Below are 115,343 nucleotides of genomic sequence, written 5' to 3' on the forward strand. Positions count from 1 at the left end.
TCGCGTAGCGCCGTATCGAATCTGCTGCGATTGTTGAATCTCGCGACGCCCGTGCAGACGATGTTATTGGCGGGCGATCTCGACATGGGGCACGCGCGTGCGCTGTTATCAGTTGATGCCGGGACACAAGTTGCCCTGGCAAATCAAATTATCAATCGGCGATTGTCGGTTCGCGAAGCGGAAAAGCTGGTGACGCAGACTGCGCGCGACGATAAGGCGGCGCCAAAGGCGCAGAAGGTACGGAAGTCACGAGATTTGTCCCGACTCGAAGATGAACTGGCAGACATGCTTTCTGCATCGGTCGATATCAAAGTAGGGCGCAGCGGTAGAGGACAGTTGACGATCGGTTTCGGCAGCCTCGACGCGCTGGAAGGGATTATCGCCAGGCTGCGTCAACCTGCCCCGGAAGAAAATGCGTCGCCGCGCTAACGTCGTCTAGTTGTATGGTCAAGAAAACAGTGATGTGGTGATCTTATCTGTGCCGTGACCCTGCAGTCTGAACTTCTGTACAGGCTTGCGATTCACGCCTACAGCTGATTTGGTCCTTCCTGTATTGCCTCGACTATCTCTGTAAATATCCATCTGTCTGAAAGAACAGACATGTGGCAATACGCCGCAAGGGTTCACTTATCCAAACGTTTACGCTTGCCCCTCGCGAAATTCGTGTTCAACGCGATGGCGCGCTTTTACGGGACCTTTTGCATTGATGCGCGTTACATAGATCAATGTCTATGCCGATTTTGACGCGACACATCGGTATTGCTGCAGTACGGCAAAAATAACGCTTTTCGCCGGAATCGATGATGGATGCGTGATGGGCGATAATCGCTTGAATCGCTTGGGATAATCGCTTACAATCGCCCGGATTTATCTGTCAGTCAGGTCTAATTGTAAGCGTTCCGAAAGCTGCGGGAGTGTATGTGTATGGTTGGAACGGCGGACGACGCCGGCGCGCAAAAGGCGCGCGACGCGGGGAGCGCGCCTTCCGATCGCACTGAACGTGGCGTGCCGTTCGCGGCCGGGCACGACTCCTCGGGGCAAAGCGCCCATCGCAGCAATGCTTCCGTTTCCGACGCGTTCCACCGTGAAGACCAGGCGGTCGTCACGAACGACTGGGACGATTGGCAAGAGGTGCCACCACCGGTGGTACCGCTTACGCGGGGGCAGGCGCAACAGCTGTTTGGTCCGGATGTCGCGCGACCATCCCGGGTTACTCCGCTGCGGGTGGTGCTGGCACAGATCGTTTTGACGATCGTGGCGGCATGCGTTGCAGCGGTCCTGAGCGCGAATGCGCCAGCGGCGGCGTTTTCGGCGGCGATCGGAGGGATGATCTGCTGGATCCCGAGTGCTGCGTTTGCCGGCTACCTTAGCCGACGCGGGCGGGATTCGGTTGCGGTCTGGATGCTGGCTGAAGGCGTCAAGTTGGGACTGACGATCGCGATGTTTATCGCGGTGGCAGTGTTATTCCGGGAAGTGCGGTGGGTGCCGTTGCTCCTGACCTATGTGTTGGCGCTGAAGACTTATTGGCTCGCGCTGGCATGGCGGTAAGTGGAGGGCTGGTTGTGAGCCGACCTGCGTGATAGCGCGATGAGCGGCTCGCACGGAGGTAACGTGGCACTGTGTAACGCCGTATTCCACCACCCGACAGGCCCTGCCTGCCGGGTGGTTGTCCGAATTCTTAAAAATTGGTGCTTGAATCTATGGCTGCTGGATCCGAAACTGCGCTTACGCCTTCCGAGTACATTGCGCACCATCTGCAAAACTTTGCGACGGGCCATCAGACGAAGTTGATCGATTTTTCGATCATCAACCTCGACACGATGTTTTGGTCGATCGTCGCCGGCGTGATTACGCTGACCCTGCTGATCACGGCCGCTCGCCGCGCATCGCCGAACGTGCCGACGCGTTTCCAGTGCCTGATCGAAATGCTCGTCGAAATGGTCGAAGACCAATCGAAATCAATCGTGCATGGCGACCGTGCTTTCATTGCGCCGCTGGCCCTGATGGTCTTCGTCTGGGTAGCACTGATGAACTCATTCGACTTGATCCCGGTCGATCTGCCGGCCCATCTGATTCAATGGACCGGAATGAACAGCGTGATCAGCCATCATCGGATCGTGCCTACCGCCGATCTCAACGCGACGATGGGCATGTCTCTCGGTGTACTGGTTCTGATGCTGTACTACAGCGTCAAGATCAAGGGTGCCGCGGGCTGGGGCAAGGAATTGATCAGTGCCCCGTTCGGCAATCACTTCGTGCTGTGGATACCTAATCTGGCACTGAACATCATTGAATACGTTGCGCGGACCGTGTCTCTGGGTATGCGGTTGTTCGGCAATATGTATGCGGGCGAGCTGCTGTTCCTGCTGATCGCTTTGCTGGGCAGCATCTGGCATTTCGATGCACATGCCGGTGTGCTGGGCTTCGTCGGAAACGTGTTGGCCGGTAGTGTATGGGCGATCTTCCACATCCTGATCGTCTTGCTGCAAGCCTTCATTTTCATGATGTTGACGCTGGTGTATCTTGGCCAGGCTCACGATAAACATTGATCGAGCTCCTCGCGGAATCGATCGCGTTTTTCACCATTAGTCGTTATTTATCCCGTTTTTAAGACTTTTCCACAGGAGTAACCATGCAAGCTTTCATCGCCAACATCCAGGGTTTCACCGCAGTCGCCATCGGTATCATCATTGGCCTGGGTGCAATTGGCGCCTGTATCGGCATCGGCCTGATGGGCGGCAAGTACATTGAAGCCTGCGCACGCCAGCCGGAACTGATCAACCCGCTGCAAACGAAGATGTTCCTGTTGGCAGGTCTGATCGACGCGGCATTCCTGATCGGTGTGGGTATTGCGATGCTGTTCGCGTTCGCAAATCCGCTGCTGACGGCGCTGGGCGCGCCAGGCGCGTAATCGCGACGCCTTAACGTCCAGTGGAGGATGGTGCCGACGTGGGCGGCGGTGCCGGGATGCCGGTGCCGTTGTCGACTCCCAGGCGCTTCCGATCCTGCGCTGGCCGCCGGCTCTGTGCCCCGTCGATGACGATGCCGGGCCCTGTTATCGGAATATTGGTCCGCTGACGGAATGGGCTGCAGCAAGTGGTAAACCAGGTATCGGGCGCGGCGGCAGCGCGTTCTCCAGTCCGGTGCAGTACTCGTAAAGGAAACACAGTGAATCTCAACGCAACCCTGATTGCGCAGTTGATCGTGTTCCTGATCCTTGCGTGGTTCACGATGAAGTTCGTGTGGCCGCCGTTGATCAAGGCGCTCGACGAACGCGCGAGAAAGATCGCCGACGGCCTGGCCGCCGCCGAGAAGGGCAAGGCCGATCTGGCCGACGCGCAAAAGCGCATCGACAAGTCGTTGGCGGAAGCGCGCGACCAAGGTCAAAACCGTATTGCTGACGCGGAAAAGCGTGCGCAGCAGGTCGCCGAGGAAATCAAGGCGAACGCGCAAGCCGAGGCAAGCCGGATCATCGCGAGTGCAAAGGCCGAAGCCGAGCAGCAGGTGGTGCGTGCACGCGAAGCGCTGCGCGGTGAAGTCGTCGTCCTGGCAGTCAAGGGCGCCGAGCAGATCCTGCGCCGCGAAATCGACGCCAATGCCCATGCCGACCTGTTGAACCAACTGAAGGCCGAGCTCTGATCATGGCTGAACTCGCGACAATCGCCCGCCCCTACGCCGAAGCTGCTTTCGACGTCGCGCGCGCCCCGGTCAATGGCCAGGCCGCCGTGTCCACCGACGCATGGTTGACGCAATTGCAGGCGCTGGCGCAAGTGGCCAGTCATCCTGACGTCCGTACGCTGGCGAACGACCCGAAGATCAGCCGTGCGCAAATCTTCGAGCTGATCACCGGTGCATCCGGCGTGACGCTCGCGGCGCCGGTAAAGAACTTCGTGCAGATGCTGGTGGATAACCGGCGCATTGCGTTGCTGTCGGAGATTGCCGCGCAGTTCGAGGCGTTGAAGCACGCCAGCGAAGGCATTTCCGACGCCGTGATCACCAGTGCCTACCCCCTTGAAGGCAAGGCGCTGACGGAGTTGGTGGCGGCGCTGGAGAAGAAGTTCGGACGCAAGCTGCAAGCACAGGTCGTTGTCGACCCGGCGCTCATCGGTGGCGTCAGTGTGGCGGTCGGGGATGAAGTGCTCGATACGTCGGTGCGTGCGCGCCTGACGCGGATGCAGGCCTCGCTGGCCGCGTAATTCGCTGCGACGATCACTGACTGAGTTCGCGCTCCAGGGTTTCGCGGTATTGCGGCCTCGGGGCGCGAACGCGCTGATGCCGTCGGTGATATGACCGACATGAAGCCGAAAGCAGGCAATGGGTCTGCCGGCGGCAAAGAATTGACTATCAGGAGCAGCAAAATGCAACTCAACCCATCTGAGATCAGCGAGCTGATCAAGACCCGCATCCAGGGTCTGGAAGCGGGCGCGGATCTGCAAAATCAGGGCACCGTGATCTCGGTGAGCGACGGCATCGTGCGAATCCACGGTCTGTCGAACGTAACGCAAGGTGAAATGCTCGAGTTCCCGGGCAACATCTTTGGTCTGGCGTTGAACCTGGAACGCGACTCCGTTGGCGCGGTCATTCTGGGTGAATACGACAGCATCTCCGAAGGCGACACGGTGAAGTGCACGGGTCGTCAACTGGATGTGCCGGTGGGCCCCGAACTGCTGGGGCGCGTCGTCGACACGCTCGGCAACCCGATCGATGGAAAGGGTCCGGTCGTGACGCAAGCGCGTGACGCAATTGAAAAGATCGCGCCGGGCGTGATCTGGCGTCAGGGCGTGGACCAGCCGCTGGCAACGGGTATCAAGGCGATCGACGCCATGGTACCGGTTGGCCGTGGTCAGCGTGAGTTGATCATCGGTGACCGTCAGACCGGCAAGACCGCGGTGGCGATCGATGCGATCATCAACCAGAAAGGCAAGGGCGTGAAGTGCGTCTATGTCGCCATCGGTCAGAAGGCGTCGTCGATCACGAACATCGTGCGCAAGCTGGAAGAAAACGGCGCGTTGGAATACACGACCGTCGTTGCCGCCATGGCATCTGCGCCGGCCGCCATGCAATACCTGGCACCGTATGCCGGTTGCACGATGGGTGAATACTTCCGTGATCGCGGTGAAGATGCGCTGATCGTGTATGACGATCTGACCAAGCAAGCGTTCGCCTATCGCCAGATCTCGCTGTTGCTGCGTCGTCCGCCAGGCCGTGAAGCCTATCCCGGTGATGTGTTCTATCTGCACTCGCGTCTGTTGGAACGTGCTGCACGCGTGTCGGCTGACTACGTCGAGAAGTTCACGAACGGGGCCGTCAAGGGCAAGACCGGTTCGTTGACGGCATTGCCGATCATCGAAACGCAGGCGGGCGACGTGACCGCGTTCGTGCCGACCAACGTGATCTCGATCACCGACGGTCAGATATTCCTGGAAACGGACCTGTTCAATGCGGGCATCCGCCCCGCGATCAACGCCGGTATCTCGGTGTCGCGCGTGGGTGGTGCAGCCCAGACGAAGGTCATCAAGAAGCTGTCCGGTGGTATTCGTACCGACTTGGCCCAGTACCGCGAATTGGCGGCATTCGCTCAGTTCGCCTCTGATCTGGACGAAGTGACCCGTCGCCAGCTCGAGCGCGGCCGTCGCGTGACCGAACTGCTGAAGCAGCCGCAATATCAGCCTTTGCAGGTATGGGAAATGGCTGTTTCGCTGTTCGCGGCGAACAACGGTTACCTGGATGATCTGGACGTGGCGAAGGTGCTGCCGTTCGAAAAGGGTTTGCGCGAAAGCCTGAAGGCGAACAAGGCAGACCTGATCGGCCGCATCGAAGAGAAGAAGGAACTGACGAAGGACGACGAGCCGTTGCTGCATGCCGCGGTCAAGGACTTCAAGCAGTCCGGCGCTTACTGACACGTTGCGGGTTAAGCCGCCACGCAGTGCGGCATGCGTCTGCGGTGAACGACAGGCATGCAACGCGTCTGGGATTCGCTCGAAGCGTGATTGAAGCGAGTGATGATCCAGGCGTCCGGTTCCACCGAATGGCACGGCGATGACGGTACCGACAGGAGTTGAGCAATGGCTGGAATGAAGGAAATCCGCGGCAAGATCAAGAGCGTGCAAAACACGCGCAAGATCACCAAGGCGATGGAGATGGTGGCTGCGTCGAAGATGCGCAAGGCGCAGGAGCGCATGCGCGCATCGCGTCCGTACGCGGACCGCGTGCGTGACATTGTTGCGCACCTGACCGAAGCGAACCCGGAGTATCACCATCCGTTCATGTCGCGTCCGGCGAATGCCAAGCGCGCAGGTCTGATCTTGATCACGACGGATAAGGGCTTGTGCGGCAGCATGAACACGAACATCCTGCGTCTTGCGCTCGCGAAGTTCCGCGAGAACGAGGCAAGGGGTATCACGCTGGAAGCGACGGCAATCGGTGGCAAGGGCGCCGGTTTCCTGAATCGTCTGAAGGCGAAGATCGTGTCGCAGGTAACGCATCTGGGCGATACGCCGCATCTGGACAAGCTGATCGGCACGATCAAGGTTCAGATGGACGCGTACGCGGCCGGTGAGTTGGACGCGGTGTACCTCGGGTACACGCGGTTCATCAATGCGATGAAGCAGGAAGCGGTGCTGGAGCAGTTGTTGCCGTTGCCGGAAATCACCCGCAGCGCGGAACAGCGTGCAGACCACCCGTGGGACTACATCTACGAGCCGGACGCGCAGACGGTCATCGACGACCTGCTGACGCGATACGTCGAAGCATTGGTGTACCAAGGCGTGGCAGAAAACATGGCGTCCGAGCAGTCGGCGCGGATGGTCGCGATGAAGGCGGCTTCCGACAATGCGAAGACGGTGATCCGCGAAATGCAGTTGGTCTATAACAAGAGCCGGCAAGCAGCGATCACGAAGGAATTGTCGGAAATCGTCAGCGGCGCCGCGGCTGTCTGACCCACGCACGAATCAAAGCATCTAAAGGAAAATCGATGAGTACCGCGATTGAAAGTGGGACTGCCGCAGTCGGCAAAATCGTTCAGTGCATCGGCGCGGTCGTCGACGTGGAATTCCCGCGCGACCAGTTGCCGAGGATCTTCGACGCACTCGTGCTGGAAGGCAGCGAATTGACGTTGGAAGTGCAGCAACAGTTGGGCGACGGTGTGGTCCGCACGATCTGCCTGGGTTCGGCGGACGGCCTGCGCCGTGGCCTGGCGATCAAGAACACCGGCAAGCCGATCACGGTGCCGGTTGGCGCGGCAACGCTGGGTCGGATCATGGACGTGCTGGGCCGTCCGATCGATGAAGCGGGCCCGATCTCGCACGAATTTACCCGTGAGATCCACCAGTTGGCGCCTGCATTCGACGAGTTGGCCCCGTCGACCGAACTGCTGGAAACCGGCATCAAGGTGATTGACCTGATCTGCCCGTTCGTCAAGGGTGGTAAGGTCGGCCTGTTCGGTGGCGCCGGTGTTGGCAAGACCGTCAACATGATGGAATTGATCAACAACATCGCAAAGGCGCACGGCGGTTACTCCGTGTTCGCCGGCGTGGGCGAGCGTACCCGTGAGGGCAACGACTTCTATCACGAAATGAAGGACTCGAACGTCCTGGATAAGGTCGCGCTGGTGTATGGCCAGATGAACGAGCCGCCGGGCAACCGTCTGCGCGTCGCATTGACCGGTCTGACGATGGCCGAGCAGTTCCGTGACGAAGGCCGTGACGTGCTGTTCTTCGTCGACAACATCTACCGGTTCACATTGGCTGGCACCGAAGTGTCGGCGTTGCTGGGCCGCATGCCGTCGGCGGTGGGCTATCAGCCGACGCTGGCCGAAGAAATGGGTCGTCTGCAAGAGCGGATCACGTCCACGAAGAAGGGTTCGATCACGTCCGTGCAAGCGGTTTACGTGCCGGCCGATGACTTGACCGATCCGTCGCCGGCGACCACGTTCGGTCACTTGGACGCAACGGTCGTGCTGTCGCGTGATATCGCTTCTCTCGGTATCTATCCGGCCGTCGACCCGCTGGATTCGACGTCGCGTCAGATCGACCCGCTGGTCATTGGCGAAGAACACTACTCGATCACCCGTCGCGTGCAGCAAACGCTGCAACGCTACAAGGAATTGCGCGACATCATCGCGATTCTGGGGATGGACGAGTTGTCGCCTGAAGACAAGCAAGCGGTCGCGCGTGCCCGTAAGATTCAACGCTTCATGTCACAGCCGTTCCACGTGGCGGAAGTGTTCACGGGCGCACCGGGTAAGTTCGTCGCGATGAAGGAAACAATCCGCGGCTTCAAGATGATCGTCGACGGCGAGTGCGATCACCTGCCAGAGCAGGCGTTCTACATGGTCGGTACGATCGACGAAGCCTTCGAAAAGGCGTCGAAGATGTAATGCGGCGCGCATCGTCATGCTCGATCGCCGTTGTGCGATACGGGGTGGCGATGCAGGACGAAGGGTGGGCGGCGCGATGCGTCGTTCCAACCCGCATGGTCGCTTTGTATGGCATGCGACATCTATGCGGGTTGGCCAAGCGCGGAACAGGCGCCTGGCGCCGCTCACACGATCAGGAATCGATATGGCAACCATCAAAGTAGACGTCGTCAGCGTGGAAGGCGAGATTTTCTCGGGGCAGGCGAAGTTCGTCGCGCTGCCGGGCGAGTCGGGTGAGCTGGGTATCTTGCCGGGCCACACGCCGCTGATCACACGCATCCGTCCCGGTGCGGTACGCATCGAGGCCGAAAACGGCGAGGAAGAATTTGTTTTCGTGGTCGGGGGCATTCTCGACATCCAGCCGACAGGCGTGACGGTGTTGGCAGACACCGCCATCCGTGGCAAGGATCTGGATGAGGCGAAGGCAGAGGAAGCACGTCGTGCGGCGGAAGAAACGCTGGCAAATGGCGGGTCGGATCTGCAATACGCTGCTGCCCAGGCTGAACTGGCCGCCGCCGTCGCGCAATTGACGGCGATTCAGCAATTGCGTCAGCGTCGGCACTAACATTACGCGGCGCGAGCCGTTCGGATGTAGCCATGCGATTGGTGTTCACAAATCGTATGGTGAGATAAGACTGATCTTGCGTGGCGCAAGTTCAAAGTCGCGGAAAAGCCGCCTTCGGTATCGAAGGCGGCTTTTTTTGTTCCTTGGAGGACCTGCAACCCGCTTGATGTCGTTGACCCGTTTGTACACGGACCGCGACGCCCAGGGGAAATTGATCGCCGCCTATATTGCACTGGCGGAGCCAGAGAGAGAAAAAGCACGCAACGCGTAATACGACGTTCATCGATCGATTGCCGTCGACAAACCGTAGATAAAAAAAAGCGGGCATGGCGCCCGCTTAAAACCACACGCTACGGGGTTAGCGCGAGGAGACCACTTGGGACAAACACATTCGGGCGTCCAACGAATGCTGCCTGGACCACTCTTCGCACCAATCGATCAATCCCGACGCCGGCCAATCCCGGCGTGGCGCGCGGCACCCCAACCGCGATGCGCGCTATACTCGAATGAAGCAACCTGGCACTATCGCTGGAACAGCGAAGCATCACATTTCCCGATGATGCTTCCCACCGATGCCGCGTTAAACGTGAGGATCGGCCTGATTCACCCGATCGCAGCGTTTGCGGCATTCCCGCCCCGATGTGACGATATCAACGCTGCATACCTGAATTTGCGTCGTGACCTGCAGTACCGCATGCGTGAGAACCCGAGTAATTCCGCCTGCGAACTACGGCTATCACGACTCGCCAAGTAGGCTGCGTTGCGACCGTTGAAATCATTGTGGGCCATCGATTCTAATGTGGCCGTAACAAAGTGTATCTGGTTGTAACTAAACTCTTCTTAATAATCAGACACTTACGCGTAATTGCTCTGATTTCGACGGAAGCTGGGGAATATTGTTTCGGCAAGTACGTTGCGATTTCGCGCGCCAGCGAAGCGGTGTAATCGTTGTATACCGGCGACTTTCCGCAAGCGCGCCGGTCGTGCGTCGATGGCGGTTCGAGTGGCGAACGGTGGACAGCCTGTTGCCGGAATGAAGGTAACAGTCTGTCACTACATCGGGCCGCTTCCCCTGGCCTTGGAATGACGTCATTCGACAATCGGGTCGATATGTCGGTGTTCCCGTCCCCCGGGGTCCGGTAGAATGCCGCTTCATGTCGTGCCGGGGTCGCCTCGCGGGTTCCGCTCGTTCTTTTCCACCAATGCCGGGCCGAAGCGTCCCCGCGATCCGCAACCAGAAGCACAGATGCCGATGCAATCGTCCGATATGCCCAACGTCGCGCCGCTGGCCAACGACACTTTCCTGCGTGCGCTGCTGCGGGAACCTACCGACTACACGCCGATCTGGTTAATGCGTCAGGCCGGCCGCTATCTGCCCGAATACAATGCAACGCGGGCCCGTGCAGGCAGTTTCCTGGGACTGGCAAAGAATCCGGACTATGCCACCGAGGTTACGTTGCAGCCACTGGAGCGCTATCCGCTGGACGCAGCCATCTTGTTTTCGGACATTCTGACGATTCCGGATGCGATGGGGCTCGGCCTGGCGTTTACACAAGGCGAGGGGCCGCAGTTCGCCAGGCCTGTGCGCACGGAAGCGGATGTAGCGGCGCTATACGTGCCGGATATCGACGAGACGCTGGGGTACGTGACCGGTGCGGTGTCGAGCATCCGCAAGGCGTTGGTTGATGGTCAGGGGCGTCAACGCGTTCCGCTGATCGGATTTTCGGGAAGTCCGTGGACGCTTGCGTGCTATATGGTCGAGGGCCGAGGATCAACGGATTTCCGCAATGTGAAAACGATGCTCTATGCGCGTCCGGACCTGATGCACCAGATCTTGGCGGTCAATGCCGACGCGGTGATCGCCTATCTGAACGCACAGATTCTCGCGGGCGCCCAGGCCGCGATGATCTTTGACACATGGGGCGGTGCGCTTGCGGACGGCGCCTACCAAACGTTCTCGCTTGCCTACATCAAACGCATTGTTGCCGGCTTGATTCGAGAGCACGAAGGACGTCGCGTGCCGGTGATTGCTTTCACGAAAGGCGGCGGGCTGTGGCTGGAGGCGATGGCCGAGACCGGCGTGGACGCGTTGGGTCTCGATTGGACCGTCGACCCCCGGGCGGCGCGTCAGCGTGTGGGACAACGTGTCGCGTTACAAGGTAGTCTCGATCCGAACATTTTGTTTGCGCCGCCAGAGACCATTCGTGCCCAGGCGCGTGGATTGTTGGATGCCTATGGCAGCGCGCCGGGCCACGTTTTCAATCTCGGGCACGGCATCTCTCAATTCACGCCGCCGGATCACGTGATCGCGCTGGTGGACGAGGTGCATGCCTATAGCCGCAAACAGCGTGCGGCGTGATCATTTTTCGCCTGTCAAGCCTTGACTTATGCACAAAATCGCCCCTCTTCTAAGGGGGGCGGGGAATAAGGAAAACCCCGCATGTCATACCCGGCATTGGCGATAAAAAATGCGGTTTTTCATGAGGTTATAGGTGAAATCCGGATCAAATTTCTCAGGGCGAAGGATGCCGTAAACCCTGATCTTGGCATGACGGTCGCATGACAATGCGGGCTTTCTCCACAAAGTTATCCACAGCAGTGCGTAAGCCTGAAAAAAACTTTGTAAACCGAGATTTAGCGTTGAAATCGATGTTCCACTTTAACTCTGGCAATGCCTTGCAAAACACAGTGCGCGGCGCCGGATTGGGGACAACCCTTTCACCCGGCAATCAGATCGGTGAGGAACCCGATTTCACGCTTGTCTCGCACGACGTCCCGGACCGCGAGAAGACTGGAAAAAAGGGCGACGATGCCCGCGAGGACGATGTCCTGTACGTGCGGGTCGCGCTCGATCAGCCAATCCAGACCCTTTTTGACTATCGCTATCGATCCGGCCAATTCGCGGGCGTGCTTCCTGTTCCTGGAATGCTTGTGTGGGTACCGTTCGGTAAGCGCCGCGTCACAGCCGTCATCTGGGCCGTGGCTGAGCAGACCGACGTGCCGCCGAATCGATTAAAATCGATCGAGGCAATCTGTGATGACTGTCCGCCGCTGGATGCACGGTGGCGGGCGCTGATCGCTTTTGCGGCTGGGTATTACCAGCGTGGTATCGGCGAAGTGGCACTGCCCGCCTTGCCACAGGGGCTGCGGGATCCGTCCCGTTGGGGGCATCTCCTGCCGCGCCAGGCGGTCTATGCCCTGCGTGATGATGTCCCGGAGGCGCTGGCGCAACTGAATGCCAGGGTGCCAAGGCGCGCAGCGGCGCTTCGTCGTTTGGTCGACGGACTGGCGTCCGCCCCTTTGACGCTATCGGCGGCGCGTCGACTGCACCCCCGCGCCGCCGCGCAACTGGATGCCTGGTGCGCATCCGGAGAGGTGCGACGTTACGAGATCGAGGGGGATGATGCTGGCGAGCGCGCAACGCCCTTGGCGCACGCGACACCCGAGATCGTCCCGGCGCGGGTCTTGAGCGCCGAGCAGCAGGAAGCGGTCACCCGGATCGACGCTGCATCGAGAGCGGGCGGGTTTGCGCCGTTTCTACTCCATGGCGTCACCGGCAGCGGTAAGACCGAGGTGTATCTGCAGAGCCTGGCGCGGCTGCTGGCGCGGGATCCCCTGGCGCAGGCGCTGGTCCTGGTGCCCGAAATCAACTTGACGCCGCAATTCGATGCCTTGTTCAGGCGGCGCTTCGCATCTCTGGGCGACGGTGCGGTGGCAACGTTGCATAGCGGCCTCGCCGACGGCGAGCGGACCCGTCACTGGCTTGCAGCCCATCTCGGTCGCGCACGCATCGTCCTGGGGACGCGACTGGCGGTCATGGCGTCCTTTCCCCGGCTTGCGATGATCATCGTCGATGAAGAGCACGAAGCGGCCTACAAGCAGCAGGAAGGTCTGCGCTATTCGGCGCGGGACTTGGCCGTGTGGCGTGCCAAACAGCTGAATGTGCCGATCGTGCTCGGGTCCGCCACGCCTTCGCTCGAAAGCTGGTCACAGGCGGAGCAGGGGCGTTATCGCCGCCTGTCTATGACGACGCGGCCGGCGGTTGCTGCGATGGCTTCGCAGGCGTTGTCACCGGGACACGTTCTGCCGCGCATGACATTGATTGACATGGAGCTTGAGCGTCAACGAAGACGTGCGAGCATCGACGGTTTCAGCGTGCCCTTGGTGGCGGCCTTACGCAAGCGCCTGGAACAAGGCGAGCAGAGTCTTATTTTCCTGAATCGACGCGGCTATGCGCCGGTATTGTCGTGCGATGCCTGCGGCTGGGTCTGCGGTTGTCCGCGCTGCAGCGCTTACCTTGTTCTTCACAAATTGGATCGGGCGTTGCGTTGTCACCATTGCGGATGGCAGCAACGCATTCCGCCGGCCTGTCCTGAATGCGGTAACGTCGATATCGCGCCGATGGGGCGCGGCACGCAGCGCGCCGAGGAGACGCTTGCCGAACTTGTGCCGGGTGCGCGTGTCCTGCGCATTGATGCCGACAGCACGCGCAAGAAAGGCAGTGCTGCCGCGCTGTTTGCAAACGTTCACGCCGGTGATGTCGACATCCTGGTGGGCACGCATATGATCGCGAAGGGCCACGATTTCCAGCGAGTGAGTTTGGTGGGCGTGCTAAACGCCGACTCGGCTTTGTTTTCCCACGACTTCCGCGCGACGGAACGGCTGTTTGCGCAATTGATGCAGGTTGCAGGCCGTGCTGGGCGCGGTGGCCAGAGCGGCGATGTGTTGATTCAGACGCGCCATCCCACGCATCCCTTGTTTCAGGCACTCGCGCGGCACGACTATCCGGGTTTTGCCGAGGCGTCGTTAACGGAGCGTCGGCAGGCAGGATTGCCCCCGTTTATCCATCAGGCCTTGCTGCGTGCCGAGGCGAAGACGCTCGAGCAGGCAATGGCCTTTCTGCAGCGGGCGGCTGGGCATTTCGATGTGGTGAAGGCGTCAGTAGCGGCCGTGCCGGGCGACGGCAACGCGCCACGCGAGGATGTTCATCGCTTTGACCCCGTGCCGATGGCGTTGGTCAAGATCGCTAATACGTTTCGCGCGCAGTTACTGGTTGAGAGTGCCTCTCGTGCGGCGTTGCAACGATTCTTGCCCATTTGGCAGCAGGCATTGCGCGGCGATCAATCAGGAGTCGCGCGGTGGGCGGTGGAAGTGGATCCGCTGGATATTTGATTTGGCGCGCGCGTACGCGGATCAATTGCCTTTATAAATGCCGACCAGCCAGTCGCGTTTTGCTTGAATCGAAAAACTCGCCACCGCTGCCATCCCGTTTTGTCGAATTTGCCGACTCCGCGACGCCACCGTTTTCGCTGTAGGTGCAGAGCTCTTTGACGATATCTGCCATCTCTTTGATGAAGTCCTCCGATTCGAGGGCATCCTGGTAGCCGTTCGCCCTTGCTAGATCCAGGATGCGTATGGCGATCGGGGGAAATTTGTCGAGAGGGCCAGCATTAAAGCCGTCCCTTGCGCGCTTCAACATGATGTCCATCAGTGCTGTATTGGCAAGCGGCGGCGGAAATATCGGAGTGAATGCCTGGAGAAGGCGCCGTTCCCGCTCTCGAGCGGCAGGGCAGTGCGCATTAACTCTCCGCGATCGTGCCTCTTGCAGGCGCATCCTGGAGGCATTCATGCTGTTCAATTTGTGCGTGCGCAATAGTCGAATTTTATCTTCGCCTAGCTTGGCCAGGCGTTCCCCGTAACTCCGGATCAGATTATCGAGTGCGAGGTTGTTCGTGAATCTTCGCAAATCTGGTGAATCAAGTAATGCGCTGGGCATATAAAGTTGGACGTAAAGTCTGGCCAGATTGACTAACATTATTGGCGCTCCATAACGGTTCTACCTATGCGGCTATAAAGGATGCGGTATCGATTATGGGCAGCTCCCTCTTGCGATTAAATAAGACGGCGCTTTTTAAATAAGTAATTTCTTGGTCCGTATCGCATTTTCGGACTTCTCCCAAAATCGTGCGACATGAAGGCATCGCCGGGCCAGGGTGCAACCCGAAGCAGATGGGTTGCACCTTTATTTTATGTTTAGTACGATCGCAGTCAGTACGATGCTGGAAAAGGCAAGTCCGTTGGATTGCCATACGCTTTTTGCGCGCTGGCATCGCTCACCGATTCACTCCGGACTCACTACACATGGCCAGCACCACGCTCGGCGTGAAGGTTGACGAACCCTTGCGCGCGCGCCTTAAAGAGGCCGCTCAACGTATCGATCGAACGCCACATTGGTTGATCAAGCAGGCGATATTCGCGTATCTGGAACGGATCGAGGCCGGACAGATGCCACCCGAATTGAGCGCGATCCTGTCGTCCGGGGACAGCGCCGATCACGGCGGTACGGACCCGGCGGTCGAGGAGGCCGCGCACCACCCGTTCATGGACTTCGCACAAGGGGTGCAACCCCAGTCGGTGTTGCGGGCGGCAATCACGGCCGCCTATCGGCGCCCCGAGCCGGAGTGCGTGCCCTTTCTCATCGGTCATGCAAAGCTGCCGGACGCGCTGGCCGACCAGGTGCGGCAACTGGCGGCGCGTCTGGTCACGGCGCTGCGTGGCAAGCAATCGGGCGGCGGCGTGGAAGGGCTGATCCACGAGTTCTCCTTGTCGAGCCAGGAAGGCGTTGCGCTGATGTGCCTTGCCGAGGCACTGCTGCGTATTCCGGATCGCGCGACACGCGATGCCTTGATCCGCGACAAGATCAGCCATGGCGACTGGAAGTCCCATATGGGTAACGCCCCGTCGATGTTCGTCAATGCGGCAACATGGGGGCTGATGCTGACCGGCAAGCTGGTGGCCACGAATAGCGAAGCCGGTCTCTCCGCGGCATTGACGCGGTTGATCGGCAAGGGCGGCGAGCCGCTGATCCGCAAGGGTGTGGATATGGCGATGCGCCTGATGGGCGAGCAATTCGTCACCGGCGAGACGATCTCGGAAGCGTTGGCGAACAGCCGTAAATTCGAGGCGCGTGGCTTCCGCTATTCGTACGACATGCTCGGCGAGGCGGCCACCACCGAGGAAGACGCACGACATTACTTCGAATCGTATGAGCAAGCGATTCACGCGATCGGCAAGGCGTCGAACGGTCGCGGCATTTACGAAGGTCCCGGCATCTCGATCAAGCTCTCCGCACTGCATCCTCGCTATGCGCGTGCCCAATATGATCGGATGACGGCGGAACTGCTGCCGCGCGTGCGGGCGCTGGCGCTGCTCGCACGCCGCTACGATATCGGCTTGAATATCGATGCGGAGGAAGCGGATCGTCTCGAAATCTCGCTCGACCTGTTGGACGCGCTGTGCTTTGACGAGGCCTTGGCAGGCTGGAACGGCATTGGCTTTGTCGTGCAGGCCTACTCGAAACGCTGCCCGTATGTGCTCGACTACCTGATCGATCTCGCCCGCCGCAGTCGCCATCGTCTGATGGTGCGTCTGGTCAAGGGGGCGTATTGGGACAGCGAAATCAAACGCGCGCAGGTGGACGGGCTGGAGGGCTATCCGGTCTATACGCGCAAGGTCTACACCGACGTTTCCTACCTGGCATGCGCGAAGAAACTGCTCGGCGCGACCGATGCGATCTATCCGCAGTTCGCCACGCACAACGCGCATACGCTGTCGGCGATTTATCACCTCGCCGGTCAGAACTACTACAGCGGTCAATATGAATTCCAATGCCTGCACGGCATGGGCGAGCCGCTGTACGAAGAGGTCACGAGCCGTGACAAGCTGAACCGGCCATGCCGTGTCTATGCCCCGGTGGGGACGCATGAAACGCTGCTGGCGTACCTGGTGCGCCGTCTGCTCGAAAACGGCGCCAATACGTCATTCGTCAACCGAATCGCCGACAAGTCGCTCAGCGTGGAAGACCTGATCGCTGATCCGGTCGAGGAGGCGTTACGGATCGCGCCTCCGGGCGCACCCCATCCGAAAATCCCGCTGCCACGCCAATTGTATGGCGACGCGCGCGCCAACTCGATGGGGTTGGACTTGTCGAACGAGCATCGGCTCGCCTCGTTGTCGTCGGCGTTGCTGAGTGGCGTCGGCATGATCTGGCGTGCCGCGCCGATGCTCGATCGCACGGACGAACCCGACCTCGTCGACACCGTGCCGCGCGACGGTCAGACACTGCAGGCAGTGCGTAACCCGGCCGATCATCGTGACATCGTCGGTCAGGTGATCGAGGCGACCGCGCGCGATGTCGAGATCGCTTTGACACATTCGCTCGCCGCGGCGCCGATCTGGCAAGCCACGCCGCCGGCCGAGCGCGCCGATTGTCTGGCGCGCGCCGCCGACCTGCTCGAAGCGCAGATGCCGGTGCTCCTCGGCTTGATCGTTCGCGAAGCCGGCAAGTCCTTGTCGAATGCGGTGGCGGAAGTACGAGAGGCCGTGGATTTCCTGCGCTATTACGGCGTGCAGATCCGCAATGAGTTCTCGAACGACACGCATCGTCCGCTCGGCCCCGTCGTCTGTATCAGCCCATGGAATTTCCCGCTCGCGATCTTCATTGGCCAAGTGGCAGCGGCACTGGCCGCCGGCAATACCGTGTTGGCCAAACCGGCGGAACAGACGCCGTTGATCGCGGCGCAGGGCATTCGCATCTTGCGTGATGCGGGCGTACCGGCCGGCGCCGTGCAACTGCTGCCAGGCGATGGCGAGACCGTGGGGGCGCGCCTGGTCGCCGATGCGCGCGTGCGCGCGGTGATGTTCACCGGATCGACGGAGGTGGCGCGTTTGATCGCCCGTACGCTGTCCGAGCGCCTGGATGCGAACGGTCGTCCGATCCCGTTCATCGCCGAGACCGGCGGGCAGAACGCGATGATCGTCGACTCGTCGGCGCTGGCGGAGCAGGTCGTGGGCGACGTGCTGGCATCGTCGTTCGATTCGGCTGGACAACGTTGTTCGGCATTGCGCGTATTGTGCCTGCAGGAAGAGGCCGCCGATCGCGTGCTGACGATGTTGAAGGGCGCGATGCAGGAGTTGCGCGTCGGTAATCCGGATCGCTTGTCCACCGATGTCGGCCCGGTCATCGATGCGGCAGCCAAGCGCGGTATCGATTCCCATATTGACCAGATGCGCGCGAAAGGGTTCGCCGTCCATCAGGTACCACTGACGGAAGACGCGGCCAATGGCACCTTCGTGCCGCCGACGCTGATCGAGATAGACAATCTGGCCGCCTTGAAGCGCGAAGTCTTCGGCCCCGTGCTGCATGTGGTGCGTTATTCCCGTGGCGCGCTCGATGCGTTGATGGCGGGAATACGGGACACCGGTTATGGCCTGACACTCGGTATCCATACCCGGATCGACGAGACGATCAATCGTGTGATCGCGAACGCGCACGTGGGCAATATCTATGTGAACCGCAACGTGATCGGCGCGGTTGTCGGTGTGCAGCCGTTCGGGGGCGAAGGCCTGTCCGGGACCGGACCGAAGGCAGGTGGGCCTCTATATTTGTACCGCCTGCTGTCCACCCGTCCGAACCGGTTGCCGGCGTTGCTCGACGGTGCCTCGGCGTCGACGCGCTCTGTCGGTCAGGGCAATACGACAGGATCGACGAGTGCATCGTCCGCCGCCCAGACCACGTCGACATCTGAAAATCGCCGAGACGGTAGGACGGTGGCATTGACGCGGTATCGCGATTGGCTGCGTACCCAAGGCGATGCCGCTATCGCCGACCGTTGTGATGCCTATCTTGCGCGCGCCGTGGACGGACTCACGCAAACGTTGACGGGTCCGACCGGCGAGCGAAACACCTATGCGCTCGCCAGTCGCGGCACGGTACTATGCGTCCCGTCGACGGAGACGGGCGCGCGTGCGCAGCTCGCCGCGGCATTGGGTAGCGGTAATCGTGCGTTGTTCGACGGGCCGGCCGGTATCGCTTTTGCCGAGCGCCTGCGTGCCGACGCGGCACTGCAACCGTATCTACAGGTCGTGGATGGGAAGGGACTCGCTGGCGCGGCCTTTGATGCGGCGCTGTTTGAAGGCGATGGCGATGCCTTGCGTGCGTTGTCGCGTCAATTGGCGCGGCGCGACGGCCCGATCGTAACGCTTCAAGGCTTGAACGTCGGGGCGATCGAGCAAGGCGAGGATTATGTGCTGGAGCGCCTGCTGCTCGAACGGTCCGTCAGCGTCAATACCGCAGCGGCGGGCGGCAACGCGAACTTGATGACCATTGGGTGAAACATCGTTTCGGATGGCTGGCGTGTTGGCGTTAGGATGACCAGTCGCGGCAAGGGGTGCGGTTACGGAAGCGACGACACGCCGAGGGCAGGGCCGGGAAGCGGGCAGGAGACGACCGCTATTCCGTTGCGGTAAGCTTGCCGCGTTTGTCGAACAGGTCGGTTCGGCATGCGTGCAAGCAGGGAGAGACGGCGATGATGCGATTCGACGATGCGTGTCTCGCCGGCGTTCGTGAAGTGTGGCCGCCGGAAGAACCGGTAGCCCTCAAGGAGAGCAGGGATGCAAGGTATTAATAAGCATAATCGGCTGGGTGGTGCGACGTTCGCGGCGGTGGCGGTTGGTGCAACGCTGGCGTTGACCAACGTAGCGCATGCGGAAGACGTTCATATCGGCGCGGCAGGCCCATTGACCGGTCCGCAGGCGCATTACGGCGCCGACTTCACCAATGGCCTGACGCTGGCCGTCGAGGACTTCAATGCGACGAAGCCGGTGATTGGTGGCAAGCCGGTACGCATCGTGCTCGACGTGCAGGACGACCAGGCTGATCCGCGTACGGCAACGTCCGTGGCGCAGCGCCTGGTGGATGGCGGCATCAAGGGTATGCTGGGCCACTTCAACTCCGGCACGACGATTCCGGCATCCCGCATCTATGCTCAGGCCGGCATTCCTGAAATCGCGATGGCGACGGCACCGGAATACACGCAGCAGGGTTTCAAGACGACTTTCCGGATGATGACGTCGGACATCCAGCAAGGTGCGGTTGACGGTGAGTTTGCCGTGAAAACGTTGAAGTACAAGAAGATCGCGATCATCGACGACCGTACTGCCTATGGTCAGGGTCTGGCGGATCAGTTCGAGAAGGCCGCGAAGGCCGCCGGCGCCAGCATCGTCGATCGCGAATTCACGAATGACCGCGCCGTCGACTTCCGTTCGATCCTGACGAAGATCAAGGCAACGCGTCCGGACCTGATCTTCTACGGCGGCGCCGATGCGCAGGCCGCACCGATGGTCAAGCAAATGCACACGCTGGGGATCAAGTCGCCATTGATGAGCGGCGAGATGGTCAAGACGCCGACGTTCCTGAAAATCGGTGGTGATGCCGCGAATGGCACGATCGCCTCGCTCGCCGGCGTGCCGCTGGCCGATATGCCGGGCGGTGCGAAATTTACCGCCGACTACAAGAAGCGCTTTGGTTCGGACGTGCAAACGTACGCACCCTATGCCTACGATGGTGCGATGGCGATGTTCACCGCGATGAAGCAAGCCGATTCGACCGAGCCGAGCAAGTACCTGCCGGTTCTTGCAAAGATCAAGATGGCGGGCGTTACCACACCGGCGCTCGAGTATGACGCCAAGGGCGACCTGAAGAACGGCGGCATCACGATGTACAAGGTCGTCAACGGCGAATGGACGGTATTGCAGAGCGTTGGCGCAAAGTAAACCGTCAGTTGATCTTGCAGGGGACAATGGTCACCTCGTCGAGGTTCTGTCCCGCCCGCGTTTGTTGAAAGCGGGAAACTTATCCCCTGCTTGTTCACAGGCTATCCGCCACCTGCGCGCCCGGTTTTATACCGGGTCGTTCAATCGTGTGTTTTGTTGTTCGGGAGTTATCAACAAGGTTTGCACAAGCTATTCGGCTGCTTGTCCCCAATGTTATTCACAGGCCTTCTCCCGTTGTCGATGGTCCTCCTTGCTTACTAACAACCCGCATGCGTTTTCCTCGAATGCATTGACTGCTCCGTACGAATGCATGGCGAGCGTCTCAAGTGTCTGGGGTAATATCGGCGTATGCCCCATACGCTAGCCGCCCCTGTCGAAAGTGATCTGCTGATCAAGAAAAGCCGTTTCCTTGGCTGCGTCGAACCCATGGCTGATCGCGGGCAGGCGCAGGTGCGGGTGAGTGCATTACGCGCCGCGCATCCTGGCGCCGCGCACGTCTGCTGGGCACTACTGGCAGGTGGTCAGTCGGCGGCGGTGGACGACGGTGAGCCCAGTGGCACGGCCGGGCGGCCCATGCTCGATGTATTGCGGCATCAAGATCTTGAAGGTGTGCTTGCCACGGTCGTTCGCTACTTTGGCGGGGTGAAACTGGGCGCGGGCGGGCTCGTGCGCGCTTATACCGATGCCGTCGCGCAAGCGCTGCTCGCTGCCGACAAGGTGCCACTGCGGGCAATGCGCACGCTTTGCTGCACTGTGCCTTATGCGCAGGAAGGCTGGATGCGTCGACAGGTGGCTTTGGCCGATGCGGCACTCGAAGCGGTCACGCACGGGTCCGTGGTTGGCTTTACCGTCCGTTTGCCGGCCGACACGGCGGCGGCATTTATCGCAGCGGTGGACGAAGGTGGGCAAGGGCGGGTCGATTGGCTGCCGGTCCACGGCGACGACGGGGCGATGGCGCCGGCCAGGATGACCGGCATCGCGCGTTCGCATATCGTCGATATCGCCGCGGCCAATGCGCCTTCGCAGAAGGCCCGACGATGACACCCGCGACACCACGTCACCGCCGCGTGCGACAGGCCATGACATGGGTGCTGGCGGTGCTGCTGCCGGTGCTGGTCATCGCTGGTATTGCGATCGAGACCGGCACATTGGGTACGGAAGGCCTGGGTATCGCCGCGCATCCGTATCGTGGTCCGGTCACCGATCACTTCGATGGCTCGCGCTTTCACACGGTGCCGCCCACCCCACGCAATACGATGGGCGACCTGTTGCGCTGGCAGATGCACCGCACGCCCGACGGCTGGATTGATCAACCCGCGCTTGTCCCGGACGTGCCGCCTCGAGTCGACGGCAGTCGAATGGTGGTCACTTTCATCAATCATGCCAGCGTGCTGATCCAGCATCGCGGCTTGAATATCCTTGCCGATCCGATCTATAGCGAGCATGCCGGGCCTTTTGGCCTGTTTGGCCCGGAACGGCATACCCCGCCTGGTATTGCATTCGACAAACTGCCGCGCATCGACGTCATCGTGCTGTCCCACAATCACTACGACCATTTCGATATGCCGACGTTGAAGCGACTGGCGCGGCGCTGGCCCGATGCCATCGTCGTGTCCGGGTTGGGGAATGGTGCGCCATTGCGCGCGGTGGGCTTTCATGATGTCCATGAGGTCGACTGGTGGCAACAGGTGCCATTGCGCGATGATGTGGCCGTAACGGCGGTACCGATGCGGCATTGGACCGAGCGGATGCCATGGAACGTCAACGCGACGCTTTGGGAGGGATTCGTCTTCACCTCGCCGGACGGGCCGTTTTTGTTCGCCGGCGATACCGGTGCCGGCGGGCAATTCATGCAGATACGGCAGCGTTTCGGCCCGATGCGCTTCGCCGCTTTGCCGATTGGCGCCTATGCCCCGCGCTGGTTCATGAAACGTAGCCACATGTCGGCCGAGGAGGCCGTGGACGCGGCGCAGGCGCTTGATGCGCAGTCCGTTCTTGGCATTCACTTCGGCACGTTCCGGCTGACCGATGAGGGTCAGTTCGATCCGCCGCGCTTGTTCGAGCAGACAGTACGCCGACGTGGGTTGCCGTTGGCGTCGTTCCGTGCGTTGGCTCCCGGCGGGCAGTGGGACGTGCCGCTTCAAGCGTCCGGCATCGCCCGTACGGTGCATTGATGCCTTGTCGAACGGTATCGCCCGCGCGTCGAGCGTGCAGGCGTATGGCATTGTTGGCGGGCTGACGCCGCAGCGGGGCCAGACGCCAGACGCCAGATGCCGGATGCCGGATGCCGGATGCGGCCGTGACCCTGGCCGGTTGGCTGGCCATCGCTGGGTGGCGTCGGAGGGAAAGGCGTTCGGTGGTACCATGACCGCGCCTCTCGTTTGCAAAAAACAGCAGAATTTCACGCCATGACCGAGTCCATGAATCCCCTGAACGCCACGGCGGCCGCTTCCGGCTCCGCCGCGCCCGCTTCGCCCGCGGGCAAGCCTGTCATCCTGACCGGCGACCGTCCTACTGGTGCGCTGCACCTGGGCCACTTCGTCGGCAGCTTGCGTAGCCGCGTGGCGTTCCAGCACGACCACAAACAATTCATCATGCTGGCGGATTCGCAGGCGCTGACGGACAACATGGATGACACCAACAAGGTGCATCGGAACGTCATCGAAGTGGCGCTGGACTATCTAGCGGTCGGCATCGATCCATCGCTGACGACGATCTTTGTCCAGTCGCAGATTCCCGAGCTGGCGGAGTTGACGTTCTATTACTTGAACCTGGTTACCGTGGCACGCCTGGAGCGCAATCCAACGGTCAAACAGGAGATCATCCTGCGCGGCTTCGAGCGCGACATCCCCGCGGGCTTCCTGACCTATCCCGCCAGCCAGGCGGCGGACATCAGCGCGTTCAAGGCGAAGATCGTGCCGGTTGGAGAAGACCAGATCCCGATGATCGAGCAGACCAACGAGATCGTGCGGCGCCTGAACCGGATGGCCGGCCGTGACGTGCTGGTCGAATGCGAGGCACGCGTGCCTGATATTGGCCGTCTGCCTGGGGTAGATGGCAAGGCGAAGATGAGCAAGTCACTGGGCAACACGATCAATCTGGGCGATACGCCGGAGCAGATCAGCAAGCAGGTCAAGAACGTCTATACGGACCCGTTGCATCTGAAGGTATCGGACCCCGGCCATTTGGAAGGCAACGTCGCTTTTATCTATCTGGATGCGTTCGACACCGAGAAAGCGGCGCTGGAAGAAATGAAGGCGCATTACCAGCGCGGCGGCCTGGGCGACAGCGTGGTGAAGAAGCGTCTGGATACGGTGTTGCAGGAAATGCTGGCGCCCATTCGCGAGCGCCGTGAGCACTTCGCCAAGGATCGTGGCGAGGTCATGAACATGCTGAAGCGCGGCACCGCGCAGGCGCGTGAAGTAGCCGCTCAGACGATGGACGAAGTGAAAAGCGTGCTGGGCTTGAATTATTTCTGACGCATTGCCTGGCGGCATGCTGTCCGACGCGCTCAGCCGTCGCGCTGATGCCGCGTGCTCATCTCCTGCAGATCGAGGTCATGTTCCAGCGCGTGCATCAACTCGTCGTGGATACGTCCTTCGTCATGCAGTTTCAGAAGCGTCTGCCGTCCCGACGCGATAGCGGCCAGCACGATACCGTAATGCGCCTCCAGCGCTTCGCGCGGAAACGCCTCCTGGTCACTATGACGCTTGGCGAGGTTTGCACGATATTGATACTGCTCGTACAAGCGTGGATGAATCAACTGGCCATCCGCGTCATGGACGAGCGGCTCGATGGCGGCAAACTGCGCCTCATGAATATAGGCCCATGCCTGGGGTTCGCTCATATAGCGTGACTCGCGGGTGTGCGTCCGTGGTGGCAACAGCCACTGGATCAACACGCCAATCGTGACGCCCTGGACGATCACCGTGGCCAGAATAACGGCAAATGCGCAAACCAGGATCAGATCCCGTCCCGGCAGGTTTTCCGGCAAGGACAACGCGATAGCGATGGTCACCACGCCACGCATTCCCGCCCAGCTCATGACCGTGGCGGCGCGCCAATCCGGCGACGCGAACGAATGTTCCGATATGGGCGGACGACGCAATACGCGCATGCGAAGGAATTCGAGGATCACCTTCATCGCCTCCACACCGAAGATCCACGCGAATCGCGACACGATCACGACGATTACGATCCCTCCGGATGTCATCCCCAGCCGATACCACGCTTCGTGATCGGTCCCGTGCGCCACGCGCTGCATTACCCCATGCAGCGACAGCCCGATCAGGATGAAAACGAGCGCTTCGAAAATAAAGACCATCGATTGCCAGAACGATGTTGCCCGCAGGCGTGCGGCGGCGCTGAACACGCCATGTTGGTTGCGACCGATAACGAGGCCGCAGCACACCGCTGCGATGACACCCGAGACGCCTAGTTTTTCGCCGATGATATAGCTGCCCCACGACACCAGCAGGGACGTCACCATGACCAAATAATCGTCCTTGATATAGCGCCAGGCGCGCAGCAGCAGCCAGCCGCACAACAAGCCGATCAGCATGCCGCCAACGGCCAGTTCGCCGAATTTCATCGATGCCTCGCGCATGCTGAAGCTGCCAGTCAACGCCGCGGCCAAGGCGAATCGGAACAGTGTCAGCCCCGCCGCATCGTTCAGCAGGCTTTCGCCCTCCAGCAGCACCATCAGGCGTCGCGGTAACGTCAGTCGAGCCAGGATCGCCTTTGCCGCGACGGCATCCGGCGGAGACACGATTGCCCCCAGTGCGAAACATACGGCCCAAGGCAATCCGGGTACCAGCCAATGCGCCGCCCAGCCGACGGTCAACGTCGTAAATGTCACTGCTCCGACGGCAAGCATCATCACGCCGCCGAAATTGCGCTTGAGGTCATCCCATACCGTGAAATAGCCGCCGTACATCAGCAACGGCGGCAAGATCACGACCAGCACCAGGTCCGGGTCGAGGTTGATGGGCGGCAAGCCCGGCACGAAGGCCATGCCGATGCCACCGGCAAGCAGTGCCACGGCGGGCGGCAGATTGCATTGCCGGGCAAGCAGTTGCAGCGCGACCATTGCAACCAATGACAGCAGGACGATTTCAAAAGCGGAGACAGAGGACATTGGCGGTTCGCAGTGGCGCGGCGGAAGGTCGGCGTCGGATAGGTCGGCTGTGTCAGAGCAGGGCGACGATACACCGTATCCGGTCAGTGTACGTTGCCTTCCCGCGCAACGGACACAGGAACGTATCAAGTCGTTTGCGCACGCATGGCACCGGGATGGAACGCGCGCATTTGCTCGATCAGCAGACGCTGCAGGGCGACCGCCGCCAACGGCAGCTCCCTGCCGCGCCGGCTGATCACCCTGGCTTGCACATTGCGCATCAGCGGGTGGTCGATCTCCACGGCGACAAGCGTGCCGCGCTCGATATCGTCTCCCACCGCGAACGCCGGCAGCAACGTGACGCCCATGCCGGCACGGACGAAGCCGGCCAGTCCGATCAGATGGTCGGTTTCCAGTAGTACGTTAAACAGGCGTGACATCGGCGTCGATGCTGGAACTGGCGTAGGCGCAGAAGAAAATCGCGCGTCGGATCGAGGCGCGGGTGCCGTCTCGCGCAATGACATCGCGGCGGCGGACACGTCCGAGGCAAACGAAGGCGGCAACCCCGATGTGGCTTTCGATGCCGTCGTGGATGCTGATGCCGACGCGCCGGACGTACCGGACGTACCGGACGTACCGGACGTACCGGACGTACCGGACGTACCGGACGTACCGGACGTACCGGACGTACCGGACGTACCGGACGTACCGGACGCACCGGACGCACCGGACGCACCGGACGCACCGGACGCACCGGACGCCCCGGACGCCCCGGACACACCGGACACACCGGACACACCGGACACACCGGACACACCGGACACACCGGACACACCGGACACACCGAGATCGCCCGACAACTCTATCCGTTCCACGATATCGCGCGTGCCATAGCCACGACGCGCCAGTGCGAACGGGTAGTCAAGCAAGTCGCGGATGGTGACGCGTGACCTGAGTGCCAGCGGGTGATCACCACGGACGATCGCGCATACGGGCTGGTCGGCGGCGGTGATTTCCTTGAAACGCATCGCGTGGCTGTCGAATGGGGGGCCGTAGGTCAGGCCTAGATGGACGCGATCCTCTTCCAGCCATTGCTGGATATCACTGACCCCGCCCAGTTCCAGTGTGATCGACACCTTCGGATAGCGTTGATGGAACACCCGCAACGCGCGGCTCATCAGATCTTCGGTAAACCCCTGGATCGCGCCGATCGAAACGGTGCCGTATTCCAGTCCGTGAATGCCCTCCAGCTTCGACACCAGCACTTCCTCACGCGCAAGGTGCGCGCGGTAATGCTCTATCAACAATGCGCCGGCCTCGGTGGGTTTTGCGCCACGCCGATTTTTCTCCAGCAGCGGTGAGCGTACCGCGCGCTCGAGAATCGCCAACTGGCGACTGACAGCCGACGGCGCCACGTCCAGATGGTCCGCCGCCGCACGGATGCCGCCAAGGCGAACCGCCTCGAACAAGTAGCGCAACCGGGTGATGGTCAATCCTTCCATGGGCGCGTTGGGTTGAGTCGTGGATACGGATGTCGTTTTAAAAGGGTGTTGCCTTGAAGGCAACGATATTGTCGAAGCGCCGTCATTGTAGTCAAAAAATTGACTGTCCAAAATCAGCGAACGACTTATTGAAACGTATCCGACCGACAGCGACACCATGAATACACCCGACCGCATTGTTTTCCGCCGCGCCACGGTTTTCGACAGCCTCACGGGGGAATTGCGTCCTGACACGACGATCGTCGTTGAAAAAGGCGTTTTCACGCACGTTGGCGGCGCTGCTGAAACGTCGGACGACCGCACCCAGGTGCACGACCTCGATGGTCGCATCGTTCTACCGGGCTTGATCGATGCGCACGTTCATGTCACTGCGACGATTCCGGACTTCTTCAAGTTGTCGATGCTGCCGCAGTCGCTGATCACCGCGCAATCGAGCGACATTCTGAGAAGCATGCTCGATCGCGGCTACACATCGGTACGCGATGCGGGGGGCGCGGATTCCGGGCTTGCCCAGGCCGTGGCGCAAGGTATTTTTGCCGGTCCGCGAATGTTCATCGCCGGCCAGGCGCTGACGCAGACGGGGGGGCATGGGGACGCGCGGCCCGCTTATTTCAAGGGCATGAACTGCGCGTGCTGCGGCGCGGTTGGTCTGCTGGGATATATCGCCGATGGCGTGTCGGAAGTGCGGCGCGCGGTGCGCGAACAGATCCGCAATGGTGCGACGCAGATCAAGGTGATGGCGGGCGGCGGCATCTCGTCGCCGAACGATCCGTTGGAGGGCACGCAGTATTCGATCGAGGAATTGACGGCCATCGTCGAGGAGGCGCGCGCGGCGCGCACCTATGTGATGGCGCATGCCTATGCGCCGGAAGCGATCATCCGCGCGGTGCGATGCGGCGTGCGGTCGATCGAGCACGGCAATTTGCTCGACGAGGAAAGCGCGAAGGTCATGGCCGAACATGGCGCTTTCCTGGTGCCCACGCTCTCGACCTACGCCGCCATCGCGCGGCACGGCAAGGCACTGGGCTGGTCTGAATCGATGTTGGAGAAGACTGACCGGGTAAAGAGCCAGGGCATCGAGGCGGTCCGCATCGCGCATCGTGCCGGCGTGAAGATCGCATTGGGGTCTGATCTGCTCGGCGATATGCACAGTGCGCAATATGAGGAATTCACGTTGCGGCAGGAGGCAATGAAGCCGGCGGAAATCCTGATGAGCGCCACGTCGGTCAACGCGGAGTTGATGCATCAATCTGGCCGGCTTGGCGTGATCGCTCCTGGCGCGTTGGCGGACTTGCTGGTCGTCGACGGGGACCCGACAGCCGATCTGGCGTTGTTCCAGACGCCTGATGCACTGCGCGCGGTCATGAAGGATGGCCGCTTCCATGCAAATCGCCTGACTCGTTGACGCGGCGTTCTCTCGGGCATGTCTGCCCTGGTGGATGTCAGATCTTTTTAACTTTTCTTTTTGCGCGGAGCGCGTTCGATGTCGTCGATCTCGTCCAGAATCGAAAGCTGGCCCTTCAGCGGCTTTCATAAACGCCTATTGCTGATTGGTGGGTTGGGTTATACGTTCGACGCGATGGATGCGGCGGTCATGGCCTTCGTGTTGCCCGTGTTGCGCACGCAATGGCACCTGTCGAGTATCCAGACCGGCTATCTCGGGAGTTCGACGTACGTTGGCTACTTCTTCGGCGCGATGTGCGCTGGCATGCTGGGCGACCTGATCGGTCGCAAGCGCGTGATGATGTACGCGCTGTTGTTCTACTGCGTGGCATCGCTCGGCAGTGCAATGACGCACGACTGGCCGACATTCCTGGCCTCACGTATCTGCGCTGGTTTTGGCAGTGGTGCGGAAAGTGTGATCATTGCGCCATACTTGACCGAGTTTGTCGCCAAAAAGTATCGTGGCGCCTTTGTCGGATCACTTGCGGGGTTTTTCTCGTTCGGTTTCGTCGCCGCGGCGCTTCTCGGATATTTCATCGTGCCTGCCAGCGACGATGGCTGGCGGATCGTCATGGTGATCACGGCATTGCCTGTGGTGATGTTGCTGTGGTGGCGTCGGGCGTTGCCGGAGTCGCCGCGCTGGCTGGAAAGCCAGGGTCGACATCAGGCCGCACGTGACACCGTCGATCGCATCGAAAGTGAACTGCGCGCCGCCGGCGTGCGCATCGACGAGCAGACCGTGGCACAGGCGGAAGCGGCATTGGCCGCATCGAGTCCCGCTGTGCGTGGGTCCTTTGTCGCGAATTTCCGTTCGTTGTGGCAGGGCAAGCAGGCGCGCGTCACGGCGATGACCTGGGCGATGTGGTTGGCGATCACGTTCAGCTATTACTCTTTCTTCACCTGGATTCCGGGGCTGCTGATACAGCATGGAATGAGTATCACGAAAAGCTTTGCCTATTCGCTGGCGATGTATGTCGCGCAGATTCCCGGCTATTTCTCGGCGGCTTGGTGCAACGAGCGCTTTGGTCGACAAAAGACGATCGCAAGCTACATGGTGCTGGGCGGGGGCGCGGCGTTGTCCATGACGGTCTTGCATGGCAATACCGCGATCATGATGGCCGGTATCTGCCTGTCTTTCTTCATGAACGGCACGTACGCGGGTGTATATGCATATACGTCCGAAGTGTTCCCGACGGCGATCCGGACGACGGGTACCGGCGTGGCCTCGGCCGTGGGCCGCCTGGGCGCAATCGTGTCGCCGACGCTGGTGGGCTATATCTTCCCGGTGTTTGGTTTTGGTGGCGTATTCGGTGTGACGACGGTCGTGCTGGTCGCCGGGGCGGTGACGGTGTTGGTCATGGGCGTGAAGACAAAGGGCCTGTCCCTGGAAGCCATCGCCGTCAAGGAGCTGAAGGCATGACGGCGCGGCGGCAACTCTCGACGCACGTCCAGGCGACGGCGCCGTTGCTGCAGGCACTGGCCGCGGCGCATCGCGCGGTGGATCAAGACGCGGCGATCGAGGCGGTGTTCAAGGCCGTGGACGCGGCCTTGCTAGGCGCCATTGGTTATAAGCTTTTCACGATCCTGTTGTACGACGACGCGGTGACCGAGTCGATCCGGGTCTATTCGAACCGGGCAGGGGATTATCCGCTTGGGGGGCGCAAGAAGATCGTCTCGCGACGTTGGGCCGATCAAGTGGTGCGCGATGGCGTGCCGTTTATCGGAAATACGGCGGCGGATTTACGTGAAGTGTTTTCCGATCACGCATTGATCAGCTCGCTCGGATGCGAAAGTGTACTGAACATGCCGGTGCGCTGGGGAGGAAAGACGGTTGGGTCGCTTAACCTGTTGCATGATGCGTATTGGTATCAGGGCGTCGATCTTTCCGCGGTGGCGGTGTTTGCGCAATTGGTCGCTCCGGCGTTGATGACGGTGCCCGTGCCGAAAGATCCGGCGGGGTTGGACATTGGCGCGTAAGCCCGACGGCGCGGCGTCTGTACGGACATTACGGCCATTCGCCACGAGCACTGCGTTTTGGCCGTACGTGTTGCCATGCTGCACTCGCATCGAGATCGATAACCAGCCCTTTCGGGAAGAGCATCTCGTGCGGCGTCCTGGCCCAGCCATGGGTGGACCGCTTTACGTATTCGCGACACGATATAGCACGCGACACGGCAGACATCGCCGAACCGATGGGGTCTTCTAGATCGACGGCGGGAACATCCGCGCCATGCGCGGCATCCGAAAACCATCGCCAGGTATGCGGAAATTGATCGTGCGGTGATTCGCCCATGCCTTCCTCTACGTAGCGCTCCGGCCCGCTGATATGCAAGGTATCGAAAAGCCGTGACGACCAGGCGCCGACGCCAACGCGCGGCATGTGACGGACGACATCGCCGGACAGTGTCTCTGCCTCGATCTCGGGGTCCACGATATCGAGCTTGGTTTGATCGGGCCACATATCGAGATCCGAGCGCTTGACTCCCCAGGTTGTTAAATGACATTGATCCATACGCGTCGCGGCCGCGTGCACCGCCAATAGCAATGCCGCCACACGTGGCGAATGCGGTGCGGCGGCCAACACCCCGTTTGCCGTAAGGCGTGCCGGATCGCGCGTGCCTACGATGGTTTGCAGGATTCGCAACCCTCGCGGTGCGTCAATGTCACCGCCATTTGCTTCGACGACATCGACATCACGCCAGTGTCCGCCAAAAAGATAGAGTACGACAAGCCGGGTCAGGTCGCTGGCCGCGGCCATGTTGGCGTAAGGTCCGCTAATCTCGCGATGGAAGCGTGCCTTCAAATCCATTGCCACTGAGACAAAGTCTGTCGATATCGGGCGTTGCCGTTTTCCACGATTTCTTCCTGCCGTCGCGCGATGCGCCGTGTCGATAAGTGGTGGGGTGGTACGCCACAGTTCGCCTAGCCAATCAAATACGGCCTCTGCATCCCGTACGACGAGACGGTGCCCCTGGGTGCGTGCGAGATAACGATAAACGCTCTGCTTCTGAAAGGCCTGCAGCGCGGATTCTCCGATAGCCAATCGTCCGCCAGCGCATGATGATCGGCGATTATTTGCCGTTAGCGCTTTGTAGAGTCCATTGCCGGTGTCAGGCTCGCGCGGTTGCCAGTCGCTGTCGCCATCGGACATGGCATCCAATGTGTGCTGGATCAGCGCAGGGCGGGTTGTCCAGATGATGCGGTCCGCCGCAACGAGCGACGCGACATCCGCAGCGGTGCCGGGTATCGCGCTGACAAACCTCGAATCGTAGCCGCTCAAGATATTCGCGAGGAAGCGTGGCGGCATCGCACCGCCTTCCCAGGCGTAATGGAATAGGTAAGGCACGGCCCTGTTTTCCGACGCACGCGGTTTTTTCAATGCCGAAGTCGTCACGTCGGCGGTACTGTTTGCATGCATGGTGTCAAGGAGCGAGCGATTGCGTGAGCATTATCACGGGTTATCGGCGTTTTCATGCCGTACGAATAAAGTACCACTTCGCCGTGTCGCCGCCCATATGTCAAATGGACAGGATAACGTGACTGCATTACATGGTCGATCTGCGTTATTGGTTCTATTTAGGAATCCTCCTATATATTAATAGGAGATTTGCATCGATAATTACTTTTATAACGTCCACCACAAAGGTAAGCCATGCACTTTTTCCTGGATATCCTAGACGGGATGTGTCTTGGTGGCGCGAAAGTCTTGCTGGTGACGCATGCCGTCCCTGGCGTTACAGACTATGTTTTGGCGATGTCCCGTCGGGACAGAGTCATCGGCGTAATACCCAAACCTAATACGATCGACCCACAGACACTGCAGGCATTGTCCGAGATAACGCCGGTTTTCAACGTGCGCAGGGAAGACATCGATGCTCGCAACGACAGCTATTGCACCCTGCTCTCGCATCTGGAAGCAGCAGGAAAGTTCGTCATTATCGATATGGGCGGCTATTTTGCGGAAGCGGTTTCTGCTTTTCCGGACAGCATCAAGCGCAACTTGATCGGCATCGTCGAAGATACCGAGAACGGCCATCAGCGATATGAACGCGCCTTCGCCCGCCCGGGTGATGCCGACGAACGCGTTGCTAAGCCCGTTATATCCGTTGCGAGAAGTGCACTGAAAGACCCGGAAGATTTCCTTGTCGGGCAAGCCGTTGTCTTTTCAGCTGATGCGGCGCTGCGACAAGGCAATGTCATTCTTCCCTCGATGAAAACGGTTGTCTTTGGTTATGGGAAGGTAGGTTCCAGCATCGCGCAGTGTCTGAAAATGCGGGGCGCGATCGTCTCGATATGTGAAAGCGACCCGGCGCGCGAGGCGCTAGCGTTGGCGCATGGCTTTCAAGTCTTCGGGAAAGACGACGCATTGTCACACGCCGAACTCATCTTCTGCGCCACGGGCAATCATTGCATCGGAATGCAGGATTTCGGCCGAACCGACAGCAGGAAGTATGTGTTTTGTGCGACATCGGCCGATGACGAGCTGAAGGACTTCGAAGACATTCGCCGCATTATGGAGCCCTCTGGTATCTGGGGTGTCGCGCGCACCGGTAATCGCGGCATGATTTATTTTTGCAATCGTGGAAATTCGGTGAATTTCTTGCATAACGGAAGTGTCGGGCCATATGTCAAATTGGTGCAGGCGGAGTTGTTGGTTGCCGCATCGCGTATTGACCAGTTTGTTCCTGGTCGCATCTCGGAGCTGGATAGATCGAGTCGTACGTCGATATCAAAGGTCTGGTTGAAGCATCATGTGAGCACGCTGAACTGAACCGAGGGGAGGAGACAAGGATGAAAAAAACGTATCTCGACAAAGTTCGAGCGCAGGTCCTGGAAGATTTTGATAGTACTGTCGTCGCACATGACATGGCGCATCTCCTGCGGGTGGAGCACCATGCGCGTCGTATCGCCGAGAAAGAACCTGTCAATATCGAGGTGGTGCGCAGCGCCGCTTTGTTACACGACTACCATCGATTTCTCGAGATCAAAACCGGACAGCATGTGTCACCTTGCGTGGCGGAGCCGCTCGTGCGCACCGTATTGTCGAAGGCCGGTGCGCCGGACGAGGATGTCGAATTGATTTGTCGGTGTGTTGACTTTACGGAGCGCTTTACCTGCGCCGGTGATGAGATACGTGATGCCACGATCCCGAGAGAGGCCATGATCGTAAGGGATGCCGATATGCTGGATGCACTGGGTGCGGTCGGTATCGCGCGCGCAATGATGTTCGGCGCGAAACTGGGGCAACCGCTTAGCGCGGCCGATCCTGTTGCCGGACAGTTTCGTCATGGGAAAGCCAGTTCGGTCATTCACCATTTCCACGAGAAGCTTCTGCGATTGGAGCCCGAGTTCTTGACCGAGGTGGGCGCTGCGGAAGCGAAGCGCCGCACGCACTATATGCGTGAATATCTCAGCGTGCTTGAGAGTGAGTTAAGGTACGGGTCTACGGAAGCCGCATGAGCGTGATGCCAGATACGGAAAATGAATGAAAGACATTCAGCTAAAGGTGCAGGGGCGTTCTTATGCGTTCCCTGTCAAGGGTGCTTTGGAAGGGACGAACGATGCGTCGTCCCTTGCGCGGGCCGACGCACAAGACATAAAGGAAACGAGAGCCGCATCGGATGTGTCCGCGATGCCGTGGGAGCAAGGCCTGGCCTTGAGGTTGGGCGCCTATCTGCGAGCCTTTCCTGATGAAGAGGGGCGGCTCGAACGGCTGACGGATAGCATGGAGGCCACGCGCACGGTGCCGTCTTTGCCGCTTGGGTCGCGCAGGCTCTTTCCTGGTCATGTGACCGGTAGTGCGATCGTCGCCAAGGATGGACAGGCGTTATTGATTCGTCACCCGATTATCGGGCGGTGGCTGCAGCCTGGCGGTCATCTCGAGGGGAACGAGGCGCCGGAAGTGGCTGCGGCACGTGAAGCGGAAGAGGAGACGGGATGGCGCGTCGCGCCCGTGGTGGATGCATGCGGCCAACCGATACTGCTCGATATCGACATCCATGCGATACCGGAGAATCCCAAAAAGGGGGAACCCGCGCACTGGCACTACGACTTCCTGTACGTATTCGCGCCGGTCGAGCGCGTGACCACGCCGGAGTTGCCCGTCAAATGGATCAGCATCGAGGAGATCGACGAACCGAGGCTCGTCAAGGCCCTGTCCAAGGTGCCGATGCTCCACGCTGCACTAAGCGATGCATGAACGCAGGACGCTGCGTCGGCTTACGTCAGCACTCGATGATATTGACCGCCAGGCCACCGCGCGACGTTTCCTTGTACTTGGTTTTCATGTCGGCGCCGGTTTCACGCATGGTCTTGATGACCGAGTCCAGTGACACGTAATGGTCCCCGTCGCTTTGCAATGCCATGCGGGCTGCGTTCAATGCCTTGACCGCGCCCATCGCATTGCGCTCGATGCAGGGAATCTGGACACGCCCGCCCACCGGGTCACAGGTCAGCCCCAGATTGTGTTCCATGCCGATTTCAGCGGCGTTTTCGACCTGTCGCGGCGTGCCGCCGAGCACGGCCGCCAGGGCACCCGCCGCCATCGAGCAGGCGACACCCACCTCGCCTTGACAGCCCACTTCCGCGCCCGAGATGGAGGCATTCAATTTGTACAAGATACCGATTGCCGCGGCGGTCAGCAGAAACGTCTCCACGCCCGAGATATTCGCGCCATCGATGAAGCGCATGTAGTAATGCAGTACCGCCGGAACGATGCCCGCGGCGCCATTCGTCGGTGCCGTGACCACGCGGCCGCCCGCGGCGTTTTCCTCGTTGACGGCCATGGCGAACAGATTGAGCCAGTCGAGCTGCGCCAATGGATCGCCAGCGACACCGGCTTGCCGTGCCGCCTCGCGGCGCATCAGGCCGCGATAGAGTTCCGGTGCACGGCGCCGGACTTGAAGCGGCCCTGGCAACGTGAGAATGGGTGCGGGATCGGTGCTCGCGTCCGCGGTACCGCCACCGTTGCATCCCTGCCGGACGCAGTCCTGCATCGCATCCCAGATGCGGGCGAGACCCGCATGGATCTCAGCGTCGTCACGCCAGGTGCGTTCGTTTTCCCACATCAGCTCGGCGATCGACCGGCCCGAATCGGAGCACAGTTGCAATAACTCGGCACCTGAACGGAAAACATGTGGCAATTTCAGCGGAGCAGTCAACACCTGCGTATTCGCCGCTCCCTCCGTCACCACAAAACCGCCGCCGACCGACAGATAGGTTGTCTCGCGCAGCACGGTGCCCGTGGCATCGAATGCGCTGATGCGAAGTGCATTCGGATGCGCTGGAAGCGACTGCCGATAGAACGCGATGCGCTCGCGTGGGACAAAGGGAATGATATGGGTGCCGAGCAAGGCCAACTGCCGGTCGCGCTGCACCGCATCGAGCCGCGGCGCAATCGATGCGGCATCGACGGTATCCGGCGCGTCGCCCATCAACCCCAGCATCACGCCACGGTCGGTGCCGTGTCCTCGCCCGGTTGCTCCGAGCGATCCATAGAGGCCAACATCTAAGCGGGCGACGAGGGGTAGCAGGCCCTCATCGGCCAGGGCGGTCACGAACATCAGACCGGCTCGCATGGGCCCGACCGTGTGCGAGCTGGACGGCCCAATGCCGATCTTGAAAAGATCGAAAACGCTGACGGCCATGGTGATTACCCCTTGATCAAAGCAGCAAAGCCAGCCGCGGTCACGTTGAGCGGAACCGCGGCCATCACGTCGGACGTCATTGATACGACGTGATGTCGGGGCAGGAGCACACCAAATTGCGGTCGCCATACGCGTTGTCCGCACGGCCAACTGGCGACCAGTACTTCGTCGCGCGCAGCGATTTCACCGGATACGCCGCCTGCTCGCGTGAGTATGCATGGGTCCAGTTGTCGCTCGTCACCACGGGTGCTGTGTGCGGTGCGTGTTTCAGTGGGTTGTCTTCCCGGTCCAGCGCGCCACTTTCCACCGCGCTGATTTCCGCGCGGATGGCGATCATCGCATCGATAAAGCGGTCGAGTTCGTACTTGGATTCGGACTCGGTCGGCTCGATCATCAGCGTGCCCGGCACCGGGAAGCTCATCGTGGGTGCGTGGAAGCCGTAGTCGATCAAGCGCTTTGCCACGTCGTCCACGCTGATGCCGCTGCTGTCCTTGATCGGACGCAGATCAATGATGCATTCGTGTGCCACCAAGCCGCCCGGGCCGGCGTACAACACGGGGTAATGCGGCGACAGGCGCTTTGCAATGTAGTTTGCCGACAGGATCGCATTCTCGCTGGCCCGGCGCAGCCCGGCCGCGCCCATCATCGCGATATACATCCATGAGATCGGCAGAATGCTCGCCGAGCCGTACGGGGCAGCCGATACGGCGCTGATGCCGTCTTCGCCGCGCTGATAGCCGACCGATGTCGCGTTTGGCAGGAACTTCGCCAAATGCGCGCCCACGGCCACCGGTCCGACGCCTGGTCCGCCGCCGCCGTGCGGAATACAGAACGTCTTGTGCAGGTTCAAGTGCGATACGTCGCCGCCGAATGCGCCCGGTGCCGCCAAGCCGACCATGGCATTCATGTTCGCGCCATCGACATACACCTGGCCGCCATGCTCGTGTACCACGTCGCAGATTTCGCGGATCCGGGATTCGAACACGCCGTGCGTCGACGGATACGTGATCATGATTGCCGCAAGCTTGTCCGCATGCTGCGTTGCCTTTGCGCGCAGGTCATCCAGATCGACGTTGCCGTTGCTGTCGCATGCCACCACCACGACCTTCATGCCCACCATCTGCGCCGACGCCGGGTTGGTACCGTGCGCCGATGCCGGAATCAGGCAGACGTCGCGGTGCGCTTCGCCACGCGAGGCGTGATACGCCCGGATAATCAGCAGGCCCGCGTATTCTCCCTGGGAGCCGGCATTTGGTTGCAGCGACACGGCGGCATAGCCCGTGCATGCAACCAGCATGTCTTCCAACTGCGCGATCATCGTCTGATAGCCGACCGTTTGCGTAGGCGGCGCGAACGGATGAATGGAGCCGAACTCGGGCCAGGTAACCGGGAGCATTTCCGCTGTGGCGTTGAGTTTCATCGTGCACGAACCGAGCGGAATCATGGTGCGATCGAGCGCCAGATCCTTGTCGGCCAACTTGCGCAGGTAGCGCAGCATTTCGGTCTCGCTGTGATAGCGATTGAACGTCGGATGCGTCAGGAAGGCGGTGCGGCGCGTCAGTGCCGCGGGCCAGGTCAATGTGGCCGCCTTGGTGATCGTGCTGTCCAACGCTGAAATATCGACATTCGAGGTAGCCGACGTTCCGGCATTCGAGAACATCTGGAACAGCGTATCGAGGTCCGCGCGAGTGGTGGTCTCGTCGAACGACAGGCCCAGGTGCGCGTCGTCGATGCGACGGAAGTTGTAACCGGCACTGACCGCGGCGTCATGCAGTTGCGCCGTCGCGCCCGACGTGTGGATCGTCAACGTGTCGAAAAAAGTGTCGTTGATGACGGTCCATCCCAGGCCACGAAGTCCTTGCGCGGCGATCGCCGTGATCCGGTTCACCCGCGCGGCAATATTTTGCAGGCCTGCCGGGCCATGGTAGACGGCGTACATGCTGGCGATGATCGCCAGCAGTGCTTGCGCGGTACAGATGTTCGACGTCGCTTTTTCGCGGCGGATATGTTGTTCGCGGGTCTGCAGCGCGAGACGCAGCGCCGGTTGGCCTTGCGCATCGACGGTCACGCCGACGAGCCGTCCCGGCAATTGCCGCTTCAGCGCGTCGCGCACGGCCATGAATGCGGCGTGGGGACCACCAAAGCCCATCGGCACACCAAAGCGCTGACTGTTCCCAACGGCGACATCGGCACCCCATTCGCCAGGGGCGGCCAGCACCGTCAAGGCCAGCAGATCGGCGGCCACCACGACTTGCGCGCCGGCCTCGTGCAACGCTTCGGCTAGCGCGCGATAGTCGCGTACATCGCCATTGACGCCTGGGTATTGCAGCAGCACGCCGAACGGCGAGGCTTGCACGGCGTTGGCGGCAGGACCCACCACCACGTGGATGCCCAACGGTTCCGAGCGGGTGCGCAGCACTTCGATTGTCTGGGGCAGCGTGTCATCCGCGACGTAGAAGACCGTCGACGTCGACTTGCCCGCGCGCTTGACCAGCGTCATCGCTTCGGCGGCGGCGGTCGCCTCGTCGAGCATCGATGCGTTGGCCACGTCCAGACCGGTCAGGTCGGTAATCATCTGCTGATAGTTCAGCAGCGCTTCCAGCCGGCCTTGCGAGATTTCCGGCTGATAAGGCGTGTAAGCCGTGTACCACGCCGGATTCTCGAGAATATTGCGCAGAATGACATTCGGCGTATGCGTGCCGTAGTAACCCTGGCCGATGAGGTTGCGCATCACGCGATTCTGCGCCGCCAGCTCGCGTAGCAGGGCAATCGCCTGCGCTTCATCGCGCGGATCGGTGAAGTCGCCGAGCGGCAGCGTATCGGTGCGGCGGATGTCCTGCGGGATCACGGCGTCGATCAGCGCGCCGCGATCAGCGTAGCCGAGCACGTCGAGCATCGCGCGTTCGTCGGCATCGATGGTGCCGATATGGCGCGCCTCGAAGCCATCGTGGCGTTCAAGCGCCGAGAGGGACACGGACGACAAAGGCGGCAGCGCCGACGGCGCGACGTTGGCGGAGGAAATATCCTGGGCCGGCGATGCCGACGGGACGGAAAGATCGGTCATGATGGAACGGGCGGAGGGGGCAGAGCACAGCCGCGCTCACACGAGCGCGACTTCACTAAAAAGCAGCAAAATAACGGTCCAAACCGGGACGGTGTCAACCAAGCACGTTGCAGACATCGTCACGGGTAATGCGTTTGTTACGGCGGTGAGGGGATGGCCCCCACCCGAGATCGTCCTCGATTTACTCGCCGATCGACTGCTTGTACTGATCGGCGCTCAACAACGCCGTCGTGGCGCCCGCGTCGGTCGGCTTGATCTTGAACAGCCATGCCTCGTACGGTTTCGCGTTGACGGAATCCGGTGCATCGCCCAGATCACCGTTCGAGGCGATGATTTCGCCGGCTACCGGTGCGTATATGTCGGACGCGGCCTTTACCGATTCCACGACGGCGATGGATTCGCCGGCGCTGACCTGACGGCCCGCCTCGGGCAGGTCGACGAACACGATGTCGCCTAGCGCTTCCTGGGCGTGGTCACTGATACCCACGGTCAACGTGCCGTCAGCTTCGGTGCGGATCCATTCATGCGACTCCGTGTACTTCAGGTCGGCTGGGGTGGTCATGGCATCCTCTCTGTAAAATCAAATGGTGTTGTGCAGCATGTCTGCTGCGCTGAATGTGCTTGTCAGCGGTGCTCGAAAACGTTTGGTTCGCCCGAACCGGCGCGCGGCTACAGCGTGACCAATGTCTTGCCTTGCCGCACGAACGGTAATTTAACCACGGTCGCGGGCAATTGTTTGTCCCGAATCTGCACTTGCACGGTATCACCGGGCTTCACGTCCACCGGCACCCGCGCGAATGCGATCGAGCGTTGCAGTGACGGCGAGAACGTTCCGCTGGTGATTTCTCCTTCCCCGGAGGCGGTCAACACCTTCTGGTGGCTGCGCAGCACGCCGCCGCTGCCCTGCAACAACAGGCCGACGAAGGCGGCGCGTTGGCCGTCCGTGTCGAGCTGCCCGCGTCCCAGGAAGGCGCGGTCGGTCGAGCGATCGACGGTCCAGGCCAGACCGGCATCCAGCGGCGACACGGTCTCGTCCATGTCCTGGCCATACAGGTTCATGCCGGCTTCCAGGCGCAGCGTGTCTCGCGCACCCAGGCCGGCCGGGCGCACGCCGGCAGCGGCCAAAGCCTGCCACAGGGCGGTGCTTGCGGATGCGTCGCATACGATTTCGAAACCGTCTTCGCCGGTGTAGCCGGTGCGAGCGATCATCAATTCACCGAATGGCGATTCGGTCAGTACCACGGCATGGAACGGCTTCAACGGCTCGGACGGCGCTTGCGAACCGGGAATCGCCGCCCAGGTCTTGGCCCGCGCTTCCGGGCCTTGCACGGCGATGATGCCGAGGTCCGGACGGGAGACGACGGAGATATTGAAGTCTCCCTCGGCGTTCTGCTGGCCGAGCCAGGCAATGTCCTTGTCCGCGGTGCCCGCGTTGACCACCAGCCGGAACGACGTTTCGTCGAAGTAATAGACGATCAGATCGTCGACCACGCCGCCGTTACCGTTCAGCATGCAGGAATAAAGGGCGCGGCCGGAGGTTTGGAGCTTTGCCACGTCGTTGGCGAGCACGCGCTGCAGGAACGGGCGGACGGCTTCCCCCGTCAAATCGACCACGCGCATGTGGGAAACGTCGAACATGCCGGCGCTGGTACGCACGGCGCGATGTTCTTCAATCTGGGAGCCGTAGTTGACGGGCATGTCCCAGCCTCCGAAATCGACCATCCGGGCGCCAGCGGCGAGATGGACGGCATGCAACGCGGTCTTGTTCAGTTCGGTCATTTGGAGCCCCCAGCGGCATCGGAAAACGTAAAAGGGTCGACGCCGTGCCGCCCGTAAAGGCGCGCGGTGCCGACCCCTCTGTCCTCGATACCTGAGAGATTGCACGGACGTCACTGCCGGCGGATGGTGCTGGGACAGGTCCCGTTGCACCATCCAAGGCCGGCGGCGGTCACATGCGCGCCCCTTCGGTGGGCAGGCAAGGCGCATGCAATGCGCCCGCTGCCGCTCTCCAGAGATGCGGAAGCCCGAGCTTCCGGCGCGATCGGTCCTTTTGCCTGAGAGTTTATGGGTGTTACCCCTTCGGCGGCGACGTCGGCTATGCAAGCATCCGCGCAATGCGCATGCCTGCCAGCCCGTGACGTCGCGCTCTCCCGATGCGCCCGGCGACTGTAAGGCAGCCGGACGGGGTTGTCAAATGGAGAAAAGGGGGAGGCCGTTCGACCGATCTGCCGGATAGGAAGGATGTCCGTGCGAGACGCATCGCCTCCCTGGAAATTCGCCCGTCGCGTGCTAACATCGGCACTCTTCCTGATCCCTCCGTGATCGCCCTGTCCGTGTCAAACGAGGGCGATGTCGCATTACTTCAGAGAGTTACCCATGTCGGGCATGAACGCCGCACAGCGTGAAGGCGTGCACTATCTTGACGGTCCATGCCTGGTGCTGGCGGGTGCCGGCAGTGGCAAGACGCGTGTGATCACGCAGAAGATCGCGCATTTGATCGAGCGAAAGGGCTTCGAGCCGAAGCATATCGCGGCGGTGACATTCACGAATAAAGCCGCGGCGGAAATGCGCGAGCGGATCGCGACGTTGCTCGAAGGCAAGACCTTGACCACACCGGGCAAGGAAGGCCGCAAGGTGCCTGTCAACCAGTTGACCGTGTGTACCTTCCACTCGCTGGGCGTGCAGATCCTGCGGCAGGAGGCGCAACACCTGGGGCTGAAGCCGCAATTCTCGATCATGGATTCCGACGACTGCTTCTCGATGATCCAGGAGCAGGTGGGCAGTACCGACAAAGGGATGATCCGCAAGATTCAGACGCAGGTCTCGCTCTGGAAGAATGCGATGCTGACGCCTGAGGAGGCGGCTGCGGTGGCGGAGGACGTCGACCAGCATCAGGCTGCTATCGTCTATCGGAACTATGTGGCAACGCTGCATGCCTACCAGGCGGTGGACTTCGACGACCTGATCCGCCTGCCCGCCGAGTTGTTCGCACGCAACGAGGAAGTGCGCGATCGGTGGCAGAACCGGCTGCGTTATTTATTGATCGACGAATACCAGGACACGAACGCCTGCCAGTACGAACTGGTCAAGCAGATTGCCGGCAAGCGCGCGGCGTTCACCGCCGTGGGTGACGACGACCAGGCGATCTATGGCTGGCGCGGTGCGACGCTGGAGAATCTGGCGCAGTTGCAGGTGGATTTTCCGCAATTGAAAGTGATCAAGCTGGAGCAGAACTATCGCTCCACGGTGCGCATTCTGACTGCCGCGAATAACGTGATTGCGAACAATCCGAAGCTTTTTGAGAAAAAGCTGTGGAGCGAGCACGGGATGGGCGACACGATCACCGTGAATGCGGCGAACGACGAGGAGCACGAGGCGGAGTCCGTGGTGTTTCGGATGTCTGCGCACAAGTTCGAGCGTCGGGCGCAGTTCCGGGATTACGCGATTTTGTATCGCGGTAATTTTCAGGCGCGGGTTTTCGAGCAGATTTTGCGGCGTGAGCGGATTCCGTACGTGTTGTCGGGCGGGCAGTCTTTTTTCGACAAGGCCGAGATCAAGGATGTGTGCGCGTATCTCCGGCTGATCGCGAATGCGGATGACGATCCGGCGTTTATTCGTGCGGTCACCACGCCACGGCGTGGGGTGGGGAACGCGACGCTGGAGGTGTTGGGCAGTTATGCGGGGCAGTCGAAAGTGTCGCTGTTCGAAGCTGTCTACATGGGCGGGATCGAGGCGCGGTTGAGTCCGCGCCAGCTTGAACCGTTGCGCGCATTTTGCGATTTCCTGCAGCGTCTGACCGACCGGGCCAAGAAGGAAGCGGCGAATACCCTGCTCGACGAGTTGATGGAGGGCATGCACTACGAAGCCTATCTGTACGACGCGTTCGATGACCGCGCGGCGCAGTCGAAATGGCAGAACGTGCTGGAGTTCCTGGAGTGGTTGAAACGTAAAGGGACGAAGGCTACGGTCGAGGGGGCGGAGGAGGCGACCGGGTATGACACCGCCGATGGGCTGGCGGACGAAGGCAAGGACCTGATGAAGCTGATCCAGACGGTTGCGCTAATGTCGATGCTGGAAGGCAAAGAAGAAGATCCCGATGCGGTGCGGCTGACGACCGTGCACGCATCGAAGGGGTTGGAGTATCCGCACGTGTTTCTGGTCGGCTGCGAGGAAGGGATTCTGCCGCATCGCGGAAGTGACGATGCGCCAGCGGACGATGCGCGGATCGAGGAAGAACGGCGGTTGATGTACGTGGCGATCACGCGCGCACAGCGGAGCCTGCATCTATCGTGGTGCAAGAAGCGTAAGCGGGCGCGGGAGACGGTTGTGTGCGAGGCGTCGCGGTTTATCGAGGAAATGGGACTGGCGGAAGCGCCACCGCCGACCGCTGAAGAAGCACCGATGACGCCAAAGGATCGGATGGCTGCGTTGAAGGCATTGCTGGGCGGGGGAGGGGCGTAGGGGGAGGCGGTTTGGGTTGGTGGTGAGGGTGTGCGTTTGTCGCTTTGTTGGGCGTTGCCTTGTAGACCGGAAAGAGACAAAAATGATCCAGGCGTGGTGGTTTGTGTTAGAATAGCGGTCTTATTGTTGGTGTGGTTTTTTGGCAACCAACATGTGTGTCGGCGCTGCGTTGTTTTGCTTTCTCCTATTCGCACCCACAGCCGCTACACAACAATTCGTTTTGCCTCATCTGCGTCCGTAGCTCAATGGATAGAGTACTGCCCTCCGAAGGCAGGGGTTGCTGGTTCGATCCCAGCCGGACGCACCAGATTCTTTATTAAAATCAAGCCTCAATATTCGGTTGATCGCAGTTGATGTGGGCGGCGATCTTGGGCATTGGTCATTCTTCCTCGCCGTCCCAGATCGCCCGCGCTTTTTTCTCAGCGTCAGCAGGGCCACCGTTTCGGCCAAGGCCGCATCCTTGCGCCGCAGCTCGCGCTCCAACGCCTTGTTACGTTTGCGCTCGCTTTTGATCGCCTCGCTGTCCTGGCGACTGCCTTGCCCGCTGCGTGCGTTGGCTCCTTCACCGCTCTCACGCCAACGTCGCAATTGCTCCGGATATAAACCCCGACGGCGGCAATATTCGGCTAACTCCACCTCGGATAATGCCGAACATTCCAACACCGCGTTGAACTTGTCTCGCGAACGCCAGCCCTCGCTGTCGGTCGCGTTCACCGGTAGCAAGAGGCCACGCTCGCGCGCAGCTTTGCGCCTGTTGTAGATCGTCGCTTCACTAACCCCTTCTTCCCGCGAAACGTAAGCGTCCACCCAAGGCATCTTTCGTCGCGACATGAACGTGCTCATGCTGTCGGATTTTTCGACGGATGCAGACGATGGAAGGTAAGCAAGTGGTACCCGTGACGCCGCGCACTGCGCGACGCAGTTTCACCAAGGAATTCAAGCGAGAGCTTGTGCGCCAGTCCATGCTGCCGGAGGTTTCTCGTGCAGCTCTGGCCTTGGCCAACGGCGTCAACGCCAATCAACTGGCACGCTGGTGTCGCGAGCATCAGCGTGCCGACCACGTCACTTTCGTGCCCGTCGTCAGCGCCGCATCCACTGCTTTAGAATACGCTCGTGCTCCGCTAGCCACAGTTCCCCCGACTGAGCTCGAGTGGCTGCATGGCCATACCAGGATCGTCATTCGGGGGAACGTCGAGGTCGAGATTCTGCGCACGATCATCTCGCAAACCTTGGCATCAACAAGCGCCGCATGATCGGCCTACCTCCCGGCACGCAAGTGTGGCTGGTTGCCGGCGTGACCGATATGCGGCGTGGCTTCGACGGTTTGGCCGCTGTCGTGCAAACCAAACTTGCCAACAACCCGTACGGCGGCCAGGTGTTCGTCTTCCGAGGTCGGCGCGGCGACCGAATCAAGGTACTCTGGTGGGATGGACAGGGTCTGTGTTTGCTCTGCAAGCGCCTCGAACACGGTTACTTCGTCTGGCCGCAGGCCGATTCCGGTAGCGTGCATTTGAGCGCTGCGCAGTTGTCCATGTTGCTTGAAGGCATCGACTGGCGCCGACCACAGCGCACCGCCACACCCCGTGCGGCGTAGTCGTAGCAGTTGGTATACGGGGCCTGAAATGCGTAAACTGTCGCCATGGCCGAATCCCCTAACAGTGCGCTCCCCACCGAGGTCGTTGCGCTTCAGCGCATGGTCGCGGATCTGGCCGGCCAGGTGCGCAAACTCCAATCGAATCTGAGCGCACGCGAACTGCTCATCGAGCATTTACAGATTCAGATCGCGGCGCTTCGCCGCCAGATGTACGGCCGCAAGTCCGAGAAGCTGGAGACCGAGATCGGTCAGCTCGAGCTCAAGCTCGAGGAATTGCTGCTCGACAACGGGGAAGATCCGCCGCCCGCCACACCTGTCGAACAAGAACGTAAAAACCGCTCTCGCAAGCCGCTGCCGGAGGACCTGCCACGCGACACGCTCGAGCATCTGCCCTCAGGCGATGACTGCCCGGACTGTGGCGGTGCGCTCAAGCCAATCGGTGAGGATGTCGCCGAGCAGCTCGAGTACTTGCCCGGGAGCTGGCGTGTCATTCGACACGTGCGCCCCAAATTCAGTTGCGCATGCTGTCAGACACTCGTTCAAGCGAGCGCGCCGTCACGACCCATTGCCCGAGGGTTAGCCGGTCCCGGTTTGCTCGCACACGTCATGATCGGCAAATATGCCGATCACCTGCCGCTGTACCGACAGTCGCACATCTATGCACGTGACGGACTGGACTTAGATCGCTCGACGCTGAGTGAATGGGTCGGCGGTGTCACACGACTGCTGCGCCCATTGGTAGAGGCGCTGCGCCGATATGTAATGGCGGGGCCGAGCGTGCACGCTGATGACACGCCCGTGCCGATGCTGGCACCGGGCAAAGGCAAGACTGTCACGGGTCGGCTGTGGGCGTATGTGCGTGACGAACGCCCAGCGGGCTCGGCAAATGCCGCCGCATTATGGATGGCGTTCACGCCCGATCGTCGCGGCGAACATCCGCAACGACATCTCGGCGAGTTCAACGGCATCATCCACGCCGACGGATTTGTGGGATATGACGCGCTGTACGGCGACGCGCGAACGCAGGCGGCCTGCTGGGCGCATGCCAGACGCAAATTCTACGAACTCACGAAGTCGCATCCGTCACCGGCGGCAGGCGAAGCGGTGCGCCGCATCGCGGCACTGTATGCAATTGAAGAGCAGATCAGGGGGGAGCCGCCGGACAAGCGTTTGCAAGTGCGAACCGAACACAGCAAGCCGCTGCTCGATAGTATGCGAGCGTGGTTGGACTCGCTGATCCCAACGCTATCGACCAAATCGGCGCTCGCCGGTGCGATCCAGTACGCGCTCAATCGATGGGAGGCGTTGAACACGTTCGTGCAGGATGGCCGGGGCGAGATCGACAATAACGCCGTCGAACGCGCGTTGCGCGCCGTGGCAACGGGGCGTTCATTGTGCACCTCCTTCTGAAACCTGGATAAACATTGGGATCTGGCCTTCGACATCGTTGCGACACGGGCGATACTTGCGCGCCAGTGCTGCGGTAACCGCTTCGCTGTGCAGATCGATCGTCCGAATCTGCCATGGGGCATCAGGCACGACCTGCTCGGCAGGCAGAATCCGATCGTTGATCAAACGCCGGATCATGTAGTGAGTGACACCAAGCTCCTTCGCTGCCTCAGACATCGTCAGCCAGTCGCCATCCTTATCTGCCGACTTGTAGGCGTGGATATCGCGGACATGCCGTACAGAGCTGACACGATGTGCGGTCCAGGTCTTGCCCTGTCCTGTGCGTATTCCCATGCGGTTCAGTGATGCAGCAATGTCCTCGTCGGACCATCGGGTTACCATGCTGCGAATAACCGCGAGCGCTTCGTCTGACGTACTGCAGCCATGCTCGCCAGTTCGCGGCCTGCGAATCCGTAGCCGGGAATGTTGACCGCCTTGCCAGTGGATCGTCAGAATGATTTCGCGTGTAGCCTCGTCGACGTCGGCAACGATATCGACGATGAGCGCGCGAACAAGCTGTTGACGTGTGCGCATGGCGACGCTCGGTGCATTCCACGCAGCATGAAGATCTTCGGCGAGCTTCGTAAAGTCAGGCAGGGGAGCCTGCGCCTTTGGTGCAGTCACCGTCTCCACGCGCGTCTGGCAGGCCTGTACACGACGTAATGCCGCTTCCCAGTTCTTCTCCAGCTGCGCGGCAATCAGGCGGTTCTCGGGATCACAGGCGGCGTAGCGCCGCTCAGCCAGCGTGGCCTCGTACTGGGCCTGCTGCAGTTCGAGTTCCACGATCTGTTGCTGCTCGTTCAGGGTATCCATGTGCATTTGCTCAGCCTGTTGTGCCGCTTCGATCGCCAATGGCTCCACGACGCGCAGAAGCTCCTTGCTGACAGTCGCATCGATACGGGAACCACCGAACCTCATACATCGCGCTGACGTGTCGAAGCGGTCACACCGGTACACGGCCTGCGGGATACGTCCAGCGTAGGCCACCGACAGGCGACGTCCACAGCGTGCGCAGGCAAGCAGGCCAGCGAGCAGCGCGCGGCCACCACGACCGGATTTTACGTCGCCCGCCTTGCCGTAAGCATTTGTCGCGAGCTTCTTCTGGTTGCGTTCAAACTCCGCCCAGTCGATGTAGCCTTCGTGGTGTTCCCGGAGCATGACGTCCCAGTTCTCAAACGGCTTGCGGTGCTTGTAGCTCTTGCGTGCCCGGCCTTCGACGATCGTCATCTGCTTGCCGCTCTTGCCATACGCGTAGACACCAGCATAGAACGGATTCTTGAGCACCGAAATCACGTTACGGTAGCGTATTGGAGTCCAGTCGACCCGCGTCAGCGTCCGGCCGTCAGAGGGGCGCGGGAAGTGGACCTGTTCAGCGTTCATCGACAGCAGAACCTGCCGCGCGCTGCCCAGTTGCCGGAAACGAGTAAAAATCAGGCGTATGACTTCCTGCAACCGTGCGTCTGGATCGAAACCCAGACCAACATCACGATGCCAGATATAGCCGACCGGCACGCTGATACGTAATTCACCACGGTGTGCCTTCTCTCGTTTGGCGTCGTGCATGCGCGTTCGAAGCACGTTGAGTTCGAATTCGCTGATGCTGCCCTTCATGCCAAGTAATAGCCGGTCATTTGCCCGGCAAGGATCGTACACACCGTCAAGGTCGATTACCCGCGCTTGAACGAGACCACAGAGCTCGAGCAGATGATGCCAGTCGCGTCCATTGCGGGCAAGGCGTGAGGCGTCCAGGCAAAGCACTGCGCCGACATCGCCTGCACACAATAACGCGACCAGACGATCAAAGCCCGGTCTCGCAACTGTGCCGCTCGCCGAGCGTCCCTGGTCGTCGTCGATGACTTCGACGTCGCGAAATCCATGTCGCTTTGCTTCCTGCACGAGGTCATACTGCCGGCGCCGGCTCTCGAGGTTCAGTTGGACCTGCGTTCGGCTGGACTGTCGGACATAAACTACCGCCTTGCGTTTAAGAAGATCTGCGGGCAAACGATCATCATTCGTCATCGTTACGCCCCTTCGCAGTCGGGATGCCCGCCGCCTGCATCAACAGGCATGCGAGATGCCTGAGCGTGTTTGCCCGTTGCACCGCGTTCATCCCCTGAAGCTCGACCGCGTCGAACATCAGGTTCATCTGGGGCGGCATCGACCGCGATAACTGTTGACCTGCTGGAACGACGTTTGGCAGATTGCCCATTGCGTTTCTCCCGGACGTTGGTGGAACCGTCCGGAGAGTTTCCCCGCAAATGCAGATCGACCAGCAATTGATGCAGATTATGCAGTGTCGCTACGGTAACTCTCGGTTCGCCGAGAACCATCGCTGAACAAATCGCGGCATCGAGCATCCATCCCGCGATCATCCTGATTACACCGGGGTCCGCCTCCACATGGACGACCTGACCTCCGCCGCGACGCTCGATGTCTTTAACCTTGACGCGACGCCCATACAGCGGATGCCAACGATAATGAATCTCGACTTCCTGCCCGATATGGGCAGAATGAACGGGAAATTGCGCTGGGCCGCAAGAATTATCTATTTGCTGGCTCGGAGTCAGGGGGCGACAGGGCTGCTGCCATGTACAGCCTGATCGGTACGGCCAAACTGAACGGCATCGAGCCCGAAGCGTATCTGCGCGAAGTGCTCACGCGCATAGCCGACCACCCGGTGAATCAGATCGACGATCTGCTGCCGTGGAACATCGCTTCCAGCAAACTCCACGAGGCTTAAAAAGCTTATTGAAGTGCCCATTTATTTTTTAAATGGGCACTACCGGCATGCCGCCAATCGATACCCGGCCACATGAAATACGCGGCTGACAAGATGCCTTCGGTCGACGCTTACCGCGAAACGTCAACAACGCTACGATTATGTGGCGCCAACAGCTTCTTCAGAATCGCTTCCTTGCGCTCTTCGGAGTACTTCATTGGATTCTTCAGTCTGCCCACTGTTAGGGGTCACACTGCTGGCGCTCAGGTCAAATGTCGCTGCCCGATGCATGCATGGCCAGATGTCAAGCCCTTGCTGTTGGCTTGCCTAAACCTTCTCCATTGACCCCACTTGTTTTGCGAGCGAGATGACGTCCGCCACAGTTACTTGAGTCGAATAATTAGACCGACGTGGAAGACGCTCGAACACCCCCTCGCTCTTGGGCTCTGCAAACCAGATGCAAAACTGCTTTGCGCGCGTGATACCGACATATGCGAGGCGCAACGCCTCGTCCTGTTGGGCCAAATCATAGGCCCGTTCACGTCCGTGAGCGCTGCCGACAAGTTCTGCTTTGAGATATACGCTATTACGCAGCACGTTGCGACCAACGTAGCGTATTTCCCCGAGCAAAATGACGTAGTCCGCTTCGAGTCCTTTACTTTGATGCAGGGTTGTCACCAGCAAATCACGTTCGCTGACCGCGCGGAACACATCCCGCACAGCCTTCGCCGTTGCATCAAGCTTTGCGCGACTCAAAACGAACACGCGCTCACCTTTCTTTTTCCCCTGCAGCAGCATGCGAACGACGCGCACGACGTCGTCGCTTTTGAACTCGGTCACCTGGCAAACGGGGATTGGCAAGTTCTTGTATCGCGATTCTGCCTCTCCGTTCAATTTGCCCTCCAGCCTTTCCCGCAGGTCTACTAGCGCGGCCTCTGCAGCGCGAATGATGTTTGCTGACGAACGAAAGTTCTGATTGAGCTGCAACGCTTGCCTCGGAGAGCCACGGAAATATTTGTGGAAATCCATAAAAAATTTCGGCGAGCTGCCGCGCCATCCGTAGATTGATTGCCAATCGTCCCCCACTGCTATCAATGTTGGCTGAATTGCGTCCCCAGACTTCTTCCATAACCTCGTCTGCGCGGCCGTCACGAACTTGACGATTGCTGGCGAGATATCTTGGAATTCGTCGATGAGCAAATGCTGTATAGGGGAGAGGTCAGCGGCATCCATTTCCCCAAGCACGTCTTGCTCGTCGGCGAGGGCCTTGAAAATCTGGTTGAATGTCCAGACTCTTCGAGCCCCCAGCGCCTCGTAGAAAGACGAATAATATTCAGCACAGGCGCGCCCGAACTGCTCCTCAACCGAGCCTTTCGCAAGTAGATGAAGCTGGTCGAGCGTGCACGGGTCAACGGCAAGATTTTCGGCAAACTGCCCAAACGTGAAGAGCGCGTAAAACACGGGGAGCAGCTTACGTTCGCCAGGAATGCGAATTTTGAATTTCGGGGCGACGTTCGTCTCTGGCAATGCCGCCCAATGGAGTTGCTTCTTCAGTGCCGTCAAGTCCTTCTCGTCCGTGACGTACCGGATTTTCTGCTCACATTGCGCCAAGAGCAGAGCCTGCTTGTTCTTCGAGGCTTGAAAGTTTTTAACTAGGGTGGTGCCTCCGAACCCGTTCACCTTGTTACTTATCTCGCTATGCACGCCGAGTACAACATAGGTATCAACTGAGGCAATGTACCCGTGAGCCGCATATTGGCCGTTCTCAGCAATAAGAGGACGGCGCTCGTCTGGTGAATTAAGCTCTCGAACGCCCGGCAAAGGCCACAATCCGCGCCGGCGCCAATCGGCTTCTACATATGCAGACCACTGTTCATCCCGGCGAAGAATTTGACGTTCAAAACGAATAGCTTCCAAGGCATCTTTGTCGTCCTTCGCGATTGGCGGTGATAAAAAAGATGCCTTCAATAGCTCCCTCACAACAAGACGAAACGAATTGCTCTGCGAGAAGCGAGTCGTATAAGCGTCATGAAGCAACCGCAACTGGATGCGTGACAAATTGCCAGGCATAAGGCTGTCAACATCGTTCGCACGAAACTCTTCTTCGCTGAGTAGGTCGTCGCTGGGCGGAGCTACATCGGAAGTAGGGATGGTGGCTTCCGCGCTATTTTTTGCCGCAGGTATCTCGTCCTTCAGAAACTCGAAAACAGCGACGTCGCGGCCTCTTTTTGCCCGGAACAACTGCAAAGCTTTCGAATGAAAGGTTCGAACGGAAGCTTCTGCCTCTTTCAACGTTATTGGCGTTGGCCAAAACTGAGACTCTTCAATGAGTTTCTCGATAAAGTCGCGACGTGATTTCCGCGTAAACGTGAAGACGGTGATGTGACGCAACTGAACGTTCAGGTAGTTGGTCGCCAATAAGAAACGATTGACGAGGGACGTCGACTTGCCCGAACCGGCGCCTGCCAGTACGGGCAACGCAGCTCGTGTCGAGAAAATCAGCCTCAATTGATTGTCTGTTGGGCCAATGAGCTTGCTGCTACCAGGCTCCTTTTCCCGGTACATATGTTCCCGAGCATTTCTCTGCGTGCTAGCTTTAATTTCGAATGCGTCGCCGGCATAGACATCCTTGACGGTCACGACGGCGGAAGTTGGCGCTGACTTCGGCTGCTGCGGCTTCATAGCGAGGGACTGTTGCACGGGCTCGGGCGTCCGCGTAACATCTTTGCTCTCTCTCGTTCTTGCGAGGCCAAGAAAAGCTAAAACGTTAGCCCAGAGTTGCAGGAACCAATGCATCATCGACAAACCTCGTAGAACTGGCGACCCGGCAACCGACCGTTGCAGCATTCGAGTTTTAAAGTCGCCTTGTTTTTTGAATTCATGCGGGCCACCCCGTGCAAAGTCCTCAAACGGAAGCGCGCGAGACTTAGACTGTCCCGACTCGACGCATACGTGGAGTACTTGCATTTGTTTGTTGCCCCCTGGGCCCAGACGGAAGCGGGGTATTGAGATTCCGTCGAGCAGACCGAGGATATCTCAATATTGTGAGGGCGACATACCGATTGCTGGAAACGATGTTTCGCGTGCATTTCGCATACTCCGTGTCAGCTCTTGCGCGTCCTGATTTTTCTAGCGCGCCCGTCATAATCAGTGCAGATTTAGAGACTGAGACCTCACGCTAGTTGAGAGCGTGCTTTCCTCTTTCAACGTCACGGAGTTGGCCCGATACGAGTTATCGCACAGATAATTCCGCGGGCCGCACGCTTGACAAGCGGGGGCATTTCTGATTAAAGCTCAGGTGCGGTTCAGCCGAACCGTGGGTGAGTTGCTCCCGCCAGCGCACGCAGCGGATAACCCAGCGCACCCTGCCATTGGTACTGCGACAAGCCTTCTCGCAGGAGCTGCTTAGACCAAAAATCATCGTTCTACTTTGGCGCACGGTTCGCGATGGTCGACTGATTCTTGTCGACAATGACTTGCTGATTGCCAGATGGAATGACTCGCAGGATTGGATTGGCATGCGCGCGGAAAGGCCGTGTTCCAACCGCCGTCGAGGCCATGATGGCACTCGTGATGAACATCGTTCGGAGTGCCGTCGTCTCTGGCGATTGGAATGCTTCCGAGTGTGTAGATGCTTAAAGATGCTGACCTTACTTTGACGTAAAGAGCTTGGTTTTTTGCCCGAGGTGACGGCAACGCCGGCCTCGTTACCAGTTGCTAAGGAGTGTGACGTGGAACTAATCGACCATCTTGACCACCTTGTCTTAACATGCGTAAACGTGAACGCGACAAAGCACTTTTACAGTGAAGTGATGCAGATGCAGCTTCAGACGTTTGGTGAAGGGAGAATAGCGTTTCGCTTTGGGAATCAAAAAATCAATATTCACGTCAAGGGCTTGGAATTTGAACCCAAAGCGCACTTGCCTGTTCCCGGCGCGATGGACTTGTGCTTTATTGCAAAGGTACCGCTCGATGAGGTCATTTCCCATCTTCAAACGGTCGGCTGGCCTATCCTGCAAGGCCCCGTCGACCGGACTGGGGCTACCCAAAAAATACGCTCAGTCTACATTCGCGACCCAGACCTCAATCTGATTGAAATTTCGGAACTCGTTTGACTTTTCACAAGCTAATCTGCCTGTTTATGTCAGACGTTGGGTACCCGCGCGGCCAAGTATACACTCGTGAATACCGCACCTTAATCCAAGGCGCGAACCGCGCCCGACACCCGTATGCTTGCACCTGCTTCCGGGGAGATTTCTACATGGAGGCGGCTACGCATCCCCATGTCCTCTCCCTGGATGATATCGACGGTGCCCTCGTGCAGCCATCCTGCATCCCGTAGATAGCCCGCCAGGGCCGCGGCTGCCGCGCCGGTCGCGGGATCTTCGTACACACCGCCTGCCGCAAAGGGATTGCGAGCGTGAAACAGCCGCTGGTGCTCGGCGTGCACCAGCGCGATCGTGGCAAGTCCGTGAGCAAGCATCAGTTCGCGACCAATATCAAGGTCATAGTGCATTTCAGACAGACGGGCGCGCTCGGTCAGCGCAAGCACGAGGTGCTTTGCTCCACCATACGCAATAGCAGGCGGCAGGCGCGTGTCCAGTTCTCCTTGCGTATAGCCAAACAGCGCCAGTGCATTGCATAAGAGATCCGGCGGTGCCGGCTCACTGTGGGTTGGCGGAGACTGTAAAGCTGCGAACAATGCCGCACCGTCACAACGCGCCTCGACCGTGATTTCCGCTTGGTTGAGGTGTAGGTGAAATAGCCCATCTCCTACACGCCGAGCAAGTGCGGCTCCCAGTGCGATGGTTGCATGTCCACAGAAGGGAACCTCGATTTCGGGAGCGAAATAGCGTACCCGCCAGGCACCGGCGAGCGGCGCCGCGAATGCCGTTTCGGAATAGCCGACCTCCGCTGCGATTGCCAGCATGGTGTCGGCATCTGGCAGCGCCTCGCAAATCACTACACCAGCGGGATTGCCTCCTGCATCGCCATCGGCGAACGAGGCCAGTCTTTCGACAGGGAAAAGGCTGAATGGCGCAACAGTGTGTTCTGTCTTGGTCATTGGTTGGCGAGCAAGGGGTAAATGAACGTCTGACGGACGGTCGAATCTTATTCCATGCGATTCTCGCATTTTAGTATCGACGGCGCGCGACGATGCGAAGCCCAAACGCAGGGCGGCGGTCTTGAACCAATCCGCTATGTCCTACGCGGATCGTTGCGTTCCGCTGTCCGAGTGATTTTGAACCCGCGTTGAATATGAAAAATACAACTTCTTCCGGCCAGCTCCTTCTCATCCCAGAAACTTAAGGGGCATCCGAGAATGACTATTTGCCGAAGGCAAACTCAACGACAACTGGAACGCTCGATGACGGCGTTAGGTTGCCACTGTTGCTCAAATGTCTGGTAGGTTTCCGGGGTAAGCGACGCATGACGGTCAATCTAAGGCGCCATAATTGTCCGCTAGGCAGTGAGAGGGTGCTTGTTCGTTAGTCGGCGCTTGAGCAGACAATCTATGAATATCTGCTGGATGTCCGCATGCCGAATTTTTACAAAACGATTACGAAATCGAGCAAAATACTCGTCAAGGGCGAAGCTCCCGTTAGCACTTTTCAGAGGAATCAAAGGCTTTATTATGAATGTTCATCCATTGGTTCGATCCGCGGATATCGGCGACGCTATGTCAATTCAGTCACTATATCGGCAGTTGGTGGACGACGAAAAGGTGAATGTTTCTGAGCAACAACTCCAAGAAATCGGTGATGACAGTCGTGCGCAATTATTTGTCTGCGAGGTCGACGATACCGTCTGTGGAACGGTACTTGTATCTCTATGCTTGGATGTGATGTATGGGCAGCAGCCGTTCGCAGTAGTCGAGAACTTCGTCGTAGATACCGCCTGCCGTGGACGAGGAATTGGTCGAACGCTTTTCCGTGAAGCAGAGAATTTTTGCCGGACCCGTAATGCCTCAAAAATTATGTTGCTCAGTTCGATTTCCCGCGAGAGCGCGCATCGGTTCTTCGAGGGCGTCGGGTTTCGTACGGATTTCAAACGCGGTTTTGTGAAATACCGCAGCCAATTTGACTGAGAAAAATTGTTGAAGACATAATTTTCTAGCGTTCATATGTTCTCTGTCGCCTGGACAAGGCGGCCTTTGCTGGCTACCGTTGGCAACGTTGGCATTTCAGTTCAGCGTGCTGATCGACATTGATCAACCGACATGGCTAGTACGCGACGGCTGTTAAGCGACCGGCGCAACCTCGGCTTGAGTGATCGTTGACCACCACGTCATACACTGCTCGTTATAGGTGAGAGTGGACAAACGCCTCATCTTGCGGCCCCCCATCGATAACTGCTACGAGTGCCTAATGCTAATAGCGCTTGGTAGAGTTATGCAGTGCGGTATTTACTCGCGACTCGTCCTTTACGCCGTCCGACCTATTAAGTTGCCTCCACCACAGCAAAGAATCTTGCGCTTGCAACGCCGCTTGCTAACTTAAATTGCGCCATCACGCGATCATCGTTTGTTTTGTCTGAGCCAAGTCGGCACATCTGTAACGGCGATATTTTCCGCAGCGTTAAAGGTGCACGCCATGTCCCACGCAACCCCGGTATCTCGCGCAAAAGCTAAGCGATATTTGCACATGCCATCTCCCGGTCGCTCTGCCACCTGCGCGCGCAGCGATTTGAAATCCCATAGGACACGGTCCGTGCGACGTCCCAGGTGGACATCTACCATGTCGGCGAGTTCGGCGTAAGAAACGGTGTGCCCAGCGACGTACACTATCGTGTCATTCAGGCTGGGTTGATGCGCAAGGATGGCGGCTATCATACAGCCGATGTCTTTGGGAACCGTCACTGTATCCCAACTGCCGAGCGCGCGAACGCTACCGGCCTCGAAGTCCACCACGCCAAAGGAAGGCTCAAACAAGAAGCTGGTGAACATCCCGGTTGATGCGCTGATCCAGCGAGTACTTGATTGGGCGCGAAGCATGTCACGCACGTCGGCTTGTTCGTCAAAGACATCTTGTCCACTATCGCGGACGACGATGTCATAATCGACGCCGAACTGCCACGGCACATATCGCGCAACGCCGGCATTTAAAACGGCAGCTGTAATCTTTCGCTGCGTTCCTGGCCCGCCGACAAAGCCCGTGCAACAGATGACGGTCGAAAATGCAGAAAAAATGGTACTGAGGTTTTTTCGGTTTCCGCAGCTAGATCCGCTTGGACAATGCCTAAATCCATGGCCCGCAACGTTGCTGCCTTAGAGTCGGTTGCATCATCTGCTTTTGGACGAAGGATGGGTTGATCGTCCGGAACGATCGCCGCGAAGTACCGCCAAGGGTAGACTACACGTTGACTGATTTGGGTCGCGGTCTACTGGTGGGTATGGTGCCACTTTGGTTATGGGTTATTGACAATGCCTCAACGTTCAGAAACGCGCGGAAGTTTTTTGATGCGTGTACTGACGAAGGATGACCTCGATGTCGCTGAAATCAGCGAGTGGCCCTTGGCCAGATCTTGGTCGCCGAAGTGGAGTTTGATGTACGCATCGATCGATTTACGATTTGTTAGTTGGAGGCGCAACGCCGGTAAAGACCGTTTCGTAACACGAGATTCAAGCCGTTGCTGCACTGAATACTCGGCCACGCAAAACACTTGGCTGGAAAACACCCGCTGAAGTGCTGGACCAATATCTAAAGTCTGCTCAATAATCTAGTGTTGCGACGGCCGGTTCAATCTACCTAGTGATCTTAGAAAGCCGGACAAGCTGCCCCAAAAATTACAAGCGGAAGTTGAACGATGGAAGCAGCGATGAAAACCACAATCAAAATTGCATCGGCGTTAACGGTAAATGTCAATAACAGCACTATCGATCTCATGCCGCAATGCATGCCGACAACATGCCATCCGAATGTGCCGCTGCATATCAACATCGCTCGAACGCTGCTGCTTCTCGCGTGCTGCATTGGTGCGCACACTGCGCGGGCTGACAACGCTCCGACATCTTCTTATGTACCTGCGCAGAACATTCCGTGCATCTACGGCTGGTCCGCCGCCGATCTGAAATCGGCGCAGTCGTTTACCGGACGCGAGCGTCGTCCAGACGTCGCCGTTCGTGCATCGGTCGATGTGCATGGCCAAGTTAGCGGCGTCGTCGTCGAACAGTCGTCAGGCAATCCCGAGTTGGACAATCTCGCACTTCAGGCGTCGCGACGTGCCGAGTGTAGGCCCTATGCCGATGCGAGCGGCAACCTGGTGGCGGTCGAGACCAATTTCGTTTTCGGGCTGCCGCAAGCTCGCGTCATCCACCTGCCCGCCGAACCGAGCATAGCAACCGCTGCCAGCAATGCACCCACAACTGGCGGCCTCACCGCAGTAATGCCGTCGCTGCTGGCCGTAGCCGTGCCGCTCGAATTGGGCCATCCACTCGATACTGCAGGGCTGAGCAGGTTCGGCATTGCGCCTGATTCGCCGAAGGCAAAGATGTTCACCGCCTTATCTGAAAAAATCGCCACGGACCAGGACATTAAGGCTTTTCTCTCCGATGGCGATCCGGCCAAGGCCCGAGCCTCCGCCTTCACACGTGTGCTGGCGTTGCTAGACGGAATGGCGCGGATCTCCCCAGCCGATCGAGAGCAACTGGCGAGTTTGACAACCCGCGCATTGGATAATGCGCCGCCCGATTGCGGCGGCTTCAAGATTCTACCGGCCGTCACGTCGCACTATCTGTCGCTAGCCGACGAAAGCGAGGACGAACTGCGTAGACAGTTGCAAGCAATGTTCGATCTGATCAAGCAGTCGACTCAAACAGACTCGCCGCCGCAGATCACGCCTGGTCAACTTTTGCAGGGCGAACTTGCCATCTCGGCGTCAATTGCGCGGGCATTGCAGCGCGAGCCCGCCGAGACCGAAAATCTCGGCAAGCTTCTTGCAGGAAGGCAGGCGGAACTGTCGTCCGACGAATGGTGCACGGCTGTGCGTTTTTACCAGCATGCAGTCGACGCGACACCGCAGCCATGGCGTGATTGGGTCATGCTCAGCGAACTGAACAGGCTGCGTCGCGTCATGGCGGTGGTGACCGCCGCCGTGAAGAACGCGTCGGCACAGAAAGCAATGCCCTCATTAGTTCCCGCGCCGCAGGTTTTGCACTAGGCGGAACTAGTACGACAACGCGTGCGGCCAAACATTCTACGGGCCTGTAAGGCCGCTGGCCAGAACACCTTGATCGAAGTGCATTGCGCGAGTTAGGAAACGCTGGAGACCGTTAGGACCATCCAGTCTAGCGCTGATCGCATGGGATCCTTATGCGGGCAAGGTGCTCGCTAGCACCGTGGCGCCAGCGAGCCACTAAACCGGCCGCGGTATTAGCGGGAGCTCGCCACTACCCTATTCGATGCCCCAATCAGTTCGAGCGCTACATTAACGGATTCTTCAATCGATAACACGCTGGAATCGAACGTCAGATCAGGCGCGAGCGGCACTTCATAAACGTCGCCAATACCAGTTAAATTTGTGATCTCGCCCGCGCGTGCTTTTCTATATAGCCCTTTAGGATCACGGGCTTCGCACACAGTCAGGGATGTGGACATAAAAGTCTCGACAAACCGTTCTTCTCCTATTACGTGACGCGCCGTCGTGCGGTCAGCGCGGTAGGGTGAAATCAGCGCAGCGATCGCCATAACGCCATGGTCGTTGAGTTCTCGACACCGCATTGCTACACGGCGCGCGTTTTCGCTGCGATCCTGCGCAGAGAAACCAAGGTCGCGGAAAAGAGTCTGCCGGATGACGTCGCCGTCTAGCACCTCGCAGTCGAGACCGCGCGCGGTGAGCGCCTCCGCAAGCGCAAAAGCGAGCGTCGTCTTGCCCGCAGCGCTAAGGCCCGTCAGCCAGATCGTGCAAGGAGCGTGCTTCGTCATCTTATTCTCTTGGAAAAAGTGCCCGCCATGGTTGCCACCGTTGTAACTAGACTGTATGAATTAGTGTGTGGCGCCAGATCTGTCATCCAGGATATTCCACATTCCAAGTTTCCCGAGATTCGCTGCGAGTTGAAGACGTGCCGAACGCCAGTCTGTGAGCGACTGGATCCGTTGCCGCTTCGCCGCTGCCAATGCTGACTGGGCATTGAGCAGTTCCAGGATGTTTCCAACGCCCCCCTGATATCGCCGCTGCGCGGCTGTATAGGATCGATCGGCGACGTCGAGCAACATCGCGATGTTTTTGAGGTTGCTTGTCGACGCCTGCAATGTTTGATAACTGGTCCAGACATCAAGCGCAACCTTCTCGCGCACTTCATCCAGGGTTGCCCGCTGCAGTTCGGTCTGGGCTTCAGCTTGCCTGATCTGGTAGGTGCGCTCAAATCCTTCGAAGATTGGAATGGTTACCTGAAAGCCGACATACCATTCGTGACCGGTAGCAGGAAACTGTGGAATGCCAACAGCAAGAGTTGTCGGTTGGTTATTCTGGCTATATTTCGCGACAAAACTGAGAGATGGAAGACCGGCATCGCGGGTTTGATCGACCTTAGCGACGGCAGCCTCGACCTGCGCCTCCGCTGCTACCACGTCAGGGTGCGATTGCTTCGCGACGTCGATCAGCTCATCCACCGACTCACTGAACTCGTTGTCCGGCTTCACTCCTTCGCCCACGTCCGGAAGAGTGATAGCAATGTTCGGATCCAGGCCCATGTCAGAAGCAAGGGTTCCCAGCGCGGACTCCCATGTGCTCTGTGCTTTTGTTCGGTCGATAACAGCCTGCGCCCATGAAGTTCGCGCCTGCAACTCATCACTGATGGATGCAACCCCTTTGTCTACGCGAGCTGTTGCGGCGTTAAGGCTATCCTGCGACGTCTTTTCGATTGCTTGGCTCGCAACGTACGCGCCTTGAGCCGCCTGCGCTGCGTAGTAGTCTTTCGCTACGCTTGCGAACGCTGTCTCCAGCGCTGACTCCTGACTGGCTTTGGCTGCTGCCAGCAAAGCCGTCGCGCTTTTCAGCGCCGCCGCACGACTTCCGAAATCATATAACACCCAGGTCAGCGAGATGCTATCTGTCTTGAGCAGATTCCGGTAGTCGGAGCTGTACTGCGGGAGCCCGGTTACGTTTGTCACCGTGTCGTCGCGCATGCCCTGCCAGCTCCCTGACACCGTAGGCAGATAGGCGGAGCGTCCGAGGCCAACGCCAGCGGCCTCGATCTTGACCTGTGCCCACGCTTCGCGGGTTTTGGGGTCGTTACAAAGGCGACGCTCAACAGCGTCCTGCAGCGGTAGCGGGTTAGGTAGCGGAGCAAATACGCAGATGCCGACGCCGCTATCGCCCAGCATCGATCCTGACGCCGTTTTACTGACAGCGTTGTCTGTCATTAATGGATCAAACGCGGCAGCCGGCATGGGTATGGCTGACGCGCCCAAAAGTGCAACCAGAAAGGTTACGACGTAGAGTACTCGGTGAACGCGTTTTGCAGCCTGAATCTGCCTTGCGCCCTTATTCCTACCGCTCACGCAGACTCTCCTGGCTAGTGCGGATGACCGGGTCAAGGAAGTAGTGTGCGACGCTTTGCTTGCCGGTCTTTATTTCGGTCGTAACCTCCATGCCTGGTGTCAGATTGATCCATTGCCCGTTTGCAAGAATCCGGTTTGTCGGCAGGCGAACATGAGCAACAAACGTTAGGCCCAGTTTCTTGTCTTGCACGGCGTCGTTCGAGACTGCGACGACTTTGCCTGTCAAATAGCCAAAGCGCGTATAAGGGAACGCTTCAATTTTGACAATTGCCGTCTGGCCGACCTTCACGAAGCCGATATCCTTGTTCTCAACGTCGGCCTCGACCTCGACCGTATCATTCGGCACGATCTCCATGACAGACTGGGCAGCAGTGGCGACGCCGCCGAGCGTGTGAATAGCGAGCTGCTGGACCGTACCGTCCACCGGGGAGGTAAGGCTCATGAGCTTTTGGCGGGTGTCCGCTTTGGTCTCGTCATTGCGGCTCTGATCCAGCTGCTGTGTCGCCTTGTCGAGCGTGTCCAACTGCTCGCTACGGAACTGGGATGTCGTCGATGCTATGTCCGCTCGTTGTTCCGCAATGCCTTCCGCAAGCTCATGAGCATGGCTTTGCTGGGCAGCAAGCTCATGCTCCTTATCGAGTGCCGCCTGCTCTTTGTCGAGATAGTCGGTTTGCGCCACGTATTTATTGGCGACAAGCGCCTTGTACTGGTTCGCCTGCTGACGTGCGAGCGGTGCCGTTGCCATAAGTCTTGCGATTTCCTGATGCGACTCATCGAGTTCAGCCTCCTGCTTGAGCAGTTCGGCCTGCGCGCTATTCAGCTTGTCCCGATACGCGTGATAAAGACTCTCGGCGTAGTGCTGCGCATCCTGCTGCTCGGCCATTGAAGCTCCATCGACGAGCCGGACGTGAGGCGGTTGCCCCGTCGAGGAAGCGGAGAGCAACGATCGCGAACGCTCCGCCGCCAACGCTGCTTCAATTTTTGACAGACGCGCCTTGTCAGAGTCGGCCGCGGCCTGCGTAGGATCCAACTGCATAAGCAGATCACCCGCATGCACCCGCTGACCGTCGCGAACAAGGATGTCCTTGACCACGCCCGTAATCGCAGGCTGGATCACCTTGACACGCACATTGGGCAGGAGCTTTCCCTTCGCGACCGCAACGATATCGAGCTGGCCAAGCGTGGCAATCAAAACGATAAGAAAAACGAGAACGACGATGATCCGCATCGACCACATCGGAGCCGGATGCACGGGGCTTTCGATCAACTCCAGGTTAGCGGGCAGAAATGCCCGCTCGTGAGAAAGACGGGGCTGCGCGTCGAGTTGGTGGCGTATCGACCAAGCGGTCCGCAAGACGGCGCCGTAGCGCCGCATCAGGTCTCCAAACGCCTGCACTGCAATGGAACTCATGGTGCTTCCCGCTGAATCGACCTATGGTTTAGTTGTTCTGCAGAGAGATCAGATGGGCGTAATAGCCTCGCAACTCGATCAGCTCTTCGTGTCGCCCGCGCTCGACGATCTTTCCCTTGTCCATGGCCACGATGTGGTCGGCGTGGCGAACAGACGTGAGCCTATGTGCAATGATGATGACCGTGCGGCCCTGGCACATTGCACGCATGTTGTTTTGGATGATTCGCTCGGTTTCAAAGTCGAGCGCGCTGGTCGCTTCGTCGAAAATCAGGATGCGGGGATTGCTTACAAGCGCTCGCGCTATCGCAATGCGCTGCCTCTGGCCACCCGACAAGTTCGATCCGTGCTCGCCCACGACCGTGTCGTAGCCTTCAGGCATTTCTGAGATAAAGTCATGGGCGCCCGCGAGCCGCGCTGCATGCATGACCGCTTCTAGCGGAATGCCGGGATCGGTGACCGCAATGTTTTCCCGGATCGAGCGGTTGAAAAGCAGATTTTCCTGAAGCACTACGCCGATCTGTCGGCGCAGCCATGCGGGGTCCGCTAGCGCGAGGTCGATACCATCGATACGCACCCGTCCTTGCTGAGGCAGATATAGACGCTGGAGAAGCTTGGTCAGCGTGCTTTTGCCGGAACCCGAGCGACCAACGATACCCACGACCTGGCCCGCACGGATATCCAGCGACACATCGTTGAGGATCGTCATGCCGTCGGGACGATAGCGAAAGACGATGTTCTGGAAGCTGATCTCGCCTTTTAATGCCGGCAGGGCCTGACGGCTCTGCGGCAACTCGGTGCGACTATTGAGAATGTCGCCCAGTCGGCCCATCGAGATACCGATCTGCTGAAAGTCCTGCCACATTTGCGCCAATCGGAGGACAGGAGCGGCGACGCGCTGAGACATCATGTTGAAGGCTATCAGTTCACCGACCGAGAGCTTCCCGTCGATAACCAGCTTCGCCCCAAAGAATAGCGTGAGAAGGGTTACCACCTTGCCAACCAGTTGGATAAGCTGCTGTCCGACATTTCCCAACTCACTCGCCCGGAAGCCCGCGGCGACATAAGCGGCGAGCTGATTATCCCAGCGGCGGGTGAACTGTGGCTCGACAGCCATCGCTTTGACCGTCTCTGCCCCGGAAATGGTTTCGACCAGAAACGACTGGTTATCTGCTCCACGCGAGAATTTCTCGTTCAGGCGCCGACGCAGCACTGGCATTAGCGCTCTGGATATCGTTGCATATACGGGTAATGAGATGACGACGATCAGTGTCAGCCGGACGCTGTAGACGCACATGACCGATAGGAAGATAAACGAAAAGAACAGGTCGATCACCGCGGTAAGCGCCTGTCCGGTCAGGAAGCTACGTATGTTTTCCAGTTCCCGTACACGTGCGACGGTATCGCCGACACGGCGCGATCCGAAGTAGTCGAGGGGAAGTGCTAATAAATGCCGAAAAAGACGTGCACCCAGTTCAACGTCGATGCGATTCGCTGTGTGCGAAAACGTGTAATTGCGTAGTCCTGTCAGCAAAATCTCAAATATCGAACTGATGAGCAGTGCGATACACACGACATTCAGCGTATTGAATGCACGATTGACAAGAACCTTGTCCATCACGACTTGGAACATCAGCGGCGACACGATGCCGAACAGTTGGATGACTGCGGATACCAGCATGACTTCGAGCAGCAGGCGTCGGTACTTGACCACCGCAGGGATGAACCAAGAGAAGTCAAAGCGCGCGAGTTCGCCTGCCAGAGACGCGCGCGAAGCAAAGAGCAACATCTGCCCCTCACAGCGCGCAATTACCTCGGCAGGCGAAGTCGTTGTCGTCGCGTTAGACCCGTTTTCCAGGACCAGCGCCCGTTCTGTGGTGCAACCCGCAATAATGAAATGATGCCCCGTCGAGTCCAGCGCCAGTGCGGGAAACGGCGTTCGTGATAGACGGTCCACCGACACTCTGGCCTTTCTGGTCTTCAGGCCCAGTGACCGGGCAGAGAGTGTCAGCTGACTATCGCTTAATACGCTGGAGTTGACGCCGGCGGCATGCCGTAACTGGCCCGCATCGGCGGCAATACCGTGAAATCGCGCTATCAGCACGAGCGCCGCGAGCCCCGGGTCGCTGTCCTGGACAGCTTGTTGTGTGTTGTCGGACATACAGGCCCGTGGTTATTTCTAGGTGACGCTAATGTAAGGAAAGCTGACCAAATTTCCTGCAAGATTCGCTTACAGGGTCGTGACGCTGCGGGTATTCAATTCAGCTTTCGTCCAGAAGGTGGTTCCGGCGTACTTCGCGAAGAGATCAGGCGGGATGCACGGTTTCCGATCCTGGTACTCAACTTTCTGCCTGACTTTGTGCATACCCGGCATGCCAAGCAGCGCATCGTAGTCAGGCTCGTCGTAGGCGACGTTGTTGATGTCGTGCGCGTACCATGGCTCCCGGATTTCCTCGTACAGCCGACGAAGCGTCCGCTCTGGCTGACGAACCAGGGATTCGTATGGGACGATAACAAGACGTGCCGCCTCGGGGCTAAACCATGCTTCCCGTAATGTGGTCCAGGGGAGGCCAATAAGGCCAGTCTCGGAGTTCATCAATGACTCGGCGCGAGAGTAGACGGACGCTCCGGGCTGAAAGTTGAAAACGCGCGAGAGCTGCAACGGATTTTTGGTGAGCATAAGCTCAATACTGTCGATGATCCAGCCCACTTCGCGCACGCAACATATAATTCTTGATTGAGGATAAAGTTCGCGCAACAGCGCTGCGCGACCAGTCCACGACCGATTGGTGTCGAATACGACGTGCTCTTGATCCGCCTGGCAATAGTACGAATCAAATAGGCCGCGCAACATGCCGGCACGCTTCTTATCATCGAAGAACACACTGAACTCGCCTCCGCACATCTTCCTGTGCAATGCGTTGCACAGCGAAGCGACGGGGCTCGTCATCGCTGCCATGAAGCGGGGGTTCTGGCGCAAAAGCGCGCACAGTAACGTGGATCCCGAGCGGGGAAGGCCCGAGATCAGATGCAATCCGGTAACCATGGGGTTCCCTTTCCTCTATAGCGTTCGCGATCCACGATCAGTGGGCACTGGCCGCCAGTTCCAAGTGCGTGTGGCTGTGACTGTCGTGCGTCAAGTTGGTCCCCCCCGATGATTGTGGGTTGAACGATGCCATTCCCGCGATCAGTTGATTGAGCTGATGATCGACCTTCACATCACGCGCCCGTAAGTCCGAAGATGCCGGTACGGTGCTGGCGCCATTGCCAATGGCCTGCGAAACAGCGCTACTGCTGGACAATCCATAGATCGACTGAATGCTTGAGATATCGGTGCTATCTAGAGTCTGGTTACTCGACGTCAGGTCGTAATACATGATCGAGGCCTGGTCCGAGTCATCCGCCAAACCAAGCGCATGCCCGATTTCGTGAAGCAATACCTGCTCCAGCGTTGCATCGGTGCCGCTGTACGTCAGTTGCCCATTGGTATCTGCGACCAGCGCATCCTGGCCCGGATCCTCGACCTGGATGGTGGCCGACGACAGGAGACCGCTGTTATCGGTATAACTTGTGTAGCCGGCGACGCCCGACGTGGACGTGTTGAGTTCACCGAACGTGATCTGGATGTCAGCAGGTGTGTTGCCCGACACTTCCTCGAAGGTCAGTCCCGAGGCAGCCGCCCAGGTCGCGAACGCCTGCTGCACCTCGGCATCGTATTGACTGCTCACGTCCGCGCCGAGGCTCCACGTGACCGCGTTGCCAGACCATTTGTCGCCCGACGTTACGGCTGTGCCGATACCCGAAGTCGCGGCCTCAGCGGCGACTACCTGCGCCTGATGCTGAGCCGCCTCGGCAGCGGCAGCGCCCTTTGCGTTATCTTTACTCAGGTCGTACTGTGCGATATAGCCGATATCGCTGCCAAGCGCGGCCTTGACGATCGATTGACTGCCGGCAAACCCATAGCTACCGTAATAACCTCCGGAAGAATCACCGTCATCTCCGCTATCTCCGTCGTCCCCGCTGATGCTGTCGTCTTCTCCGCTTACGCCATCGTCCTGACCACTGATCGTCAGATCGTCGTCAGAAGCGTCGATGGTCTCGTCATTGCCAGTGATGTCGACGCGATCGCCGCTGCCGAGACCCACAGAATTGTCGTTGCCCGTGAGTCGGAAATCGACATCGTTCGAGGTGTCGACAGTGTCCTGTGTCGCGTCGATGTCGTATCCATTGCCACTTTGCAGCCCGAGGTAGCTACCCGGTGCCAGACCAATAGCGTCATCACTGCCGGTCAGGTTAAACGTGACATCGTCTGCGGTATCGATCGTCGCGTCCGTTGCCTCGATGGCTTCGCCAGTTCCGCTCTGCAGCCCCAAATAGCTACCCGGCGCCAGACCAATAGCGTCATCACTGCCGGTCAGGTTAAACGTGACATCGTCTGCGGTATCGATCGTCGCGTCCGTTGCCTCGATGGCTTCGCCGGTGCCGCTCTGCAGCCCCAGATAGCTACCCGGTGCCAGCCCGATGGCGTCATCACTACCGGTAAGGTTAAACGTGACATTGTCCGCTGTATCGATCGTTGCGTCCGTTGCCTCGACGGCCTCCCCAGTGCCGCTTTGAAGCCCAACGTAGCTGCCGGGCGCCAGCCCGATGGCGTCATCACTGCCGGTGAGGTTAAACGTGACATTGTCCGCGGTATCGATCGTTGCGCCATTGGCTTGGAGAAGCGAACCGAGCCCGCCTTGTAGTCCTACGTAGCTGCCTGCGCCTAAGGTAACGTTGTTGTCGTCTCCAGTGAGATTAAACGTCACGTCGGCCGCTGCATTTATAACGAGATTCGATGCGAGGACGTCAGAACCTAACCCTGCTGAGAGAGCTAACGTGCTATCGCTACCATTGGACGAAATGCCATTATCTGAGCCGGTTATGTCGATGCTATCGTTACTGCCAATGTCGACACTGTCATTACTGCCGGTCAGATCGACTGACGAGCCGTCAGCAATTGTAATCGCGGCTCCTGTCGCACTGATATTGTCGCCGTCGCCGGAGAGTGAGAGAGTGTCTCCTGTGCTGGCGACGATAGTATCATCGGATCCAATAATGGTGACGTCGCTTCCCGCTGACAATGTGATAGTCGCGTTACTGAGATCAATCACATCATCAGACGCTACGGTGACAACATCGTCTGTTCCTGATATTGTCGCTTGACTATCTGGACTCAAGTCTATATTGCTATCCGTCGCTGTGACCGCATCGCCTGTCCCTGCAATATCTAGCGTGCTTCCGGTACCGACGGTAGCAACGTCGTCGTTGCCTGTCATTGAAAGGACTGTATTAACGCCTGCTGTTACTGCGTTTTGTGACCCTACCGCTGACAGAGTAGCCGCGTTAGAGCTGGACGCGTCAATTACGTCTCCGTTTCCGGTGGCGGCGATGCTTGTGCTTGAATTGGCGGATACGTCGATGGTGTTGTAACTTCCGTTGATCGTGTTACTTTGTCCGGAGATAAGGAGACTGGAATCGGTAGCGTTTATGACATTTCCGCTTCCTGCTGTTGTCAGCGAGCTTCCGCTACCTGCCGATACATTGTTGCCATTGCCTACGAGGGAAATGTTTGCGGCTGAACTACCTATGTCGGATGAACTAGATGACGGTGCTGTAACGACCGAATTATCGTTGCCCTCAATGAGCGACGGAGCTGAAACTCCACCAGACACAATAATGTCCTGGCCGTTGCCATCTGTAATGACCTCGGCGACGTTATTATCGGTAAGGTTTGTCGAAATGCTTATTCCAATATTGTCATCATCGTTTTGCTGGGCGATGTCCCACATGGTTGATGCATTGTTTGCATCGACGATAAAATTGGACTGACTTAAAGTTATTGGAGTGATATTACCGCTTGAGTCTGCAGTCAGTCCTAATTGTGACACCGTGGAAGATATAGTATTTGCAATCGTTGCGCGGTCGAATCCAGCCCCAGCTGCAGTTAGGATAAAACCGACCGCGTCGAGAGCTTGCCCAATAGTGAAGGTAATACCACCAGCAATAGGATTGACCTTTGATTCACTCAATCCTAATATACTGACACCCTGTGATAACAAGGTCACTACATCGCCAGTGATTGCCACGGTGGCACTTTTGAAGTCCGTAGCGCTCATCGAATTAAGGTTACGGGCCAGATTCACTAAATTTTCCGCTAGAGCATATCCGGCGAACGCTGCGCCCTGGCCGATGACTTCACCCGTTGCAGCCGCTGCGGCGTTTGCAACCGCCGCGTTGTAAGCGTCTTGATAAAAAGTTGACCCTGGATGGGCATTTAAGTCCGCCTGTGCAGCCGGAACAGCGCCAAGCGAATCTAGCCCAGCTATGGTGTATCCCGCAATTGTAAGAGTAGATGCCACACGTATTTCCTAAAAGAGATAGTTTTTACTTGCAGTACGCGCCGCTGATAAGAAACGGAATTGTTAGGCAAAGTATTATGCCCAATAAAAATGTATAAAATACGAATTTTGATACAACTCGAACATTATTAATGCGGTCATATTTTCCGTATGCTTTCATTAAAGATATTACGGAAAAAACTATTGATGCAGCAATCACAACTGAACAAGTTAGGACTAAAAGAGCGCCTTCTTTTGGTGGGATAGTGTGTATGTTGTATTTTATTTTTGTCCAGCACGTAGATAAATCAACTGCCAAGAATAAAAAAAAATTAAAAATCATTGAAAAGATAAATATTATTTTTTTCAACTTAAACCTCAAGATGAAGCGGGAATTATTGGATTTCTGATTTGGGAGAATAACTCGTATGCTTTATATTTCATAACATTACATATTACGAATAATTACGTAATAGTAAAAAATATTAATGTAATTTTTTTGCAAGTTTAGGGCAACAGAACGGCTAACCGACTTAGCCGTCTTTGATGCTCCATCACGATTCTTAACGAGTTGCGCTATGCCTGCTCTGGCTGACAGCTTGAAATTTGATAGACGGTTGAATGCTATGCGGATGACGTCATCTGCCATTGTGAAAGCGAAGCGGCGTCTCGGTCGTTACTGGCTGATCGTAAAGCTCGTATCGCGTGGTGTCAGTTAGAGTTGCATCCGGAGAAAACTCAGCTCGTATATTTCGTCTATGCGACTCGAGGTCGTGACTTTGTGATTGACTACTTTTCCGAGAACTCCCACAAGGCATAACGGCCAACGGAGCCGCGCATGACTCGCGCAGCGAGCCACTCAACGCCGTTAGAGAAAAAACCGAAACCGTCCTTTTAAAGCGCTCTTACCCTGTCTCGAAACGACTGACCTGCCCCGGGCATTAGTCTCTAACGGTAATCCCCCTGCGCAGGGTGACTGTACCCGCCAGGCACCGGTGAGTGGCATCGCGAATGCCTTTTTGGAATAGCCTACCTCTGCTGCAATTGCCTACATGGTGTCAGCATCTGGTAGCGCCTCGCGAATCAATACACCAGGGGATTGCCTCCTGCATTGCCATCAGCGAACGAGGCTAGTCTTTCGACCGGGAAAAGGCTGACCGGCGCAACAGTGTGTTCTGTCGTTGTCATTTGTTGGCTAGCAAGTGGTAAATGAGCGAGTGACGGGTAGCCGAATCCTATTCCAGGCGATTCTCGCATTTTCGCATCGACTGCGCGCGACGATGCGAAGCCCAAACACGGGGCAGCGGTCGTGAACCAATCCGCTATCTTCTACGCGAATCGTTGCGTTCGGCTGTCCGAGTGATTTGCAACCTGCCTTGAACACGAAAAATACAACCCCCTTCCAGCCCGCACCTTCTTATCGCTGAAACCTAAGTGCGTCTGTTATTCAGGGATAAGTCCTGCTGTGCGATAGCTGTTTAGCAATGCGTCGAAAAGCGCGATATCCGCTCGGCCGCGCGCCATCAATTGTGCGCCGGAGACCGCCGCGAAAATCGCCCTAGCGCGGTTTTCCGCGTCCGCCACATCCACCATTTCTCCCTGGATAAGGGTGTTTTTCAGCCAGGCGACATTCACTTCGGTAAAGGCAAGGACTTCGACCTTCACCGCTTCGGGGAGATCGTCGTACTCGGCGGTCATGAAACTGCAAAGACAAATGCGGTTATCGCACTCCAGCGATTTACGGAACGTCTCCGGGTATCGATGCAGACATTCCCGGGGAGTTGCTGTCCCCAATGACAACGCCTCCAACCATGCTGCCGATTCTTCCCAATACCGCTTAGCGACGTTCGCGGCAAGGTCCGCCTTGCTTGGAAAGTGGTAGTAAAGGCTCGCCGCTTTGATACCAAGATCTTCGGCCAGGACCCGCATATTGAGTCCGCCATAGCCGTGCGCTTGCGCAATTTTAGTAGCCGCAGCAAGAATTTTTTCGCGCGATGTCGCGCTTGCATGCACCGGGTTCTTCATATGCCGCCGTCGTGAAAAAGGATTGACGAGAAGAAGTATAACGCCTAAAGTTTGCCTAACGAACGTTAGGTAGCTTGATGTTTCGTCATTTATCTTTCTATCCTTTGGAGGTTTCCTGATGAAGACCGACTTATTTTTCAAAGATGCCAGCGCGCTGGCTGAGCTCATTCGCACAAAGGAAGTTTCGCCCGTTGACGTGGTGCAGGCGCATCTGGACCGGATCGAGGCGGTTGATCCAAAAGTCAATGCGATCGTGACGATTGCGGACGACGCACTACGTCACGCGAAAGCCGCGGAAGCGGCCGTTCTGGAGGGGAGGCCATTGGGGCCGTTGCACGGTGTGCAGTTCAGCGTGAAAGATTCAATTGATACAGCAGGGGTATTGACCCAGCGTGGCTCCCCGATCTTCAACGGCCGCCGCCCGGATGTCGATGCCACAAGTGTGGCTCGGATGAAGCAAGCCGGCGGTATTCTGTTGGCAAAAACAAATCTTCCCGAGTTTTCTTATTGGATCGAGAGCGACAATCTGCTCTCCGGCCGATCCAACAATCCTTGGGATCTATCCCGGACACCCGGCGGTTCCAGCGGTGGGGAATCGGCGGCAATTGCGGCGGGTATGTCGCCGCTGGGCTTGGGCACGGACCTCGCTATCTCGGTGCGTGGCCCGGCCGCGCAGACTGGCATCACATCCATGAAGGCCACGCATGGGAGCGTGCCGATGACTGGCATCTGGCCGCGTGCACCGCGCCGCTTCTGGCATGTGGGGCCGATGGCCCGATCGGTGCGTGATATCGCGCTCGCTTATTCGCTATTGCGCGGTCCGGACGGCAAGGATGCTTTTTCCAGCAGTATGGTTCGATTAGATGCAGGAATAGACCATCCCCCTGTGCGTCCGCTGCGAGTCGGCTGGATGGTCGGACCGGGATTCGGCCCGGTTGATGCCGAGGTCGCCGCGACCGTAAAAGCCGCAGCCGAAGCGCTGAGGGGACAAGGCGTTTTTGTCGAGCCGGTCGGTATTCCGGCGCTCGAACGCGATTTCGCTCTCGATGTGTTCAACAAGCTCCACGTCATGGAGATGAAGCCTGCGTTTGCGGCAGCCACTGCTGGTCGGGGTGACGACGAGCTGTATAAAATGGCGAAGACCATGCTCTCATTGCAGGAGACATCGATGGCGGACTATATCGAGGCTGAACAAGCGGCAGAGCGCTTGCGTGACGGGTTTGCAGACTATTTCACGCGGTACGACGCGCTCATCACTCATGTACTGCCCATTCCAGCGCATAAACATGGCGTGGACCGCTTTGTCATCGACGGCCAGACTGTTGATGCCACTTACCTTCAAGGCGCAACGGTTCCGCTCAACGTGACGGGCTTGCCCGGTTTGGCAATGCGATTCGGGACAAGCAAAGAAGGAATGCCAATCAATGTGCAAGTTGTGGGGGCGTGGCAGGCCGAATCCACCATCCTGCACGTCGCATCGCTACTTGAAGCGGTCAGCCCCGTGCGTGACCTGCATCCGTCGCTTTGATATCGATGGAACGCAAGGCGGGCTGTATCAAAAATGTGCAATGCGGAATTGAATAATGCTTGCTGATAGCATGTATGCTGATGCCAAACGCTTGCAGCTCGGAGCCGGAAGACATTGCCCTTTTGTTTGAGCCTTGAGCAGCATCTGATAGTGGTGCAAGTTGTAGCGCCTTGGCTGGCGGAGTCGATTATTCCGCATGTCACCACCCTGTTGAGAGCTGTTAGTTTGTCGCTTGAATGCGTTTTAATATAAGCACGAGAGCGACTGCGGACAGCGCGTTTCACGCCGGCGTTCCAGGGGAGGGCGCGGCGGACATCCCGCCCACCTCCGTCGTTTTGACCCGGCGTATCCAGAACACAGCAAAGACAAGCCCGACCATCGCCACCCAGCCGTTATGTTGATAGCCTTCGATGGCGCCGCTGGCATTCGTCGACAGAAACAGGCCGCCTAACCAGGCACCGCACCCCACGCCCAAAGCCTGAATAGCACTATTTACACTCAGAAAGGCACCCCTATGCATCGGGTCCGGCACCTTGGTCATCAGTGCCTGCAACGGGGTCATCCGTCCAGACATGATCACCATGAAGAATGAAAAAAACGCTAATAAAAAAGCGAACGATAAGTTTGGCAAATGGGTCATGCCAAAAACGGGAATCAGCGCAAGCATGGCCATGATGCGGAATACGCGCTGGCTGCCACACGTATCGACGAGTTTGCCAATCAGGCGCGATGTAAAGAAAGTTGCGGCCCCGCCCACCATATAAATCCAGGAAAGCATAGCGGGCGCAATACCATGATTGGCCACCAACACTGGCGCGATGAAGGGGATGACCACCATTTGCGACGCCATCGAGAAAAACGTCAAGACGAAGGCCACGAGATGGCGCGGATTCGCAAAGATATGCCATAGCGCAGGTAACACCTGCGACAACGTTGGTTGAACCTGATTCAGGTGCGCGTTCAGCACAGGGACGATCCGTGCCCCCCCTACGCAGGCCAATACAGAAAGTACTGTGAGCAGGAAAAACGGCGCAGCCCAACCGAAGTGGGCGCCCAATAATACGCCCGCCGGTACACCCGCAACGCTTGCCAGAGAAAACGCCATCATGATCGTTCCCATGGCTGTACCGCGACGCGCAGGCGGAATCACATCACCCACGATGGCCATGACGACCGAACCTAACACGCCGCCCGTAACACCGGCGAACGCTCGCGCCAACAGCAGTACGGAGAAACTTGGCGACATCGCACAGGCCAAATTCGACAGCGCGAAAAGCGCGTAAATGAAGAGCAGCAGTTTGCGTCGATCGAAGCGGTCTATATAGGTTGCCGCGAACAGGCCGGATAAACCCGAACACCAGGAGTACACCGAGACAGCTGTGGCGAAGCCGGTTGGGCTAATGCCGAAGGTGCGCATGATCTGGGTGCCAAGCGGCATCATCACCATGAAGTCCATGATGACGGTGAACTGCGTGATGGCGAGCAAGGCTAGCAACGAGCGCTCGTTTCGAGAAGTAATGTTGTACATGGGGTACTTTTTGAGAAGTAGGGCCACGAGCGGCGGGGGCTTTGGCGGCTTGGCTTGCTGAGGACTGATGCCTGCAAAACCAGGTTTTGGCCTTGTCGTCTATTGCGGGGGCATGGACGTAGGGACCAAAAACAGCAAGCAAGCGATCATTCTGCGGATCTCGGCAACGTTTTTACGTAACAGCCGCATTACGACCTTGTGCAGCCATTCAAGTAGTCGTTTACAAATCGATTACTCCGGAACCAATTGCACGGTTACGCTCGGCTATCTCTGCCTCGTCAGAGGGGAACATGATCGCCATACCAAAATTGACAGCTTTTTCCTGGATCTCGTCCACAAAGCCGTGCAGCTTGTCGTGGTATTCATGAAATGCGGCCACGTGGTCTTTTCCATGATTGCGTAGGGCATCCCCAAGTCGGGCCGCGCCGACGATCGCCAAAGAGCCTCCCATGCCGGCTACTGGTGAGACGCAATATCCTGCGTCGCCCACTAGCACAACACGCCCTTTAGACCAGAGCGGCATCCTGATCTGGTTTATCTTGTCAAAATAGAAGTCATCGTCGGCGTCCAGATGTTCCAGTATGTCAGATACTTTCCAACCGAGCCCGTCGAAATGGTCGTGAAGCATGCCGCGCTGTTGAGCGCGATTACGATGGTCGTACTCGATTTCTTCGTCGCTTCGAAAGGCAAGTGCAATATCGGTTCGATCATCATAGCCATTCAGGATCGCCGTTTGTCCAGGCACGCTGAAAATTTGCGATACGTTCGCGGGAAGTAAATCCGTCGTGGGGACAACCTTGATGGCAAAGTAGCCGCCCATGAAATGCGAGAAATCATTTGTCTGGCCGAATGCAAGCCGCCGCGTATTGGAGCGGTTTCCATCGCAACCTAACAGCAGCGCATAGTCGCCATAAGCCCCATCGCCGAACCTTACCGCCACGCCATTGGGTCCCTCGGTGATCTGCGCAATCGATCGTCCGAACAAGATCTCGACTTGATGCGCGACGCTTTCTAACAGAATCTCCAGCAGGTCGTCGCGATGGATTTCGTACTTCGCGTCATGCGAAGCCGGTTGCGCAAGCATTTTGCCGACCTCGGTGTCGTCAGCATTCTTAAATTGCAACGTGCGGGGAGGAAGGGCTTTAGCGCGAACGTTGTCGATGATGCCCATGCGCGTAAGGACGTCGATGGCCTCTCCTTCCAGGTCTACAGGCGTCCCGCCTTTTCTCAGTTGCTTGGCGATCTCGACCACCGTGACGTCATAGCCCAACCTGCTCATCCAAAAAGCGCTTGCAAGCCCGGCGAAACTTGCGCCTGAGACAAGCACGCGGGCCCGTGCAGTGGTTCTCGGCTGATTTATCGCATTTTCCGGAGGCGTCATATCGGATTCTCGTGACAATTAAATTGTATACCCAATCCAGTACTATACTGAGTATATATTTATACGCAAGCCAAATGATATACTTGCTCCACCACAAGGACAGCATCGAACGGGCATGGAAGATCAGCTAGATAGAAGAACTCGCAAGCGATTGGCCATGCGTCAGAACATTTCGGACGCGGCGACAAAGCTATTCTTCGAGCGTGGCTTTGACAACGTTACTGTGGACGACATTGCGGAGGCCGCCGACGTGGGGCGCATGACTGTGTTTAACCACTTCGCCCGTAAAGAGGACATGTTCTTTGATCAGGAAGAAGAGGCTCGCGATGTTATCCTGGACGCGGTGCGAACTTGTAAATCGGGCTTAGCGCCCATCGAGGCATTGCGACTATTGGCGTATAGGTTGATTGAGAACGACGCACCCTATATCCGTTTTTTTGAGGGGAGCCGGCGCTTCGTCGAGACGGTTGCGGCTAGCGAAGCACTGAAGGCGCGGGCGCGGGCGATACGAGATGAAGTGGCTCGCGCTTTAAGTGAGTCACTGGCGCTCGTGGTTGATCGACCGTCCGACGATCCTGACGCCCAGCTCGCTGCTCATCTGTTATTAACAACCTGGAGCGTCGCCTTCACTCAAGCGCATGCTGCATATCGGCGCAGCGAAGACGTGGAGATGGCAAAAAATACGTTTTTAGCTGTTGTCGAAAAAGGCGCGATGGGTGTGACGGCTGCGATGATCGGCACCCCCTACGCTCAACACAAATCAGAAAACGGCGCTAGCCAAGACGTTTAATCAAGACATCCGGGTGTTGAGCGAATCTATAGTGGCTTGTCTGTTTCAATCCGCCTTCATTTGGCGCGAAGCTGATCCGATCCGAAAGTTCGGCGAACGGCAGTAACAATACTGTCAGCGCACACGCTATAAACCTTTGGGAACGACCATCCTGGCCGAAATCCGGCCGTCTGTCGAGGATGCCTTTTTGGCCAGTGCAGGCATTCACGCCAATACCCATGAGCAACCGACTTGTGATGCCTTTTTGTCACCTGTTCGAATAACGGGATCTACGATGGAGCGGCTTTCCATCAGCGCTCTAACCGAGCGTACGCATCGCCGTGTCAATGAAAGAGCGAAGCTTTGGTGTTTGCCGTTTGTCGGGGGAAAATAACAGATGTATTGGGCGAAGCGGTGCTTCATAGTCGGGCAATATTTGCGTCACCTCACCTCTAGACATCGATTCATGGATGAGATCCCTGCCGCCCATGACGATACCGAAGCCTTTTCGGGCAGCGTTCAATAGGGACACGCCATCATTAACGAACATTCTGCTTCGCACATTGACTGTATGGGAAATACCGTCTTTCCTGAAGCGCCATAGATTTTCCACGGAACGGGAATGAAATGAATATCCGAGGCACTCGTGTTGTTCGAGGTCTGATGGCGTGCGCGGCACCCCGTGTTTTTCCAAATACGCGGACGAAGCACAAACAATCAGTTGATAGGGTGCCAACGGTCGCGCGATAAGCCCGGGAGGCGGCGCCGCGCCGATACGGAACGCCATCTCGACGCCATCCTCTACGATGTCGACCAGACGGTCCGTGAGCTCTAATTCCACGGTCACTTCCGGGTGCATTTGCAAATAGGCGGCCACCAGTGGCGCAATACTGTGGGCGCCAAAGGTTACCGGTGCGGTGACACGGAGACGGCCGCGCGGCGTTCCTTTCTGAACGGCGGCTAAGGAGTCAGCCTCCTCGGCTTCGGCCAATATGAGTTGGCACTTCTCATAGTACATTGCGCCTATTTCGGTAAGGCTTTGCCTTCTTGTCGTTCGGTTTAGAAGCTTTGCCCCAAGGCGGTCTTCCAATGTACTGACGTGCTTGGCAACCATTTGCGGTGAAAGACGCAGGGCGCTTGCTGCCGCTGCGAACGAGCCGGTGTCAGACGCCTTGACGAAAACGGCCATGCTGGTCAGTCGGTCGAGCATTCGACGCTCCCAATGGCGAATGTAACAACTACATCTCTATTTATCTTCATATGGCAGTCAATCTACCATGAGTTGCGTAGGCGAAAAGGCTCATGGCCACGACCTGCATATGCGGAATCAGTTTGAACCTGCCTGCAGGCTCGCACTCTAGAGAGAGATACACATATGAAAATAGGCATTATTGGCGCCGGATTCATTGGACGCGCTGTTGCAAAATTGAGCCTGGCGGCGGGACATGACGTGATGGTCAGTAACTCGCGTGGGCCAAAGTCATTGAGTAGCATCCCGAGTGGTATCGGCTGCCAGGTTGGCACGGTGGAAGAGGCCGCATCCTTTGGTAACATCGTGCTGCTTGCCATCCCGTTCAGTGCATACACATCGATTGCACCACAGCTACTTGCGGGAAAAATTTTGATGGATGCGAACAATTACTACCCGGACCGCGACGGCAATATTGCTCCGCTTGACCGACATGAAACGACTACTAGCGAAATGACGGCAAAGCATTTCGCGAGTGCCAAGGTCGTGAAGACATTCAATGCCATTCTCGCGAAGGATCTGGAAGAAGACGGCAGACCTGCTGGCGCATCCGACAGGCGCGCCCTCCCGATTGCCGGCGACGATATCGGCGCGAAAGCAACAGTCGCAGATCTTCTTGATCAGATGGGATTCGATTGCGTTGATGCCGGTAGCCTGAAGGACAGTTGGCGCTTTGAACGCGCGAAGCCGGCCTATTGCATCCGTCTTGATGCCGAGAATTTGACAAAAGCGTTGGCAGCAGCGGAGCGTGACGTTGAGGTTGAACACGGGGCATGGCGGCAATAAACGTCACCGTTTCGAACTCATGGCGGGCCCCATTTTCAATGTAAGCGCGACATCGGTCCCTTCTGCACAGTGCAGCAGGCCCGGTCGTTCAGCGATATGGCGGCCGGTGCCACGTCCGGTGCGATGCTTACAGTCTGATGCTGATGTGCCGAGCAAACGCAATCGAGCCGTACGACTATCCCTTATTAGCGGCGCTTCACTGAAAGTGGTGCGCGTAGCGAAGTACCACCCGGCTACCTTCCGGGCGGTTGCGTGCATTCGCTTCGAAATACGCATTGAACATAACGTGATCATGTTTGGAGAAGCTGTACATAACGCCTGGGCCGATTGCCCAGACAGCCTCACGTTGTCCAGATACGTTCTGGCCGTTCACCTTCAAATCCGTAATCTGCCTTAGCCAATAGCCATTGAGCCCGATTCGCAAGTTAGGCATGACCGCATACTCGGTGGCGAAGTTTGCGTGTAATGCCTGCCCGGCCTGCGATGTATCCACATCGTTGCCCAGGCTTTGCAACGGGCGGTTGTTTTTCGCGTTCCACAGATAGTGCAGCCGCCATGAAATGCTCCACTTAGGGGTCAACCAGAGGGTGGCGGCCCAGTAAGGATCCAGCGACCAGAAGCCGCTACCGGGATTGACTGCCTTGCTTGGATCATAGGCTCCGGTAGGCGCAATGATCTGGAACTCGAAACGCTGAACAAAACGGGGTCCGTTTGCGCCCATCACCGGATTGAATTGAATAAAGGGCCCAAAGAGCAGGTCACCAAAGCCGGGGCGGCTGTTCAACGCGACGTTGCCGAGACCATCGTCGGTGTGCGCCGATGCGACCCATGGCAGCAGTACATCGATACCGGGTTGTGCACCGGCGAATTTGAAGCGCGACAGATACACCAATTGCGTCAAGCCCGCGAAGATATCGATGTTCTGCTTCGGCAACCCCACTTTATTTCCCGCATTATCGTTGACGCGAGACGCGGTGTAGTACTCCAGATATTGCGTGCCGTACCATCCGGGCCCGGCGGGCGGTGCTCCGTCAAGAAAGCTGGTGAAGCCAAGGTTGACGGTGGGAAGGTCGCTGGCCAGAACGGTCGCTGAGCAGAGCAAGTTGAACAGGACGGAGCAGGACAAAAGCGTGCGGGGAAAAAGGCGTTTCATTGCATCACCTATTATAATAAGTATTACATAATTAAAGACTTATAGAACATTCGGATGATTGGCGACGATGCGGTATTGACCCAAATGAAAAACGAGTGGAGCATGGCCTTTCGCTTCGAAATGCTCGACTTGGCCAATGAAGATAAGATGATCTCCGCCGTCGTATTGCGTGACGTTGCGACAGATAAAGCAGGCACTGCAGTCGTTCAGTACCATCGTGCCACCCATGCTTTCCCGATATTCCACCCCGGCGTACTTGTCCGGAGAGGGTTGGGAGAACTGGCGTGATAAGGCGATTTGCGCTTGTGTCAGCACGTTGATGGCGAAATATCCGGCACCAGCAAAGTCGTCGCGGCTGGGCGATGTTTTGCCCAGACTCCACAGCACCAGTGGTGGATCGAGTGAGAGCGAGGCGAAGGAATTCGCGGTCAAGCCGATCTTTCGTCCGTCCTGCGCCGTTGCGGTGATGACAGTAATGCCGGTGGGATACTGACCGAATGCATTGCGTAGCGCACGCATCGCGGTCGCGATGTCGTTCGACGGCACGGCCGCAGGTGTCGGGCTGGCCCGCGAAGTGGTATCGGAAGGACGGGACATGCTGTTCTCCTAGTTCTGTCGGTTCGTTCAGGCGGCGTACTCTCTGAGCATTGCCGAGCAGGCCCGCGCGTCAAACCACCATGGTGCGAATGTGCGAGGATCGTCGAAGCCGTTGGCAATGCGCGATGCAAGCATGGGTGCCTTGGCGGCGCTCTGGAGCAAGGTAAGAATGTGCGGCGGCGCCGGCGTCAGAAGCGAGTTGGTCCAATCGACGACCGATTTCGCGTATGACCAGTAGCGGTCGAAAGTCTGTTGCATCCAGTGCTCGTCGAACGCCGCGTCGGCCCGTTCGACGATGGCGGCCAGGTAGACCTTGGCGCATTTAGCCGCGTTGTTCGCCCCTTGGCCGGTAATCGGGTCGTTGACGACTACTGCGTCGCCGAGACCCAGTACGGTCTTGCCTGATGGCAATGTGAGGCAGGGATTGCGGACGGTCGGCGCGAAGCGTCCGGCCAGTACGCCGTTGTGGTCGGACAAGGCAACATTCGCACAACGTTCGGCTTCCCATGGCAGGAAACGGCGAAGGATGGCCAAGCTGGTTTCGAGATGGTGCTCCGGCGACTTCACGTCCGCCCAGCAGTCCATCGGGCCACCTGGGATACCTTCGAACACCATGATTTCGCACGGTCCGGTGGTCGTTAGCGCGGGAAAGACGAAGTACTCACCAACCCCCGGAATCAGATTGAAGCGCACGCGCGAATACGGTGTGGTTGGTGTCATCCCGGTCACATACGTCAGCGCCAGCGCTCGCTGCGGTTTGTCGAACGGACTACGCTCGGCGTTGCGGCCCAGCCGGTTGACGATCTCGCCTTTGCCGGCGGCGAGCAATACCATATCGTGGGTGTGTGCGAGCTGCTCCATTTCCGGGATACCCACGTCGCAGATCCGCACGTCGGCACCGCGTTGCGCCACCGCTTCCAGCCATCCCGACATCTTGACGCGTTGATCCACCGACTGCGCAGGCTTCGACAGCGGGGAGGCCCAGTTAATCAACGTGGCACCGAAGTTTTCCGGATGCGGTACGGTGAACCCGATCCCGTCGATCGTGGGGCAGGAATCGCCCCACCAATTCAAATTGAGGTCGCGCTCGATTTGCAGTGCCGAGTCGAACATGCACTGACTCGACATGATCTTGCCCGTGCGGATTTCCTCCGCCGTGCGATTGGTCGCAAGCGTGATCTCGTACCCGTGGTCGAGCAATGCAAGCGCGAGCTGCAGTCCGGCCTGTCCGGCACCAACGATGGCGATTTTTCTCATAATAGTGAACTCGATCTGAAACGATTGATGGGGACCCCCGACTTACGCGGGCTATTCGGCTAATTTCGGGATGGCCGCAACGGCTTGCTCCGGGCCCATGGTGGAATAACCACCATCCACGGCGTAGTCGGCACCGGTGACGAAGCTCGCCGCGTCTGAACAGAGAAACGTCACGACATGCGCGACTTCAGCAGGGTCGCCCACGCGACCGAGCAAATGGTAGGGCGCTGCCACGCGATTGGTTTTGGCGCGATCACCGTGCGTCAACTGATCCATCACGCGGGACCAGGTCCAGCCCGGCGAGACCGAATTGACACGGATGCCGTCCGGTGCAAGATCCATTGCCATGCTGCGAGTGAGTGCTTTGATGGCGGCTTTCGAGGTTGGATAGAGCCACCGGCCCGTTTGCGCGCACCCTGCCGATATCGAGCTGAAGTTGACAACGGCGCCACCGCCGCGCTTGAGCATATGTGGATGTGCCGCTTTGACCAGCATGACCGCCGAAATGACATTCACGTCGAACGCGGAAAGCCAATCCTTGCGCGTGGCCCGAAAGCCGTCATCGTTATAACTGCAGGCCAGATTGACGATGATGTCGATGCCACCGAAACGCCTGACTGTTTCCTCCACGGCATCGGCAACGGCGCGATCGTCCGTGATGTCCGTCTCGATAAAGACGTCGTCGACGCCAAGTGCTTCGCCAAGCAACGCACCATTGTTGGCGTCGATATCGAGAACCGCTATTTTCGCGCCGGCCATCGCCAGGTCTTTTGCGACGGCTGCGCCGATCAGTGTGGCACCACCGGTAACGATGGCGACCTTTCCTGCAAGTGAATGCGTCATGATGTGCTCCAGGATGTGAAGATCAGCGTCGTGCATCGTTTGCCGGTTCGCTGTGCCGCCAGCGCTGCATCAATCTATTCGACGGCACGGTTTCATCTAGCAATTTGCGCGCGGTATCCACACCGGTGGTCGGGAGGCCGTTCGGGTCGAGTAGCCCGATCTGCACCAGCACGCTGGCCTGATCCCAATAGATATGCTCGTGATAGAGCTTGTCGCCACGAAACTTGACGATCGCGAGCAGCGCGATCTCGACACGCTTGCCCGTAGGGGCAATGCCAGGCAGCATCCAGTCGATCTCGGTCGTGTGCGTGAAGCGGAATATCATTTCGTCCACTATTTGTGTCGCACCAATCGTGCGCGAGATCGGCGTCATCTCGGTATCGGGCGGATTGGCATGGACGAAATGATGGCGATAGAAACGTGCGAGTTCCGTATGGCCAACACCACCAGTCAGCGTTGGAATATGGTTCACATACGGCTCGCTGACCATCGTTGCCATGGTGGCATCGACATCACGCGTGGCGAATTCATGTAGCAGGTGTGCTTCCCACAGTGCTGAAAGATCATAGTGCGGCCCCATCGTTTTACGGAATGCGGCAATCGCGCGCTCATGCGCCATCATCGAGGCGGGCTTGTTGAAATGGTTGCCACCTTTACGGGCAAAGCCGTGATCCACGCGCGGATAGACATACACTTCGATGTTTTTCTTGCCCGCTAGCGCGGTGGCAATACGCGCCTGTGCCTCGGGCGGGCAGAAGCTGTCTCGTTCGGGGATATTCAGTACAAGGCGCCCCTTGATGTCCGCGGCTTCCACCAGCGCGTTTTCGATGCCGACGCCGTAGTAACTGACCGCGCACGCAACCGGGAGACGGCATGCGCACAGATAAGCGAGTTTGCCGCCAAGGCAGAATCCCAATACGCCAGTCTCACCGACGCATTCCGGCAGGGCGCGGAGCACGGTGAGCGCGGCGTCGATATCCGCGACGCCGAGGTCTTCGTCGTAGTGGCTATAGAGATCGAGCGCGCGCGCGAAATCCGCCTCCGTGTAACCCAGTTCGATGCCGGGTTCCGCGCGCCAGAACAAGTCGGGAACGAGGACGGTGTAGCCTTCCTCCGCATAGTAGTCCGCCAACTCCCGCATCGTGGCGTTGACGCCGAAAATCTCATGGCACAGCACGATCCCCGGACCCTTGCCTTGCGCCGGGCATGCCAGATACGCGCGAAATGTGCCGCCGTTTCGTGCGGGAATATCGATGTATCTTCCTTTCATGGCGGTTTCTACTCTCGTTTGATGTCGAGACTAGTGTTCGATGCCTAAATAAACGGTTCTATCCGCTTTATCCGGCGGATATCCACGGACTCCGGAAAACGACAAAGGCGATACGAGCGCGAGTTGTGGTGTAAGGCCGCCAAGCGTACGGAAATAACGAAAAAGAAGCGGGTACGGGTAAAGGAGGGTGGCCGCTCGAATACCGGTGGCTTAGAGTGCAAATCGATTGCGTGATGGCCTGGTTCTTGCGTTTTCGGCTTTTATAGAGCACGGAAGCGATGCCACTATCCGAATCCTCCACGCGGCTATCCACTTTCTCGGGATGGCTGCACGGGATTGGGGTATCGCGCACAGGGCAGGTGCAAAATGGATGGTCCTGGAGAACTTCGATGACGCCTTTTTCCGTCGTCCCCTCGCTGGCCGGTGCGGCTTGCTTCAATGAAAGCAGCCTGCTGTTGGAGTCAGGCGATTTTGACGAAGTGCGCGAGCGCGTGGGCGCCGTATTCAAGCCGCACAAGCTCGCGTTTGCAGGGTGCTCCGAGCGCTTCGTTAGCCGGATGCATCGTGCGCAATACGGCAATCTGACACTGAACCTGCTCGATTACGGCGCCGATGTAACGATCGATCCAGAACGACTCGGCAGTTTCTTCCTGTTGCAAATGCCCCTGCAGGGCGGTGCGGTGATCGAATGCGGCGATAAATATTTCGACTCATCGCCGCATGTCGCGTCTTTCGTTTCGCCCACGCTGCCGTTGCGGATGCGATGGCGGCATTGTCCGCAAGTCGTGCTGCGCATCGAGCGCGATGCGCTCGAGCGGCACTGCGCCAGCCATTTCGGCGGCGAGGGACGTCGCGTCGTGGAGTTCGATCCGTCGTTCGAGATGACCTCGCCGTCCGCGCTATGCTTGTTGCCGTTACTACGCCTGCTGGCGGATGCGCTTGGCGATCCCGCGCATCCGTTACGGAATCCGTTGGCCTACGAACAATTCGAATCGACGATTCTCAATGCACTGATCTATGGGCAGGCCAATAATGCGCGGGACGGCATACGTGCGTCCCACCGGCCGTTGGCGCCGTTTTACGTCAAACGTGTCGAGGAATATATTCGGGCGCATTTGCATGAGCCGCTGACGATCGAGCAGCTTGCTGAGTTTTCCGGCGTCAGCGCCAGCACGTTGTTTGCCGGATTCAGGAATCGCCATGGCGTCAGCCCGATGGTCTGGGTGCGCCAGGCGCGTCTCCAGCAAGTCCGTGACGAACTGCGTGGCAAGCATGGCGAGCCGCGATCGGTCACCGATGTTGCATTGAAATGGGGGTTTTCTCACCTGGGCCGATTTGCGATGGAGTACAAGCGCACGTTCGGTGAATCGCCATCGTCGTCATTGCGTCAAGTAGGCCGTAAATCGCGTGATGACTCTTGCTGCTAAGGCAGGGGCCGCCACCAATCGATGTTGCGAGACTGCGTGATGAACGTATATGTGCCGGGACACGGCGGCGCGATACCCTACCGTGCCAGCACGCGACGCAGCACTGCAGCCTCGATACGTGCAAAAGTTTCATCGCCCCGTTGACGCGGCCGAGGGAGGTCCACCCGCTGATCCATCACGATCTGCCCGGCTTCGATCATGATGACGCGATCCGCCAATGCAACGGCCTCCTGCACGTCATGCGTGACGAGCAGTGCGGTGAATTTCTGAGATTGCCACAGCGTCTCGATCAACGAATGCATTTCGATGCGCGTCAACGCGTCGAGCGCGCCAAGCGGCTCGTCCAACAACAGCACGCGCGGTCGACGGACCAACGCGCGCGCCAATGCCACGCGTTGTCTTTGCCCGCCGGAAAGCACCGCCGGCCACTCCGCTGCGCGATCCGACAGGCCGACCGCTCGCAGGGCGGATCGTGCCTTGTCGGCGCCATCCTTGCCTAATCCGATCGCGACATTGTCCAGCGCGTTTTTCCATGGCAGTAGACGCGCATCCTGAAACATCAAGCGCAGGCTGGCGCGATCAACGGACAGATAGCCGGAGTCAGGTTCGTCGAGGCCCGCGATGGTCCTCAGCAAGGTGCTCTTGCCACAACCGCTGCGGCCGACGATCGCGACGAATTCGCCTTCTCGCACCTGCAAGTCGATATGTCGCAACACATGCTGTTCACCGTAATGCTTCGACAGGCGTCTGATATCCACGGCGGCGGATGCCGCGTCGACGTCGGTGACCGGTTGGCTCCCAGCCAAGGTGACGCTCATCGTTTCACCCCACGTTTCTGGTGTTCGGGGTGCCACTTCAAGAGCCAGTGTTCCAACGCTTTTGCAAACAGGTCCGCGAGCTTGCCAAGGATGGCGTACAACAGAATACCAACCAGGACGATATCGGTCTGGAGGAATTCCCGTGCGTTCATCGTCATATAGCCGATACCGGATTGCGCGGATACGGTTTCCGCGACGATCAGCATCACCCACATCAAGCCCAGCGCGAACCGCACGCCAACGAGAATGGACGGTAATGCGCCAGGGAGAATGACATCGCGAATCAGTGGCCAACCTTGCAAGTCATAGCTTTTCGCCATCTCGATCAATGCCCGATCCACGGTGCGTATGCCATGGAAGGTATTGATGTAGATCGGGAAGAATACGCCGATGGCGACCAGGAACAGCTTGGCGCTTTCATCGATGCCGAACCACAGGATCACCAGTGGAATCATCGCCAAAGGCGGGATATTGCGCACCATCTGCAGCGTGGTATCGGTCAGCAATTCAGACAGGCGCGAGAGGCCATTCGCGAGGCCAAACGCGAGTCCCAAAATACCACCGATCGCGAGGCCTGACAGGGCCCGCACGGTACTGGCTTCCAGGTCGGTCCATAGCTCGCCCGACCGAGATAATGCCAACGCCGCGCGCACGACCGCGAGCGGTTCCGGAAGCACCCGTGAGGACAGATGTCCGCTACGCGAAGCGAGCTCCCATAACGCCAGTAAAAGCAGGGGAACGAGCCACGGCGCCGTTCGATACATCGCATGAACGAGACGCCGACCGTAAGGTCGCGAAGACAACCGGGACGATTTTTCCCCGACGTGAACCTTGCCTGCGTGCGCGCCGTCAATGCCTTTATCGGCATTGGGACGCTGGCCTGCGTGTAGTGGCCCGAGGCGGCGCGATAGCTCGGTTTCCGCCATCAGACGTTCACCAGCGTGGCGTCGCGCACCCGGATCGGACGCGGGATCAGTTTGAGCGCATAAAAGGCGTCGGCGATACGTTGCTGTTCCACCAGCACGGGCGCATCGATCGGCTTGTAGACATGAGCATAGTGTTTCAGCCCCGCCTCGATGATCTCCGGCGGTAATCCTTGCAGCGGTGACAAGGCTAGCGCCGCGGCGCGCGTATCGGCCAATATCTGCTGGCCCGCAGCGGATAATTGATTCAGCGTCAGCTTGACGATGTCGTCGTGGGCCTTTGCATAAGGCCGTGCGGTCAGGAAGAACTGGTGATGGCTGACAACGCCTCGACCATCAACCAGCAAGCGCGCCCCACTTTGCTGTTCCGCCGCGGCGAGAAACGGGTCCCAGATGGCCCATGCGTCCACGGAACCCGAAGTCAATGCCGCTCGTGCATCCGCGGGTGCGAGGTACACCGGCTGGATGTCGCGATATGTCAGCCCGTGTTTTTGCAGTAGTGCGACGATGAACCAATGGACGTCTGATCCCTTGTTGAACGCGATTTTGCGGCCTTTCAACTGCGCAACATTGGTAATTGCCGCGTCTTTTGCCACCAGGATACCTTCGGCCTGAGGCGTGGGCACTTCATATGCGGTATAGACGAAATCGGCACCGGCGGCCTGAGCGAAAACGGGAGGGGCTTCGCCCACGTAGCCGAAGTCGATCGCGCCGACATTCAATCCTTCGAGCAGCTGCGGTCCCGCGGGAAATTCCACCCACTTGACGGTAACGCCGGCGGGAGCGAGCGCTTTTTCGAGATTGCCGTTGGCACGAAGCAAGACCAGCGTGCTGGCTGCCTTCTGGTAGCCAATGCGGAACGTGTGCGACGCGGTCTGCGCGAACGCTTTTTCCATGGGCAACGCGAAGGCTGCACACGATGCCAGCAAAAACGACGTTAACGCGCGGCGCTGCGGGTCCGCTGAAAGGGAGGGCACCGTCTTGGGATCGGCTTTGGCGTGTCGTTTCATCTGGCGGGAGCGTGTCTGATGCGTGAGGATCGGAATGGTCATTTTGACCGCCGATCCTAGCTGCTCTTGCCTGGCAAATCCAACGACGAATTCTGCTATCGATAGCGCCAATTCTGCGTTGGCGCCCGACGAACGAAGTACGCTGCCCCTGATCCTGCCCGCGGGTGACCGTTCAGGTCTTATCGACGTCTGGTCGGGGCACGCCAGCCATGGCGGCATTGCCGGCGCCCCGATGCGCGATGGCGTGCGCGGATGCGACGTGCTGCGTCGACGTCGCATTGCTGGCGGCCTGGACTGCGGCGGCCACGACTGCCTCCGCTTTCAGCTTCGCATCCCATTCCGCCAGCCAGACTTCCAGCCGTTCTGGAGGCAGGGGGCGACTCAGATGATAGCCCTGAGCCAAGTCGCAATTCAACTCACGCAACTGGTTCATCACCTCGACGTTTTCGACGCCTTCTGCCACCACCTTCAATCCCATGTTATGGCCAAGGTCGATGGTCGAGCGCACGATGGTTTTGTCGCTCACATGCTCGGCCATCCCCATCACGAAAGTGCGATCGATCTTCAGCTCATGCACCGGCATGCGTTTCAGATATGCGAGCGACGAATACCCGGTGCCAAAGTCGTCAATCGACAGGCGAATGCCCAGCGCATACAACTTGTCCAACGTGGCAATCGCGTGCGCGGGATCGTCGATGATCGCGCTTTCGGTGATTTCCAGCCATACCAGGTGGGGCGGAACCTTGTACTTCGCGAGTACCGTGGCCATCTTGGCCGGCAACGCGCTATGGATCAAGTCGCGCGCGGACACGTTGACGGAGATGGCCAATTCGACGTCGCGCGACAGCCATTCCGCGCATTGCGCCACCGCACGATCGATGACCCAGTTGGTGATTGCCTTGATGTAACCCGTTTGTTCGGCAAACGGAATGAACTGGTCTGGCGGTACGAAGCCGCGAACCGGATGCTCCCATCGTACCAAGGCCTCGACGTACTTCACCTCGGACGTGGCCAGATCGACCTTTGGTTGATAAAACAGCATCAGCTCGTTCTGTTCCACGGCCTGACGCAACTCGCTCATCAACGAGAGACGATCCGCACGGTTCTTATCGTATTTGTCATCGAAGGCCATGCGACCCAGGTTGCCGCGTTTCGCGACATACATCGCGATATCCGCGCGGCGCAGCAGCACACTGGCGTCGGTGCCGTCTTTCGGAAAGGTGGCAATGCCAATGCTGGCACCCACGTCGACGAACTGATGCTCGATGTAAATCGGCTGCTCGAGTGTTTTCAAGGTAAGGTCGGCCACGCGGATCGCGGCGTCGCTATCGGTGTCGGGCAGAAGGATCGCGAATTCGTCGCCACCCAGCCGGGCGACCATGTTGGTGTAGGGCGCGAGCGCGCCGCGCAGACGATCGGCTGCTTCGCGCAACAACTCGTCGCCGATATGATGGCCCAACGTATCGTTGACGTACTTGAATCGATCCAGATCCATCACCATGAGGCTGAAAGGGGGCAACGCCTCGATAGTGGATGCTTCCGCCGCCGCCTCGCCACTGTGTTCCGGCGCGATGCCCGACACCGCCCGCGCCTGGGCGCGTTCGATCGCGCGTGCAGGCTGCAATGCGTCATCTAGCCGCTCGGCAAACCGTGCGCGGTTCGGCAGGCGCGTAAGGCGGTCCGTGTATGCCAGTTCCGTGATTCGCTGCTCGCGTTCGGAAATACCTTCCTGCATAGTGTTGAAAGCTTGTGCCAACTGGCCGACCTCGCTGTCATGCGGGATCTGGATCGGCTCTGAATAGTCTCCGAGGCCCACGCGGCGCGAGAAACGCGTCAGCGCGCCAATAGGCTTCGTAACGCTGTTCGCCGTCAACAGGCTGCCGAGTACGGACATCACCAGGCCGACGACGGTGATCAATAGCAGGGCGGTTTGCAGACGGCGGAACGGCTGTAGCGCATCCGTCAGCGAACGCTGCAGCAGCACGGCCATCGGCGCGGTTGTAACGGTGTCGTTCAGGCGCACTAGGCGGCTGACATAGTCGCGATCACCGCCGTCCCACCGGGTGGCGTCGGAGCGGCGCCCCCGTTCGTCTTGCGCCCCCGGCTCGTCGAGCGACGAGGCAAGCGATTCCCAGTTCTTTTTGCCGTCGCGAGCCATGAACGAGACGTCCAGCGAGAGCAGTGCCGCCATTTCTTTCGCGGTGGTGGTGTCGATCGCGAAGCCCATGCCGATATAACCGATCGTCAACGGCGCCTTTACCGGCACGGCCACGATCTGGTAAAGCTGTCCATTGAGCATGCCGATCATGCGGGCCGAACCTTCCCGGGTGGCCTGCCGAATCATGTCGGGAAACGGAAACACCTCGCCGGGCAAAATCGGCCCGGCCGTATCGGCGATCAGCTTGCCGTTGGTATCGGCCAGCATCGCGAGCTTTGCGTGGATGCGGTCGCCGTGGTTCTTTAGCGCCGAATCAATCGTGCTGACGTCATGTGTCGCGACGGCGGCGCGGAAGCCAAAGTCATCCGAGACGACCGATGCGGCCTGCGTCAGTCGTTCGCCGTTGGCGTCGAGGATTTCATGCAATACACGCTCGGCCACCGCGAGTTCCGCGTTGGCATTGGCATACGCGTTCGTCCGGATCACCGAGCTGATGATCAGGAAACCGGCAATCTGTACGGCCAGCATCAGCAATACGATCGTGAACCCGATACGGGCGCGAAGACTATGGAATGGCATGCGAATCAACATGGCAGGCGCCTCGTTGCACTGCTAGGCGTCGTGACGGCCGCGAGCCCGGCGCCGCTGTCCGCGTCATGCGCCATCCCCGGCAGGCGGGCGGGGGCGGGGACAGGCGTTGCGCCGGTGGTCCGGGCGGGCCGCATCACGACGACGGCTTCAATTCCACGCGCATGCTGGCCGCGCTCGTGGTGTTCGCCGCGCCGGCGGTCAACGGCTGCGTGACCCGTCCATTCGGATCGGTCATCTGGTAGTGCCAGACTGTCAGCGTATAGGCGCCCTGCGGCAGTTTCATCAATTGCGCGCTACCGGTTTTGTCGGTTTTCGCAAAATACGGCGTATCCACCACCATCAGATAGGCCAGCATCTGATCATGGATATTGCAGCCCATTACCACCAGGCCACTCTTGTCGAACACCACAGGTTTTGCATGCAATCCGTGGTAGAGATGCAGGTCGAACTTCTTCGCGTCCGAGAACGAGTACACATCGTGCTCGAAGTCGTCCTTGTTCGGGAAAGTGACCGACGTGCCGGTCTGCACTACCGAAATCAACGGCACGAATTTGCGTTTGACTTGGTCGATGGTGGCCGTGCCCGACGTTGTCGGCGGCACCGTGTCGCCGGACGGGATCGCCCAGACCACGGCATCATCAACGGCGGCGCCGCTCTGGTCTACCACCTTGACCGATACGGTTGCCGCCATGGCCGGCATGCCCACCATCGCGCCGACGAGCAGCAGCGATGTGGTCAGCAAGCTGGTGCCGACATGACGCAGGGCGCGATGCATCGGCGCCGATGACGTCAGCAGGAACGGCGATCGAAGAAGCGGGCACATAGTGGTCAGTCCGTCCGGGCGTTTCGCCCAGGATTGAGCGCGCCCATTCCGGATAACGGACGTGCGCGAGGATTCTTTACAATTACTCGCGATCCTGGATGTCGCGGTACATCGGAGCCAGTTTAGCGAGCAGTTTGTTTTGCAGTCGGAACGGAATACCGTGCTTGTCCATCGCTTTCTGAAGGTCTTCAATGGTCGCGTCGAACGCTGCGCGGTTGATGCCGTCGCCTGCGTGCGTCTGCTTCATCGACCGGCCGGTATAGGTGCAGCCACCGTCCAGCAACATGCAGAATTGCTCACCCAGGAGCTTTTTGACGCGAGTCAGCGACACGCCCTCGAAGTAGTCTTTCGTGCGCGGGTCCGCAAGCAGATTGTCGTAAAAATCATCGATGATCTTCGACATCTTCGCTTCGCCACCGAACTGCTGGTATAGCGTTTCGGCTGCCTTTGCCGGGTGAGTGAACAACATCGCGGTGGCGACGAAAAACGTGGTCGCCGCGATCAGGAGCAAGGTGCGTGGTGTCGGTTGCGAGTGCGTACGCGATGATGAAACGGAAACAGGGGCTCGGCGCATGGTCAGAATCCTACTTGGGCGCTGCCGTAGACGCCGCGTTGGCGACGAAACGTAGCAATATCGCCTAGGTCGACATAGGCAAATGTCAGAGAGAAATACTTGGTTGGCGCCCACGCAATAAACGCATCGTAGGCATCTTGCTCACGCGCAAATCCCAAATTGTTCGGCTTCATCCGGTATTCCACGCCCACAGCAATGGATTTCGACAGCAAATAGGCGGCGGACGCTTCGAAAGCGGCTTTATAGGAATTGGATTTGTCGCCGCCAAATCCCAGAATGCCGAACTGATTGGCCTTCGTCATACGTAATGTGCCGTTCAATAACAGGCTTTGCGCGAGAAGCAGCTTGGTCGCCGAGACATAGAAGTCGGTGCCGGAATCGCTGCGGGCGCCCAGCGCCTTGACCAGTGCACCGTTGTTGTTGTGCTTGAACTGCATGCCGACAGCGATCTGTGGCACCCACGTGTCCTGGTCCAGGACCGCATCGCCCAGGACGCGCACCTTGACGCCGAACGTATCCATATTGATGCGATAGCCAGCGCCCAGGCCCAGCGCCGCGCCCGCGGAACGGGTGTTCAGTTGCTGGTGGGCCATCGACAATTCGACCCGGTTGGCGATGCCGATTTCCGCGCCATAACTATTGATAGCGAAATCCTGCGTATGGACGTAGGTCGCGTGCGCGTTGCCGCCAACCTGGCTTCCGGTACCATAACCGCCGATGACGGCCCATGGCGTCAGTCCGCCGCCGGCGGAGCCTTCTATCTGGGATACCCCGCCGGTCAGCAACAACTTGCCGCCGAAGTCGGCCGTACCCGCTGTGCCGGTCAGACCGGCGTTGTCCGAGGCGGAGGGAACCTGGGCCGCTGCATCGAACGTCAGGACAAGCAAGGCCGTGGCTACCAGACAGCCCAGCAGGCATTGAAACGTGGGCGCGAACTGGAAGAGGGATTTCGTGGACATCGTTCAGTACAGTGCGGTTGGCGCATTTACAATTGGCGATACAGTTGCCATCTCAGGCCACTTCAGCCGGTTATTTTTGATAGCGGCAAACGTTTGTATAACTTGAATGAAATGCACCTGTAATATGCCGATGCGGTGCAAACACAACATGATCAAGCGGGGTTGTTAAAAATTACCTGGCGTGCATCTCAAAAAAACTATGGGAAATCTTGTGCCTGCGTCCACGCGTAGCGCTTGATGACGATTTGTACCGATTGCACCCCCGTTTAAATTAACTAGCGCTATTTAATCGCTTAAGCACGAAACGAAACGCATTCAACGAGAAGCATCTTTAAATTGACTTATCAATAATTATGTCGGCAGCATTATGCGAAGCGAACGATGAACCCATTACATCGCAATCCGCCCCCTACATGTGTTTTAAAGCGTCATTTACCACGGGCAATAGGTGGAAAAACGTCGCCGTCGAGACGCTTCCGTAATCGCAGGGTTACGGCAACGGCGGTAGATGCGCCAAGGAACGCAGCGATGCCTGCGTTTGTCAGTGGCGTCTGTGCGATGATCTCCGCAGCGCTGAAGTAGCCGGCCACCAGGGATACGAAATCATGGCAGGCACGTCGCGCGACGGATCGACTACGTGATACCGTGACAATCAGTATGGCGCCGGCGAATGCACCGATCAACGCATCGGCATCGAGCGGGTGTGCGATCAATAGCGCAGCCAACGATGTCTGGATCGATTGCATCGTCATGGGAGTCAGAGGGGAGAAAGTCATGGCATCGCCTTGAGTGACTGCGTAGCCGCAGACCTGTCATGCCAGCGCGATATGCGATGGTCTCTTATCGTCGGTCGGAACGTGCTCCGTGTCACGTCGACTCGACGGTGTACGCCGATGACGTGAGTCGCGCCGCCGATACATCAGAATCGCTGTGTCCAAGACGGTAAGTGAAATGACATGGTGTAGGCACGAGCCTGACGTACGAGTGAGCCGTGACTCCTTCTAAACGGATCTAGACGTCAGCAGCGCAACGCTGTGCTTGATCTGATGACATAGGCAAATGCCTGGGGGGTGTGTTTGTTTTTATAAGGAATGCAAATGATACGATCCCAAATCCCTAAGCGCATGTTCCGGCGTCTGTATCTAATGCGACTTTCGCGGCGTGTCTGCATACGCGAACGGTGGTGGTGCGCAAGCCGGTAGGTTCCACGCTACGACGCTTTCTGCTTGAGCATCCGGATCTTGCTGTCGCCAGCGAGGACCTGACGCGGACGATTTTGTGCGACACGTTAGCCTATGACCGTTACCGCGGGGTGGGTGGGCAACAGATGAACGCATCGCTTGCAGTGTTGCGGCGCACGCACAACAGTCAGACGTCTGCCATTCTGATGTGAGAGGATGGAGAAATTCTCCAACGCCCACTTTCGAATGCGGTGCGCTTAACCGGCTCCGCGACTGCCCTAGTCTGTGCTGAACGATCCTATCCGCGCCTTATCGGCGCAACGCCCCCTGGTTTTCCGCACGCTTGCCGCACGGATGCGCGCCGGTCCGGTCGGCCGGTCAAAGGTCATTGCACGTGCGGTGTGTACCAGATACAGAACGCGCGCCAATCTTGGCATCGTACGTGTCGTATTGCTGGCCGGCGCATTTGCAGGACTCGTGCTGGCCATGATGATCTCGCCGGTGTCGGAGGCAGCAACCGGTGCCACCGGTATCGTGCCGTCTTCAAGGGCGAGTGCGCCGCTTGTGCCATCGGCAGCGCCGACCGTCGTGGCGCCCGGTGATGACGATCGATTTGCAAAGCCAACGGCACAGGCCAGCCGCACGACGGGCACGCGCCTGGGCCTCTCACGCGCGACATCGGATTTCATCGCTCGGTGTAACGGCCTGGACAAGATGATGGTGCCTGCATCGGCGATCGACTTGCCGACGCGCGGGGCGCAGATCAACGACGCCGCTTTTATCGCCGCGGATGCCCAGGGGAATCGCAACGGCGCCTATTGCCGGATCGTTGGCGTGATCCGCGCGACGCTTGAGACCACGCCCGATATCCGGTTCGAGGTCAATCTGCCATTGCGCTGGAACGGGCGTTCGTTGCAGATGGGCGGCGGCGGTTATAGCGGCGTGCTAGTGACCGGTACCGAACCTACCGCGTTCGCGCCTTACGCATCACCGCTGTTTCAAGGCTACGCCACCTACGGTTCGGACTCCGGGCATGTAGGGAATGCGAGCCTGGCAAATTTTGCGACGAATGATGAGGCAGTCATCAATTTCGGCTATGGGCATCTGAAGAAGACGCACGACGTGGCATCGGCGCTGATCAAGCTGGGCTATGGTCGTGCCCCATCGGAGCGATACTTCGCTGGCGGCTCGACGGGCGGGCGGGAAGCGCTGACTGTGGTGCAACGTTTTCCCGACGACTATGACGGCGTCATCGCCAACGCGCCGGCGTTAAACTTCTCCGGCGTGCGCCTGATCGGGGTGATGGTGGGGCAAGCGGCGTATGGCCAGACGGATGGGAACAATGCCGTGCCGGTGCCTCCGCAGACGGACGGCGGCAAGCCGGCCGGAGGCGACGGTGGCGGTGCGTCGAACCAACTGCCGCGTGACGATGACACCGCGGGCGTGCGGCCTCCGGGTTATGTCGGACCGGCACTGCAGCGGCGGGTCCGTGAGATCGTGCTGTCGCAGTGTGACGATCTGGACGGTTTGCGTGATGGCATTGTCTCGAACGTGGCTGCGTGCCGGCAGCGTGAAGGCCAGATCATCGCGGCCCTGCGCTGCCCGGCGCAGCAGCGCGACTGGGTCAGTGCGCGACTTTGCGCGACGCCCGCGCAAATGCATACGCTTCAGATATTGCGCAATGGCCTGAAGCTGCCCTATTCATTGGCGTATGGCGTCTCCCGCTATCATGGCTACAACGTGTTTGCCGGCGTCGACTTCACCAGTGGACTGGGGCTAGGTAGTTCGCCGCGATTGACGCGGCCATTGCGCTTTGACGCCAACGGCTATCTGTTCGCGCAGGCGGATGGCTATATGAAATACTTCGTGACGCGCGATGTAAGGTTCGACACGCTACATTTCGACGTGTCGCACCCTGGCCGATGGCTGGACCGATTGGTGGCCCTGTCCGACGTCGTCGGCGCGATGAACCCGGACTTGTCGGGGTTCATCGCGCACGGGGGAAAGATCATTATCATGCACGGTCTTGCGGACGAGGTGATCAGCCCTAACGAAACCGTCGCATTCTATAAAACGTTGGTGGCGCGATATGGTCAACCCATCGTTGACGCTTTCCTACGCCTTTATCTGGTGCCGGGCTTCCAGCACGGTAATGGCGTGTTCATCCCGGCGTTCGACGAACTGACCGCGCTGGATCACTGGGTGACGAACGGTCAGGCACCCGAAACGCTGGTGGGCGCGGATATCGTCCGCGGCACGAATGGCCGGACCCGGCCCCTATGTCGGTACCCGACTTATCCGCATTTCAACGGCAAGGGCAATCCGAACGTGGCGGCTTCGTTCACCTGCATGATGCCCTGACGCCGATCCGCCTCAGGCGATCTGCTGGACGATGTAGTCGATATGGAATTCGGCGCGGTAATAGGACTCGCCGCTGATCAGCGGTCGCCCGGCGCCGTCACGCAATGTGTAATCGCGGATCAGCAGCGCGCTGCCCGGGGCCACGTCGAGCTGGGCGGCCAGGTCCGGGGTGGCAGTGGATGCGCGGATCTTGCCCACCACTTGGCGGACCGGTGATCCCAGTTCATCGAGAATCCGGTGAATCGACCGGCTATGCAGCATTTCCACGGTGATCGCACCGCCAATGGCGGGGGGGAATGATCCGGATCTCCAAGCTGGCCCGCTGATCGCCGATGACGCGCAGGCGGCGCAATTCGAACACGCGCTCCGTTGCATCCAATTTAAGCAGGGCGCCATGCTCCTCACCCGCCGCGCGGGTGACGAAGCCCAGTACCTCATAACTGACGCTGGCACCTTCCAGCGCCAGCTTATCCTCGAACGACGACACCTCCGTCAACTGCAGTGGCGCACTGATCGAGCGCATCGAGACAAAACTGCCGCTCCCCGCACGGCGCACGATCAACCCTTCGAGGGCCAACTGCTGCACCGCACGCGCGACTGTGGCGCGTGCGGCCTTGAACTGCTCGCATAACGCGGCCTCGGTGGGGATCTGGTCGCCCTCTTTCAAGCGGCCACTCGCTATCTCGCCGCGAATAAAGCGTTGAATCTGTGCGTAAAGCGGCAAATGCGCATGGGAGCCGGACGAGGCTGCCAGGACACCGGGCGGCTGACCGGGCACGCCCGAGCCACCGCCGTCGCCACCCGACATACCGTCATCGGTCATGCTTGAAGCGGAAAAGCCGGACTGAAGGGGGAAAGGTATTTTTCTAATCATCAATTCGACCGGCGAGTTCGGGTCCACGGGCGGCGTACCGTCTTGGCCTGCCGATAAATCTTGGCCTGCCGATAAATCGTATATGAGAACAATACGAATGGGCAATTACCAATCGCGTCCCCATCACATCGATGTCAAAACCGTGTGAATACGCGCACCATTCAATAAAAAAACGTGGATGCTTTGTACCATTTCGCGCAATGGACTATTGTCCGGCGCGGCGAAAACGCAGCGGCATGGGCACCGTTGTCTGAAAATGTATTGTCGGCCCAAGGGCTTGTGCTGCAAAAAAAGGGTGAACCGGTTATGCTCGTTTACCCAAATACAGCGCCGTCGGCGAGAGTGGATGCGGTAACGATTGCGGTGCCAAGGTTTCGCTGCGACAATTGGGCGCAGTTTTCGGGTGCGCCCCGGGGAACGCCTGCGCGCGTCGCTTGCGCGCCACAGAACGCGCCCTGACGCCGACGCGGGACGTGCTCCTGTCTAACACCGGGCGCCTGCTCGATGTCCGACAAGCGCGCACATTGCCAGCGTCCACCGTCCCACCGCGCTAAAAACGAATTCGTTGATCAATGCAATCATTTCCGCTGCTTAGCCTGGCCATCTGGGTCCCCATCGTTTTCGGCATCGCCATTCTGTGTGTCGGCTCATCGAAGCGGCCGGCGCCAGCGCGCTGGCTGGCGCTGACCGGTGCGATCCTGGGGTTGCTGCTGACCGTCCCGCTCGTGTTCGGTTATGACGCCACGTCCGGCGCCGAGCAATTCGTCGAGCAGGCCAACTGGCTGCCGGCGTTGCATAGCACCTACCACCTGGGTATCGACGGCATCTCTCTGTGGCTGGTGGTGCTGACCGCGTTCACGACCGTGGTGATCGTGCTGGCTTCCTGGCGGTCGAAAATCCGAGTGCCGCAATACCTGTCGGCATTCCTGCTGCTATCCGGTTTCCTGATCGGGGTATTTACCTCGCAGGATGGTCTGCTGTTCTTTGTGTTCTTCGAGGCCACACTGGTGCCGTTCTATCTGTTGATTGGCGGCTGGGGTGGTGCCAACCGGGTGTATGCGGCGGTCAAGTTCTTCTTCTTCTCGTTGATCGGCTCGCTGACGATGCTGGTCGCGCTGATCTATCTGTATCACGTGTCGCATAGCTTCGATATGGCGACTTGGTTCTCGATGCCGTTGACGCTGTCGCAGCAAATCTGGATATTCCTGGCCTTCTTCGCGGCGTTTGCGGTCAAGGTCCCGATGTGGCCGGTTCATACCTGGCTGCCCGACGCGCATATGGAAGCGCCGATTGGCGCCTCAGTGATGATGAGCGTGCTGAAGCTCGGTGCCTACGGCTTCTTGCGCTTTTCACTGCCGATCACCCCGGATGCCAGCCACTTCTTCGCCCCACTGCTGATCGCGCTGTCGCTGATCGCCGTGGTCTACGCCAGCCTGGTCGCGCTGGCACAGACCGACATGAGCAAGGTCATTGCCTATTCGTCGGTCGCCCATATGGGTCTCGTCACGCTTGGCCTGTTCATATTCAGCCAGATCGGCGTGGTTGGGGCGATCGTCCAGTTGATCTCGTATGGTTTTGTCTCGGGGGCGATGTTCCTCTGCATGGGGGTGCTGAGCGATCGGATGCAGACGCAGTCGATGACGGCTTATGGCGGTGTGATCAATACCATGCCGCGCTTCGCCGTTTTCATGATGGTGTTCACGATGGCAAACGTCGGTTTGCCGGGCACGTCCGGTTTTGTCGGCGAGTTCATGGTCATCATGGGCGCGATCAAGTACAACTTCTGGATCGGAGTGGGCGCGGCATCGACGATGGTGTTGAGCGCCGCCTACACGCTATGGATGTACAAGCGCATCATCTTCGGACCGGTGGCGAACGAGCGCGTTGCAAAACTCAAGGACCTGGGCTTGCGTGAAATGACCGTGCTCGGCGCGATGGCGTTGGTCGTGATGGTGATCGGTGTGTATCCGCATCCGTTCACGAAGGGGATCGACCCGTCCACCGCCATTGTGCTGGCGCAGGCAACGCGATCGAAGATCGCGGTGGCATCGGCTGAGCCGGCGGCGGCGCAGGTCGCGGCACAGCGCGACGATGTCACGCGTGCCCTGCCGCGCAGCATCGCCGACAGTGGCACGTCGCGGGTCAACGGCCTGTGATGATGTCCCGGATGACGCCTGAACCGATGGCAACCAGCAAGTAGTCACCGTTCACCCCGACCCAATGGTAACCGCGTGGTGGCGGTTGCAATTGATACTCGCGATAATTGTCGATGACGTACTGACGATCTCGGTATTCGCGGGGCAGTGGGCGCCCGCGTTCGCGCCATCCGCCATCCATCGGTGCGGGTCCCGGACCGCGTGCATCGACGGGTCCCGGACCGCCAGGGCGCGCCATCGGCGGCCGGTGCATTTCCGGGCGTGCGCCCGGGCCGCCACGATCCGGCTGCGAGGGCCGCATGCCGGGCGCATGGTGGTCGGGCCCGGCGTCCTGTGGTGGCATGTTCTGTGCAACTGAAGCGGTCGAGACCACGGCACATGCTGCGGCAATGAATGCGGCGACCGATAATGTCTTCTTCATTTAAAGCACTCCCCTGATCGAACCTTCCATGTCGCGGATGCGGCATGGCCAGCTTGGTGTTATCGAAACAATCCGCCACGCGGTAAGCCGGTGATGGCATTCCCGTCATGCAAGCCGCATGCCATTGTCTTTTCATTTCTCTGGATCACCTATGTCGAACGACTACAGGGCGTCCGGCGGGACCGTGCTCCCGGTCTCGTCCGTCGGGCCATCCGGCTTACCGGTGGCGAACGCGACCGCACGGTTTTGCATCGGTGTGGATGGTGGCGGTTCCGGCACGCGCGTGCTGATCGCGCCGTATGCGCCATCTGCGACCCCGGCCGGCACGGCGCGATCGTTTGTGAGCCCGCATCCGACCGATGTGTCTGGCGGAGTGCCCGTCAGCAAAGGCGTTGTTGATCAATATGATCTGCCTGTGGGTCTTGCCTGGCCATTACGCGGTGCGGCCGGTCCTTCTGGCCTTGGCCTTGGTATCGAACGTGCCTGGGACGCCATCACGCGCGCCTGTACGGACGCTTTCTCTACCGCAGGGATTACGTGGCAGTGGCCTGATTGCGTCATGGCGTGTGGTCTGGCGGGGGACAACCATGCGCCTTGGCGCGATGCGTTTATCGCCAGTGCGCCGCCGTTACGAGGGTTGTCGGTATTCAGTGACGCGTTCACGACCTGGGTCGGCGCGCTCAGCGGCGGGGGCGATGCGCTTGACACAACGAAGATCGATGGCACGATGGGTCGCGAATCTGGAAAGCAACCCGGCCAAGAGGGCCGTGGGCGGGCACGGAGTCGCGCCGAGGCGCCGACACGGGCGCACGACAACGCGCAAGACGAAATCATCGCCGGTGTCGTGATTGCATTGGGGACCGGTAGCATCGGTTGTGCGATGGACGCGGAACACGGTTGGCGTACCGTGGGTGGCTTCGGTTTTCCGGCGGGTGATGAGGCGAGCGGCGCGTGGTTCGGCCTTCAGGCGGCAGGCTATGCGCAGCGGGCGCTCGACGGCCGCGTGCCGATCGACGCGTTGGCGCGGGCGTTGATCGACGCCATGGGGTTGCCAGAGCGCACTGGAAACGTTGCGGCCGCGCCGTGCCATGCCGATGCCTCTCCTATCGCAAAAGTTGAGGCCGGCCCGGCGCATCACTCAGCGGCCAATGATCCGAACGCGGACGCGCCGTCGCATGGCACGTCAGGCTTGGCGAGCGGGCGGGACCGTTTGCAAGCGTGGCTGACGTCGGCGAATCAGACCGATTACGCGTCCCTGATGCGGGTGCTGGTGGACTTTCCGGACCATCCGACGGTTCGGTCGCTTCGCATGCGTGCCGCGGCTGACGTCGATGCCATGATCGATGCGCTTGACCCGGGCATGACGCTACCGGTGGTGCTGGCGGGGAGTGTTGCTCCTTGGCTGGCGGATGCGCTGGCCAGCCGTCATCGGTCGCGGCTCCGTCCCGCGGTCGGCGATGCCGCTACGGGTGCGCTGCGGATGGCCCAAGGCTGGATCAAGCAGCCCTGAGGTGCTTTAGCGGTTCCAGCCCGGCGGCGGCGGACCACGGTGTCGGTAACGATGCGGCGGCGGTGGCGGCGGAGGGGGAGGACGGTGCCAATGCCGACGACGGTAACGACGCGGTGGTGGTGGCGGCGGCGGCGGGGGGCCGCCTACATAGCCGGGTGTTCCCACATTGATGCCGATATTCACCGGGGCAGCCTCGGCATGGAATGCGGGCAAGCCGACGACCGCCAATGCGACGACGGCCAGCGACTTCCCGAATGCATGCCAGACGCCGCGGGCCGCGCCTCTGGATAGTGTGGCGGCCGCCGAAGCGGCCAGGTCGTTCTTCATCATTACCTACCTTTTTGTTCTGGTCTGTCGGCCGGTCATCACAACCTGCATGTAAGACGATGCCAGATTCTGCTTTCTTACGCTTTGTAACGCATGTGTTGACCTTCCATGCATTGGTTCGACGTCATTCCGGCCGATGGATTGGGCGCTAGCGCATCTGCATGTCAGCCAGTCTCGTGCGTCGTAATCGAACGATCGCTCGGATACTTACTGTTCGATGCCGTCGTAGCAGGCGAGGCGTCGCATGTCGCAGCCGGGGCACCAGCACAATTTGTTGGGCATCGCCAGTGCAAAGTGGTGCAATCGGAAAAGCTTTCAAAAAACTGTCAGTTTTGCACACCAGACCATTTGATCTGTCTGCACTGCTTTGCGGAAATAGGCGGGTGATCAACCTTTGTCATTGACAATGAACGACATGGCAATAAAAATCAGCTTACCGTCCACTCCGTCCAGCGTGTTCAAGGCTCTTATGACAGACATCTATTCCGTCGAGAATTTCGATTACAAGCGCGCGGTCGGGCGATTGCTGACGCGTGTGCGGCATTTGTTGCTCGAGCGCGTAAGCGAGCGTCTGGAGGCGCTGGACCTCACTGCCGCGCAATGGGGCGTCGTCGTGACGTTGGCCGAGGGTACCGCGTCGACGCCAGCCGAGCTGTCCCGGTTACTTGATTACGATCCAGGTGCGATGACCCGCCTGATCGATCGTCTCGAAAAGAAAGATATTGTGCGCAGGACGCGCAGTACCGATGATCGGCGGTCGGTCAGCCTGGAATTGACGGACCGCGGCCGGGCGCTGTTCCCGGAGATCCTGCCGTTGATCGTTGGCGTGTACAACGAACTGCTGCAAGGTTTCTCGAAGGAAGAAGCGACCCAGCTCGAAGGGCTGCTGACGCGGATGCTCGAAAACGGCTGAGCGTGACGTAAGGCGGACAGCGACTCGGCTTGCACGCTTACAGGCCAGCGTCGCCGCCTGCGACCACACAACGTGCGCATGACGGAGGGCAATAAAAAAGCCAACATCTTATTGAAACCGCACCCCTGGCGTTGGACATCGTCCTATCCACCTTTGGTGCGCGGTTCGAACACGATGCTGGCTTCTTTACGACCCCGACACGTTGCTGCCTGTCGCGCGCCATCACGCGGCAGGCAGCATGACGTGTTGTCCTGCTTAAGCGGCTTGACCCTTGATGACTTGTTCCAGCGCCGGGATCGACTGCGCCTTGATCAGGCGTTCATAGACCTCGACGTAGTTGCTCGCCATGGTGTCAGCGGTGAAACGTTCTTCGAAACGCTCACGGATCGCACGTCGCGGCAGTTCCTTCAGACGATCCACCGCTGCAACCGCACCGTAGATATCCTCCACGATGAACCCGGTTACGCCATGATCGATGACTTCCGGCACCGAGCCACGATTGAACGCGATCACCGGCGTACCGCATGCCATTGCCTCGATCATGACCAAGCCGAACGGTTCCGGCCAATCGATCGGCAGCAGCAAAGCCTTGGCGCCGGATAGGAAAGCCGGCTTTTGCGCTTCGTTGATTTCACCGATGAATTCGACATCGGCTGTCGACAGCAACGGTTCGATCTCGCGTTCGAAATATTCCTGGTCAACCTTGTCGACCTTTGCCGCTATCTTCAACTTCATGCCCGTCTGCGCGGCAATCTTGATCGCTGTGTCCGGACGCTTTTCCGGGCAAATCCGGCCCAGGAATGCCAGGTAGCCCGGCGCGACGTCCTGACGCGGCGTCAACAGATCGCTGGGCAGACCGTGATAAACGGTATTCATCCAATTCGCGCGCAACGGCGCACGCTGCGAATCTGAAATGGAAACGACCGGCGCCTTGGGGAATGCATCGAATACCGGTTGCAACTCGACGAGGTCGAGGCGGCCGTGCAGCGTCGTGACGAACGGCACATTCATTTGGGAGAACAGCGCGAACGGTGCGTAGTCCAGGTGGAAATGCAACACGTCGAATTCGTGCGCACGGCGGCGTACTGTCTCGAGCAGCAATGCATGCGGCGCATTCGAATCGCGGATCGCCGGATCAAGGCGCAAGGCCTTTGGCCAGACCGCCTCGTGCTTGGCGCTGGTCTGCGAGTCCCCGCTCGCGAACAGGGTGACGTCGTGTCCCTGCTGGACCAAGGCCTCGGTCAGGTAGGACACGACACGTTCGGTGCCGCCGTAAAACTTCGGCGGAACGGCTTCATAGAGCGGTGCAATTTGAGCGATGCGCATCTGGATAACTCCTGGTCTGTGCGTTTCGCGTGCTTGCCGCTTCAAAGCGGTCCGCCGCAAAAACGTCTGGCGTCTTGAAATCCGCCACCGTTCGCCGAGATGGCGAACGACGCGGCATGATCCCGATTGACGGTGGCGCTTCACTACGGGTGGTGCCTGCGCGTTCGTCCCTTGTTTCCCATTATCGACACATGTCCCGAAACTGCGATCGACTTTGCAAACAATTTCGCCTTGTTACAGGGCGAAACATTTCAAAGTCAATGACTTGCGTCGATATAGCAGGGTGCGACAGCCATCAAAGTACGGTGGCTCGGCCTTGATGATGACGCCATTCGATCAACTTGATGGCGGCACTGTTACAAAGCCGGGCGTGGCGTTTACCCGACACGTCGGACTTCACGTTTCCCCTGCGTGCGGAAAAGTACGCGATAGCCCGTCAATCCTCACAGCACGGCCCGTGCCAGCGTTGCGACGTCAATCAACAAACGCACGTTCGATCACGTAGTGACCAGGTGTGGAGTGATTGCCTTCCTTCAAGCCTGCGGCATCCAGCAATGCGCGCGTGTCTTTCAGCATATGCGGGCTGCCGCACAGCATAAGGCGGTCGTTTTCCACCGAGAACGGCGGCAGATCGAGGTCCGTGAACAGCTTCCCCGAAGAGATCAGATCCGTAATGCGGCCCTGCGTGCGGAATGTCTCACGCGTCACGGTGGGGTAGTACGTCAATTTGTCGCGGATCAACTCGCCGAAATGCTCATCGGACGGCAGCGTTTCGGTAATGTATTGCTGATAGGCCAACTCGCGCTCGAAACGGCAAGTGTGGGTCAGCACAATGCGGTCATAGCGTTCATAGACGTCAGGGTCCTTGATCACGCTCATGAAAGGGGCCAGCCCGGTGCCGGTGGACAGCAGCCACAGCGTCTTGCCCGGCAGCAAGTTATCGACGATCAGCGTGCCGGTCGGCTTGCGGCCGATCATCACCGTGTCGCCTGCTTGCAAGTGTTGCAGCCGCGAGGTCAAGGGGCCATCTTGCACCTTGATCGACAAGAATTCGAGCGACTCTTCGTAATTTGCGCTTGCCAGGCTGTATGCGCGGAGCAAGGGCTTGCCCTCGACCGGTAGCCCGACCATCGTGAACTGGCCGTTCAGAAAGCGGAAGGACGGGTCACGGGTGCATTTGAAACTGAAGAGCGTGTCCGTCCAATGATGTACGCTCAGGACGGTTTCCTGGTTCAGATTACTCATTTCTTGTCCGTAAAGGGCGCCACCCAGAGGCACGACGGCGCAATAAGGGCGAGCGGGCCGACCCGGCCTGTCCCGGTCCCACAAAAATAGCTCGGTATTTTACCTGATGCGCCCAGGTGGAGCAGAAATGACCTGCTTGCGAGGCAGAGATTGCATGGAAATAAGCTAATAACCGCGATGCGGCGCCCGATATGCGGCTTTTACGCAGCAGAAGGCGGATCCAGTCTAAGACGCGCGACGTAGGGCAGGTGATCCGACAGCCACGCCGCCTTCTGGTCGGGGACCACCCAACTGACCGGCGTCAATCCGCGGACGAACATCTTGTCGAGCGCCAGCGCCGGGGAAAACGCCGGAAATGTCCGTCCACTGACGCCCAGCGTACCGGCGACCTCGATCAAACCCGCCTCCGCGAAAATGGCCGGCGAGTCGTTTTTCCAATCATTGAAGTCGCCGGCGAGGATCAGCGGACCACGCGGTGCGCCCGTGGCAATCCAGGCGGCAATCCACCGCATCTGACGCAGTCGCGCCGCGCGAGTCAATGCCAGGTGGGCACACAGCAAGGTGATGATCTGGCCCTGGTAGGTCATGCGCGCGGCAAGCAGCCCGCGCCGCTCGAAGCGGTGCGCGGAAATATCCCAGCGACCACTCAAATCCAGTGGATGCGGCGATAAGATCGCATTCCCGTGTCGCCACGATGGTTTGAAAACATTCGGACCAAGCGTCACCTGCATCTGCAACGATGCGGCAATCTCCGTGGCCTGACAATGCCATAACGCCTCGGGCGGATCTTCAGTGGGTTCGCCAAATCCGGCGGGTGCGAGCGCGGCGGGCAAGCGCTTTGCCATGGCTTCCTGAAGGAAGCAGGCATCCGCGCCACTCCGGGCGAGCCAGTCACGCATCGGTTTCCAGACCTGCAGCCCAAGCGGCGAGCGACCCTTGTGCAGGTTCCAACTCACCGCGGTGAAGTCATCATGTGCCAGTGCTTGCGGATTTCTCATGGAAATAGCTTACTCGCAGCGCGCGATTTTCGCTATCGCGGCACCGGGCCGGACGCCGCGCTGGAGGACGATACTGCTGCCGATGCCGATGCCGATGCCGATGCCGATGCCGATGCCGATGCCGATGCCGATGCCGCGACGTGGGCGGCCAGTTGGTAGGCCAGCGTGGGATGTTTCGGCACGATGGTCCACGTATCAGACTGGCCTGACGCAATATCCCATTCTGGATGATGCGCCGTGATGGTCCGTGGTGTCGGCGGCAATATACAGCCATCGGAGCGGACTGTTAAAGGCGTGTTGTCATCGATCGTGTCCTGTGTATCGACCGAGAAGCCGATGACCTGATGACTATCCACACCGAGCGGCGAAAGCGTGATTGTTCGTGCGAAGGCGACCGGACGAGTTTGCGCGCCTTCACAGCCTACCGGATGGCTGACGTTCCACTGACGCGTCACCGTTGCCGATTGACCGACGGCGGTGTTGCCTGAGAACGTGTCCGCCACCTTGCCGTCGGTGAGTACGGTGAGCGTCCAGGCAACCCGCGCCGGCGGCGAGTATCGGCGGACCGGCGCATCCCGATCTTGTGCCCATGCGGACCATGTCAACGACATGGCGAAGAGAAAGAGCGCGGTGCGGGAGGCGCCGTGCGGCGTGGTTGGACGTAAAGCGTGCATGGTAGGCCAATAGGCGAGGGGAACAGCATGCCGTGCAGTGCGCCGCTGCATTGCAACATCCGAACGGTGGGCGCCGGACCGGGAAGTGACCAATGCATTGTGCCATGGTGCGCCGAGACGTGTAGGCCAGGTCCTGCCAAGGGGCGGCGAGGATGCGATCTGGCACGACTTCGGACGATTCCTATTTCGGCGGGGAGTGCGGCGCTTTGTCCTAAAGTTCAACCTTACAGTGAGTATTTACTCTGGATAAGTATTTATCCCTGCGGCAGCGCGGAGTTGGCCGGCCGAAGATAAAGAAACGACGGTGGGACACGTCGCAGGAAGCAGGCACAATGCCGTCGGGGAATGAAAAACGTTGCGTGATGTCGCAACGCGTTGCAATGTGTCATCAAACAAGCAATGCTTCATTGGTACAACGAAGGGATAGGCGTGGATCAACCTAAACAGATTATGACGGGCAGTCCTTCCGAGAGCGTCGAGGGAACGATGGCGCCATGCAATGTGCTGGTTGTCGATGACCACCCTTGTGTATTCGCCGCGATCGAGGTCGCATGCAGAAAGGCCGGCGTGACGGGAAAGCTCAAACATGTGATGACGGCACGGCAGGGACGTGCCGCATTGGCCGATGTGCGCCACACGTCTGAAGAGGAAAAGTTTCAGCTTGTCATTGTCGACCTGGATCTGCCGGATATGGCGGGTGTCGACTTCATTCGAATCGTTCAACAATTGCATCCGGAGGTGAAGATTTTCGTCTACACAGCCAAGCGCTATGAAATGTTCGCCTGTCGCTTGAACGCCATGCATATCGCGGGTTTTTTGAATAAATTCGAGGCAATGGAAAAAGTGGGTGCCGCCATTGGCCTGGTGGCGCAAGGCTTTCACGTAAAGCCTTGCGGTGGCGCGGGAAATGGCGACAATCCGTTCGATCTCTTATCGAACCGTGAACTGTCGGTGGCGATGCTGATTGCCAAGGGCAACAGCAATCGAATGATTGCCCAACAACTGTCGATCAGCCAGAAGACCGTAGCGGTCCATAAGATGAACCTGCTGCGCAAGCTGTGCTGCGAGAGCGCGATTGATGTGGCGCAGATGGCCCAACTCCACGGCTTAGGTTGATGGACTAGCCGGTTATGTCGATTGGCGATTGGCGATTGGCGATTGGCGATTGCGCCGACGTCTGACGCCCTTGATACGTGAGATGCATCGGCGCCATCCCATCGCGATCGTCATCGTACGCGTCAGCGTAAGCGCTGTCGCGCGACCCAGTCTAGACATAACACCACGTCGATACTGAAAGCGCGAAGGCGATCGGACAACCGCCGTTCTTGCAGTGTGTCCTTTGCGATCTCCGACGGTGTGACACGCCTGCGTCCTCGTCGTCGCGATGCCGTCGTCATCGCGTGTTCCAATGCCGCTCCGTGATTGGCCAATGGGCTGCAACCCAGCACCTGCAATCCACCCGTGAGCCGATGCAGTGGGCGCTGACTTGCCCGTGCCGGCTGCTGCTGGATAAACGCCGTATCAATCAGGCGCAGGTCTTCGAGCGTGGCGGCAATGAACGACGTCAATACCCGATCCAACGTCACGGCGTTGCCGAATATGTTGCGCAGCTTTTGTAAATCGAGAGGTGCTTGTTGCGCGTGATCGGGTCGCCGCGCACGCGCGTCTTGGAATATCGATGCCTGGTCCGTGATCACGTGCGCGCGGTGAGAGGCCAGCGACGGGTGCCGCGGATGCCAATCGCGGACGCACAAACGGCTTAACACCTCGGAGGTCACCGGCTTGACGAGACACTCGTCGAATCCTGCCGCGTATTGCTGCATTGCCTGGCCCGGAAGCGGATTGGCTGTCAGGCCGATCACGCGCATCGGCAATGCGCCCGAGACTTCGACCTGGCGCCAGGCGGCGGCTAACGACAGGCCGTCACGCCCTGGCATCTTGCAGTCGGTGAGCATCAGGTCGAAGCGACGTTGCCGTAGTAATGCCACCGCGGCATCGGCGTTTTCCGCCGTCGCGACACCATGACCCAGCGCACCGAGCTGCGCATCGAGAACGAGGCGCGTGGTGGGATGATCATCGACGACCAATATCTGAGCGCGATAGGATTGCAGTGCGGACGACCGCTCGCCATGCAACGCACCATTGACGTTCCGCACGCTGGGTGGCGTTTTCGCGCGCCGCCGCTGATGCATCGGTTCCCTTTCGGGTGCCGGCGCGGCGGCAGTCGTTGCGCTCTGGCAGGTGCCATCGGCGGGTGGCGTCGACGACGCGGCGTTTTTCGTGGTGGGCTGGCTGCTCTCCCTGCTGTTCGGGGCGTTGGCAATCGGCCAGCAGGCGGCGAGGCGTGCGGTTGTGCCCACCCCCACCTCGCTCGTCAACGTTAGCGACCCTCCCAGACGTGAGGCCAGCAGTTTGGCAATCGCCAGGCCGAGGCCGCTGCCGTCCGGGTTTCGCGCGAGATGTTCGTCTACCTGTGCAAACGGACGGCATATGGTCGCCAGGGCTTGCGCTGGAATGCCGATGCCCGTATCAATTACGTCGATTGTGATCGCTTGCGGCGCGGTCGCGTATGCCGATGGTGTGCCAGACTCGCGCGGCATTCCGGAAGTGTGTCCCAGTACTGATTCAGAATCCGACGCGGATGTTGCGTCGCATGGCGAAACGTACGGCGTGTTGGTGTCGAAACCGGCTGATCCGTCTTGCTTTGAGAGCGGTGGCATCAAGCCCGAGGTGGAACGGGAGACGTGAATCAGAACGTGCCCGGCATCAGTGAATTTCAACGCATTGGTGACGAGGTTGAGCAGAAGCTGCCTGAGTCGTATGGGGTCCGTTGAGACCCACGGGGCCACTGTATTGTCGACATGCGTCTTCACCACGACGCCGGGATGCGGGACCTTCGCATCGAGCAATGCAGCCACGTCTTCTATCATTTGACGCAGATCAACCGGTTCCGCTGCGATGGAAGGCTGCGCCGTCCGAAGTTTAGTGAAGTCAAGTACGTCATTGGCAATGCGTTCCAGCGCGACCGCCGCACCGGTTCCGATGCGCAAAAGCGCTTGCTGACGGGCGTTAAGCGGTGTCTCGCTAAGTAGTTCCAATGTGCCGAGCAAGCCTTGCATCGGCATGCGCAACTCGTGGGCGATGACGGCCGTCAGCGGCAGAGTGTCCGTTGCATGCCAGGCCGGCAGGTCGTCCACGGGCACGCCGTGGTTGAGGCCGTAGCCGTCCGGCGTCGGCGCAGGTAAGGAAGCGGATTGGCAAGGGCCGCGCTGGGCGTGCCGGACATTGCCTTGCGTAAGGGTAGGCCTCAAGGGAGCGCGGATCGGCGATGACGGCATGGTGCGAACCTTTGGATAGAAGGAGGGGCGTCGCATGGCGGCTGGACAGCACACCATTTGTCCGATTGGATAGGGTGCATTCGCTTAGTGACCCGTAGTAAGATGACTTATATAAGTGAATGCTGAAGGAGACATGACATGCCTGACGCTATCCGGGTAATGGTGGTCGATGATGAGCCGATAATGATAGAAGGATTACGCGCCATCATCGGTCGCTCTGAGTCAATGACCTTCGTCGGAGGTGTGAGATCGCCCGAGGAATTGTTTTCTGCATTAGGTGCAATTCATTGCGATGTACTTGTTATGGATTACTTAATATCTGATGAGGATTGCGGTAGTCCGGACGGATTGTACCTGCTGCGACAAATTCGGGTAAGTCATCCGTCCGTTCGGACAATTCTGTATACAAGTCTCAATCGCGCGGGATTGCGGGAGTCCGCGCTGGCGTTGGGGGTCGATGCGATCCTGTGCAAGCGGGACCCGCTCGACGTGTTGACGAAGGCGATTCTGGTACTCGCCAGCGGCGCCATGTGTGTAGCGCCTTCCTCGATGCTCACCGTTGCATCTGGGTCGACCTTGGAGACCGGGCCGATGTCGGCCCAACCGGTTGCGTCTCGTGTGCCGGGCAGGCTAGCCGCCACGTATGCCGCAATGGCCCTGTCGTCACGGGAAAACGTGCCGAACGGGAATGTGGCTTGGTCCGAAAGCGGTCAAGCCGGGCAGGCTCGGCGGGAAGGTCGGCGCATCAGCAATCGTGTCACCGGCAAGACGTTGCCGCTCGGTCAGTGGACGCGATGCGACGTCTCGGCGTGCAGCCTGGCCGAACGTTCAGGTCCGGCAACCGAGGATCGTCGGGCGCCGCGGACGTCGGCAACGTGGGTGACGCGGGGGGCTGCAGGGCAGGCTGGGGCACCCACTCGGTCGGGCACATCGGAAAATGACGGCGTCGGCGACGCGGCGAAGACGGACGGTGAGCTGCTCCACTTTCCCGATGCGGGGGGCGATGCGGCGTTGCTTGGCGAGCGGGGCGTCTGGATGGAAAACCGGCCGTCGCTTGCGCGGCTGTCACCGCGCGAAACGGAAATTGTCCGACTATTGTCGAACGGGCGTTCTTTGAAGGAGGTAGCCGCCTATGTCGGCCGCAGCCCGAAGACGGTCAGTAACCAGAAGCGTTCCGCCATGCTGAAGCTGGGCCTCCTTTCCTATATCGACTTGTTGCGCTTTGCCATTCAAGCCGGTCTGACCTGATGTGCGCGGGAGATCGTGGCGCGCTGACGGCTCGCGGCCCGGCAAATCGCCGAATGGGGCGCGCAGGCGAGAAATCCTCCGCTACTGTCGCAAGTGCTGTCGACCGGACGTGCCACCACACCGCTTACTATCAGAGCCTGGTATCTGATATCTGGCGGATGGTCGTCCGTCACGCCATGCACGCGCAAAGCGTACGTGCCGTTTTCCGGTGCGGCCCGTAAGCATATTTTAGAAATATATCAGCGCATTTACTTTAAGCGCATCCACCATTCCTGCCGCTCGGGCGGGATTACCTCGACCAATGGTGGCCGCGTTTATCGCCCGGTGACGCAAGAAGATGTGTATACAGGCGACTGTATTGCCGAAATGCTTCTTCATCAAAGTTGAAAACGTCGGTTTGCCATCATTTATGAGATAACATCCGGGAGCTGAGCGATTCGCCATGTGGACGGGTCGGCAGTGGCGCTCGCACTCGACGGAGTGTGCTGACATATTTCTGAGAGAAATTCAAATAGAGTTTTTCTTCAGAACAAATATTGGTGGCAACTTTTTTTGTAACGGTACACTCTCGCACGGTCTTAGATGCTGCTTAGGACCTTAACAGCCTCACGCTCAATCATTCGGCGCTGACTTTGCTTGAACCGGAAACCGGAGACGTTTTAAATGAGTAATGTGTCTTTTAAATTGCTGCCCCTCGCCGCCGCAACGCTGGCTTTTGCGGCTAGCGCCGGTGTGGCGAACGCCGATGAAATCGTTAAGATTGGTCACGTCGCGCCGCTGACAGGCGGTATCGCGCACTTGGGCAAAGACAATGAGAACGGTGCTCGCCTCGCGATCGAAGAGATCAATAAGAAGGGCCTGACGATTGGTGGCCAGAAGATCACGCTGCAATTGGACGCACAAGACGACGCGGGTGACCCGCGTCAAGCCACGCAAGTGGCCCAGAAGCTGGTGGACGACAAGGTCGTCGCCGTGGTGGGCCACTTGAACTCCGGCACGACAATCCCGGCCTCGAAGATCTATAGCGACGCCGGTATCGTCCAGATCTCGCCGTCAGCAACGAATCCGACCTACACGCGCCAAGGCTTCAAGACAGCCTATCGTGTAGTGGCAACGGATGCCGAGCAAGGCCCGGCGCTGGCAACGTACGCCGGGACCACGTTGAAGGCCAAGAGCGTGGCAATCGTCGATGACGCAACGGCATATGGCCAAGGTCTGGCGGACGAGTTCGAAAAGAAGTCCAAGGCATTGGGTATCAAGGTGCTGTCGCACGACGCCACGAATGACAAGGCTGTAGACTTCCGCGCCATTCTGACGAAGATCAAGTCAGAACGTCCGGACGTGATCATGTTCGGCGGCATGGATGCTACCGGCGGCCCGTTCGCCAAGCAAGCACGCCAATTGGCTATCCGCTCGAAAATCCTCGCCGGCGACGGCGTGTGTACGGAGCAGCTGTCGCAACTGGCGGGCGATGCGACCGACAACGTGATCTGCTCGGAAGCCGGCATGTCTTTGGAAAAGATGCCTGGCGGTGCGGATTTCGCGAAGCGCTATCAAGCCCGCTTCGGCCAGCCGATCCAGATCTACGCGCCGTTCACGTATGACGCGGTGTACGTAATCGTAGACGCGATGAAGCGCGCCAACTCGGTCGACAAGGCGAAGATCCTGGCGGCCATGCCCGCGACGGATTACACCGGCGTATTGGGTCGTATCCAGTTCACGAAGAACGGGGACGTGCAAAACCCGGTGATCTCGCTGTACGACTACAAGGCTGGCAAGAAGACGCTGCTCGACAGCGTGTCGATGAAGGCGCCGTCCTAATACCGCGTCAGATTGGCTGCCCGCTCGCTGATCCCGGGCGGTCACTGCACTGAGCTTGCTGGAAGGTACGGAAGGTAGTGTGTGCCTTCTTTGTCCGACCCGGCGTGCCGCCGCTGCCAAGCAGCACACCCAAAAAACATCGCGAAGCTACGCGATGTTTTTTTTCGCCGGCGAAATAGTGCCTAGCCGCGGCCGATGATCACGCCAAGCAGGAATGCGATCCCTGCTGCTGCGCCAATGGTTTCCCATGGCCGGCCCCGAACGAAGTCGTCTGTGGTCTCTGCCGCCGCTTGCAACTTTTGGCGAATCGTATATTGCGCGTCGTCGTAGGTTGCTCTGGCGTCAGCCAGACGTGCTTCCAAACGCGATCGCAGTGCGCCGACGTCGTCATCCTTGCCTTCCTTCAGGGCGGATTCCAGGTCTTTTAGTAGCGCGCGAATATCGGACCCGGCCGCATCGCCAGCCGCGGCAACCTGCCGGCTAAACCGACGGCCCGTTTTGGCACCTTCCGATGCGGCATCTGCTAGTGCATCTGTGGTCTTGTCGAATGCATTCATTGTGTTGCTCCTTTTATCGTCCGTTGTCGTCGTACAAGGGCAGCGATCTTTTACCTTACCAAATTTGGCGAGACCCGGTATGAACCCGTTCGACCTTCCTGGCGGTGACGTGAACTATCAGGTAGGCAGGAGATTTTTCAAATGAGGTTGGCGTAACGCGATTTCCTTCGGAAGCAATTATTACTGATTATCTATACTGGCAATACAGGCATTTGATGCCATGACGTAGTAAAATACATGAACATTTGCGGTGATTTTAAGGTGGTTCGCGAAAGAACGTTTACATAATTGAAACGAAGCGATAAATGACTTCTTATCGAAAGGAACATTCTCATGTAGTATTCGAGTGCGTTTCAGTTTCAGATCATGCAATCCAAAAATTGGTCATCTACATCATGTGATTATTGATGAGAAAGGTGGTGCGCATGGCAACGAATGAGCGTTCGTAAAAGGAGAGTGCGATGGCGCAAGAAGCCGACAATACATTGGGTGCATTGACCGCCCAGCGGGACGAGTTGGATCGTTTAATCAATGAGATGAAAGAGCGCGACAGGGCGGGTGCTCTGGAGACCGTACTCAAGAAGATTGCGCTTTTTCAGCTTACCGCGGCCGATCTCGGATTTGGCGGAAAGCCAGGCCGCCAGCCTAAACAGCAAGCAACACGTGCAAGCGTTGCGCCGAAATACCGCGATCCGGAAACCGGCGCAACCTGGTCCGGCCGTGGAAAACCGCCAAAGTGGATCGCATTTATAGAAGATCGCACACGATTCTTGATCTGATCCAGGCATTACACCGCGCGATCACGTACCGCGTGGTGAGATGGGCCCCAGGCCGCCTGCCGGGCGCCATGGGGCGGTCCGGTATTGGGCATGGCATTCACTGGTAATACGGTAGCGGACGCCAATTTGCACCGGATGCCGATTGATTTTTCCACGTGATTTGCCGTATCGCCGTTGTGTAATTTTTTGGGCGCGTGATGCGTATCATTTCATTTTAGGACGATAAATCCACTAAGATGTACCTAAATGAATGCCAGCGCGTCCTCGCATGCCTATAAAACGACGACGAATCAAATCATTTGCTGTCGAGTGAACGTCTGATTAAGCCATAATGGCGCGCAAGCGTTTAAAAAATCGGCCGAAATCTGATTGTTGTTTCGTCATATGTTAATTACTGCATGTCATTGCATCAAACGTTCTCTTTAATAAGACGAATTTTGAAATTCGGTACCCGATCTCTGGGTATGTCGACATTAATACACTGTTCGGGGTTAATGCGCACAAAGATGCGTTAGAGTGTATCTGGATGAAATAGATGTAACTCTGCGGCGCCGTCCCTGGGTAGGGGCGAGATGTAGTGAAATGCGCCTCGCCTCACGCTTTATTTCGGCGTTGCCGGCGTGAGGGCGTGGGCACCAACGTGGAGAGGCTACCACGTGAACGGGGAGGGAGTTTCTATTAGTGAGAAAAAGCTCCCTTTTTTCAGCGCTGCTCAGGCACGGCCGTAGGTGTCATCGAAGCGAACGATATCGTCCTCGCCCAAATACGAGCCGGATTGCACTTCGATGATTTCGAGCGGCACGCGGCCTGGATTGGCCAAGCGGTGCTTGTAACCCAGCGGAATGTAGGTGGATTGATTTTCCGATAGCAACATCACATTGTCACCACATGTTACTTCCGCCGTGCCGCTTACAACAATCCAATGTTCGGCGCGATGGTAGTGCATCTGCAGTGACAACTTCGCCCCTGGGTTGACCACGATCCGCTTGACCTGAAAGCGTCCGCCCATGTCGATCGAATCATAATAACCCCACGGGCGATGAACCTTGCGATGGTTTTGCGCTTCCG

At 58.8% G+C, this 115,343-nt stretch carries 90 protein-coding genes, 1 tRNA gene, 4 pseudogenes and 2 riboswitches (2 of these 97 running past the window's edge); of the genes and pseudogenes, 47 read left to right on the forward strand and 48 right to left on the reverse strand.

Features of this window, described 5'->3' with window-relative positions; genetic code table 11:
- The 13 genes from SJQ66_RS14365 to SJQ66_RS14425 all read left to right on the forward strand — a co-directional run.
- Positions 1–429 carry the 3' portion of a ParB/RepB/Spo0J family partition protein gene (locus SJQ66_RS14365; protein ID WP_036011985.1) on the forward strand. The gene continues 471 nt to the left of window position 1, outside the view, so 429 of the gene's 900 nt are visible here — the last part of the coding sequence; its start codon lies beyond the left edge, outside the window; it ends in the stop codon at positions 427–429.
- Between the two features lie 495 nt (positions 430–924).
- Entirely contained in the window at positions 925–1,548 is a 624-nt protein-coding gene (locus tag SJQ66_RS14370; protein ID WP_024904931.1) for an ATP synthase subunit I, read from the forward strand.
- Positions 1,549–1,700: 152 nt separating this feature from the next.
- Positions 1,701–2,549 carry a F0F1 ATP synthase subunit A gene (gene atpB / locus SJQ66_RS14375; RefSeq protein WP_024904930.1) on the forward strand — a complete coding sequence of 283 codons (849 nt, stop codon included), beginning with the start codon at positions 1,701–1,703 and terminating at the stop codon, positions 2,547–2,549.
- An 83-nt stretch (positions 2,550–2,632) separates the two neighbouring features.
- A complete protein-coding gene (atpE, locus tag SJQ66_RS14380) occupies positions 2,633–2,911 on the forward strand; it encodes a F0F1 ATP synthase subunit C (RefSeq protein WP_024904929.1) in 279 nt (92 codons plus the stop codon).
- A 257-nt stretch (positions 2,912–3,168) separates the two neighbouring features.
- The gene (locus SJQ66_RS14385) at positions 3,169–3,639 is read left to right on the forward strand and encodes a F0F1 ATP synthase subunit B (protein WP_024904928.1); all 471 of its coding nucleotides are present in this window, start codon (positions 3,169–3,171) and stop codon (positions 3,637–3,639) included.
- Between the two features lie 2 nt (positions 3,640–3,641).
- Positions 3,642–4,196: a F0F1 ATP synthase subunit delta gene (locus tag SJQ66_RS14390; RefSeq protein WP_024904927.1), complete on the forward strand. Its 555-nt coding sequence runs from the start codon at positions 3,642–3,644 to the stop codon at positions 4,194–4,196.
- 162 nt (positions 4,197–4,358) lie between these two features.
- Positions 4,359–5,900, forward strand: a complete 1,542-nt coding sequence (gene atpA, locus SJQ66_RS14395) for a F0F1 ATP synthase subunit alpha (protein ID WP_024904926.1) — start codon at positions 4,359–4,361, stop codon at positions 5,898–5,900.
- 165 nt (positions 5,901–6,065) lie between these two features.
- Positions 6,066–6,938, forward strand: a complete 873-nt coding sequence (atpG, locus tag SJQ66_RS14400; RefSeq protein ID WP_024904925.1) for a F0F1 ATP synthase subunit gamma — start codon at positions 6,066–6,068, stop codon at positions 6,936–6,938.
- 35 nt (positions 6,939–6,973) lie between these two features.
- On the forward strand, positions 6,974–8,377 hold the full coding sequence (gene atpD, locus SJQ66_RS14405) for a F0F1 ATP synthase subunit beta (RefSeq protein WP_024904924.1): 1,404 nt from the start codon (positions 6,974–6,976) through the stop codon (positions 8,375–8,377).
- 184 nt (positions 8,378–8,561) lie between these two features.
- On the forward strand, positions 8,562–8,981 hold the full coding sequence (locus tag SJQ66_RS14410; RefSeq protein WP_024904923.1) for a F0F1 ATP synthase subunit epsilon: 420 nt from the start codon (positions 8,562–8,564) through the stop codon (positions 8,979–8,981).
- A gap of 406 nt (positions 8,982–9,387) precedes the next feature.
- Complete coding sequence (locus tag SJQ66_RS14415) at positions 9,388–9,735, forward strand: hypothetical protein (RefSeq protein WP_320534923.1); 348 nt, start codon at positions 9,388–9,390, stop codon at positions 9,733–9,735.
- Positions 9,736–10,233: 498 nt separating this feature from the next.
- Positions 10,234–11,340 (forward strand): uroporphyrinogen decarboxylase, encoded by a 1,107-nt coding sequence (hemE, locus tag SJQ66_RS14420; RefSeq protein WP_320535405.1) that lies wholly within the window; start codon positions 10,234–10,236, stop codon positions 11,338–11,340.
- Between the two features lie 290 nt (positions 11,341–11,630).
- Positions 11,631–14,153 (forward strand): primosomal protein N', encoded by a 2,523-nt coding sequence (locus tag SJQ66_RS14425; protein WP_320534924.1) that lies wholly within the window; start codon positions 11,631–11,633, stop codon positions 14,151–14,153.
- 31 nt (positions 14,154–14,184) lie between these two features.
- On the opposite strand, the gene SJQ66_RS14430 is transcribed toward SJQ66_RS14425, so the two are convergent.
- The gene (locus tag SJQ66_RS14430; RefSeq protein WP_320534925.1) at positions 14,185–14,796 is read right to left on the reverse strand and encodes a hypothetical protein; all 612 of its coding nucleotides are present in this window, start codon (positions 14,794–14,796) and stop codon (positions 14,185–14,187) included.
- Positions 14,797–15,122: 326 nt separating this feature from the next.
- Between SJQ66_RS14430 and putA the strand changes: the two genes are divergently transcribed.
- The 5 genes and pseudogenes from putA (at position 15,123) to trpS (ending at position 24,073) form a co-directional block, all read left to right on the forward strand.
- On the forward strand, positions 15,123–19,154 hold the full coding sequence (gene putA, locus SJQ66_RS14435; RefSeq protein ID WP_320534926.1) for a trifunctional transcriptional regulator/proline dehydrogenase/L-glutamate gamma-semialdehyde dehydrogenase: 4,032 nt from the start codon (positions 15,123–15,125) through the stop codon (positions 19,152–19,154).
- Positions 19,155–19,433: 279 nt separating this feature from the next.
- Positions 19,434–20,594, forward strand: coding sequence for a branched-chain amino acid ABC transporter substrate-binding protein (locus SJQ66_RS14440; protein WP_024904917.1), 1,161 nt, complete (start codon positions 19,434–19,436; stop codon positions 20,592–20,594).
- Between the two features lie 348 nt (positions 20,595–20,942).
- Positions 20,943–21,521: pseudogene (locus SJQ66_RS14445) on the forward strand (IMPACT family protein); the annotation flags it as partial.
- A 110-nt stretch (positions 21,522–21,631) separates the two neighbouring features.
- On the forward strand, positions 21,632–22,768 hold the full coding sequence (locus tag SJQ66_RS14450) for an MBL fold metallo-hydrolase (RefSeq protein ID WP_320534927.1): 1,137 nt from the start codon (positions 21,632–21,634) through the stop codon (positions 22,766–22,768).
- Between the two features lie 246 nt (positions 22,769–23,014).
- Entirely contained in the window at positions 23,015–24,073 is a 1,059-nt protein-coding gene (gene trpS, locus SJQ66_RS14455; protein ID WP_024904913.1) for a tryptophan--tRNA ligase, read from the forward strand.
- Between the two features lie 32 nt (positions 24,074–24,105).
- On the opposite strand, the gene SJQ66_RS14460 is transcribed toward trpS, so the two are convergent.
- Positions 24,106–25,731 carry a Na+/H+ antiporter gene (locus SJQ66_RS14460; protein ID WP_320534928.1) on the reverse strand — a complete coding sequence of 542 codons (1,626 nt, stop codon included), beginning with the start codon at positions 25,729–25,731 and terminating at the stop codon, positions 24,106–24,108.
- Positions 25,732–25,856: 125 nt separating this feature from the next.
- On the reverse strand, positions 25,857–27,212 hold the full coding sequence (locus tag SJQ66_RS14465) for a LysR family transcriptional regulator (protein WP_320534929.1): 1,356 nt from the start codon (positions 27,210–27,212) through the stop codon (positions 25,857–25,859).
- A 157-nt stretch (positions 27,213–27,369) separates the two neighbouring features.
- On the opposite strand from SJQ66_RS14465, the gene SJQ66_RS14470 reads away from it, so the two are divergent.
- The 3 genes from SJQ66_RS14470 to SJQ66_RS14480 all read left to right on the forward strand — a co-directional run bounded on the left by SJQ66_RS14470 (position 27,370) and on the right by SJQ66_RS14480 (position 30,632).
- Positions 27,370–28,617: a metal-dependent hydrolase family protein gene (locus tag SJQ66_RS14470; RefSeq protein WP_024906090.1), complete on the forward strand. Its 1,248-nt coding sequence runs from the start codon at positions 27,370–27,372 to the stop codon at positions 28,615–28,617.
- Between the two features lie 78 nt (positions 28,618–28,695).
- Positions 28,696–30,075, forward strand: coding sequence for an MFS transporter (locus SJQ66_RS14475; RefSeq protein WP_024906089.1), 1,380 nt, complete (start codon positions 28,696–28,698; stop codon positions 30,073–30,075).
- Complete coding sequence (locus tag SJQ66_RS14480; protein ID WP_024906088.1) at positions 30,072–30,632, forward strand: GAF domain-containing protein; 561 nt, start codon at positions 30,072–30,074, stop codon at positions 30,630–30,632. The genes SJQ66_RS14475 and SJQ66_RS14480 overlap by 4 nt, the downstream gene beginning before the upstream one ends.
- 28 nt (positions 30,633–30,660) lie before the next feature.
- Here SJQ66_RS14480 and SJQ66_RS14485 read toward each other — a convergent pair whose 3' ends face one another.
- Positions 30,661–32,001, reverse strand: coding sequence for a glycosyltransferase family 32 protein (locus tag SJQ66_RS14485; RefSeq protein ID WP_157685253.1), 1,341 nt, complete (start codon positions 31,999–32,001; stop codon positions 30,661–30,663).
- A gap of 306 nt (positions 32,002–32,307) precedes the next feature.
- Here SJQ66_RS14485 and SJQ66_RS14490 point away from each other — a divergent pair, with 306 nt between their 5' ends.
- From SJQ66_RS14490 to SJQ66_RS14500, 3 genes are read left to right on the forward strand one after another with little or no spacing between them, the layout of a single operon-like run.
- The gene (locus tag SJQ66_RS14490) at positions 32,308–33,426 is read left to right on the forward strand and encodes a hypothetical protein (protein WP_024906086.1); all 1,119 of its coding nucleotides are present in this window, start codon (positions 32,308–32,310) and stop codon (positions 33,424–33,426) included.
- Between the two features lie 20 nt (positions 33,427–33,446).
- Positions 33,447–34,115, forward strand: a complete 669-nt coding sequence (locus tag SJQ66_RS14495) for an HD domain-containing protein (protein ID WP_024906085.1) — start codon at positions 33,447–33,449, stop codon at positions 34,113–34,115.
- 25 nt (positions 34,116–34,140) lie between these two features.
- Positions 34,141–34,854, forward strand: a complete 714-nt coding sequence (locus SJQ66_RS14500; RefSeq protein ID WP_024906084.1) for an NUDIX hydrolase — start codon at positions 34,141–34,143, stop codon at positions 34,852–34,854.
- A gap of 25 nt (positions 34,855–34,879) precedes the next feature.
- Here the strand turns inward: SJQ66_RS14500 and SJQ66_RS14505 are convergent, their stop codons facing one another.
- The 4 genes from SJQ66_RS14505 to gcvT all read right to left on the reverse strand — a co-directional run bounded on the left by SJQ66_RS14505 (position 34,880) and on the right by gcvT (position 41,144).
- Positions 34,880–36,301 carry an L-serine ammonia-lyase gene (locus tag SJQ66_RS14505; RefSeq protein ID WP_024906083.1) on the reverse strand — a complete coding sequence of 474 codons (1,422 nt, stop codon included), beginning with the start codon at positions 36,299–36,301 and terminating at the stop codon, positions 34,880–34,882.
- Positions 36,302–36,377: 76 nt separating this feature from the next.
- Entirely contained in the window at positions 36,378–39,365 is a 2,988-nt protein-coding gene (gene gcvP / locus SJQ66_RS14510; RefSeq protein ID WP_024906082.1) for an aminomethyl-transferring glycine dehydrogenase, read from the reverse strand.
- A gap of 181 nt (positions 39,366–39,546) precedes the next feature.
- Positions 39,547–39,927 carry a glycine cleavage system protein GcvH gene (gcvH, locus tag SJQ66_RS14515; protein ID WP_024906081.1) on the reverse strand — a complete coding sequence of 127 codons (381 nt, stop codon included), beginning with the start codon at positions 39,925–39,927 and terminating at the stop codon, positions 39,547–39,549.
- 107 nt (positions 39,928–40,034) lie between these two features.
- Positions 40,035–41,144, reverse strand: a complete 1,110-nt coding sequence (gene gcvT, locus SJQ66_RS14520) for a glycine cleavage system aminomethyltransferase GcvT (protein WP_024906080.1) — start codon at positions 41,142–41,144, stop codon at positions 40,035–40,037.
- 68 nt (positions 41,145–41,212) lie between these two features.
- Positions 41,213–41,387, reverse strand: a riboswitch (glycine riboswitch).
- 10 nt (positions 41,388–41,397) lie between these two features.
- A riboswitch (glycine riboswitch) is annotated at positions 41,398–41,527 on the reverse strand.
- A 214-nt stretch (positions 41,528–41,741) separates the two neighbouring features.
- Between gcvT and SJQ66_RS14525 the strand changes: the two genes are divergently transcribed.
- Both SJQ66_RS14525 and SJQ66_RS14530 read left to right on the forward strand, forming a co-directional pair.
- Positions 41,742–43,826, forward strand: a complete 2,085-nt coding sequence (locus SJQ66_RS14525; RefSeq protein ID WP_046152428.1) for a UvrD-helicase domain-containing protein — start codon at positions 41,742–41,744, stop codon at positions 43,824–43,826.
- Positions 43,827–44,057: 231 nt separating this feature from the next.
- Positions 44,058–44,133: transfer RNA gene (locus SJQ66_RS14530), tRNA-Arg, on the forward strand.
- A gap of 221 nt (positions 44,134–44,354) precedes the next feature.
- On the opposite strand, the pseudogene SJQ66_RS29715 reads toward SJQ66_RS14530, so the two are convergent.
- Positions 44,355–44,669 (reverse strand): annotated as a pseudogene (locus SJQ66_RS29715) (hypothetical protein); the annotation flags it as partial.
- Between the two features lie 29 nt (positions 44,670–44,698).
- On the opposite strand from SJQ66_RS29715, the gene SJQ66_RS14540 reads away from it, so the two are divergent.
- The 3 genes from SJQ66_RS14540 to tnpC are packed head-to-tail and all read left to right on the forward strand — an operon-like array spanning position 44,699 to position 46,830.
- A complete protein-coding gene (locus SJQ66_RS14540) occupies positions 44,699–45,079 on the forward strand; it encodes a transposase (protein ID WP_320533794.1) in 381 nt (126 codons plus the stop codon).
- A complete protein-coding gene (gene tnpB, locus SJQ66_RS14545; RefSeq protein WP_046154715.1) occupies positions 45,076–45,420 on the forward strand; it encodes an IS66 family insertion sequence element accessory protein TnpB in 345 nt (114 codons plus the stop codon). The genes SJQ66_RS14540 and tnpB overlap by 4 nt, the downstream gene beginning before the upstream one ends.
- A gap of 45 nt (positions 45,421–45,465) precedes the next feature.
- Entirely contained in the window at positions 45,466–46,830 is a 1,365-nt protein-coding gene (gene tnpC / locus SJQ66_RS14550; protein WP_320534118.1) for an IS66 family transposase, read from the forward strand.
- Here the strand turns inward: tnpC and SJQ66_RS14555 are convergent.
- Complete coding sequence (locus SJQ66_RS14555; RefSeq protein ID WP_320533729.1) at positions 46,810–48,888, reverse strand: recombinase family protein; 2,079 nt, start codon at positions 48,886–48,888, stop codon at positions 46,810–46,812. The genes tnpC and SJQ66_RS14555 overlap by 21 nt on opposite strands.
- Positions 48,878–49,078, reverse strand: a complete 201-nt coding sequence (locus SJQ66_RS14560; protein ID WP_320533730.1) for a hypothetical protein — start codon at positions 49,076–49,078, stop codon at positions 48,878–48,880. The genes SJQ66_RS14555 and SJQ66_RS14560 overlap by 11 nt, the downstream gene beginning before the upstream one ends.
- 306 nt (positions 49,079–49,384) lie before the next feature.
- Here SJQ66_RS14560 and SJQ66_RS14565 point away from each other — a divergent pair.
- Positions 49,385–49,609, forward strand: a pseudogene (locus SJQ66_RS14565) (transposase domain-containing protein); the annotation flags it as partial.
- Positions 49,610–49,915: 306 nt separating this feature from the next.
- Here the strand turns inward: SJQ66_RS14565 and SJQ66_RS14570 are convergent.
- Positions 49,916–52,387 (reverse strand): UvrD-helicase domain-containing protein, encoded by a 2,472-nt coding sequence (locus tag SJQ66_RS14570; protein ID WP_320534930.1) that lies wholly within the window; start codon positions 52,385–52,387, stop codon positions 49,916–49,918.
- A 932-nt stretch (positions 52,388–53,319) separates the two neighbouring features.
- Here SJQ66_RS14570 and SJQ66_RS14575 point away from each other — a divergent pair.
- Positions 53,320–53,703, forward strand: a complete 384-nt coding sequence (locus SJQ66_RS14575) for a VOC family protein (protein ID WP_320534931.1) — start codon at positions 53,320–53,322, stop codon at positions 53,701–53,703.
- Positions 53,704–53,783: 80 nt separating this feature from the next.
- On the opposite strand, the gene SJQ66_RS14580 is transcribed toward SJQ66_RS14575, so the two are convergent.
- On the reverse strand, positions 53,784–54,653 hold the full coding sequence (locus SJQ66_RS14580; protein WP_046154284.1) for a PhzF family phenazine biosynthesis protein: 870 nt from the start codon (positions 54,651–54,653) through the stop codon (positions 53,784–53,786).
- 570 nt (positions 54,654–55,223) lie between these two features.
- Here SJQ66_RS14580 and SJQ66_RS14585 point away from each other — a divergent pair.
- A complete protein-coding gene (locus SJQ66_RS14585) occupies positions 55,224–55,676 on the forward strand; it encodes a GNAT family N-acetyltransferase (RefSeq protein ID WP_046154285.1) in 453 nt (150 codons plus the stop codon).
- Between the two features lie 429 nt (positions 55,677–56,105).
- Here SJQ66_RS14585 and SJQ66_RS14590 read toward each other — a convergent pair whose 3' ends face one another.
- Positions 56,106–56,777 (reverse strand): NmrA family NAD(P)-binding protein, encoded by a 672-nt coding sequence (locus SJQ66_RS14590; RefSeq protein ID WP_201779181.1) that lies wholly within the window; start codon positions 56,775–56,777, stop codon positions 56,106–56,108.
- A gap of 119 nt (positions 56,778–56,896) precedes the next feature.
- Here SJQ66_RS14590 and SJQ66_RS29720 point away from each other — a divergent pair, with 119 nt between their 5' ends.
- Together SJQ66_RS29720 and SJQ66_RS14595 are read left to right on the forward strand one after the other, a co-directional pair.
- Positions 56,897–57,070, forward strand: a complete 174-nt coding sequence (locus SJQ66_RS29720) for a winged helix-turn-helix transcriptional regulator (protein WP_201779180.1) — start codon at positions 56,897–56,899, stop codon at positions 57,068–57,070.
- A 336-nt stretch (positions 57,071–57,406) separates the two neighbouring features.
- Entirely contained in the window at positions 57,407–58,747 is a 1,341-nt protein-coding gene (locus SJQ66_RS14595; protein WP_320534932.1) for an energy transducer TonB, read from the forward strand.
- Between the two features lie 212 nt (positions 58,748–58,959).
- On the opposite strand, the gene cysC is transcribed toward SJQ66_RS14595, so the two are convergent.
- The 7 genes from cysC to SJQ66_RS14630 form a co-directional block, all read right to left on the reverse strand.
- Positions 58,960–59,511 (reverse strand): adenylyl-sulfate kinase, encoded by a 552-nt coding sequence (gene cysC / locus SJQ66_RS14600; protein WP_320534933.1) that lies wholly within the window; start codon positions 59,509–59,511, stop codon positions 58,960–58,962.
- A 60-nt stretch (positions 59,512–59,571) separates the two neighbouring features.
- Entirely contained in the window at positions 59,572–60,951 is a 1,380-nt protein-coding gene (locus SJQ66_RS14605; RefSeq protein ID WP_320534934.1) for a TolC family protein, read from the reverse strand.
- 127 nt (positions 60,952–61,078) lie between these two features.
- The gene (locus tag SJQ66_RS14610) at positions 61,079–62,500 is read right to left on the reverse strand and encodes an HlyD family type I secretion periplasmic adaptor subunit (RefSeq protein WP_320534935.1); all 1,422 of its coding nucleotides are present in this window, start codon (positions 62,498–62,500) and stop codon (positions 61,079–61,081) included.
- 28 nt (positions 62,501–62,528) lie between these two features.
- Complete coding sequence (locus tag SJQ66_RS14615; RefSeq protein ID WP_320534936.1) at positions 62,529–64,658, reverse strand: type I secretion system permease/ATPase; 2,130 nt, start codon at positions 64,656–64,658, stop codon at positions 62,529–62,531.
- A gap of 69 nt (positions 64,659–64,727) precedes the next feature.
- On the reverse strand, positions 64,728–65,543 hold the full coding sequence (locus tag SJQ66_RS14620) for a sulfotransferase family protein (RefSeq protein WP_320534937.1): 816 nt from the start codon (positions 65,541–65,543) through the stop codon (positions 64,728–64,730).
- 37 nt (positions 65,544–65,580) lie between these two features.
- Positions 65,581–68,898, reverse strand: a complete 3,318-nt coding sequence (locus SJQ66_RS14625; protein ID WP_320534938.1) for a beta strand repeat-containing protein — start codon at positions 68,896–68,898, stop codon at positions 65,581–65,583.
- A gap of 1,422 nt (positions 68,899–70,320) precedes the next feature.
- Positions 70,321–70,902, reverse strand: a complete 582-nt coding sequence (locus SJQ66_RS14630) for a TetR/AcrR family transcriptional regulator (RefSeq protein WP_024905942.1) — start codon at positions 70,900–70,902, stop codon at positions 70,321–70,323.
- A 118-nt stretch (positions 70,903–71,020) separates the two neighbouring features.
- Here SJQ66_RS14630 and SJQ66_RS14635 point away from each other — a divergent pair, with 118 nt between their 5' ends.
- Positions 71,021–72,430, forward strand: a complete 1,410-nt coding sequence (locus tag SJQ66_RS14635; RefSeq protein ID WP_320534939.1) for an amidase — start codon at positions 71,021–71,023, stop codon at positions 72,428–72,430.
- Between the two features lie 280 nt (positions 72,431–72,710).
- On the opposite strand, the gene SJQ66_RS14640 is transcribed toward SJQ66_RS14635, so the two are convergent.
- Both SJQ66_RS14640 and SJQ66_RS14645 read right to left on the reverse strand, forming a co-directional pair.
- Entirely contained in the window at positions 72,711–73,958 is a 1,248-nt protein-coding gene (locus SJQ66_RS14640; protein WP_036013247.1) for an MFS transporter, read from the reverse strand.
- A 220-nt stretch (positions 73,959–74,178) separates the two neighbouring features.
- Positions 74,179–75,339 carry an FAD-dependent monooxygenase gene (locus tag SJQ66_RS14645; RefSeq protein WP_320534940.1) on the reverse strand — a complete coding sequence of 387 codons (1,161 nt, stop codon included), beginning with the start codon at positions 75,337–75,339 and terminating at the stop codon, positions 74,179–74,181.
- Between the two features lie 115 nt (positions 75,340–75,454).
- On the opposite strand from SJQ66_RS14645, the gene SJQ66_RS14650 reads away from it, so the two are divergent.
- Positions 75,455–76,129, forward strand: a complete 675-nt coding sequence (locus SJQ66_RS14650) for a TetR/AcrR family transcriptional regulator (RefSeq protein ID WP_320534941.1) — start codon at positions 75,455–75,457, stop codon at positions 76,127–76,129.
- 298 nt (positions 76,130–76,427) lie between these two features.
- Here the strand turns inward: SJQ66_RS14650 and SJQ66_RS14655 are convergent, their stop codons facing one another.
- Positions 76,428–77,318, reverse strand: coding sequence for a LysR substrate-binding domain-containing protein (locus SJQ66_RS14655; protein ID WP_046152291.1), 891 nt, complete (start codon positions 77,316–77,318; stop codon positions 76,428–76,430).
- Between the two features lie 165 nt (positions 77,319–77,483).
- Between SJQ66_RS14655 and SJQ66_RS14660 the strand changes: the two genes are divergently transcribed.
- The gene (locus SJQ66_RS14660; protein WP_024905937.1) at positions 77,484–78,143 is read left to right on the forward strand and encodes an NADPH-dependent F420 reductase; all 660 of its coding nucleotides are present in this window, start codon (positions 77,484–77,486) and stop codon (positions 78,141–78,143) included.
- Between the two features lie 196 nt (positions 78,144–78,339).
- On the opposite strand, the gene SJQ66_RS14665 is transcribed toward SJQ66_RS14660, so the two are convergent.
- From SJQ66_RS14665 to SJQ66_RS14685, 5 genes are all read right to left on the reverse strand, one after another.
- Positions 78,340–79,296 carry a SphA family protein gene (locus SJQ66_RS14665; protein WP_320534942.1) on the reverse strand — a complete coding sequence of 319 codons (957 nt, stop codon included), beginning with the start codon at positions 79,294–79,296 and terminating at the stop codon, positions 78,340–78,342.
- Positions 79,297–79,335: 39 nt separating this feature from the next.
- Positions 79,336–79,815: a flavin reductase family protein gene (locus SJQ66_RS14670; protein ID WP_046152351.1), complete on the reverse strand. Its 480-nt coding sequence runs from the start codon at positions 79,813–79,815 to the stop codon at positions 79,336–79,338.
- Between the two features lie 105 nt (positions 79,816–79,920).
- The gene (locus SJQ66_RS14675; protein WP_036013241.1) at positions 79,921–81,150 is read right to left on the reverse strand and encodes a styrene monooxygenase/indole monooxygenase family protein; all 1,230 of its coding nucleotides are present in this window, start codon (positions 81,148–81,150) and stop codon (positions 79,921–79,923) included.
- A 51-nt stretch (positions 81,151–81,201) separates the two neighbouring features.
- On the reverse strand, positions 81,202–81,993 hold the full coding sequence (locus SJQ66_RS14680) for an SDR family oxidoreductase (protein WP_024905934.1): 792 nt from the start codon (positions 81,991–81,993) through the stop codon (positions 81,202–81,204).
- A 22-nt stretch (positions 81,994–82,015) separates the two neighbouring features.
- The gene (locus tag SJQ66_RS14685) at positions 82,016–83,263 is read right to left on the reverse strand and encodes a dienelactone hydrolase family protein (protein WP_320534943.1); all 1,248 of its coding nucleotides are present in this window, start codon (positions 83,261–83,263) and stop codon (positions 82,016–82,018) included.
- 389 nt (positions 83,264–83,652) lie between these two features.
- On the opposite strand from SJQ66_RS14685, the gene SJQ66_RS14690 reads away from it, so the two are divergent.
- Positions 83,653–84,690 carry an AraC family transcriptional regulator gene (locus SJQ66_RS14690; RefSeq protein ID WP_320534944.1) on the forward strand — a complete coding sequence of 346 codons (1,038 nt, stop codon included), beginning with the start codon at positions 83,653–83,655 and terminating at the stop codon, positions 84,688–84,690.
- Between the two features lie 77 nt (positions 84,691–84,767).
- Here the strand turns inward: SJQ66_RS14690 and SJQ66_RS14695 are convergent, their stop codons facing one another.
- The 8 genes from SJQ66_RS14695 to SJQ66_RS14730 form a co-directional block, all read right to left on the reverse strand.
- Positions 84,768–85,508, reverse strand: a complete 741-nt coding sequence (locus SJQ66_RS14695; RefSeq protein ID WP_051504705.1) for an ATP-binding cassette domain-containing protein — start codon at positions 85,506–85,508, stop codon at positions 84,768–84,770.
- On the reverse strand, positions 85,505–86,272 hold the full coding sequence (gene ssuC, locus SJQ66_RS14700; protein WP_320535328.1) for an aliphatic sulfonate ABC transporter permease SsuC: 768 nt from the start codon (positions 86,270–86,272) through the stop codon (positions 85,505–85,507). The genes SJQ66_RS14695 and ssuC overlap by 4 nt, the downstream gene beginning before the upstream one ends.
- 161 nt (positions 86,273–86,433) lie before the next feature.
- Entirely contained in the window at positions 86,434–87,441 is a 1,008-nt protein-coding gene (locus SJQ66_RS14705; protein WP_046152348.1) for a sulfonate ABC transporter substrate-binding protein, read from the reverse strand.
- A gap of 172 nt (positions 87,442–87,613) precedes the next feature.
- The gene (locus SJQ66_RS14710) at positions 87,614–90,190 is read right to left on the reverse strand and encodes a bifunctional diguanylate cyclase/phosphodiesterase (RefSeq protein WP_320534945.1); all 2,577 of its coding nucleotides are present in this window, start codon (positions 90,188–90,190) and stop codon (positions 87,614–87,616) included.
- 133 nt (positions 90,191–90,323) lie between these two features.
- Positions 90,324–91,013: a methylamine utilization protein gene (locus SJQ66_RS14715; RefSeq protein ID WP_024905928.1), complete on the reverse strand. Its 690-nt coding sequence runs from the start codon at positions 91,011–91,013 to the stop codon at positions 90,324–90,326.
- Between the two features lie 82 nt (positions 91,014–91,095).
- On the reverse strand, positions 91,096–91,587 hold the full coding sequence (locus SJQ66_RS14720; protein WP_236693388.1) for a group I truncated hemoglobin: 492 nt from the start codon (positions 91,585–91,587) through the stop codon (positions 91,096–91,098).
- Between the two features lie 2 nt (positions 91,588–91,589).
- Entirely contained in the window at positions 91,590–92,546 is a 957-nt protein-coding gene (locus tag SJQ66_RS14725) for a DUF3034 family protein (RefSeq protein WP_253463671.1), read from the reverse strand.
- A 428-nt stretch (positions 92,547–92,974) separates the two neighbouring features.
- Positions 92,975–93,322, reverse strand: coding sequence for a putative holin (locus SJQ66_RS14730; protein ID WP_320534946.1), 348 nt, complete (start codon positions 93,320–93,322; stop codon positions 92,975–92,977).
- Positions 93,323–93,732: 410 nt separating this feature from the next.
- Between SJQ66_RS14730 and SJQ66_RS14735 the strand changes: the two genes are divergently transcribed.
- Both SJQ66_RS14735 and SJQ66_RS14740 read left to right on the forward strand, forming a co-directional pair.
- Complete coding sequence (locus SJQ66_RS14735) at positions 93,733–93,939, forward strand: hypothetical protein (RefSeq protein ID WP_157685714.1); 207 nt, start codon at positions 93,733–93,735, stop codon at positions 93,937–93,939.
- A gap of 502 nt (positions 93,940–94,441) precedes the next feature.
- Complete coding sequence (locus tag SJQ66_RS14740) at positions 94,442–96,088, forward strand: tannase/feruloyl esterase family alpha/beta hydrolase (RefSeq protein WP_236693394.1); 1,647 nt, start codon at positions 94,442–94,444, stop codon at positions 96,086–96,088.
- 12 nt (positions 96,089–96,100) lie between these two features.
- On the opposite strand, the gene SJQ66_RS14745 is transcribed toward SJQ66_RS14740, so the two are convergent.
- On the reverse strand, positions 96,101–96,349 hold the full coding sequence (locus tag SJQ66_RS14745) for a UTRA domain-containing protein (protein ID WP_320535329.1): 249 nt from the start codon (positions 96,347–96,349) through the stop codon (positions 96,101–96,103).
- Entirely contained in the window at positions 96,339–96,911 is a 573-nt protein-coding gene (locus SJQ66_RS14750) for a GntR family transcriptional regulator (protein ID WP_320534947.1), read from the reverse strand. Before SJQ66_RS14750 ends, SJQ66_RS14745 begins: the two co-directional genes overlap by 11 nt.
- Before the next feature lie 623 nt (positions 96,912–97,534).
- Here SJQ66_RS14750 and SJQ66_RS14755 point away from each other — a divergent pair.
- Positions 97,535–99,118, forward strand: a complete 1,584-nt coding sequence (locus SJQ66_RS14755) for a complex I subunit 4 family protein (protein WP_024905920.1) — start codon at positions 97,535–97,537, stop codon at positions 99,116–99,118.
- Here the strand turns inward: SJQ66_RS14755 and SJQ66_RS14760 are convergent.
- Positions 99,105–99,539, reverse strand: coding sequence for an RcnB family protein (locus SJQ66_RS14760; protein ID WP_253463669.1), 435 nt, complete (start codon positions 99,537–99,539; stop codon positions 99,105–99,107). The genes SJQ66_RS14755 and SJQ66_RS14760 overlap by 14 nt on opposite strands.
- 793 nt (positions 99,540–100,332) lie before the next feature.
- Between SJQ66_RS14760 and SJQ66_RS14765 the strand changes: the two are divergent.
- A pseudogene (locus SJQ66_RS14765) lies at positions 100,333–100,587 on the forward strand (hypothetical protein); the annotation flags it as partial.
- Positions 100,588–101,055: 468 nt separating this feature from the next.
- Here the strand turns inward: SJQ66_RS14765 and SJQ66_RS14770 are convergent.
- Entirely contained in the window at positions 101,056–101,379 is a 324-nt protein-coding gene (locus SJQ66_RS14770; protein WP_320534948.1) for a hypothetical protein, read from the reverse strand.
- Positions 101,380–101,845: 466 nt separating this feature from the next.
- On the opposite strand from SJQ66_RS14770, the gene SJQ66_RS14775 reads away from it, so the two are divergent.
- Positions 101,846–102,289, forward strand: coding sequence for a MarR family winged helix-turn-helix transcriptional regulator (locus SJQ66_RS14775; protein ID WP_036013235.1), 444 nt, complete (start codon positions 101,846–101,848; stop codon positions 102,287–102,289).
- A 255-nt stretch (positions 102,290–102,544) separates the two neighbouring features.
- On the opposite strand, the gene SJQ66_RS14780 is transcribed toward SJQ66_RS14775, so the two are convergent.
- The 4 genes from SJQ66_RS14780 to SJQ66_RS14795 form a co-directional block, all read right to left on the reverse strand.
- Entirely contained in the window at positions 102,545–103,615 is a 1,071-nt protein-coding gene (locus tag SJQ66_RS14780) for a glycosyltransferase family 4 protein (protein ID WP_024905916.1), read from the reverse strand.
- Positions 103,616–104,089: 474 nt separating this feature from the next.
- Complete coding sequence (locus SJQ66_RS14785; RefSeq protein ID WP_024905915.1) at positions 104,090–104,860, reverse strand: ferredoxin--NADP reductase; 771 nt, start codon at positions 104,858–104,860, stop codon at positions 104,090–104,092.
- 200 nt (positions 104,861–105,060) lie between these two features.
- On the reverse strand, positions 105,061–105,858 hold the full coding sequence (locus tag SJQ66_RS14790) for an endonuclease/exonuclease/phosphatase family protein (RefSeq protein ID WP_024905914.1): 798 nt from the start codon (positions 105,856–105,858) through the stop codon (positions 105,061–105,063).
- A 32-nt stretch (positions 105,859–105,890) separates the two neighbouring features.
- Positions 105,891–106,583: a hypothetical protein gene (locus SJQ66_RS14795; RefSeq protein WP_320534949.1), complete on the reverse strand. Its 693-nt coding sequence runs from the start codon at positions 106,581–106,583 to the stop codon at positions 105,891–105,893.
- Between the two features lie 435 nt (positions 106,584–107,018).
- Between SJQ66_RS14795 and SJQ66_RS14800 the strand changes: the two genes are divergently transcribed.
- Positions 107,019–107,648 carry a LuxR C-terminal-related transcriptional regulator gene (locus tag SJQ66_RS14800; RefSeq protein WP_301290934.1) on the forward strand — a complete coding sequence of 210 codons (630 nt, stop codon included), beginning with the start codon at positions 107,019–107,021 and terminating at the stop codon, positions 107,646–107,648.
- 122 nt (positions 107,649–107,770) lie between these two features.
- Here the strand turns inward: SJQ66_RS14800 and SJQ66_RS14805 are convergent, their stop codons facing one another.
- Complete coding sequence (locus tag SJQ66_RS14805; protein ID WP_024903628.1) at positions 107,771–109,870, reverse strand: ATP-binding protein; 2,100 nt, start codon at positions 109,868–109,870, stop codon at positions 107,771–107,773.
- Positions 109,871–110,008: 138 nt separating this feature from the next.
- On the opposite strand from SJQ66_RS14805, the gene SJQ66_RS14810 reads away from it, so the two are divergent.
- Positions 110,009–111,118 carry a response regulator gene (locus SJQ66_RS14810; protein ID WP_320534950.1) on the forward strand — a complete coding sequence of 370 codons (1,110 nt, stop codon included), beginning with the start codon at positions 110,009–110,011 and terminating at the stop codon, positions 111,116–111,118.
- Positions 111,119–111,781: 663 nt separating this feature from the next.
- Complete coding sequence (locus SJQ66_RS14815) at positions 111,782–112,939, forward strand: branched-chain amino acid ABC transporter substrate-binding protein (RefSeq protein ID WP_024903626.1); 1,158 nt, start codon at positions 111,782–111,784, stop codon at positions 112,937–112,939.
- Positions 112,940–113,121: 182 nt separating this feature from the next.
- Here the strand turns inward: SJQ66_RS14815 and SJQ66_RS14820 are convergent, their stop codons facing one another.
- Positions 113,122–113,496, reverse strand: a complete 375-nt coding sequence (locus SJQ66_RS14820) for an ElaB/YgaM/YqjD family protein (RefSeq protein WP_024903625.1) — start codon at positions 113,494–113,496, stop codon at positions 113,122–113,124.
- 461 nt (positions 113,497–113,957) lie between these two features.
- On the opposite strand from SJQ66_RS14820, the gene SJQ66_RS14825 reads away from it, so the two are divergent.
- A complete protein-coding gene (locus SJQ66_RS14825) occupies positions 113,958–114,275 on the forward strand; it encodes an H-NS histone family protein (protein ID WP_320534951.1) in 318 nt (105 codons plus the stop codon).
- A 712-nt stretch (positions 114,276–114,987) separates the two neighbouring features.
- On the opposite strand, the gene SJQ66_RS14830 is transcribed toward SJQ66_RS14825, so the two are convergent.
- Positions 114,988–115,343, reverse strand: partial view of a mannose-1-phosphate guanylyltransferase/mannose-6-phosphate isomerase gene (locus SJQ66_RS14830; protein WP_024903624.1) — the final stretch only. 1,147 nt of this gene lie beyond the right edge of the window; only the last 356 of its 1,503 coding nucleotides appear in the window; its start codon lies off the right edge, out of view — the gene reads right to left on this strand; it ends in the stop codon at positions 114,988–114,990.

It is taken from the genome of Robbsia andropogonis (assembly GCF_034047095.1).
Taxonomy (GTDB): Bacteria; Pseudomonadota; Gammaproteobacteria; order Burkholderiales; family Burkholderiaceae; genus Robbsia; species Robbsia andropogonis.

Bases quoted from the DNA above. Each gene is read 5' to 3' on its own strand.
- putA (WP_320534926.1), top strand. From the start codon at position 15,123: ATGGCCAGCACCACGCTCGGCGTGAAGGTTGACGAACCCTTGCGCGCG.
- SJQ66_RS14795 (WP_320534949.1), bottom strand. From the start codon at position 106,583: ATGCAGCGGCGCACTGCACGGCATGCTGTTCCCCTCGCCTATTGGCCT.
- tnpC (WP_320534118.1), top strand. From the start codon at position 45,466: ATGGCCGAATCCCCTAACAGTGCGCTCCCCACCGAGGTCGTTGCGCTT.
- SJQ66_RS14655 (WP_046152291.1), bottom strand. From the start codon at position 77,318: ATGCTCGACCGACTGACCAGCATGGCCGTTTTCGTCAAGGCGTCTGAC.
- SJQ66_RS14755 (WP_024905920.1), top strand. From the start codon at position 97,535: ATGCAATCATTTCCGCTGCTTAGCCTGGCCATCTGGGTCCCCATCGTT.
- SJQ66_RS14805 (WP_024903628.1), bottom strand. From the start codon at position 109,870: ATGCCGTCATCGCCGATCCGCGCTCCCTTGAGGCCTACCCTTACGCAA.
- SJQ66_RS14690 (WP_320534944.1), top strand. From the start codon at position 83,653: ATGACGCCTTTTTCCGTCGTCCCCTCGCTGGCCGGTGCGGCTTGCTTC.
- SJQ66_RS14750 (WP_320534947.1), bottom strand. From the start codon at position 96,911: ATGACCGATGACGGTATGTCGGGTGGCGACGGCGGTGGCTCGGGCGTG.
- trpS (WP_024904913.1), top strand. From the start codon at position 23,015: ATGAATCCCCTGAACGCCACGGCGGCCGCTTCCGGCTCCGCCGCGCCC.
- SJQ66_RS14715 (WP_024905928.1), bottom strand. From the start codon at position 91,013: ATGTGCCCGCTTCTTCGATCGCCGTTCCTGCTGACGTCATCGGCGCCG.
- SJQ66_RS14525 (WP_046152428.1), top strand. From the start codon at position 41,742: ATGTCGGGCATGAACGCCGCACAGCGTGAAGGCGTGCACTATCTTGAC.
- SJQ66_RS14705 (WP_046152348.1), bottom strand. From the start codon at position 87,441: ATGAAACGACACGCCAAAGCCGATCCCAAGACGGTGCCCTCCCTTTCA.
- SJQ66_RS14570 (WP_320534930.1), bottom strand. From the start codon at position 52,387: ATGATGCATTGGTTCCTGCAACTCTGGGCTAACGTTTTAGCTTTTCTT.
- SJQ66_RS14660 (WP_024905937.1), top strand. From the start codon at position 77,484: ATGAAAATAGGCATTATTGGCGCCGGATTCATTGGACGCGCTGTTGCA.
- SJQ66_RS14665 (WP_320534942.1), bottom strand. From the start codon at position 79,296: ATGAAACGCCTTTTTCCCCGCACGCTTTTGTCCTGCTCCGTCCTGTTC.
- SJQ66_RS14745 (WP_320535329.1), bottom strand. From the start codon at position 96,349: ATGCTGCATAGCCGGTCGATTCACCGGATTCTCGATGAACTGGGATCA.
- atpB (WP_024904930.1), top strand. From the start codon at position 1,701: ATGGCTGCTGGATCCGAAACTGCGCTTACGCCTTCCGAGTACATTGCG.
- SJQ66_RS14650 (WP_320534941.1), top strand. From the start codon at position 75,455: ATGGAAGATCAGCTAGATAGAAGAACTCGCAAGCGATTGGCCATGCGT.
- atpA (WP_024904926.1), top strand. From the start codon at position 4,359: ATGCAACTCAACCCATCTGAGATCAGCGAGCTGATCAAGACCCGCATC.
- SJQ66_RS14675 (WP_036013241.1), bottom strand. From the start codon at position 81,150: ATGAGAAAAATCGCCATCGTTGGTGCCGGACAGGCCGGACTGCAGCTC.
- SJQ66_RS14800 (WP_301290934.1), top strand. From the start codon at position 107,019: ATGGCGCCATGCAATGTGCTGGTTGTCGATGACCACCCTTGTGTATTC.
- SJQ66_RS14410 (WP_024904923.1), top strand. From the start codon at position 8,562: ATGGCAACCATCAAAGTAGACGTCGTCAGCGTGGAAGGCGAGATTTTC.
- SJQ66_RS14810 (WP_320534950.1), top strand. From the start codon at position 110,009: ATGCCTGACGCTATCCGGGTAATGGTGGTCGATGATGAGCCGATAATG.
- SJQ66_RS14710 (WP_320534945.1), bottom strand. From the start codon at position 90,190: ATGTTGATTCGCATGCCATTCCATAGTCTTCGCGCCCGTATCGGGTTC.
- gcvP (WP_024906082.1), bottom strand. From the start codon at position 39,365: ATGACCGATCTTTCCGTCCCGTCGGCATCGCCGGCCCAGGATATTTCC.
- SJQ66_RS14820 (WP_024903625.1), bottom strand. From the start codon at position 113,496: ATGAATGCATTCGACAAGACCACAGATGCACTAGCAGATGCCGCATCG.
- gcvT (WP_024906080.1), bottom strand. From the start codon at position 41,144: ATGACCGAACTGAACAAGACCGCGTTGCATGCCGTCCATCTCGCCGCT.
- SJQ66_RS14540 (WP_320533794.1), top strand. From the start codon at position 44,699: ATGGAAGGTAAGCAAGTGGTACCCGTGACGCCGCGCACTGCGCGACGC.
- SJQ66_RS14730 (WP_320534946.1), bottom strand. From the start codon at position 93,322: ATGACTTTCTCCCCTCTGACTCCCATGACGATGCAATCGATCCAGACA.
- SJQ66_RS14440 (WP_024904917.1), top strand. From the start codon at position 19,434: ATGCAAGGTATTAATAAGCATAATCGGCTGGGTGGTGCGACGTTCGCG.
- SJQ66_RS14425 (WP_320534924.1), top strand. From the start codon at position 11,631: ATGTTCCACTTTAACTCTGGCAATGCCTTGCAAAACACAGTGCGCGGC.
- atpG (WP_024904925.1), top strand. From the start codon at position 6,066: ATGGCTGGAATGAAGGAAATCCGCGGCAAGATCAAGAGCGTGCAAAAC.
- hemE (WP_320535405.1), top strand. From the start codon at position 10,234: ATGCAATCGTCCGATATGCCCAACGTCGCGCCGCTGGCCAACGACACT.
- SJQ66_RS14475 (WP_024906089.1), top strand. From the start codon at position 28,696: ATGTCGTCGATCTCGTCCAGAATCGAAAGCTGGCCCTTCAGCGGCTTT.
- SJQ66_RS14635 (WP_320534939.1), top strand. From the start codon at position 71,021: ATGAAGACCGACTTATTTTTCAAAGATGCCAGCGCGCTGGCTGAGCTC.
- SJQ66_RS14740 (WP_236693394.1), top strand. From the start codon at position 94,442: ATGATGGTGCCTGCATCGGCGATCGACTTGCCGACGCGCGGGGCGCAG.
- SJQ66_RS14430 (WP_320534925.1), bottom strand. From the start codon at position 14,796: ATGTTAGTCAATCTGGCCAGACTTTACGTCCAACTTTATATGCCCAGC.
- gcvH (WP_024906081.1), bottom strand. From the start codon at position 39,927: ATGACCACCCCAGCCGACCTGAAGTACACGGAGTCGCATGAATGGATC.
- SJQ66_RS14390 (WP_024904927.1), top strand. From the start codon at position 3,642: ATGGCTGAACTCGCGACAATCGCCCGCCCCTACGCCGAAGCTGCTTTC.
- SJQ66_RS14605 (WP_320534934.1), bottom strand. From the start codon at position 60,951: ATGACAGACAACGCTGTCAGTAAAACGGCGTCAGGATCGATGCTGGGC.
- SJQ66_RS14615 (WP_320534936.1), bottom strand. From the start codon at position 64,658: ATGTCCGACAACACACAACAAGCTGTCCAGGACAGCGACCCGGGGCTC.
- SJQ66_RS14495 (WP_024906085.1), top strand. From the start codon at position 33,447: ATGAAAAAAACGTATCTCGACAAAGTTCGAGCGCAGGTCCTGGAAGAT.
- SJQ66_RS14790 (WP_024905914.1), bottom strand. From the start codon at position 105,858: ATGAGAAATCCGCAAGCACTGGCACATGATGACTTCACCGCGGTGAGT.
- SJQ66_RS14470 (WP_024906090.1), top strand. From the start codon at position 27,370: ATGAATACACCCGACCGCATTGTTTTCCGCCGCGCCACGGTTTTCGAC.
- SJQ66_RS14685 (WP_320534943.1), bottom strand. From the start codon at position 83,263: ATGAAAGGAAGATACATCGATATTCCCGCACGAAACGGCGGCACATTT.
- cysC (WP_320534933.1), bottom strand. From the start codon at position 59,511: ATGACGAAGCACGCTCCTTGCACGATCTGGCTGACGGGCCTTAGCGCT.
- atpE (WP_024904929.1), top strand. From the start codon at position 2,633: ATGCAAGCTTTCATCGCCAACATCCAGGGTTTCACCGCAGTCGCCATC.
- SJQ66_RS14555 (WP_320533729.1), bottom strand. From the start codon at position 48,888: ATGACGAATGATGATCGTTTGCCCGCAGATCTTCTTAAACGCAAGGCG.
- SJQ66_RS14670 (WP_046152351.1), bottom strand. From the start codon at position 79,815: ATGCGTGCGCTACGCAATGCATTCGGTCAGTATCCCACCGGCATTACT.
- SJQ66_RS14460 (WP_320534928.1), bottom strand. From the start codon at position 25,731: ATGTCCTCTGTCTCCGCTTTTGAAATCGTCCTGCTGTCATTGGTTGCA.
- SJQ66_RS14490 (WP_024906086.1), top strand. From the start codon at position 32,308: ATGCACTTTTTCCTGGATATCCTAGACGGGATGTGTCTTGGTGGCGCG.
- SJQ66_RS14505 (WP_024906083.1), bottom strand. From the start codon at position 36,301: ATGGCCGTCAGCGTTTTCGATCTTTTCAAGATCGGCATTGGGCCGTCC.
- SJQ66_RS14775 (WP_036013235.1), top strand. From the start codon at position 101,846: ATGACAGACATCTATTCCGTCGAGAATTTCGATTACAAGCGCGCGGTC.
- SJQ66_RS14640 (WP_036013247.1), bottom strand. From the start codon at position 73,958: ATGTACAACATTACTTCTCGAAACGAGCGCTCGTTGCTAGCCTTGCTC.
- SJQ66_RS14645 (WP_320534940.1), bottom strand. From the start codon at position 75,339: ATGACGCCTCCGGAAAATGCGATAAATCAGCCGAGAACCACTGCACGG.
- SJQ66_RS14620 (WP_320534937.1), bottom strand. From the start codon at position 65,543: ATGGTTACCGGATTGCATCTGATCTCGGGCCTTCCCCGCTCGGGATCC.
- ssuC (WP_320535328.1), bottom strand. From the start codon at position 86,272: ATGTATCGAACGGCGCCGTGGCTCGTTCCCCTGCTTTTACTGGCGTTA.
- tnpB (WP_046154715.1), top strand. From the start codon at position 45,076: ATGATCGGCCTACCTCCCGGCACGCAAGTGTGGCTGGTTGCCGGCGTG.
- SJQ66_RS14780 (WP_024905916.1), bottom strand. From the start codon at position 103,615: ATGCGCATCGCTCAAATTGCACCGCTCTATGAAGCCGTTCCGCCGAAG.
- SJQ66_RS14595 (WP_320534932.1), top strand. From the start codon at position 57,407: ATGAAAACCACAATCAAAATTGCATCGGCGTTAACGGTAAATGTCAAT.
- atpD (WP_024904924.1), top strand. From the start codon at position 6,974: ATGAGTACCGCGATTGAAAGTGGGACTGCCGCAGTCGGCAAAATCGTT.
- SJQ66_RS14560 (WP_320533730.1), bottom strand. From the start codon at position 49,078: ATGGGCAATCTGCCAAACGTCGTTCCAGCAGGTCAACAGTTATCGCGG.
- SJQ66_RS14415 (WP_320534923.1), top strand. From the start codon at position 9,388: ATGCTGCCTGGACCACTCTTCGCACCAATCGATCAATCCCGACGCCGG.
- SJQ66_RS14725 (WP_253463671.1), bottom strand. From the start codon at position 92,546: ATGTCCACGAAATCCCTCTTCCAGTTCGCGCCCACGTTTCAATGCCTG.
- SJQ66_RS14695 (WP_051504705.1), bottom strand. From the start codon at position 85,508: ATGAGCGTCACCTTGGCTGGGAGCCAACCGGTCACCGACGTCGACGCG.
- SJQ66_RS14450 (WP_320534927.1), top strand. From the start codon at position 21,632: ATGACACCCGCGACACCACGTCACCGCCGCGTGCGACAGGCCATGACA.
- SJQ66_RS14825 (WP_320534951.1), top strand. From the start codon at position 113,958: ATGGCGCAAGAAGCCGACAATACATTGGGTGCATTGACCGCCCAGCGG.
- SJQ66_RS14465 (WP_320534929.1), bottom strand. From the start codon at position 27,212: ATGGAAGGATTGACCATCACCCGGTTGCGCTACTTGTTCGAGGCGGTT.
- SJQ66_RS14680 (WP_024905934.1), bottom strand. From the start codon at position 81,993: ATGACGCATTCACTTGCAGGAAAGGTCGCCATCGTTACCGGTGGTGCC.
- SJQ66_RS14785 (WP_024905915.1), bottom strand. From the start codon at position 104,860: ATGAGTAATCTGAACCAGGAAACCGTCCTGAGCGTACATCATTGGACG.
- SJQ66_RS14580 (WP_046154284.1), bottom strand. From the start codon at position 54,653: ATGACCAAGACAGAACACACTGTTGCGCCATTCAGCCTTTTCCCTGTC.
- SJQ66_RS14630 (WP_024905942.1), bottom strand. From the start codon at position 70,902: ATGAAGAACCCGGTGCATGCAAGCGCGACATCGCGCGAAAAAATTCTT.
- SJQ66_RS14370 (WP_024904931.1), top strand. From the start codon at position 925: ATGGTTGGAACGGCGGACGACGCCGGCGCGCAAAAGGCGCGCGACGCG.
- SJQ66_RS14610 (WP_320534935.1), bottom strand. From the start codon at position 62,500: ATGAGTTCCATTGCAGTGCAGGCGTTTGGAGACCTGATGCGGCGCTAC.
- SJQ66_RS14815 (WP_024903626.1), top strand. From the start codon at position 111,782: ATGAGTAATGTGTCTTTTAAATTGCTGCCCCTCGCCGCCGCAACGCTG.
- SJQ66_RS14480 (WP_024906088.1), top strand. From the start codon at position 30,072: ATGACGGCGCGGCGGCAACTCTCGACGCACGTCCAGGCGACGGCGCCG.
- SJQ66_RS14500 (WP_024906084.1), top strand. From the start codon at position 34,141: ATGAAAGACATTCAGCTAAAGGTGCAGGGGCGTTCTTATGCGTTCCCT.
- SJQ66_RS14770 (WP_320534948.1), bottom strand. From the start codon at position 101,379: ATGATGAAGAACGACCTGGCCGCTTCGGCGGCCGCCACACTATCCAGA.
- SJQ66_RS14720 (WP_236693388.1), bottom strand. From the start codon at position 91,587: ATGCGCCGAGCCCCTGTTTCCGTTTCATCATCGCGTACGCACTCGCAA.
- SJQ66_RS14585 (WP_046154285.1), top strand. From the start codon at position 55,224: ATGAATGTTCATCCATTGGTTCGATCCGCGGATATCGGCGACGCTATG.
- SJQ66_RS14760 (WP_253463669.1), bottom strand. From the start codon at position 99,539: ATGAAGAAGACATTATCGGTCGCCGCATTCATTGCCGCAGCATGTGCC.